Origin of the sequence: Enterococcus sp. B2E4, assembly GCF_030499455.1 — a bacterium.
GTDB classification, from domain to species: Bacteria; Bacillota; Bacilli; order Lactobacillales; family Enterococcaceae; genus Enterococcus_D; species Enterococcus_D casseliflavus.
In genome coordinates this window covers 403,700-519,042 of the sequence record NZ_JAUKPK010000001.1, presented here as the reverse complement: position 1 = coordinate 519,042, position 115,343 = coordinate 403,700, and the positions used below count along the sequence as shown (strand labels likewise).

The 115,343-nt window shown below is 44.7% G+C and carries 107 protein-coding genes and 1 pseudogene (2 of these 108 running past the window's edge); 77 read left to right on the top strand and 31 right to left on the bottom strand.

What is annotated here, in order from left to right:
- Positions 1–1,214: the 3' portion of a PTS ascorbate transporter subunit IIC gene (locus Q1X33_RS02505; RefSeq protein ID WP_005225414.1), read on the top strand. It extends 37 nt beyond the left edge of the window; the window shows 1,214 of its 1,251 coding nt (coding positions 38–1,251); its start codon lies off the left edge, out of view; it ends in the stop codon at positions 1,212–1,214.
- Positions 1,215–1,952, top strand: a complete 738-nt coding sequence (locus Q1X33_RS02500; RefSeq protein WP_005225415.1) for an SIS domain-containing protein — start codon at positions 1,215–1,217, stop codon at positions 1,950–1,952.
- A 95-nt stretch (positions 1,953–2,047) separates the two neighbouring features.
- Here the strand turns inward: Q1X33_RS02500 and Q1X33_RS02495 are convergent, their stop codons facing one another.
- Together Q1X33_RS02495 and Q1X33_RS02490 are read right to left on the bottom strand one after the other, a co-directional pair.
- Positions 2,048–2,887, bottom strand: coding sequence for an aldo/keto reductase (locus tag Q1X33_RS02495; protein ID WP_005225416.1), 840 nt, complete (start codon positions 2,885–2,887; stop codon positions 2,048–2,050).
- Positions 2,888–3,021: 134 nt separating this feature from the next.
- Positions 3,022–3,849 carry a manganese catalase family protein gene (locus Q1X33_RS02490; protein ID WP_005225417.1) on the bottom strand — a complete coding sequence of 276 codons (828 nt, stop codon included), beginning with the start codon at positions 3,847–3,849 and terminating at the stop codon, positions 3,022–3,024.
- A 185-nt stretch (positions 3,850–4,034) separates the two neighbouring features.
- On the opposite strand from Q1X33_RS02490, the gene Q1X33_RS02485 reads away from it, so the two are divergent.
- A complete protein-coding gene (locus Q1X33_RS02485; RefSeq protein WP_010747710.1) occupies positions 4,035–4,976 on the top strand; it encodes a magnesium transporter CorA family protein in 942 nt (313 codons plus the stop codon).
- 73 nt (positions 4,977–5,049) lie between these two features.
- Here Q1X33_RS02485 and Q1X33_RS02480 read toward each other — a convergent pair whose 3' ends face one another.
- From Q1X33_RS02480 to Q1X33_RS02470, 3 genes are all read right to left on the bottom strand, one after another.
- Positions 5,050–5,901 (bottom strand): carbohydrate ABC transporter permease, encoded by an 852-nt coding sequence (locus Q1X33_RS02480; protein WP_010747711.1) that lies wholly within the window; start codon positions 5,899–5,901, stop codon positions 5,050–5,052.
- Positions 5,891–6,763: a carbohydrate ABC transporter permease gene (locus tag Q1X33_RS02475; RefSeq protein WP_010747712.1), complete on the bottom strand. Its 873-nt coding sequence runs from the start codon at positions 6,761–6,763 to the stop codon at positions 5,891–5,893. Before Q1X33_RS02475 ends, Q1X33_RS02480 begins: the two co-directional genes overlap by 11 nt.
- Before the next feature lie 92 nt (positions 6,764–6,855).
- On the bottom strand, positions 6,856–8,115 hold the full coding sequence (locus Q1X33_RS02470) for a sugar ABC transporter substrate-binding protein (protein ID WP_010747713.1): 1,260 nt from the start codon (positions 8,113–8,115) through the stop codon (positions 6,856–6,858).
- A gap of 406 nt (positions 8,116–8,521) precedes the next feature.
- Between Q1X33_RS02470 and Q1X33_RS02465 the strand changes: the two genes are divergently transcribed.
- From Q1X33_RS02465 to Q1X33_RS02455, 3 genes are all read left to right on the top strand, one after another.
- Entirely contained in the window at positions 8,522–8,770 is a 249-nt protein-coding gene (locus Q1X33_RS02465) for a GlsB/YeaQ/YmgE family stress response membrane protein (protein WP_005225422.1), read from the top strand.
- 184 nt (positions 8,771–8,954) lie between these two features.
- On the top strand, positions 8,955–9,356 hold the full coding sequence (locus Q1X33_RS02460) for an Ohr family peroxiredoxin (RefSeq protein WP_005225423.1): 402 nt from the start codon (positions 8,955–8,957) through the stop codon (positions 9,354–9,356).
- A gap of 77 nt (positions 9,357–9,433) precedes the next feature.
- A complete protein-coding gene (locus Q1X33_RS02455) occupies positions 9,434–10,468 on the top strand; it encodes a hypothetical protein (RefSeq protein ID WP_301969521.1) in 1,035 nt (344 codons plus the stop codon).
- Between the two features lie 60 nt (positions 10,469–10,528).
- On the opposite strand, the gene Q1X33_RS02450 is transcribed toward Q1X33_RS02455, so the two are convergent.
- Positions 10,529–10,873, bottom strand: coding sequence for a peptidase (locus tag Q1X33_RS02450; protein ID WP_005225425.1), 345 nt, complete (start codon positions 10,871–10,873; stop codon positions 10,529–10,531).
- A 292-nt stretch (positions 10,874–11,165) separates the two neighbouring features.
- Here Q1X33_RS02450 and pepA point away from each other — a divergent pair, with 292 nt between their 5' ends.
- The 4 genes from pepA (at position 11,166) to ytpR (ending at position 14,358) form a co-directional block, all read left to right on the top strand.
- Positions 11,166–12,242, top strand: a complete 1,077-nt coding sequence (pepA, locus tag Q1X33_RS02445; protein WP_005225427.1) for a glutamyl aminopeptidase — start codon at positions 11,166–11,168, stop codon at positions 12,240–12,242.
- 133 nt (positions 12,243–12,375) lie between these two features.
- Entirely contained in the window at positions 12,376–12,696 is a 321-nt protein-coding gene (locus Q1X33_RS02440) for a thioredoxin family protein (protein WP_301969554.1), read from the top strand.
- Between the two features lie 12 nt (positions 12,697–12,708).
- Positions 12,709–13,170, top strand: a complete 462-nt coding sequence (locus Q1X33_RS02435) for a universal stress protein (RefSeq protein ID WP_005225429.1) — start codon at positions 12,709–12,711, stop codon at positions 13,168–13,170.
- Between the two features lie 573 nt (positions 13,171–13,743).
- Positions 13,744–14,358, top strand: coding sequence for a YtpR family tRNA-binding protein (gene ytpR / locus Q1X33_RS02430; RefSeq protein WP_301969520.1), 615 nt, complete (start codon positions 13,744–13,746; stop codon positions 14,356–14,358).
- A gap of 68 nt (positions 14,359–14,426) precedes the next feature.
- Here the strand turns inward: ytpR and Q1X33_RS02425 are convergent, their stop codons facing one another.
- Positions 14,427–15,731, bottom strand: coding sequence for a S1C family serine protease (locus Q1X33_RS02425; RefSeq protein WP_010747716.1), 1,305 nt, complete (start codon positions 15,729–15,731; stop codon positions 14,427–14,429).
- 374 nt (positions 15,732–16,105) lie between these two features.
- Here Q1X33_RS02425 and rlmH point away from each other — a divergent pair, with 374 nt between their 5' ends.
- From rlmH to Q1X33_RS02405, 4 genes are all read left to right on the top strand, one after another.
- Complete coding sequence (rlmH, locus tag Q1X33_RS02420) at positions 16,106–16,585, top strand: 23S rRNA (pseudouridine(1915)-N(3))-methyltransferase RlmH (protein ID WP_010747717.1); 480 nt, start codon at positions 16,106–16,108, stop codon at positions 16,583–16,585.
- A 65-nt stretch (positions 16,586–16,650) separates the two neighbouring features.
- The gene (gene truA, locus Q1X33_RS02415; protein WP_005225435.1) at positions 16,651–17,388 is read left to right on the top strand and encodes a tRNA pseudouridine(38-40) synthase TruA; all 738 of its coding nucleotides are present in this window, start codon (positions 16,651–16,653) and stop codon (positions 17,386–17,388) included.
- A 42-nt stretch (positions 17,389–17,430) separates the two neighbouring features.
- On the top strand, positions 17,431–18,189 hold the full coding sequence (gene map, locus Q1X33_RS02410) for a type I methionyl aminopeptidase (RefSeq protein ID WP_005225436.1): 759 nt from the start codon (positions 17,431–17,433) through the stop codon (positions 18,187–18,189).
- Between the two features lie 569 nt (positions 18,190–18,758).
- The gene (locus Q1X33_RS02405) at positions 18,759–20,132 is read left to right on the top strand and encodes a C40 family peptidase (protein ID WP_301969519.1); all 1,374 of its coding nucleotides are present in this window, start codon (positions 18,759–18,761) and stop codon (positions 20,130–20,132) included.
- 224 nt (positions 20,133–20,356) lie between these two features.
- On the opposite strand, the gene Q1X33_RS02400 is transcribed toward Q1X33_RS02405, so the two are convergent.
- Complete coding sequence (locus tag Q1X33_RS02400; RefSeq protein ID WP_005225438.1) at positions 20,357–20,782, bottom strand: Lrp/AsnC family transcriptional regulator; 426 nt, start codon at positions 20,780–20,782, stop codon at positions 20,357–20,359.
- A 102-nt stretch (positions 20,783–20,884) separates the two neighbouring features.
- Here Q1X33_RS02400 and Q1X33_RS02395 point away from each other — a divergent pair, with 102 nt between their 5' ends.
- The 19 genes from Q1X33_RS02395 to Q1X33_RS02305 all read left to right on the top strand — a co-directional run bounded on the left by Q1X33_RS02395 (position 20,885) and on the right by Q1X33_RS02305 (position 39,486).
- The gene (locus Q1X33_RS02395; protein WP_005225439.1) at positions 20,885–21,430 is read left to right on the top strand and encodes a cysteine hydrolase family protein; all 546 of its coding nucleotides are present in this window, start codon (positions 20,885–20,887) and stop codon (positions 21,428–21,430) included.
- Positions 21,431–21,754: 324 nt separating this feature from the next.
- Entirely contained in the window at positions 21,755–22,678 is a 924-nt protein-coding gene (gene msrA, locus Q1X33_RS02390) for a peptide-methionine (S)-S-oxide reductase MsrA (protein ID WP_010747721.1), read from the top strand.
- A 349-nt stretch (positions 22,679–23,027) separates the two neighbouring features.
- Positions 23,028–24,389 carry a hypothetical protein gene (locus Q1X33_RS02385; RefSeq protein ID WP_005225442.1) on the top strand — a complete coding sequence of 454 codons (1,362 nt, stop codon included), beginning with the start codon at positions 23,028–23,030 and terminating at the stop codon, positions 24,387–24,389.
- Positions 24,390–24,405: 16 nt separating this feature from the next.
- Entirely contained in the window at positions 24,406–25,629 is a 1,224-nt protein-coding gene (locus tag Q1X33_RS02380) for an amidohydrolase family protein (RefSeq protein ID WP_301969518.1), read from the top strand.
- Positions 25,630–25,874: 245 nt separating this feature from the next.
- A complete protein-coding gene (locus tag Q1X33_RS02375) occupies positions 25,875–26,282 on the top strand; it encodes a helix-turn-helix domain-containing protein (protein WP_005225444.1) in 408 nt (135 codons plus the stop codon).
- Positions 26,283–26,605: 323 nt separating this feature from the next.
- Positions 26,606–27,184, top strand: coding sequence for an LOG family protein (locus Q1X33_RS02370; protein ID WP_010747723.1), 579 nt, complete (start codon positions 26,606–26,608; stop codon positions 27,182–27,184).
- Positions 27,181–27,621 carry a nucleoside 2-deoxyribosyltransferase gene (locus Q1X33_RS02365; protein WP_005225446.1) on the top strand — a complete coding sequence of 147 codons (441 nt, stop codon included), beginning with the start codon at positions 27,181–27,183 and terminating at the stop codon, positions 27,619–27,621. The genes Q1X33_RS02370 and Q1X33_RS02365 overlap by 4 nt, the downstream gene beginning before the upstream one ends.
- Positions 27,622–27,636: 15 nt before the next feature.
- A complete protein-coding gene (locus Q1X33_RS02360; protein ID WP_005225447.1) occupies positions 27,637–28,359 on the top strand; it encodes a deoxynucleoside kinase in 723 nt (240 codons plus the stop codon).
- A gap of 66 nt (positions 28,360–28,425) precedes the next feature.
- Positions 28,426–29,277, top strand: a complete 852-nt coding sequence (locus Q1X33_RS02355; RefSeq protein WP_301969517.1) for a helix-turn-helix domain-containing protein — start codon at positions 28,426–28,428, stop codon at positions 29,275–29,277.
- A 201-nt stretch (positions 29,278–29,478) separates the two neighbouring features.
- Positions 29,479–30,417, top strand: coding sequence for an FAD:protein FMN transferase (locus tag Q1X33_RS02350; protein WP_301969516.1), 939 nt, complete (start codon positions 29,479–29,481; stop codon positions 30,415–30,417).
- Positions 30,418–30,441: 24 nt separating this feature from the next.
- Positions 30,442–31,047, top strand: a complete 606-nt coding sequence (locus Q1X33_RS02345; RefSeq protein ID WP_301969515.1) for an NADPH-dependent FMN reductase — start codon at positions 30,442–30,444, stop codon at positions 31,045–31,047.
- 26 nt (positions 31,048–31,073) lie between these two features.
- Positions 31,074–32,294, top strand: coding sequence for an NAD(P)H-dependent oxidoreductase (locus Q1X33_RS02340; RefSeq protein ID WP_010747727.1), 1,221 nt, complete (start codon positions 31,074–31,076; stop codon positions 32,292–32,294).
- 261 nt (positions 32,295–32,555) lie between these two features.
- Positions 32,556–33,605, top strand: a complete 1,050-nt coding sequence (locus tag Q1X33_RS02335) for an FUSC family protein (protein ID WP_005225453.1) — start codon at positions 32,556–32,558, stop codon at positions 33,603–33,605.
- A 236-nt stretch (positions 33,606–33,841) separates the two neighbouring features.
- On the top strand, positions 33,842–35,911 hold the full coding sequence (locus tag Q1X33_RS02330; RefSeq protein ID WP_005225454.1) for a BglG family transcription antiterminator: 2,070 nt from the start codon (positions 33,842–33,844) through the stop codon (positions 35,909–35,911).
- 24 nt (positions 35,912–35,935) lie between these two features.
- Positions 35,936–36,238 carry a PTS sugar transporter subunit IIB gene (locus tag Q1X33_RS02325; RefSeq protein ID WP_005225455.1) on the top strand — a complete coding sequence of 101 codons (303 nt, stop codon included), beginning with the start codon at positions 35,936–35,938 and terminating at the stop codon, positions 36,236–36,238.
- Between the two features lie 31 nt (positions 36,239–36,269).
- Complete coding sequence (locus Q1X33_RS02320; RefSeq protein ID WP_005225456.1) at positions 36,270–37,559, top strand: PTS sugar transporter subunit IIC; 1,290 nt, start codon at positions 36,270–36,272, stop codon at positions 37,557–37,559.
- An 18-nt stretch (positions 37,560–37,577) separates the two neighbouring features.
- Positions 37,578–37,970 (top strand): hypothetical protein, encoded by a 393-nt coding sequence (locus Q1X33_RS02315; protein WP_005225457.1) that lies wholly within the window; start codon positions 37,578–37,580, stop codon positions 37,968–37,970.
- Positions 37,971–37,992: 22 nt separating this feature from the next.
- The gene (locus Q1X33_RS02310; RefSeq protein ID WP_005225458.1) at positions 37,993–38,859 is read left to right on the top strand and encodes a class II fructose-bisphosphate aldolase; all 867 of its coding nucleotides are present in this window, start codon (positions 37,993–37,995) and stop codon (positions 38,857–38,859) included.
- Positions 38,860–39,486 carry a zeta toxin family protein gene (locus Q1X33_RS02305; protein WP_081116570.1) on the top strand — a complete coding sequence of 209 codons (627 nt, stop codon included), beginning with the start codon at positions 38,860–38,862 and terminating at the stop codon, positions 39,484–39,486. It abuts the gene before it with no gap.
- A gap of 43 nt (positions 39,487–39,529) precedes the next feature.
- Here Q1X33_RS02305 and Q1X33_RS02300 read toward each other — a convergent pair whose 3' ends face one another.
- A complete protein-coding gene (locus tag Q1X33_RS02300; protein ID WP_266166481.1) occupies positions 39,530–40,534 on the bottom strand; it encodes a DUF389 domain-containing protein in 1,005 nt (334 codons plus the stop codon).
- A gap of 189 nt (positions 40,535–40,723) precedes the next feature.
- Here Q1X33_RS02300 and Q1X33_RS02295 point away from each other — a divergent pair, with 189 nt between their 5' ends.
- Positions 40,724–41,323, top strand: a complete 600-nt coding sequence (locus tag Q1X33_RS02295; RefSeq protein ID WP_005225461.1) for an NUDIX hydrolase — start codon at positions 40,724–40,726, stop codon at positions 41,321–41,323.
- Between the two features lie 160 nt (positions 41,324–41,483).
- Positions 41,484–42,794: an NCS2 family permease gene (locus Q1X33_RS02290; protein WP_081116571.1), complete on the top strand. Its 1,311-nt coding sequence runs from the start codon at positions 41,484–41,486 to the stop codon at positions 42,792–42,794.
- Between the two features lie 231 nt (positions 42,795–43,025).
- On the opposite strand, the gene Q1X33_RS02285 is transcribed toward Q1X33_RS02290, so the two are convergent.
- Positions 43,026–43,256 (bottom strand): AbrB family transcriptional regulator, encoded by a 231-nt coding sequence (locus Q1X33_RS02285; RefSeq protein ID WP_301969514.1) that lies wholly within the window; start codon positions 43,254–43,256, stop codon positions 43,026–43,028.
- A 363-nt stretch (positions 43,257–43,619) separates the two neighbouring features.
- Between Q1X33_RS02285 and Q1X33_RS02280 the strand changes: the two genes are divergently transcribed.
- The 3 genes from Q1X33_RS02280 to Q1X33_RS02270 all read left to right on the top strand — a co-directional run bounded on the left by Q1X33_RS02280 (position 43,620) and on the right by Q1X33_RS02270 (position 47,624).
- Positions 43,620–44,615 carry a LacI family DNA-binding transcriptional regulator gene (locus tag Q1X33_RS02280; protein WP_005225464.1) on the top strand — a complete coding sequence of 332 codons (996 nt, stop codon included), beginning with the start codon at positions 43,620–43,622 and terminating at the stop codon, positions 44,613–44,615.
- 146 nt (positions 44,616–44,761) lie between these two features.
- The gene (locus tag Q1X33_RS02275) at positions 44,762–46,138 is read left to right on the top strand and encodes a PTS transporter subunit EIIC (protein WP_081116572.1); all 1,377 of its coding nucleotides are present in this window, start codon (positions 44,762–44,764) and stop codon (positions 46,136–46,138) included.
- Between the two features lie 43 nt (positions 46,139–46,181).
- Positions 46,182–47,624: a glycoside hydrolase family 32 protein gene (locus Q1X33_RS02270; protein ID WP_142437543.1), complete on the top strand. Its 1,443-nt coding sequence runs from the start codon at positions 46,182–46,184 to the stop codon at positions 47,622–47,624.
- A 121-nt stretch (positions 47,625–47,745) separates the two neighbouring features.
- Here Q1X33_RS02270 and Q1X33_RS02265 read toward each other — a convergent pair whose 3' ends face one another.
- The gene (locus Q1X33_RS02265) at positions 47,746–48,417 is read right to left on the bottom strand and encodes a cyclic nucleotide-binding domain-containing protein (RefSeq protein WP_005225467.1); all 672 of its coding nucleotides are present in this window, start codon (positions 48,415–48,417) and stop codon (positions 47,746–47,748) included.
- Positions 48,418–48,509: 92 nt separating this feature from the next.
- Here Q1X33_RS02265 and Q1X33_RS02260 point away from each other — a divergent pair, with 92 nt between their 5' ends.
- Both Q1X33_RS02260 and Q1X33_RS02255 read left to right on the top strand, forming a co-directional pair.
- Entirely contained in the window at positions 48,510–49,166 is a 657-nt protein-coding gene (locus Q1X33_RS02260) for a YitT family protein (protein ID WP_034868378.1), read from the top strand.
- Positions 49,167–49,275: 109 nt separating this feature from the next.
- Positions 49,276–50,538, top strand: coding sequence for a PTS sugar transporter subunit IIC (locus Q1X33_RS02255; protein WP_010747740.1), 1,263 nt, complete (start codon positions 49,276–49,278; stop codon positions 50,536–50,538).
- 56 nt (positions 50,539–50,594) lie between these two features.
- Here the strand turns inward: Q1X33_RS02255 and Q1X33_RS02250 are convergent, their stop codons facing one another.
- Genes Q1X33_RS02250 through Q1X33_RS02240 form a run of 3 tightly spaced genes read right to left on the bottom strand, consistent with a single transcriptional unit; the run spans position 50,595 to position 52,777 of the window.
- A complete protein-coding gene (locus tag Q1X33_RS02250; protein ID WP_034695728.1) occupies positions 50,595–50,999 on the bottom strand; it encodes an arsenic metallochaperone ArsD family protein in 405 nt (134 codons plus the stop codon).
- A 51-nt stretch (positions 51,000–51,050) separates the two neighbouring features.
- A complete protein-coding gene (locus tag Q1X33_RS02245) occupies positions 51,051–52,028 on the bottom strand; it encodes an ABC transporter substrate-binding protein (RefSeq protein WP_010747742.1) in 978 nt (325 codons plus the stop codon).
- The gene (locus Q1X33_RS02240) at positions 52,025–52,777 is read right to left on the bottom strand and encodes a polysaccharide deacetylase family protein (RefSeq protein ID WP_010747743.1); all 753 of its coding nucleotides are present in this window, start codon (positions 52,775–52,777) and stop codon (positions 52,025–52,027) included. The genes Q1X33_RS02245 and Q1X33_RS02240 overlap by 4 nt, the downstream gene beginning before the upstream one ends.
- Before the next feature lie 96 nt (positions 52,778–52,873).
- Here Q1X33_RS02240 and Q1X33_RS02235 point away from each other — a divergent pair, with 96 nt between their 5' ends.
- The 10 genes from Q1X33_RS02235 to Q1X33_RS02190 all read left to right on the top strand — a co-directional run bounded on the left by Q1X33_RS02235 (position 52,874) and on the right by Q1X33_RS02190 (position 63,360).
- Positions 52,874–53,593, top strand: coding sequence for an ABC transporter ATP-binding protein (locus Q1X33_RS02235; RefSeq protein WP_010747744.1), 720 nt, complete (start codon positions 52,874–52,876; stop codon positions 53,591–53,593).
- Positions 53,590–54,324, top strand: a complete 735-nt coding sequence (locus Q1X33_RS02230; protein ID WP_010747745.1) for an ABC transporter permease — start codon at positions 53,590–53,592, stop codon at positions 54,322–54,324. Before Q1X33_RS02235 ends, Q1X33_RS02230 begins: the two co-directional genes overlap by 4 nt.
- A gap of 113 nt (positions 54,325–54,437) precedes the next feature.
- The gene (locus Q1X33_RS02225) at positions 54,438–54,671 is read left to right on the top strand and encodes a DUF1858 domain-containing protein (protein ID WP_010747746.1); all 234 of its coding nucleotides are present in this window, start codon (positions 54,438–54,440) and stop codon (positions 54,669–54,671) included.
- Complete coding sequence (locus Q1X33_RS02220) at positions 54,668–55,981, top strand: DUF438 domain-containing protein (RefSeq protein WP_266166478.1); 1,314 nt, start codon at positions 54,668–54,670, stop codon at positions 55,979–55,981. The genes Q1X33_RS02225 and Q1X33_RS02220 overlap by 4 nt, the downstream gene beginning before the upstream one ends.
- A 216-nt stretch (positions 55,982–56,197) precedes the next feature.
- Positions 56,198–57,019: a PRD domain-containing protein gene (locus Q1X33_RS02215; protein WP_010747748.1), complete on the top strand. Its 822-nt coding sequence runs from the start codon at positions 56,198–56,200 to the stop codon at positions 57,017–57,019.
- Between the two features lie 111 nt (positions 57,020–57,130).
- Complete coding sequence (locus Q1X33_RS02210) at positions 57,131–59,065, top strand: beta-glucoside-specific PTS transporter subunit IIABC (RefSeq protein WP_301969553.1); 1,935 nt, start codon at positions 57,131–57,133, stop codon at positions 59,063–59,065.
- 13 nt (positions 59,066–59,078) lie between these two features.
- Entirely contained in the window at positions 59,079–60,566 is a 1,488-nt protein-coding gene (locus tag Q1X33_RS02205) for a sulfatase-like hydrolase/transferase (protein WP_301969513.1), read from the top strand.
- A gap of 29 nt (positions 60,567–60,595) precedes the next feature.
- Positions 60,596–61,708, top strand: coding sequence for an SPASM domain-containing protein (locus Q1X33_RS02200; protein ID WP_010747751.1), 1,113 nt, complete (start codon positions 60,596–60,598; stop codon positions 61,706–61,708).
- Positions 61,705–62,481, top strand: a complete 777-nt coding sequence (locus Q1X33_RS02195; RefSeq protein WP_010747752.1) for a sulfite exporter TauE/SafE family protein — start codon at positions 61,705–61,707, stop codon at positions 62,479–62,481. Before Q1X33_RS02200 ends, Q1X33_RS02195 begins: the two co-directional genes overlap by 4 nt.
- Before the next feature lie 15 nt (positions 62,482–62,496).
- Positions 62,497–63,360, top strand: a complete 864-nt coding sequence (locus Q1X33_RS02190) for a formylglycine-generating enzyme family protein (protein WP_010747753.1) — start codon at positions 62,497–62,499, stop codon at positions 63,358–63,360.
- Between the two features lie 51 nt (positions 63,361–63,411).
- On the opposite strand, the gene Q1X33_RS02185 is transcribed toward Q1X33_RS02190, so the two are convergent.
- The 4 genes from Q1X33_RS02185 to Q1X33_RS02170 form a co-directional block, all read right to left on the bottom strand.
- Positions 63,412–64,254, bottom strand: coding sequence for a hypothetical protein (locus tag Q1X33_RS02185; RefSeq protein ID WP_010747754.1), 843 nt, complete (start codon positions 64,252–64,254; stop codon positions 63,412–63,414).
- Between the two features lie 180 nt (positions 64,255–64,434).
- On the bottom strand, positions 64,435–64,650 hold the full coding sequence (locus tag Q1X33_RS02180) for a DUF378 domain-containing protein (protein WP_008379021.1): 216 nt from the start codon (positions 64,648–64,650) through the stop codon (positions 64,435–64,437).
- Positions 64,651–64,678: 28 nt separating this feature from the next.
- Positions 64,679–65,023 (bottom strand): YrhK family protein, encoded by a 345-nt coding sequence (locus Q1X33_RS02175; RefSeq protein ID WP_010747755.1) that lies wholly within the window; start codon positions 65,021–65,023, stop codon positions 64,679–64,681.
- 19 nt (positions 65,024–65,042) lie between these two features.
- Positions 65,043–66,176, bottom strand: coding sequence for an alcohol dehydrogenase catalytic domain-containing protein (locus Q1X33_RS02170; RefSeq protein ID WP_060791802.1), 1,134 nt, complete (start codon positions 66,174–66,176; stop codon positions 65,043–65,045).
- A gap of 287 nt (positions 66,177–66,463) precedes the next feature.
- Here Q1X33_RS02170 and Q1X33_RS02165 point away from each other — a divergent pair, with 287 nt between their 5' ends.
- Positions 66,464–66,748, top strand: coding sequence for a hypothetical protein (locus Q1X33_RS02165; RefSeq protein ID WP_026008050.1), 285 nt, complete (start codon positions 66,464–66,466; stop codon positions 66,746–66,748).
- 55 nt (positions 66,749–66,803) lie between these two features.
- Here Q1X33_RS02165 and Q1X33_RS02160 read toward each other — a convergent pair whose 3' ends face one another.
- A complete protein-coding gene (locus Q1X33_RS02160; protein WP_010747758.1) occupies positions 66,804–67,322 on the bottom strand; it encodes an isochorismatase family protein in 519 nt (172 codons plus the stop codon).
- Positions 67,323–67,564: 242 nt separating this feature from the next.
- Between Q1X33_RS02160 and Q1X33_RS02155 the strand changes: the two genes are divergently transcribed.
- From Q1X33_RS02155 to Q1X33_RS02115, 9 genes are all read left to right on the top strand, one after another.
- Complete coding sequence (locus Q1X33_RS02155) at positions 67,565–68,881, top strand: ABC transporter substrate-binding protein (RefSeq protein ID WP_008379010.1); 1,317 nt, start codon at positions 67,565–67,567, stop codon at positions 68,879–68,881.
- 132 nt (positions 68,882–69,013) lie between these two features.
- Positions 69,014–69,925 (top strand): carbohydrate ABC transporter permease, encoded by a 912-nt coding sequence (locus Q1X33_RS02150; RefSeq protein WP_005234717.1) that lies wholly within the window; start codon positions 69,014–69,016, stop codon positions 69,923–69,925.
- Positions 69,925–70,785, top strand: coding sequence for a carbohydrate ABC transporter permease (locus Q1X33_RS02145; protein ID WP_005225484.1), 861 nt, complete (start codon positions 69,925–69,927; stop codon positions 70,783–70,785). Before Q1X33_RS02150 ends, Q1X33_RS02145 begins: the two co-directional genes overlap by 1 nt.
- Positions 70,782–71,384, top strand: a complete 603-nt coding sequence (locus tag Q1X33_RS02140; RefSeq protein ID WP_010747759.1) for a hypothetical protein — start codon at positions 70,782–70,784, stop codon at positions 71,382–71,384. Before Q1X33_RS02145 ends, Q1X33_RS02140 begins: the two co-directional genes overlap by 4 nt.
- Before the next feature lie 141 nt (positions 71,385–71,525).
- On the top strand, positions 71,526–72,560 hold the full coding sequence (locus Q1X33_RS02135; RefSeq protein WP_010747760.1) for a LacI family DNA-binding transcriptional regulator: 1,035 nt from the start codon (positions 71,526–71,528) through the stop codon (positions 72,558–72,560).
- 100 nt (positions 72,561–72,660) lie between these two features.
- Positions 72,661–73,995, top strand: a complete 1,335-nt coding sequence (locus Q1X33_RS02130) for a PTS sugar transporter subunit IIC (protein WP_008379001.1) — start codon at positions 72,661–72,663, stop codon at positions 73,993–73,995.
- A gap of 52 nt (positions 73,996–74,047) precedes the next feature.
- Entirely contained in the window at positions 74,048–74,515 is a 468-nt protein-coding gene (locus tag Q1X33_RS02125) for a hypothetical protein (protein WP_010747761.1), read from the top strand.
- Between the two features lie 8 nt (positions 74,516–74,523).
- Positions 74,524–76,761, top strand: a complete 2,238-nt coding sequence (locus Q1X33_RS02120; RefSeq protein WP_010747762.1) for an alpha-galactosidase — start codon at positions 74,524–74,526, stop codon at positions 76,759–76,761.
- The gene (locus Q1X33_RS02115) at positions 76,758–78,812 is read left to right on the top strand and encodes a beta-galactosidase (RefSeq protein WP_080646954.1); all 2,055 of its coding nucleotides are present in this window, start codon (positions 76,758–76,760) and stop codon (positions 78,810–78,812) included. Before Q1X33_RS02120 ends, Q1X33_RS02115 begins: the two co-directional genes overlap by 4 nt.
- A gap of 74 nt (positions 78,813–78,886) precedes the next feature.
- Here Q1X33_RS02115 and Q1X33_RS02110 read toward each other — a convergent pair whose 3' ends face one another.
- Positions 78,887–79,723 (bottom strand): NAD(P)H-hydrate dehydratase, encoded by an 837-nt coding sequence (locus tag Q1X33_RS02110; RefSeq protein WP_010747764.1) that lies wholly within the window; start codon positions 79,721–79,723, stop codon positions 78,887–78,889.
- Positions 79,724–79,883: 160 nt separating this feature from the next.
- Between Q1X33_RS02110 and pepV the strand changes: the two genes are divergently transcribed.
- Entirely contained in the window at positions 79,884–81,308 is a 1,425-nt protein-coding gene (gene pepV, locus Q1X33_RS02105) for a dipeptidase PepV (protein ID WP_005225493.1), read from the top strand.
- A gap of 161 nt (positions 81,309–81,469) precedes the next feature.
- On the opposite strand, the pseudogene Q1X33_RS02100 reads toward pepV, so the two are convergent.
- A pseudogene (locus Q1X33_RS02100) lies at positions 81,470–81,924 on the bottom strand (type II toxin-antitoxin system HicB family antitoxin).
- Positions 81,925–82,234: 310 nt separating this feature from the next.
- Here Q1X33_RS02100 and Q1X33_RS02095 point away from each other — a divergent pair.
- Positions 82,235–82,528, top strand: a complete 294-nt coding sequence (locus Q1X33_RS02095; RefSeq protein ID WP_005234725.1) for a hypothetical protein — start codon at positions 82,235–82,237, stop codon at positions 82,526–82,528.
- A gap of 140 nt (positions 82,529–82,668) precedes the next feature.
- Here Q1X33_RS02095 and Q1X33_RS02090 read toward each other — a convergent pair whose 3' ends face one another.
- Together Q1X33_RS02090 and Q1X33_RS02085 are read right to left on the bottom strand one after the other, a co-directional pair.
- The gene (locus Q1X33_RS02090) at positions 82,669–82,875 is read right to left on the bottom strand and encodes a hypothetical protein (protein WP_010747766.1); all 207 of its coding nucleotides are present in this window, start codon (positions 82,873–82,875) and stop codon (positions 82,669–82,671) included.
- 128 nt (positions 82,876–83,003) lie between these two features.
- A complete protein-coding gene (locus Q1X33_RS02085; protein ID WP_008378984.1) occupies positions 83,004–83,312 on the bottom strand; it encodes a DUF5960 family protein in 309 nt (102 codons plus the stop codon).
- 160 nt (positions 83,313–83,472) lie between these two features.
- Here Q1X33_RS02085 and Q1X33_RS02080 point away from each other — a divergent pair, with 160 nt between their 5' ends.
- Positions 83,473–83,823: a hypothetical protein gene (locus tag Q1X33_RS02080; RefSeq protein ID WP_010747767.1), complete on the top strand. Its 351-nt coding sequence runs from the start codon at positions 83,473–83,475 to the stop codon at positions 83,821–83,823.
- A 120-nt stretch (positions 83,824–83,943) separates the two neighbouring features.
- Here Q1X33_RS02080 and Q1X33_RS02075 read toward each other — a convergent pair whose 3' ends face one another.
- Entirely contained in the window at positions 83,944–84,687 is a 744-nt protein-coding gene (locus Q1X33_RS02075) for an NADPH-dependent oxidoreductase (RefSeq protein WP_154694288.1), read from the bottom strand.
- A 349-nt stretch (positions 84,688–85,036) separates the two neighbouring features.
- Here Q1X33_RS02075 and Q1X33_RS02070 point away from each other — a divergent pair, with 349 nt between their 5' ends.
- Positions 85,037–87,688, top strand: coding sequence for a cation-translocating P-type ATPase (locus tag Q1X33_RS02070; protein WP_016608271.1), 2,652 nt, complete (start codon positions 85,037–85,039; stop codon positions 87,686–87,688).
- A gap of 58 nt (positions 87,689–87,746) precedes the next feature.
- Here Q1X33_RS02070 and Q1X33_RS02065 read toward each other — a convergent pair whose 3' ends face one another.
- The 5 genes from Q1X33_RS02065 to Q1X33_RS02045 form a co-directional block, all read right to left on the bottom strand.
- The gene (locus Q1X33_RS02065; protein WP_194185453.1) at positions 87,747–89,885 is read right to left on the bottom strand and encodes a transglutaminase family protein; all 2,139 of its coding nucleotides are present in this window, start codon (positions 89,883–89,885) and stop codon (positions 87,747–87,749) included.
- A complete protein-coding gene (locus Q1X33_RS02060) occupies positions 89,882–90,925 on the bottom strand; it encodes a DUF58 domain-containing protein (RefSeq protein ID WP_010747771.1) in 1,044 nt (347 codons plus the stop codon). Before Q1X33_RS02060 ends, Q1X33_RS02065 begins: the two co-directional genes overlap by 4 nt.
- A gap of 2 nt (positions 90,926–90,927) precedes the next feature.
- Positions 90,928–91,866, bottom strand: coding sequence for a MoxR family ATPase (locus Q1X33_RS02055; RefSeq protein ID WP_005225502.1), 939 nt, complete (start codon positions 91,864–91,866; stop codon positions 90,928–90,930).
- A 191-nt stretch (positions 91,867–92,057) separates the two neighbouring features.
- The gene (locus tag Q1X33_RS02050) at positions 92,058–93,899 is read right to left on the bottom strand and encodes an FAD/NAD(P)-binding domain-containing protein (RefSeq protein WP_194185454.1); all 1,842 of its coding nucleotides are present in this window, start codon (positions 93,897–93,899) and stop codon (positions 92,058–92,060) included.
- Between the two features lie 37 nt (positions 93,900–93,936).
- Entirely contained in the window at positions 93,937–94,932 is a 996-nt protein-coding gene (locus Q1X33_RS02045; RefSeq protein WP_301969512.1) for an ROK family protein, read from the bottom strand.
- 172 nt (positions 94,933–95,104) lie between these two features.
- Between Q1X33_RS02045 and Q1X33_RS02040 the strand changes: the two genes are divergently transcribed.
- A complete protein-coding gene (locus tag Q1X33_RS02040; protein WP_096741439.1) occupies positions 95,105–95,911 on the top strand; it encodes a Cof-type HAD-IIB family hydrolase in 807 nt (268 codons plus the stop codon).
- A gap of 85 nt (positions 95,912–95,996) precedes the next feature.
- Here Q1X33_RS02040 and Q1X33_RS02035 read toward each other — a convergent pair whose 3' ends face one another.
- Together Q1X33_RS02035 and Q1X33_RS02030 are read right to left on the bottom strand one after the other, a co-directional pair.
- Positions 95,997–98,147, bottom strand: coding sequence for a GH92 family glycosyl hydrolase (locus Q1X33_RS02035; protein WP_096741438.1), 2,151 nt, complete (start codon positions 98,145–98,147; stop codon positions 95,997–95,999).
- 5 nt (positions 98,148–98,152) lie between these two features.
- Positions 98,153–99,205, bottom strand: coding sequence for a substrate-binding domain-containing protein (locus Q1X33_RS02030; protein ID WP_096741437.1), 1,053 nt, complete (start codon positions 99,203–99,205; stop codon positions 98,153–98,155).
- Positions 99,206–99,360: 155 nt separating this feature from the next.
- Here Q1X33_RS02030 and Q1X33_RS02025 point away from each other — a divergent pair, with 155 nt between their 5' ends.
- The 12 genes from Q1X33_RS02025 to Q1X33_RS01970 form a co-directional block, all read left to right on the top strand.
- Positions 99,361–100,650, top strand: coding sequence for a glycoside hydrolase family 125 protein (locus tag Q1X33_RS02025; protein ID WP_015509307.1), 1,290 nt, complete (start codon positions 99,361–99,363; stop codon positions 100,648–100,650).
- Between the two features lie 73 nt (positions 100,651–100,723).
- Positions 100,724–103,402 carry an alpha-mannosidase gene (locus tag Q1X33_RS02020; protein ID WP_194185455.1) on the top strand — a complete coding sequence of 893 codons (2,679 nt, stop codon included), beginning with the start codon at positions 100,724–100,726 and terminating at the stop codon, positions 103,400–103,402.
- A gap of 3 nt (positions 103,403–103,405) precedes the next feature.
- Complete coding sequence (locus tag Q1X33_RS02015; RefSeq protein ID WP_005225513.1) at positions 103,406–104,281, top strand: ROK family protein; 876 nt, start codon at positions 103,406–103,408, stop codon at positions 104,279–104,281.
- Positions 104,274–105,665, top strand: a complete 1,392-nt coding sequence (locus Q1X33_RS02010) for a glycoside hydrolase family 1 protein (protein ID WP_010747779.1) — start codon at positions 104,274–104,276, stop codon at positions 105,663–105,665. The genes Q1X33_RS02015 and Q1X33_RS02010 overlap by 8 nt, the downstream gene beginning before the upstream one ends.
- Positions 105,666–105,905: 240 nt before the next feature.
- Positions 105,906–106,787, top strand: a complete 882-nt coding sequence (locus Q1X33_RS02005; RefSeq protein ID WP_086294872.1) for a sugar ABC transporter permease — start codon at positions 105,906–105,908, stop codon at positions 106,785–106,787.
- A 13-nt stretch (positions 106,788–106,800) separates the two neighbouring features.
- On the top strand, positions 106,801–107,721 hold the full coding sequence (locus tag Q1X33_RS02000) for a carbohydrate ABC transporter permease (protein WP_005225516.1): 921 nt from the start codon (positions 106,801–106,803) through the stop codon (positions 107,719–107,721).
- 27 nt (positions 107,722–107,748) lie between these two features.
- The gene (locus Q1X33_RS01995; protein WP_005225517.1) at positions 107,749–109,218 is read left to right on the top strand and encodes an ABC transporter substrate-binding protein; all 1,470 of its coding nucleotides are present in this window, start codon (positions 107,749–107,751) and stop codon (positions 109,216–109,218) included.
- 278 nt (positions 109,219–109,496) lie between these two features.
- Positions 109,497–110,117 carry a DUF624 domain-containing protein gene (locus Q1X33_RS01990; protein ID WP_010747780.1) on the top strand — a complete coding sequence of 207 codons (621 nt, stop codon included), beginning with the start codon at positions 109,497–109,499 and terminating at the stop codon, positions 110,115–110,117.
- Positions 110,110–111,858, top strand: coding sequence for a sensor histidine kinase (locus tag Q1X33_RS01985; RefSeq protein ID WP_081116591.1), 1,749 nt, complete (start codon positions 110,110–110,112; stop codon positions 111,856–111,858). Before Q1X33_RS01990 ends, Q1X33_RS01985 begins: the two co-directional genes overlap by 8 nt.
- The gene (locus Q1X33_RS01980; RefSeq protein WP_301969511.1) at positions 111,851–113,335 is read left to right on the top strand and encodes a response regulator transcription factor; all 1,485 of its coding nucleotides are present in this window, start codon (positions 111,851–111,853) and stop codon (positions 113,333–113,335) included. Before Q1X33_RS01985 ends, Q1X33_RS01980 begins: the two co-directional genes overlap by 8 nt.
- Positions 113,336–113,442: 107 nt before the next feature.
- Positions 113,443–114,042 carry a YitT family protein gene (locus tag Q1X33_RS01975; RefSeq protein WP_194185456.1) on the top strand — a complete coding sequence of 200 codons (600 nt, stop codon included), beginning with the start codon at positions 113,443–113,445 and terminating at the stop codon, positions 114,040–114,042.
- A 188-nt stretch (positions 114,043–114,230) separates the two neighbouring features.
- Positions 114,231–115,343 carry the 5' portion of a sugar MFS transporter gene (locus Q1X33_RS01970; RefSeq protein WP_301969510.1) on the top strand. 108 nt of this gene lie beyond the right edge of the window, so the window shows 1,113 of its 1,221 coding nt (coding positions 1–1,113); its start codon is at positions 114,231–114,233; its stop codon lies beyond the right edge, outside the window.

The following is a 115,343-nucleotide window of genomic DNA, read 5'->3' as shown; positions in this document are numbered from 1 at the left end:
CAGTCCTACTGGGGATCATTGCCATGATTGGGTTATTGGTACAAAGAAAACCTTTTGCAGAAGTCGTTAAAGGAACCTTAACAGCTTCCTTCGGGATGGTGGCATTGACGGCTGGGGTAAATATGTTGGTGGGAACGATCGCACCGATCAATGCAGCGGTTCAAACCCAATTAGGCGTTGCTGTGTCAGATGGGCTCTCTGACATCACCTTTACGGCAGAATACGGCGGAACAGTAGGTTTAGCGATGTTTTTCGGACTTGTCATTCATTTATTGATTGCTCGCTTTACACCTGTGAAGACGATTTTCCTCACCGGTCACATGTTGTGGTGGTTCCCGTTCGTCATCGTCGCTGGGGGCGTTGAAGGCGGACTTACCGGAATCCCATTGTTGATTTTAGGGGCGGTTCTATCTGCTTGTTACTGGTCCTTCATGCCATGGATCATGCGTAAATATGTGTGGGATGCCACAGGCGATGATTCATTCTTGATCGGTCATCCAACGGGGATCTTGTCATTGGTTTCAGGCTTTGTTGCAAAACGGGTCGGAAACAAAGAAAAATCGACGGAAGATTTGAAAGTGCCAGAAAATCTCTCGTTTTTCCGTGAAATATCGATTACTGGCGCGTTAGTGATGTTTTTGATGAATATCGTTATCGGTTTGATTGCGCCCGTATTAGTTCCTGAAGGGGGCAACTTGGTGATGTTTGCGGTTGATGCTGGCTTGAACTTCGGTGCAGGATTATTGATCATGTTGTATGGGGTACGTCTATTGATCAACCAAATCATTCCCGCCTTTCAAGGGATCGCAGAAAAAGTCGTTCCTGGAGCGAAACCAGCTTTTGATGTACCAATCTTGTTCAACTATCGTCCAAATGCTGTAATCATCGGCTTTATCGTGGCGATGATCACCTCAACGATTTTAGTGGTCATTGCCAATACGACCAACGTCTTTGGCATTTTGATCGTTCCTTTAGTTATCACCAGCTTCTTTGAATGTGGCGGTGCTGCGGTGATCGGCGAAGGACAAGGGGGCTTGCGAGGTGCCATTATTGGTACGATCACAGCTTCTGTCGTTATGGTAGCACTCGTTGGGATCTCTGCAGCGATGTTCTCAACGACGATTCAAAACTGGATCTTGATTTTCGGTGGGAACGATTTATCTCTATGGGGCATCCTTGGTGAATTGATCGGCAAGCTGTTTGGAGGGGTTTAAATGTTTCAATACTTTGAAAAAGCAAAAGAACTATTGTCTATTGTAGAAGAAAAAGAAGCACCAGCGATTGAGCAAGCCATTGAATTGCTGACGCAAGCCAACTTGACCAAAAAAGCCATCTACATTTTTGGCGCAAGTCACGCTGGGATCTTAGCCGAAGAGATGTATTATCGAGCAGGCGGCATGATGACCATCAACGCGATCTTTGGAAGAGAACTGATGCTTGATCGCAGCCCAATCACCTTCACTAGTAAAATGGAGCGCTTAGAAGGCTACGGTAGTGCCTTGGCGGCGACCCAACCCTTTACAGCAGGTGATGTGCTGATCTTGCATTCGGTGTCTGGGCGAAACCCAGTTATCATCGATATGGCGCTTCATGCCAAAGAAAAGGGGGTCAAGATCATCGCATTAACGAATCTTACCTATTCAAAAACAGTCACCAGCCGCCATACTTCAGGCTTGCGTTTGTTTGAAACGGCGGATATCGTCATCGACAATCATGGGGAGATTGGCGATGCAGCGTGTACGATTCCTGACGTCGAACAAAAAGTCGGCCCCACATCCACCGTAGTCGGTGCAACGATCTTAAATGCGATCATCGTTGAAGTTTGCCAAAAACTAAAAGAAGCCGGTGTCGACTATCCGCCGATTTTTTACTCAGCGAACCTAGACGGCGGGGATGAATTGAACCAGTCCCTGTTTGAAAAGTACCAAGAAGCGATCCATTATCAGCTGTAAGTAGGGAAGCAAATTCGTTTATTATTGATATTAAAACATCATCTGTTGCTCCGTCGATCAAGGAGTAGCAGATGATGTTTTTTAGGTATCATTGTTTATTCAAATTCTTCATACTCATTTGGGTCTTGACCATCGATGCGGCCGTCTGCTTTGTTTAACTGATTGATTTGATTGATTTCATCTTCAGTCAGTTCAAAGTCGAAGATTGCAAGATTTTCTCGTTGATGGGCGAGGTTTCTTGATTTTGGAAGGGGCAAAATGCCACGATCCACATGCCAGCGCAAGATGATTTGACCAGCTGATTTTTGGTATTTCTCAGCTAATTCAGTGATCAGTGGTTCTTTCAGGGCATCGCTGCCACGACCTAATGGGCTCCAAGCTTCCGTTACGATGCCGCGCTTTTTGTTTTCTGCGACCATCCGTTCTTGGACCCAGTAAGGATGGATCTCAATTTGATTTAATGCAGGAGTCACACCTGTTGCTTCAATGATGGCATCCAAATGTTCTGGTTCAAAATTGGAAACGCCGATGGAACGGATCAAGCCTAATTTTTGGGCGGTCACTAAGGCTTGCCAAGCTTCGACATATTTGCCGCGTTTTGGTAATGGCCAGTGGATCAAAAAGGCATCGAAGTAGTCGAGCCCCATGCGAGCAAGGGATTCTTGAATGCTGGTTAAGGCATCATCATAGCCATGGTATTTTCCTGGTAATTTTGAGGTGATATAAAATTCTGAACGTGGGATACCCGAGCGACGGATCGCTTTGCCGACAATGCCTTCATTGTCATAATTGGTTGAAGAATCGATCAAGCGATACCCGTCGGCGATCGCTGCTTGCAGCTGGCTCAATCCTTCGCCACCACGGATCTGATAGGTACCGATGCCCAATGCGGGGCGTAAATTGCCGTCGTTTAATGTCAGTAAAGGTGCTTTCATAAAATGATTCCTCCTTTTCTTTTCTACATTCTACTCTAACGCTTTTTTGACAGGAACGTAACCAACTTGCTCAAACAGACAAAAAAAAAGAGCAACGGTTTCTGTTTCAGAAACAATTGCTCTTTTTGATCAAATTATTTTTCAGGCGGTGTGCCATACATTTTTGGTGTGACTTGATCGAGTTTTGGCGCTTTTCCTTCGACTTTTGGTTCGTCTAGCCATTGGTATTCGCCTTCACCATCAAGGGCTTTGCCTTTCGCCCAAGAGCCTTCTTTACTTTGGTCGCCTTCTGAGAAGTTATAGAAATCATAAGCGATATCTAAGCGTTCGTTTTTGCGGTCAAAGGTAGTCGGCACTAAAATTGAGCCTTCGTTTTCTTCCAATTCTTTCACGGCAGCTGCCCAGAGATTTTGGTGGTAGCTATCACGTGCTAATAAAACTGAAAGTAAGTCTTTGACCCCACGGTCATCGATCATTTCATAGATGCGTGCTACTTGCAGACGACCTTGTGATTCCGCATTTAAGTTGGCACGGAAATCAGCAAGTAAGTTGCCACTAGCAATGATATACGCACCTGACCATGGATTGCCGACGCTATCAGCAGGACGTGGTCCTAAGCCTGCAACGATGGCATGTTGCGGATTCATTCCAGAAATGATCGCACCGATCGTTGGGTCTTTTTTCATAGCCGCTTCTTGATCTTCCACAGGTGCACCTTCCAGTAGACGTGCAACCATCGTTGCTAACATTTCAACGTGTCCAAGCTCTTCAGTAGCGATATCCATTAACATGTCTTTGTATTTTTCTTCCCCACGGCAGCTCCATCCTTGGAATAAGTATTGCATGGCAACACTCATCTCTCCATATTGTCCACCGATTAATTCTTGAAGGTATTTCGCAACTAACGGATTTGGTTTTTCTGGTTTAGCTTCAAACTGTAATTCTTTCTGATGACGAAACATACTATTCCTCCTAAAATTTTTTATTGGACCCATAAAAAGTTTCTCATGAATCGAAACGTTCGTCTAATAAAACGCACTTTGACAAAATGAAAAAAGCATCGAAAAGAAAAGCCATTTATTTTGACAAAAAGCCTGAAGCGTTAGATAGTTAAATTAAGAGAGAATTAGAAAAGGAGCGAGTCACCATGTTTCAGTATTACAAAATGGAAGACCGAAAAATAAGCAAATCTTCGGAGGAGGATTACAATTGGCTAGTGGTTTCTGGCACAGATCCAGAGGAACAACGACACTTGTTAGATAAGTATCAACTGCCTGAAGATATTTTTATTGGCGCCAATGAACCGGAAGAAGTGTCACGGTTGGAATACTTGCGCAACACCAAGTTAAATCATCCGATTCTCTATACCTTGATCGATTTGTCGGAAGTGACTGAGGATCGAATCGAAGACCGTCTTGAGCCTGTGACTTTTATCTACACCAAAGATCTATTGATCACGTATGTCTCTCATCAATCCAATCTGATCAAACGATTGATCGAAAAGCATGAGCAAGATATCCAGCGGTATGAAGATATCGTTGCCTATTCGACGTTGATGATCTACACCCATTACATCAAAGGTCTGCAGGAGATGAAGAAGCAAATCGATGATTTGGATCAAGCAGCCCGTAAAACGACAGAAAACAAGGAATTGTTTAACTTAGCCGATACCGAGCGAGACATGGTCTATCTTGATCACACCTTGCGGGACCAAAACCATACCGTCGATCGTTTGATGGATCGCAAAGAATTTTTGGATCGTTTGGATAATGAAGCACTCGTTTATGACATCAAGCTGCGGCAAAAATTTGCCATGAAAATGGTCACTATCTATCGCGACTTGTTAGAAACCATCGGTGGCTTGTTCTCCGATATGATGGACAACAATCTAAACCATCTGATGAAATACTTAGACTCTGCAGCATTAGTGGTGGCAGTGCCGTCCTTGATCGCGGGGCTATGGGGGATCAACACCGGAGGACTGCCAGGAAAAGACAATGCGATCGGTACGATCGTCGTCTTTGGCTTGGCTATTTTAGTCGGCATTTTAACTGCCGTCTACTTGTCACGAAAAGACTTTTCAAAATAAAAAGCGCCGCTGCTCTGTGGCACCGTTCATCCATAAAAGGAGAAAGGTGCGACGAAGCAGTCGGCACTTTTTTTTATTTTAGCCCGCTGTCTAAATTGCTGTCGAGAATCCAGCGCTGAAAGGCGAGGAAGACCAGCAGCAAAGGCAAAATGGAAATTACCGAGGCAGCGATCAAAATCGTCCAATTGATATTTTCCGCGCCCACCAAGCTGCGGATCGCCACTTGCAAGGTGTATTTTTTCGGATCATTCAAGACGATCAAGGGCCAGATATAATCATTCCACCGCCACTGGAAGGAAAAGATCCCCAGTGTCATAATGATTGGTCGGGCAATCGGCAGCATGATTTTCAAAAAGATCATCCCATCCGAAGCGCCATCGATGCGGGCTGATTCAATCAGATCGTCAGGAACGGAGACGAAAAAGGTTCGGAACATAAAGATACCTGTTGCTGTATTGATGGAAGGGATGATGATCCCCAATAAGTTATCATATAAGCCTAGTGAACGAATGACAGAAAACGTTGGGTTCATGATAACTTCCGTCGGCAGCATGGTGGTGGCGATGATACAGATGAAGAAAAAACGCAGCCATTTCGCATCATATTTTGCAAAGGCATAGCCACAGGCGGCGCTGACTAGGATCGTCAATAAAGTGGTGACCACCGCTGAAATCAACGTATTATTGAAGTAACGAAAGAAATCCAATGTTGTCCAAGCATCAATAAAGTTTTGAATGGTTGGATTTTCAGGAATGATTTTCAAGGGATAAGCAAATAATTCAGTCCCTGGTTTAAAGGCACTCAATAAGAACCAAAGTAGTGGAAAAAGGTACAGCAGGGAAGTGATGATCAGTGCCAGCGTTAAAAAAAACATCGCTGACTTTCTTGTGACAGGTCGTTTGGTTTTGATGGTCTTAGATGTCATTCTTGCCGCCTCCAATCTTCATTTGTGCTAAGCCTAACAGTAAAAGAATCACGAAAAGTACCATGGAGGCAGCACTGGCATAGCCGACCCGCATTTTGTCAAACCCAGTCGTATAGATATATTGCACGATCAACATGTTGTCGGTTCCTGGACCACCATTGGTCAGCGATTGCACGAGGGCGAACTCTTTCATGGCGCCGATCGAAGCCAATAAGATGACCATAAAGGAAGTCGGCCGCAGCATAGGCAAGGTGATGTAGCGTAATTTATGCCCAAAGCTGGCGCCGTCGATCTCGGCAGCTTCATACAACGAGCGGGGGATATTTTTCAAAGCTGCAGTAAATTGCAGCATGTTAAAGGCAGTCCCGCCCCAGATGGCAGCCAAAATAATAACAGAAAAGGCAGCATTCGAGTCGGTAAACCACGGGACAGTTTGTTGTCCCGCTTGCTCTAGAATAAAGTTGATAAAGCCAAAGTTTTCACCAAACAGCCATTTCCAGATAACCCCAGCGATGATCCCAGAGATGGTCCATGGTAAGAAAAAAATGATCTTTGCGAAAAATTTGCCTTTCGCCAGCTGACTGTTCAACATCAAAGCGACGGCGAGAGAAACGACATAGATACTTGGGACCAGAATGATCACATAACGAAATGTACGAAATAGTGCTTTATAGAAGCTGGCGTCTTGAAACAATTCTTGATAGTTCGCCAAGCCGATAAAATTGGCTGTCGCAAAGCCTTTATAGTCGGTTAACGAGTAATAAAGTCCTAAGAGTGCTGGAATCAAAAAGAAGATAATGAACAAAATGATGCTTGCGCCAGTGAATAGCAACGGCCATTTGTTTTTTTGTAAAGTACTCACAGAAAATTCCTCCTCCGACGATCGTATCAGCAACAAAGAACCCGCAGTCTGCAAAAAGCCAGACTATGGGTTCTTTGTGGTTGAACGTCTGTTTATTTCTTCAAAAACCCATCATTGTAATCCTTGATCGTCTTGTCGATTGCCTCATCTAATGTAATTTCATCATTTAACACTTGCACGATGGCATCACGGTAAGCCCCTGTCAATCCAGTGTAGCCTTTCATACTCATCGTCACTTGATCGGTAGTTTGCTTGCTGCTGATTGGTTGAGCAGCGGCTGCGATCTCTTGGTTGTAGATTTCATAAGCATCCTGGCCTTGTTCATAGTCGACCGTCAAATCTTCCACCGCAGGTAAGTAACCAGCATAGGTACAAAGCTGTTTGTAATTTTCTTCTTCGTACAACCATTTGATGAATTTTTCGCCTTCTTCACTGTTTTTACTGTTGTTGAAGCCAGTGATGAAGTTGCCGCCCATATTGACCGCGCGGGTCTCTTCATAAGGAGAATAGGTCGATTGCCAGTTAAAGTTGCTGATGTTGGTAGAAAAATCAACGATCTGCCAGCTGCCAGAAAAGTAAGCTGGAACACGGCCGCTCTTGAACATAGCAGAAGCATCTTCTCCAGAGGTCCAAACCGATTTTGGCATCACTTCGTCATTGTTCAAATCAACAAATTTTTGCAAAGCCGCTTTCGTAGCATCATCGGTCGTGTAAGAATCACCGCTGTCATCTAAAAAGAAATCTTGTCCCCCGTATTGATAAGTGAAAGCCCGTAAACGGTGATCCGACGCGTCCATGACCATGCCGTATTTGGCATCGGTTTTTTCAACGACTTCATTGATCGCAGTTAAAAATTCATCCCAAGTCCAAATATCCTCTTCCGAAGTGGGGTAGGTCACACCAGCTTCGTCAAACAAATCCGTATTGATAAACAACCCAGTGGCAGTGACATCAGAAGGGAGTGCTTTGACGACATCTGCTTCATCTTTGATCGTCATCGATTCCAATGTGTTTGCCTCACTGGCAATGTCTGATAGATCCATCAGATAGTCATTCCAGTCAGGTTGAACGGTAGAAACCCGCACGACTTCTGGCGCATCATCCGCTTGAACAGCTTTGGTGATCTTTGTCAGCAAGTCCGCATAAGGCACATCGGTGACTTCGACAGTCACACCAGTTTCTTCCTTGTATTTTTCCGCCATTTTCGAATAAGCGCCGCCTTCACTGGTATCTCCAGAAACGAACATACGGATCTGCTTGTTCTCGCTGGCACTGTCACCACTGCCGCAGCCAGCGACCCCTAACATCACTGCCGCCAAAGACAAAATTGAATAACCTATTTTTTTGTTCATTTTGTTCCTCTCCTTTATTGAATGATTTTTGTTCAAAAAAACGTTTCCAATCGAAAACGATCGAAACGTCCCCCAATGAAAAATAGCTGATGTACTGAAAAGATAGCAGTCCTACGACTGATTGAGGAGTGAAAAGTGCCAATTATCTGACAAAATAAGAGTGGTTCTCCCTCAGTTTAGCGGATAAGATGCAAAATACAAAATAAAACGATTTCAAAAAATGCACCAATACTAAAAAAAACGAATTAAAGCTCTTACAACGATAATTAGGAAGTGCTGATAAACGTTAATATAACAAGGTTTGAAAATTTTTTTTGCAAATTGAGTGCAAATCTTTTGTCTAAAACGGGGATTAAGCGTAACATAATATGTGTAATAACTACTTAAAAGAAAGAAGGAGAAAAATATGCATTGGTTATGGGTATTAATCGTAGGAGCTATTATCGGTTTGATCGCCGGAGCTATCACAAATAAAGGTGGATCAATGGGTTGGATCGCCAACATCGTTGCAGGTTTAGTAGGTTCAGCTATTGGACAAGCGATCTTAGGTTCTTGGGGTCCATCACTTGCTGGAATGGCAATCGTCCCATCAATTATTGGTGCGGTTATTGTAGTTGCTGTTGTTTCATTCTTCTTAGGACGTTCAAACGGCTAGTCCATTCAGCAATTGTTTTCATTCATTTATTTCGGGTAGGAACTACCTTGAATAGACAGGCAAATCCAGAGTTTCTGGGTTTGCCTTTTTTGTTTTTTAAAAGGATGCATAAGCAATCCCTTTGTCAGATTAGAAAATTGTCGTTACACTTGAAGTAGGTCAAAAAAAGAAAGGAAGAGGTTCAATGAAAAAGCAATATGAAACAGCGATGATCAATCGAGGCGGACGTGTCGGAGAGGTCGAAGCACCAAACGGTAGTTTTCACCTGAAAATCGACAAGCCAGGTCTTCATAGTGAAGGGACCAATCCAGAGCAATTATTTGCCGCAGGCTATGCTTCATGCTTCAACGGTGCCGTACAGCATATGCTGAAAGAGCATAACATCGAATCCGAATCCGAAGTTAAAGCAAGAGTGTCTTTGTATCAGCATGAGGACGGCAGTTACCAAATCGGCGTGATTTTAGAGGTATCGTTACCAGGCGTTGAAAAAGCCGAGGCAGAGAAAATCGCAGAAGAAGCCCACGATTTTTGTCCGTATTCTCGTGCCACTCGCGGCAACATTGATGTCGAAGTTCAAGTAGTCTAAGCAGTATTACGAATAGACAAACAATAAGCGGTTGGTAAATCAGCCGACAAGAGGGAATTCATCAAGGAGGCCAATCAATGAGACAAACAGAGAGCTTGCTGCTTTTGGGCGTGTTTGTGGTTGGCCTTTTTGTGGTGTACTGGCTAAAAAAGCACCGACAGGCGCGCCACAACCAAGCACTGGCAGCTCAACTGAAGCGTTATCCCAGCGTGCGGCAAGCGTGGCTGGCAGCCGGGGCAAACAGGGAAGCAGTCCTTTTGGTTCCAGGTTTAAAAGAAGCCACTGCCGCAGTGGCAACGACGGCAACGGCGAAAGCAGAAACGAGGCTGCACAAGCATGCGGATCAGTGTGAAGCAATGACCCCGCAAGGGTTGGCCGTTTCAGAGGACTATTTGTTCATCTCAGCGTATTGTTCGCAGCAGGAACATCACTCACAGCTTTATATAATAGAAAGAACGAGCGGGCGGCATCTGAAAACGGTGGTTCTGCCAAAACGCCCCCATGTCGGTGGGCTAGTCTTTGATCGAGCAACGCAAATGCTGTGGCTAACCATTACAGGGAAAGGAATGGGGCGCGTGGCGTGTGTTTCTCTACAAGCACTGCTGGAAGATGATTCCTTGGCAACCAATCAGTCTATCGCTTATCAGCAAGTCATCGAATTGGCAGGCATCACTCACAGCTCCTATTTGGCAGCCGATGGCGAGGAACTTGTCTCGGGGACTTTTGCCTTGAAACAAGGAGGCGTGGTGGCGAATTATCCGCTGCCTGTTCTTTCAGCCAGCGGTCGCAAAGCGCCTCATCGCATCAAGCCTAGTAAGAGAAGGGTCACCACCACGAAAGTCCAAAGTATCGCCTTTACCACTGAATACATGTTGCTGACACGTTCCTTTGGACCAGGGTCGGCGGAGTTATGGGTCTTTTCAAAGGATGCAACGGTGCTGACCCGCAAACATGCGTTGCGGCGCATCAAGTTTCCCCATTACCTTGAACAGATCGTGGTAGAAAAAGGACAGCTGTACTGCTTGTTTGAAAGTGGGGCATGGGCGTATCGGCAAAAAGGCGGCAGCATCGATGAAGTCGTGGTATTGGACCTTGCGACCTTGCTCCAGTAAAAGCACTACTTAAAAAGAAAAAAGACCAGCCTCTTAAGAAGCTGGTCGTAAGTGCAGTGATTAGTCCACGATTGCTCGTTGGATATCTAAGACGGTGCCTGTATGAGCATCTGCCAAAAATTCATAGGTGACAAGCTGCCCGTCTTCGGTGCGGGTGATGCCGCCAGTATATCCTTGGGAAGTGATCGCAAATTTGCGCAAAGGTTGTTTTTCGAAATTGATCCAAGAACCTTCGATCGGTCCTTCTTTGATAAACGCCGCTTTTATATTGTCTAAGACATCATCGGCGTTCATGGCTTGCCTTTTCTTCAACCAGATCGTTGAAAAAATCCCTCCTGCAAAGCCAAGACCTAAACCGATGGTCAGTCCATTTTTAAAATAATGCAATGGATGCTCATTCTCCATCTAATGTCCCTCCTAAAGTAAGTTTTCCCGAATGTTTTGATCTCGGTGAAAGCACAGGTTCTCTTAACAATAGTTTACCATAGTTTAGAAATATTCTATAAGAAAAATAACCAACAATAGAAATTTGCGCTATAATAAAGAATATCAGTAGGAATAAGGAGGAAGAGAGCACATCCGTTGTTTCGCCCAAAAATTGCTGGAAAACACAGCAACAGCAAGCGTTGCTTTTTCAAAAAAAGCAGCTTTGTTTCTTTAGGGCAGCAAACAACCGATACGTGTTTCTCGAATGATCATGGAAGAAAAAACATTTCAACGCATCAAAGAACTAACGGAGTTACAAGGAACCAGTGGGTTTGAACACGACGTGCGGGCGTATATGCGTGAAGCGATGACCCCCTTGGTGGACGAGATCCAACAAGACGGCTTAGGCGGCATCTTCGGTTTGCGTCACCACCAAGAAGCAGATGCACCACGAGTGATGGTAGCTGCTCACATGGATGAAGTTGGTTTCTTATTGACGACGATCACCGATCGCGGCTTATTCAAAGTCACTCCTTTGGGCGGATGGAACCCTTATGTGGTTTCTGCTCAACGCTTTACATTGAAAACAGCAAAAGGCGATTATCCATGTGTTTCTTCTTCAGTACCGCCACATTTGTTGCGAGGAAGCAGCGGTCAAAAAAATGTCGAAGTCACAGATATTTTGTTTGATGCTGGGTTTGAATCAAAAGAAGAAGCAGAAAGCTTTGGGGTACGTCCTGGCGATACGATCGTCCCACAAGTGGAAACCATCAAAACAGCCAATGGGAAAAACATCATCTCGAAGGCTTGGGACAACCGTTACGGCTGTGCAGTCGTCTTAGAAGCACTTGAAGCCTTGAAAGAGGAAACGTTAGGCCATACGCTGATTGCTGGTGCCAACGTTCAAGAAGAAGTCGGCTTACGAGGTTCTCGTCCGTCTGTGACGAAATTCAAACCCGACTTGTTCTTTGCGGTCGATTGCTCGCCAGCAGATGACACAGTCACCAAAAATGGTACCTTTGGTCATCTAGGGGCAGGGACTTTGATGCGAATCTATGATCCGGGCATGATCATGTTGCCACGGATGAAAGAATTCTTGTTGGATACAGCAGAAAGCAACAACATTCCTTACCAATACTTTGTTTCAAAAGGTGGTACCGACGCTGGTGCGGCACACATGGCAAATGAAGGAATCCCAAGTTCAGTTATCGGTGTTCCTGGACGTTACATCCATACTCACCAAACATTATTCAGTATCGCTGATTATGAAGCGGCACGGGAAATGGTGATTCAAGTCTTGAAAGGTTTGGATCGTTCAACCGTTGATACGATTTTGGCAGGACAATAAGCGAGAACGAACGAAAGCAAAGAGACAGCAACCCGTTGTCTCTTTTTTTCTGCAGGGGTTTGCAAGATCAGCATGTCAGTTGGTAGTCCCTGAAAGAAAGGTGTATACTGAAAGAAAAGAAAGTGGTGAGCATTTGATTATTCCAAAAGATTTAGCAGAGTTAGCAACATATGTGGAGAAAGGCAAAAATGTCTTCTTTTTCACCGCCGATTGGTGTGGCGATTGCCGCTACATCAAACCGCAATTGCCTGAGATCGAAGCGGACTTTCCAGATTTTCAATTTATCGAAGTCTACCGTGATGAATACATGGATGTAGCGGTTGAATGGAACATTTTTGGTATTCCTAGCCTCGTCGTTATCGAAGACGGCAAGGAGCTGGGACGGTTAGTCAACAAGGATCGCAAAACCAAAGAAGAGATCGAAGCCTTTTTAACCAGCGTACAATCAGCATAGGAGGGGAAAAAGATGGAAGCACAAAGATATCAAAACATTTTAGTAGGGATCGACGGTTCAGATCAAGCGATGTCTGCCTTCAAAAAAGCAGTGGAAGTCGCTCGTCGAAATCAAGGGAAGGTCTATGCCGCAACGATCATCGACCAGCAAGTGCCGACCATGATGGGCTATGCACCTTTGGATAGTTCGATCTTGGAACAAGAAAAAGATACGGCGAAAAATCTGATCGACGACTGCAAAGCTTATGCAAAATCAGTGGATTTTGATCTAGTTGAAGGCATCGTCGCTTACGGCTCCATCAAAGACGCCCTTGCCACTCAATTACCAGATCAATACGACATCGATTTGATCATGGTGGGGCAATCTGGGCTGAATGCCGTGGAACGCTTCATGATGGGGAGTGTCGCCAGCTTCGTTATCCGTGAAGCCCGGTGCGACGTGCTGATCGTATCGCCTGAAGAAACAAAAGCCTAAGGTCATTTTTTGAAAAAATAAGCTTGTCGTTGCCGAGTTCTTTTCCTTAAAGAAGATGGCAGCAAAAGCAGACAAGGGTTAAAAGAAAGTTCCTGAGAACCAGCGATGTTTCACTTGTTAGCAAAGCACCGTCTTTCGCTGATGAACTGCAGCTGGTTCTCAGGCTTTTTTGCTCGTTTTGAGGGAAGACATCTGTCGCTGTTGTCTTGTTACATAGGTAGTAGTGCCAAACAGAAGTTTTTAGAACCAGCGTTTATCGGCTCGATAGTAAAGCAGCGTCTTAGCTAATAAGCCGCAGCTGGTTCTTAGTTTTTTTCTGTATACAGTTTTTGGATAACTTATTGTTGCCTTCTTTCGTAGAAAGTAGTTCTACTAGCAAGTTCTTGAGAAGCCGCGGGTTCTGCTCCTTCGCCAATTTTCAACCTAAGTCAGCCAGCAGAAGTTGGTTCTCAGGCGTTTTTTGTCTTTGAAAATAACTAGAATTTCAAGGAAAACAAAGAAATTCCATGACGGATGCCGAAAAATTTGTTAAGATTATGGGCGGAATGTGTAAGTACCTAAGGAGGAAAAAACGTGATTTTTGCTTATAACAAAGAATATGTCAGTGATACACTGCTTGCCATCACAGCAGATGATAAAGGATTAGAACAAACCGTCGAACGCAAAGGCAATGTTGCCCAAATCAAAAATGAAGAAGGCACGATCGTCGGCTGGAACTTTTTTGCGATCTCAGAAGTGATGACGATCGAAGGCCGTGGCCAAGTGACGTTGACGAAAGAACAAATCCAACAATTGAACACCATGATCAAAGAAGCAGGATTCAGCGAAGAACTGCCAGCAGATACAGAACCAAAAATCGTCGTTGGCTATGTGAAATCATGTGTGGAACATCCAGACAGCGACCATCTGTCTATCACGGAAACAGAAGTCGGGGATGGGGAAGTTTTGCAAATCGTCTGTGGTGCTGCCAATATCCGTAAAGGCTTGAAAGTCGTTGTCGCAAAACCTGGGGCAATGATGCCAGATGGCTTGATGATTTGGCCGGGTACGCTTCGTGGCGTAGAAAGCTTCGGAATGATCTGCTCTGCTAAAGAACTGCATTTAGAAGGTGCACCAATGAAAAAATGCATCCTTGAGCTGCCTCAAGATGCCGTTGTAGGTGAAGCTTTTCCAGTCGGTAAAGCCTAAAAAAATGAACTGCCGCTTCCTGTTTTTGCGGCAGTTCATTTTTTGATTGTTTCGATTGGTTTTGGTGATTAGTTGCTGCTGTCTGTTGATTGTTCGTTGATCGATGTATCAACGGAAAGTTTTACTTCTGCCGTTTTTTCTTCATCGCCACGATAGAAGGTTACAGTGATCGTGTCACCGACTTTGTGTTTGTACAACGCAGATTGTAGATCCGTTGTTGTGCTGACTTCTGTATCATCGATCTTCGTGATAACATCATATTGTTGCAATCCTGCTTGTTCTGCTGGTGTTGCATTGTTGACTGAATAGATCACAACGCCTGAAGTTACGGATGAAGGAACTTTCAAGATTTGTTCTTGTTGTTGTGATGTGATGGAACCTAAATCGATCGTTTGGATACCTAGTGCAGGGCGGACCACTTTGCCGTCTGCTTCTAGTTGATTGATGATTTCAACGACATCGTTACTTGGGATCGCAAAGCCCATCCCTTCGACACTAACACCTGAAGCAGAGCCAGAGGTGCTGGCGATTTTACTTGAGTTGATCCCAATCACTTGACCATCAACGTTGATCAGTGGACCACCAGAGTTCCCTGGGTTGATCGCAGCATCCGTTTGGATCGCATTGATGCTGATCGTACCACCAGATTCGTTTTGGCTTGTTACTTGACGATTCAAGGAAGAAACGATCCCTTGTGTCACAGAGTTTGCGTAGTCAGAGCCGAGAGGTGAACCGATCGCGATGGCTGGTTCGCCGACTTTCAAGGCACTTGAATCACCAAATGTTGCGGCAGTCGTCACATGCTCTGAAGAGATTTTCAATACAGCTAAGTCTGTGTAAGCGTCAGTACCGACCAATTCAGCTTTAACTTTCGTACCGTCTGCTAAAACAACTTCCAAACCGTCTTGACCTTCTACGACGTGGTTGTTGGTTACAACATAGGCATCGTCGCCATCGATTTTGTAGATGACTCCACTCCCTTCAGAAGAAGCTTCTAAAGCACTGTCGTCGTCGCTTTGGCTATCGCCTTCACTTTGTCCGCCTTGCTGACCAAAGAGGCTGTTCCAGTCGTTGCTTTGACTTTGTTGTAGATTAATGATGGAAACGACAGAATCTTGTACTTTTTCAACTGCCTCAGTGACATCGCTAGTCACATCAAGTTTTACATTGGATACTTGGGTTTGTCCGTTAGAATCTTGGACCCCGCTGTTGGTCGTGGTTTCTGGTGTTGAAGTCAAAGAGGAACCCATTGCCAGATACAGACCGCCGAAGGTCAATAAACCGCCGACCATACCGCCTAAAATCCCAATACCTAATCGTTTTAATAAACCAGGAGAAGTTTTCTTGCCTGGTGTGACATATTTTCTTGCCATTACTATTTCCCCCTTAATGAATAATTCGTTATAATCAGTATATTCCTTCTATCTGAGATTAGTCTACTAAGAGATTTTGAAAAAAATATGAAGAAGTTGCGTAAGAATCTGTTTCAAACGATGAAATTTTCTTCGCAAAACCCGTTCATTTTTGAATAAAAATAGCAGGGGAATCTGGGGAGAAGCAAAGGTCTGTTTATCCACAGTGTGTGGACAAACTTGAAAGCTTTGGTTGGGTGGATGAAGAAACCCTTGAAGTGTCGCGGTTTTATAGATAGGAATAGAAGAATTACAAAGAAAGTCAAAGTGTGTAAAAGGTTGTGGATAGCATTGTCCACATTTTCATAAAATAAGGGGATAACGAGGAGGAACCTATGAAAATCAAAGTCGTCACGGTAGGAAAATTAAAAGAAAAGTACCTCGTTCAAGGAATCAACGAGTACGCCAAGCGATTGGGGGCATACGCAAAGCTTGAGTTTGTCGAAGTATCGGATGAAAAAGCACCAGAAACCTTGAGTGAAGCCCAAATGCTGCAAATCAAAGAAAAAGAAGGGCAGCGCATTTTAGCCAAAATCAAAGACACCGAATATGTCTTTGCCTTAGCGATCGAAGGCACTAACCCCACCAGCGAAGCCTTCGCCAAACAAATCGATCAGCTCGGCATCCAAGGAAAAAGCCAACTGACCTTCGTCATCGGCGGCTCCCTAGGCTTAAGCCAAGAAGTCATGACCCGCAGTGATGCCAAGATCTCTTTTGGCAAAATGACCTACCCCCACCAACTCATGAAACTGATCTTATTGGAGCAAATCTATCGCGCGTATCGAATCAATACGGGGGCGCCGTATCATAAGTAAATATCTCAAGCAATATAATAGAAAAAATTATCCACCGGTACTACCGGTAAAAAGGAGCAACAACCATGCGAAATATCAAATTAACGATTGAATATGACGGCAAGCGCTACTTAGGGTGGCAACGACTAGGAGATTCTGAAAAAACAATCCAAGAAAAAGTTGAAGGGGTCATCAAATTATTGACGGGAGAAGAAATTGAGATCGTCGGTTCTGGCAGAACCGATGCGGGCACGCATGCTCGAGGACAAGTGGCGAATTTCAAGACGACCCATCAAATGAGTTTGCCAGAGATGCAGCAGTTCTTTAACCGCTATTTGCCGCAAGACATCGTCGTCAACAAGATTGAAGAGGTGCCTGAGCGCTTCCATGCACGCTATCACGCCAAAGGCAAGCAATATAGCTATTATGTTTGGAACAACGCGATCCCATCGGTCTTTGCTCGCAATACTAGTTTTCATTGCCCGCAGCCCCTTGATTTGGAAAAAATGCAGCAAGCGGCTGAGAAGTTGATCGGCACCCATGATTTTATCGGCTTTTCTGCATTGAAAAAATCAAAAAAATCAACGGTGCGCACGATCGATGAAATCACCATCACACCAGAAGGCGACCTATTGCGGTTTACCTTCAAAGGCAACGGCTTTTTGCATAAAATGGTCCGAATCTTGACAGGCACACTGATTGCCATTGGCGATGGCACACTGCCACCAGAAGTGATCGATCAAGTGTTAGCCGATAAAGTACGACAAGCAGCTGGTGAAACAGTGCCTTCTCATGGCTTATTTCTAGATGAGGTGTATTATTAAAAGAAACATGGTAATGGCTATTTAAGGAAAGGAGATCATCTATTGATCACATTAAAATCCCCACGAGAGATCGAACAAATGAAAACTTCTGGTCGTATCTTGGCAAGTATTCACGAACAGCTACGAGAGAAAATCGTTCCCGGTATCACCACGAACCAAATCAACGCCTTTGTCCATCAACAGATAGAAGCTGCAGGGGCAACAGCCGCGCAAATCGGGTTTGAAGGCTATGAATTTGCGACGTGTATCAGTGTCAATGAAGAGATTTGTCATGGTTTCCCTTCAGAATATGTTTTAAAATCAGGCGATGTCATTAAAGTCGATTTTTGTGTCGATTACAAAGGGGCAATCTCTGACAGCTGTTGGACGTATGCGGTAGGAGAGATTTCACCAGAACATCAAGCACTGATGGAAGTCACGAAAGAAGCCTTGATGAGAGGAATCGAGCAAGCACAGGTCGGCAACCGAGTTGGCGATATTGGTTATGCGATCCAAAGCTTCGCTGAAGAAAAAGGGTATGGTGTCGTGCGGGACTTTATTGCTCACGGCATTGGCCCAACCATTCATGAAGAACCATTCTTTCCTCATTTCGGGTTACCTGGCAAAGGAATTCGGTTGAAAGAAGGTATGACGATCACCATCGAACCGATGATCACGACAGGCACTTGGCGCATGAAGATGGACCCGAACGGCTGGACAGCACGCACCATTGACGGCAGTTATTGTGCCCAATATGAACATTCGATCGCCATCACCAAAGAAGGTCCTATTATCATGACGTTGCAAAAGGAAGAAACGTGAACACAAGGCCGATAGAATAGAAGAAAATACGAAAATCGTTCGAGTGTTTCTACACGAACGATTTTTTGCATTTACTTGTCGAAGTTGCGAAGCTAGGGTATAGCACATTCAAATAGGAAGAAAAGTAGGTCTTTTTAGGAAATGATTATGAAACAATCAAACTACTTCCAGTAGAAGCTTTTTGGAGTAAACATTAAAAGATATAAAAGCTGGATATAAGAAGAGTCAGTATCGAAGTATTTTTTTGTTATTTCCTTTTTAAAATATCGTTATAGTTTTGAGAGAACGAAAAAAATTCTCGGAAAAATCAGAATCGTTAAATTTAGAAGTTTTTATTCATCTATATTTATCTCTTTATAGCCTTTATTTACTGAAAAAACCGTGATATACTTTTAAGATAAAAATATAAAGGAGAGATAAAGTGAAAAAACGTGTATGGGGTATTTTATTATTAGGAATTGGTTGTTTTTTTTGTTCATAATTTCACATTCCAATCTGTACAAGCAGATGAGTTTGACGATGGGCAGGTGACTTTTGAAGACTATTCAAAGGATAATCGTAGTTCAGTTATGACATATGAAGAATATGTAGAATTCATCAATGAAATTAATTCTCAAAATAATCAACTAACAAGAGAGGTCGTATCTCGTTCATTATCAGGCGGTAATTTGAGTCAAAGAGAGCAAATTGTAGCAGAAGCAAAAAAACATATAGGTAAACCATATACTCAAACAAATCCTGATAGATTGGGACCTGACAAATTTGATTGTTCTGGCTTAGTTTATTATGTTTTTAATCAAGTTACAGGAAAAGATGTCGGAAAATTGACGTGGGAGCAAGAGTATGCTGGAAAGCAAATTTCTATCTCTGAGGCTAAACCAGGTGACTTACTTTTTTGGGGAAGTAGAGGGAAAACGAGTCATACTGCCATTTATATTGGAAATAATCAGTATATTCATGCTCCAACTTTTGGAAGAACGGTTGAATTATCTCCAATCTGGGACAGTTTCTATCCATCATTTGCCATCCGGATGGATCTATCAGAATACCAAACAGTGCCTTATGGAAAAACGGTTATGGCGGTCAGTAATTATCCAATATGGAACAACTTAGAATTTACTTCTCAAAATGGAAATACTTCTAATTTTCAAGATGGTTTAGTTTATTATGCGAAAAATCAAATCTCTTTTAGTGATGGTAGAACGTTTTATGAACTATATCGTGGAGATTCCTTTGTAGGATTTATTAATACTGTAGCAGTTGAAGAATTAACCGCTACAAGCGAGAATAAAAATATTATGGCAACTAAAAATTATCCAAGATGGGGAAATCTCTATTGGACTAGTAAACTAGGCGATACTTCTGATTTCGCCGATAATCCAGTGTACTATACATCTGTTAGTTATACTTTAACAAATGGTAAAAAGTTTTATTCTCTCTATCGTGGTGATCAATGGTTTGGTTATATCAATGCTGAAGCGGTTATTGATTTGAAGGCTGAAAATATTGATAAATTTGTCAGTGCGACGAAGAATTATCCGATTTGGGGAAACCTATATTGGACGAGTAAATTAGGAAGTACAGAAAATTATTCGAGTGGTCTGGTCTATAAAGCAAAATATAAATATACTCTGTCAAATGGAAAGATATTTTATTCTATATATCAAGGCGACACATGGATAGGTTATATTAATTCTGATGCTACTGAAGATTTAAGAACTGAAAATATTAACATAGGAGTACAGATTACTAGCAAAAACTATCCTATGTGGAACAATTTTTATTGGACTAGTAAAAAATTCGAAGCAGGTCAGTTGTATGGTAATAGTTACACTGCTAAAGTAAAATATACATTAGGAAATGGAAAGACCTTCTATTCCTTATATGATAATACAAATACATGGATTGGATATGTTAACACTCAAGGTACAAGTGTTAAATAAGTTCTCGCAAAAATTATCAATATTTTTTATTATCCTAGATGAAAGCAAAAAGCGAATCCACACTTGATTCGCTTTTTGCTTTCTCAAGTTTAATTAATATAATTAGGACAATGAATTTCGAACAATTCATTTAAAAGCAAAAAACTCAAATCGTTTTGCCCCTTTTTCTTATCCCTCTCACCGCTCCAGTGAAAGCTTTATTCAACAACCCTTTAGCAAGCACATCAATCATCCCCATGATTGAGTTTATCAGCAACAAAGGTTTCTACACTATACCTGCCCCATTTTGAGAGACTCTCTATAAACAAAGGGAAGGTTACATCTGTAAAATGACTGACCAAGAGATAACAAGCTTGACCTGAAACTTTATGAAAGACTTCAATTTCTTTGTATTGATTCACGAAGGCTTCAAAATCTGTATAGCGATTTGAATCCATAAAAAACCGGATGTATTGCGTACTTGGATAGTTTACTACAATACTAAATCGCTGAATGATTCCTTCATCTTGCAATTTCAGGATCCGATTGCCTACAGCTTGTCCCGTCAGGTGGACCATTTCGCCGATTTCTTTATTCGATAATTTGCTGTTGTGTTTCAGGATAGCTAGGATTTGTTCATCGATGATGTCCATAAGGGTTCCTCCTTTCATAATGAAAGTAAATTGACTTTATCTTTTTCAAGAGACGCTTTGTTGTAGGGTCATATGTATTTATACTGGATTATAACAAATAAGAAAAGAAATGGTGATTCTATGAAAAAAGCTTTAGTAATTATTGATGTCCAAAATGACTATTTTAAAGAAGGAAGAATGGCCCTTCATTCCCCTGAACAGGCGCTTGCAAACATAAATAAACTAGAAGCGTCTTTTATCGAAAAGCAACTCCCGATCATCTATATCCAACACATCAACGATCAAGAAGCGGCTGATTTTTTTGAACGAGGGACCAAAGGCGTACGGCTGCATGAACAGTTAAAAACAACGCATTCTTCTATTATTATCGAAAAGCACTTTCCTAACTCGTTCATTGAAACAAATTTAAAAGAAACGTTAGACTCTTTAGGTGTCCAACAAGTTATCATCACTGGGATGATGACGCATATGTGCATCGATTCAACCACAAGAGCTAGTAAAGAACTCGGTTATCAGCCCATACTGATTTCTGATGCCACGGCAACGAAAGCATTAACATTTGAAGCACACGAAATTCCTGCGGAAGCTGTTCAACGAGCGTTTTTATCGGCCTTGGAAACCTTCTCTACGGTGATGAAAACCGATGACTATTTAAACGGATTGTAGAAAAATTGCGTATTTACCAACAAAGGCAACGTTCATTTGCATTGAGTGGTTCTTGATCACTCTTTGAAATTGGTGATCCTAACTCATTCCGCTTCAATGTTTCTAAAAAAATGAATGCCCAGTTGCGTACCCACCAATTCTACTGAGCTGATTCTTCAGAGGATGCATGCGAACCAATTACGCACCAACCCATACAAAAGCCAAAAACGTTCGAGGATTTTTCTCGAACGTTTTTTGGGCATCAAATTGGGCGAATCGGCGAAACTATGGTACAGTGCAACCAAACAAGGAGCGAAAGTCGCTCCTTCATGAGGCAAAGGGGCAATGGTGATGAAGCAAAAAACGATGGCGTGGCTGTCAGAAATCTATAATTTGATCTTGCATCCTGGCACAAGACAGTGGGAACGAGAACAACTGGTGCAAGCAAAAAATACACTGGAAACTCAGCTGGCGACCAAACAAAAAGCAGGCAAACACGAAAAAGAATCGTCAAATAGCCTTGAAGACCAACAGACCAAGCGGGTTTTGGAAAAACTAGAAGCGTCGTTGCGTCCTTTGGCACTGAGAAACAATCTGACCCCGAATGTCGCAGAGTTTTATCAAACAATCAGCCAGTCAGCACCGAAAAAGGCAAGGAATGAAGAAACAAGCAAAGTCCAACCAGTAGAAGTTTCCGTGGAGCCGAACGAAACAGGTGAAAAAGCACAAGAAGTGGCTATTTTTGCTGGCGGCTGCTTTTGGTGTATGGTAGAGCCTTTTGAAGACCAGCCGGGCATTCTTTCCGTCTTGTCGGGGTATACTGGGGGAACAGTCCCGAATCCGACGTATGATCAAGTACTAAGCGGAACAACAGGGCATGTCGAAGCGGTAGAGATCGTTTTTGATCCCAAAATCATCACCTATCAGGACTTGTTGCAGTTGTACTGGCAAGTGACAGACCCGACAGATGCTTTCGGACAATTTCAAGATCGCGGCAATTTTTATCGCCCAATCATTTTCTATACGACTGCTGAACAGGAAGTGCTTGCGCAAGAAGCCAAAAAGGAACTAGCCCAATCTGGTTATTATCAGCAACCCATCGTGACCGAGATCCGCAAGGCCACGCAGTTTTGGCCAGCGGAAAACTACCATCAAGCATTTTACAAGAAACAGCCAAAGCGCTACCAGCGGATCAAGCGAGCGCGCAAACAACTGATGCTTTTTTATCGGCTGAAACGCTGGACAAACCGAGGAAAAAAACGATCATAAACAGAGGATCACTAAAAAAAGCGGGGCTCCGAGAAAAGGGGAAAAGAATCAAATGAAGGCTCTTTTCTCCACAAGCCGCGCTTTTTTCTGCGCTTTTAGCCAATTGGATAAAAAACGTAGATTTATTTTAGAATAATGTCCAAAGAAAGCGTTAACAACAAGAATTATAATAGAGAAAGAAAAAGTGGCGAAAAAGGTCGAAAAAGCAGGTGTCTTTTGCTTGATTCCTTTCTTCGAGGAAAGAAGGTGGGAAACACCAGAGAAAAATCAGCGGAAAAATCAATCGGCAACACCCCATAGCAACACAACATTTATTATATGAAGGTTCATATAAGTTAGGAGAAATGTGATGAAAAAAAAGGGAACGTTCGTCTCACTGTTTATGGCTCTCATTCTTTTTATCTTTTCAGAAAGAACAGTGTTTGCGGCAGAAGCGATCAATGAGATCGTCGCACCAACAGGAGTTAAAGCATTTCTAGTACTGATTCCATTAGTGTTAGTGCTGGTTTTGCTCTTTAAAAAAGTAGATATGATCATTGCTGGCTTGATTGCTGGGATCTTGGCGATGATTATTGGCGGGATCAGTTTAGCTGAAGCCAATTCGCAACTGTTGGAAGCTATTCCGACGATGTTGAGTATTACGGTGCCAATCATCAATTCCGCTGTAGCGATGGCGGTCTTCAAAGCGGGCAGTTATACGGCGGCCTTAACCTTAGCCAAAAGAGGAACCAAAGGAAAAGTGGAATATGTGGCTGGTTTTATTGTCATCTTATTGGCAGCAGCGACTTATATGTCTGGAATCGGCGGCGGGAGTGCGATGGTGATCGCACCGTTAGCATTTGCGGCAGTTGGGGTGGTACCCGAATTGATCGCAGCGATGTCGTTAGCGGCAGCGGTCTCCTTTACGACTTCTCCTGCCTCTTTGGAATCTAGTATCGTGTCTGAACTAGGCGGTTTTAGTGTCGCTTCTTATGTCGATCAAATGCGCCCATTTTGGTTGTTATTCGTTGGTTTGGCGATTTTATTGGCATTCTTCGGGACCAAGCGTCGTCATCTGGGCTTCAAAGAATCAGCCAACCAAGAGTACGAAAACAAAAGCAATGGCGAGTTATTCAAAACGACACTGCCTGCGATCTTCTTGCTTTTTGCGGTCATCTTTGGACCGTTGATCAATGACCTGATCGGCTTTGTCCTCTTTACACCGCTAGTTTATATGGTGGTCACGTTAGCGTTGATTTTTGTTTGTACCGACTTTTCCATGAATCAATCGGTGGAAGCGATGGTGGACGGATCCACGTATATTTTGACCCGCTTGTTCCAAGTGGGGATCTTTTTAGCCTTCATCAACGTGATCGCTGAAACTGGGACGTTTGCTGTAATTGCAGGTGCGGCACAAAATGCCCCCGCAGCGATCGTCGTTCCCGTGGCGATCTTGACGGGTGTCTTGATTGGGATTCCCGCAGGTGCCTATGTCGGCTCCGTTTTAACACTCGTGCTACCAGTTGCCGTTTCATTAGGCTTCCCAGTCTTAGCTCTTGGCTTTGTAACGATGGGGGTTGGCCTCGGCAGTCAAATGAGTTTTGTCAACATTACGATGCAAGCTTTATCTTCTGGTTTCCAAATTCCGATTCTGGATGTAGTCAAAGGAAACGTGAAGTGGTTGAGTTTAGCAGCCGTATTATTATTAGTCATCGGCTTAGTGTTTGGCTGATGGATAGGAGGAAAACATGGATTTATTGATCAAGCAAGCACGTCTTGAAGACGATGCAGAATTAGTAGACATTGCAATTTCAGAAGGAAAAATCACCGCAGTTGCACCCAACATTGAAGAATCAGCAGCAACAACGATTGAGGCGAAAGGCAAAGTGGTGATCCCTGGATTGATCGAAAGCCATATCCACTTAGACAAAGCCTTGATCGCCGATCGTGAGCCCAATAATTCAGGAACATTGCAAGAAGCGATCCAAGTTACGGCAAAGCTCAAACCGACCTTTACCGAAGAAGACATTTATGATCGGGCGAAACGCGCATTAGAAATGCTGATCCTGCACGGCACGACTGCTGTTCGCACCCATGCCGAATTTGATCCGGCGCAAGGCTTCACTGGTTTTGATACCATTATGCGCTTAAAAGAAGAATACCGCGACTTGATCGATATTCAGGTCGTTGCCTTTCCGCAAGAAGGGATTTTTAAGGCCCCAAGGACGGATAAGATGATGATCGAAGCGATGGAGAAAGGCGCCGATGTCGTTGGCGGGATTCCTTACAATGATGCGCCAGCCAATGAGCACATCGACTTGATCTTTGAGATCGCCAAACGATTTGATAAAGACATTGACTTGCATCAAGATTTTGCTGACGAAGCAGACGATACATCGATCGTCTATCTGTGTGAAAAAACCATCGCAGAAGGCTACCAAGGTCGGGTATCAGTAGGACATTTGACTGCGCTGCACGCCATGGAACCGGATCAGCTGGCAGAAGTCATCGATTTGATGGTCAAAGCCCAAATCAATGTGATGCCGTTGCCTGCGACCGACTTGCATTTAGGTGCCAGAAACGATGCTTACAATGTTCGTCGTGCCGTGACACCGATTCGCAAGTTACGTGATGCTGGTGTAAATATTTGCTTAGGCAGCAACAATATCCGAAACGCCTTTACGCCCTATGGCAATGGGGATTTGATCCAAATCGCTATGCTGGCTGTGCCAGTGGCACACTTAGGGGGCACCGATGACTTGCCGACAGTCTTGCCAATGATTACGACCAATACCGCAAAAGCGTTAAATATCAAAGACTATGGAATCGCTGTTGGCAACCGCGCAGATTTGATTCTTTTAGATACCCAGAAAAAAGCCGATGTGCTGATCGATATTCCTGAACGTTTGATGGTCATCAAAAATGGCCGCATCACCGTGGAAGTCAAAAAAGAAGTGACGATCCACCGTTAACAACAGATCATGTTTTCTCAAGTAGTACGATTTATTCGTGCTACTTTTTTGTCGTAATATAGTCGAAATAAAAAAATCATTTTCTAGTCATTTGTTCTTTTTTTATCTATGATAGAAAGAAAACCGCTATCACGGAGAGTTCGTTTAAGAAAATCCTGTCAAAACTGTTTGACAACGCCATGATATCAATGGATTTGAGCAGAAACCACAGCAGGTCTGCGTTAAGGTAGGAGAAGGAGGCCAAGATGACGATTGGGGAAGCACTAAAGAACCATCGAGTCACACAGCAAATGAGCCAAGAAGAAGTAGCAACAAAAATTTTAGTGACCCGCACATCGATCTCAAATTGGGAAACCGGCAAGACGGTACCAGACAGTTTGAATTTATTGAAACTGAGTACCCTTTATGGGTGCAGTGTCGATGAGCTATTAAAAAAGGAGCGAGCAGGAATGAAAAAGAATTTTCGTACGATGACCTATGGTGCTGGATTGAAAGACGGAACGATGCGTTTGAAAATTGAGACTGATGCCAGCAAGTTTTTCCCACGAGGGGTTGAAGTCAAAGCATCCGTCGATTTAGAAACAGGAGAAGTGACCTTTTTTGTCGAGCAAGAGGATTTGAAAAAGCTGAAAGCAGCCACCGACGACAAATAATTTTTTTATACAGTTTTTTGCTAAATTTTGCTTGGACAAGAGAAAAAAAAGCGATGGATAAAAAAACACGATCCTAGCTGCGTCGTGTTTTTTTTTGTGGGATGAAAGAGGGATGAGGCAATCGATGGAAGCTGATTCTACTTTTTCTTTTCTGCTATTTTCAAGATTTGTAACGATTAAGGGTAAGCGAAAAGATGCAGAAGGCTATATACAATATATAGTGAATAGATCGATTTTTATCTAAATGAAGCACAATATGTAGTATTTACTTTTTTAAGAGATTGTGTAAAATAGCAGGTGTAGTGAAAAAGGAGCTGTTGTTTTTGAGAGTAACTGTATATTGCGGCACCCGTTTAGAAAATGCGGAAAAGTTGGCAAAGACCGCTCGTGCCATCGGTAATGCCTTAGCAAAAAATCACATCGAGTTGGTTTATTGCGGCCCTTTGGCTGGCTTGATGAGGGAGATCGTGAAAGGGGTCTTTGAAAAAGAAGGCGCAGTGACGGGGATCTATCCATCAGGTTCCTTTGCAGAAGATTTGCCGCCAATCATCACTGGATCAAGCACATACACCGAGTTCTATACGGATACGAGGGAGGAACAAACGCAACAATTGCTGGAAATGAGCGATGCCTACCTTGTATTACCTGGTGGATTTGGTACACTAGAGGAGTTGTCATCAGTATGCTCTTTTATGACTCTTGGGAAATTGCCAGTCAAGCCCATAGGTGTGTTAATGAACGAAGGCTTGAAGGATGGACTGAAGCCGCTGCTAACTATGTTTGAAGCTTCCAGCTTTGCTTGGGCTGAACTGTCGGAAACGCTCTTTGTCCTATCTGACGTTGAGACGTTGATCCAGCGATTGGCGGCGAAGGGTTCAAAAAAGGAGTGCTTGGCAGGATGAAGCATGTCTATTTAGCGGGACCGTTTTTTTCAAACGAACCAATCGCACGACTCAAGCAAGTAGAAAGCTGTTTAGCTGAAGACCCGCAGCCCTTGGCGGTCTATGCGCCGCGCTTGTATCAAGAAAGTTCATCTGAACCCTATACACCGGAATGGGCGAGAGAAGTTTTTGAAAAAGACATGCTGGAATTGACACGAGCCGACGTCGTCGTTGCCGTTTTGGATGACCATGAAGGGATCGCCGATCCGGGAACAGCCTTTGAAATCGGCGCAGCACACGTACGAAATAAACCAGTAATCGCTTTTCAGGAAAAAGCCGCGGCGGTCAATCTGATGTTGACGGAGTCGGTGCAAGCGTATTTGACTGATCTGGCGGCACGAACAGCGTATGATTTTGAAGCGATGGCGCACCGAGCCTTTGTCGGTGACTATATTTAATAAAGGATGATGAATGTGTTACTAATCGCAGGAACGATCGGGGCAGGAAAAAGCAGTTTGACTGATTTTTTATCGAAGGAAATGGCGTCGAAGCCTTTCTATGAAAACGTGGAGGACAACGATGTTCTGCCATTGTTTTATTCCAATCCAGAACGATACGCCTTTTTATTGCAGATTTTTTTCTTAAACAAAAGCTTTTTAGGGATGCGGGAAGCTTTGTCCAATGATGACAATGTCATTGACCGCTCCATCTATGAGGATAGCTTGATGTTTCATCTAAATGCGGATCTAGGTCGCATCGCACCGATGGAAGTCGAACAATACGATAACCTGTTGAACACGATGCTGCGGGAATTGGAAGAATCAGCGCCGTTGAAGCATCCAGATCTAATGGTTCATATCAAGGTTTCATTGGATACAATGATTGAACGGATCAACAAACGTGGTCGTTCCTATGAACAAATTGCCAACGATCCGACATTGTACGACTATTACAAAGAATTAAATCAGCGGTACGATGAATGGTATGAAAACTTTGACGTTTGTCCGAAAATGCAAATTGATGGGGATCAATTGGACTTTGTTGCCAATGAAGACAACCTCATGGTGATCCTCGAGATGATCCAAGAAAAACTGGCGGAAGTCCGTCAGACCCATGGCAAAGGCCACTATTGTACGGACAAAGCCATCGCAAAAGGTGATTTTTCTAAGAAAAACGCAGCATCTGTGACAAGCTGACCCAGCAGTTGAGGACAGCTTAGGGAAAAAACAAGTGTCTTATCGACAATGGGAGGGAGCAAGGCGATGAATGTTGAACGATTTATTGAAGCGAGGAAACAGGCGGGCTTCTCGCAGCAAGAACTTTCGGAAGGAATCTGTACGCAAGCCACTTTGAGTAAATTTGAAAACAACGGTCAGGTACCGTCCCTCAAAATTTTGATCAAATTGTGTAATCGGATCGGCTTGCCATTGGTCGACTTGTTTTCTTCCATGAATGTCGCAACGACCAAAATCAAAGAAGAATTGGCAAAAGCCGAATTCTACTTGATCACGAGCGAGTATGAACAGTTGGCTGCATTGCTAAGTCAAATCGAAGTGAAGCTGATCGATGAACCAGCATTAAAAGCGCAATATGATTATTTAAAAGGCTTTGAAATGATTTTTAATGAAGCTGCGATTACCGATGTCTTGTTTCAATTCGATCAGTTATTGATGAATGAAACGGCGGAGGAATTGTTTGATCTCTTAGCGTATACTGGGATCGGTTTGGTGTATGCCAGAGAAGAAGAATGGGCAAAGGCTGAGTTTTATGTGACGAAGGTCTTTGAGAAAATTTATACCTATCCGATCAAAACGATCGAAGACACGTGGCGGGTGTTGAACATCGTCTTTCATTGCGGCGTCTTTTATGCGAAAGTCGATGATTTGGAAACTAGTGATACCTTGTTGAATTATGTGTTGGCGATTTGTTCCGACAATCATTTGACCTACTACTTGGCTCGCTCGGCAGCCCAACTGACCGAAAATGCCATTCGTGAACAACAGCCGAAAGAAACAATTTTGGAAATGTTACACGATGCACGAGCGTATGCCAAAATCAATAAAAATGTAAAATTATTGGCGCATTTAAAAGCGGTCGAAGAAACGATTGATTAAAAATATATTTTCGACAAAAAAGTTTTGTTGCGCAAATGCTTGATAACTAGCAGTCCTTTCGACGAAGGGACTGCTTTTTTGAATTTTTTTTATATAAAAAAATATATAATCGTGTTGACAAAAAAATATATCGGGAGTATTCTTTAATTGTGAAAAAACTAACATAATTTGAGGTATATCGTTTTTAGGAGAAGGGATTTTATGAAGACAGAAGTGAGAGAAGCCGCTCGCGCGATTCAGCGGATGGGCACGTCCATTGAGTTAAAAGTTGCTCATACAAAACCAGAAAGTGTACTGGACGAGCTGGAGACCCAACTGAAAGTATACGACCATCGCTTTAGTGCCAATGATCCGCGATCGGAATTGAATCAGCTGAATCAGTTAGCAGGACAAAAGGGGCTTGTGCTTGATCCAGAATTGTACCAGCTGATCGAAATCGGCAAACATCATAGCTGTGCTCCCCACAGTCAGCTGAATATTGCCATCGGTCCACTGGTCCAAGCATGGCGCATCGGGTTTGAAGATGCCCGCATCGTATCAAAGACGCAGGTCAAAGAATTGCTTGCGCTAACAGACCCGCAACAGATCCAATTGGCAGCAGGCAAGGTTTTTTTGAAAAAAGCTGGAATGAGGATCGACCTCGGAGCATTAGCAAAAGGCTACATCGCTGATAAGTTACGCACCCATTGCCAAGCCCGTGGAGCAGCGTATGGATTGATCAACTTAGGCGGAAATATTGTCTGTTTCGGCGCTGCACCAAATCATTCGGACGGGCATTGGCGGATCGGGATCCGAGATCCCAAAGGCGGTCGGGCAGACACCTTGGGCATTCTGCCAATCAAGGACCAAACCGTCGTCACTTCGGGGATCTATGAGCGGGTCTTGACCACCGCTGAAGGAACGTATCATCATTTGATTGATCCTCAGAGTGGCTTTCCCATCGAATGTGGGTATTTGAGCATCACGATCGTTGCAGCGACATCGTTACTGGGGGAAATCTGGACTTCGCGCTTGTTTGGCAAGCCCATTCCAGTTGTTTTGCAAGAGATTCAGCAGCAGCCAGAAATCGAAGGAATCATCGTAACCAAAGAAAATGAAGTCATTGCCTCTAAAGGCATTCAGGCAAGACTTTTAAGATAGCCCAACCAGAAAGGAAGAGACAGGATGAAATTTATCGGATTCGTAGGAACCAATGCCACTCGTTCCACCAATCGCACGTTGTTGCAATTTATGAAAAAAATGTTTGCCAATGAGGCAGAGATCGAACTAGTCGAGATCAAAGATCTTCCAATGTTCAACAAACCAGAATCAAAGGAGTTGCCCGTACAAGTAACCCAGCTTGCCGAAAAAATCGCGGCAGCAGACGGTGTGATCATCAGTACACCAGAATACGATCATGCCGTACCCGCAGCGTTGATCAATGCCCTGAACTGGTTGTCCTATGGAATTTTCCCTTTTGTTGACAAGCCAGTGATGATCACTGGTGCTTCTTATGGGACGTTAGGTTCTTCTCGTGCCCAAGCCCATCTAAGACAGATTCTGGATTCTCCAGAGTTAAAAGCACGGATCATGCCTAGCTCTGAATTTCTCTTAGGTCATTCGCTGCAAGCGTTTGACGAGCAAGGCAACTTGATCGATGAAGAGCAGACCCAAAAACTGCAAGGACTGTTCAACGATTTTCTTTTATTTGTAAAAATTATCAGCCAGTTGCAGCACGCCCATGCCGCCAATCAAAAAGAAGCTGCTGAATTTTCATGGGAAACCATCTAACCGCAAAAGATAGGAGCGTAAAGACAATGAAATTGATCGGAATCGTCGGATCAGCCGCTGAAGTCTCCACCAATCGTCAGCTGCTGAACTTTATCAAAAAGCAATACAAAAAGGAATTCACGTTAGAACTTGTAGAGATCAAAGACTTTCCTCTCTTTAATCAAGAGGAAGATCAAACCCAAAGCCCAGCCATCCAGCGTTTGAATCGGCAATTATTGATGGCAGACGGTGTGATCATTGCTACACCAGAGCACAACCATACCGTGACGGCAGGACTGAAAAGCTTGCTAGAATGGCTTTCATTCAAGATCCATTCTCTGGAAAACAAACCAGTAATGATCGTGGGTGCCTCTTACTATGATCAAGGAACTTCAAGGGCCCAGCTACATCTGCGCCAAATTTTGGACGCACCGGGAGTCAATGCTTTAGTGATGCCAGGGAATGAGTTTTTGTTGGGCAAAGCCAAAGAAGCTTTCGATGAAGCGGGTGATTTGATCGATGCCCGAACGGTTGCTTTTTTAGATGCGACGATCAACAGCTTCTTGCAATTTATCAAAGTCGTTTCTGCCTTAGCGGGTCCCAAACAATTGCCGCCCGAAGACCTCTACGCCACAGGGAAAATCGCAACCACCGTGGAAGGAGTGGATATGTATGATGATCAATGGCTGGAAAAAGCCGCTGAAGCAGTCGGTGCCGTTTCTGGCAATACCTACGTCAAACTAAATCGCGGCTTGCTGACAGTCGATCAGATTAATTACTTCTTAGATTCGATGCCGATGGAATTGACATTTGCCGATAGCAACAACCAATTCTTGTATTACAATCTGCGGGAAGAAGCCCAAAATATGCTGGCAGCACGTGTGCCAGGACAAGTCGGCAATCCATTAGCAAAATGCCATCCTGAAAAATCCTTCAAAAATGTTGAGTGGGTGATCCAACAGCTGCGCAGTGGGGCAACCGACGCGGTTCGGGTCCATGTGCCGAAACAGGTGCCAGAAAAATACATCGTCCACAATTATCAAGCGATGCACGATGAAAACGGCGAATATGCGGGGATCAACGAATACATCCTTGATTTCAAGCCAATCATCGAATGGTATTTGCAACAAACCGGTCAAAAACTTGTCGGCAATGAAGACGCCATTTCCAGTGCTTCTGTGCGCCAAGAACCGACCGATGCGGTCACTAGTGCCAGCACTCATGACGCACCTGCAGCAGATGCGGTCACCAGTGCTTCAGTGAAATAAGGGTTGTCTAAAGGGAGAAAAGGAATCGCTAGAAGCATTCGCTTGCAATCAGTTGCCAAGCGAATGCTTCTCTTTTTGCTGCTTTTTCATGAATGAACGGTTTTCTATGAGCGATTGAATTGATCAAGGACATCGTTGCGAGGATTTCACAAAGTTTCTGAAAAAAATTTGCATATTCATCTTTTGCTTCGTATACTAGTTTAGGACGTTGCTTATAAAACGGATGTATCATCGTACATATTTTTTGATAGGAGGAATTGCATGAAAGACAAACGAAAAGTCTTGCGTCCGTTAGGATCAGGGTTTGCGATGGCGGTTCCTTTGTTTATAGGGATCCTCGTTCAGGACCCTTTGATAAGTTCTGTGGGGGCGATGGGGGCTTTTTCCTACTTGGCTTTTCAACATCGGACCCTTTTTTATAATCTGCGCGCCATTTTGACCCACGGCGCTGCGCTGCTGCTGGCATTTATTTTAGGCGCTGGGACAGCACTGATTCCTTGGAGCGCACCTTTTATCATCGGTGCGTTATCGTTTTCTGCGTTTTTGTTGTCAAAAGTGATGCGGATCCCCAAGCCCGATTATTTCTTCGTGTTGATGCTTTATGCCACCGGCTTTAATTTTCACGCAGCGCACCTTGGAGAGATCTTGCACCACAGTTCCTATTTGCTTTATGGCATCGCAGGCTCGCTGCTTGCTGGACTGGTGATTTCTTTGGCTGAACAGCTGCCGTTGAAAGAAGAAAAAACGGCCTTTCAACAACTGAGCTTGCACGAGAAATATTCGCTAGCATTATCTCAGCAACCAGAAATGGTCATCAAGGCGCTGCACTTTTCTTTGATATTGTTCATTGCGACCTACATTGCCTATCTGTTGCGGGACAGCAACGGCTATTGGATCTTGATTTCTGCTGCTGCCGTCTTGGCAGGAGAACATATGGAAAAAATCAAAAATCGCACGATTGGTAGGGTACTGGGAGGAATCGTGGGGCTGCTGCTGGGTTTCTTATTGATGTCCTTGCATATGCCCCTTGAAGCGATCGCAGTGGTATTGATCATTCTAAACATATTGACGGAGTTTTTTATGCCAGTCAATTATACCGTTGCTAATTTTTTTACCAATCCGCAAGTCCTGCTGTTAATGACCATCGGTACTAGTTTTACGCCGCTGAAATTGATCCCATTGCGTTTTTCAGGGGCATTGATCGGCAGTGTGCTGGCAATGCTGTTGATCTTTCTAATGGATTGGGCAGTAAAGCAAATGGAGCAAGCGCTGGGAAGTAAGCCAGAAGACACGACGGATCAAACACAATAGAATGCACCATCATCGATAAGCAAGAGCTGTAGCTCTTGCATTTTTTTGCCTTTGATCCTCTATCTAAACGTTATCTCCATCGGATAGGAAAAATAAGGGAAATATGAAATAATCGAGCAAAGGTTCCTATTTTGAAATAGAAGCGTTTACATTTTTGCAAACTAAAGTGGCAGAAACATCTACTTTTTTTGTTGTAAGCGAAATCATATACTCAAATCAGAGAAGGAGAGAAAGTTGTGAAAAAACGAATCGTAGATGTTTTGCATCGCCTGTTGGTGACTGATTATCCACTATCCATTGAGCAACTGGCAGAAGAGACCGCAGCCAGTGGGCGGACGATCCGCAATGATTTGAATGAGATCAACACGTTTCTTGCTGACTTACACATCGGACCGATCCAAACCCTTCGAGGAAAGGGCATCCTTTTGAAACTGACCTCGAAACAGCAAGCCATCGTTTGGCAGGCATTACACGCACAACAGTCGGAATATATGACCCGTGAAGAGCGTCGTTTTGATCTGCTGCTGCATCTGACCTTTTCAAAAGAGATCCTGGTGTTGAATAAAAAAGAAGAAGCGTACCAGATATCAAAAAGCAGCATGGATGAAGACATGCGCCGTTTGCGGGCGGACATCAATAAATATGGCATTGAGATCATCAGCCTAGGAAAAAAAGGACTGCGGTTGAATGGATCGGAACGAGCGATTCGGACGATGATTTTTGACATCATCAATCAGCGGATCGGTAGGTTGCCACTTGATAAACAGACCCCAGATTTAGTCTTTACGAAATTGCTTTATCGCTATTTGCCGCAAAAAGAAATCAAACAGATCCAACTAGTGATGCAAGCAGTGTTGCCGCCAAATCAAAATGAGTTGTATAGCAGCCAAATTTTATTGTTTACCGCCATTTGGCTGATGCGTATCAGAATGAAGGAATTTATCACTCGCATGAACTGGTCTACTTCCAGCAATCAGCTCCAAGGGTCAGCCTATATCCAGGCGATCGCTGAAACCTTTTCGATTGAGCCACCAGAAATCGAAGTCAACTATCTTTCTTTCATCATCGAATCACTGAATTTTAAAGATTTGTCCAATTCCATCGAATGGGCGCATGCGCAACTCTTGTCGCTGCAGCTGATCCAATTTGTGGAATGCCAAACCAAGATCCCTTTTAGTAAAAAGGAAGAAGAGTTGTTAGAGGGATTGTATAAACATATGGCAGCGCTGATCGTTCGAGCCAAGAGCGGTATTCAAGTACCCAATCCGATCAAAGAGACCGTTCGCAAAAATTATGGACAAATCTACCAAGCCGTCAAGGGGTTCGCTCCTACGATCGAAGAGATCGTCGGTCAACCACTATCGGAAGATGAACTGACATTTCTCGTGATCCATTTTTCTACAGCCCTAAGTTCATTGAACCACGAGATTATTACGATCTATAAGGCGGTCGTCGTCTGTAACCATGGAATGGCAACCGGCAATCTGCTGGCAGCCAGCCTCAAGGAGAAGTTTCCAGAAGTAGAAGTTGCGGCAGTCTTGAATTCACAAGAAGTCAATTTGATCACGAAATTCGATGTGGATCTGGTTTTTTCAACCTATGAGATCGATTATCGAGAAAAGCCGGTATTACTGATCCCACCGATCATCAATGAAGAAAATCACCAAGTGATCCGCCGTTTCTTAAAAAACAATGAACAATTCAAGCGGATCGCCTTTGACCAAAAAAATGCCACGCTGTTCTTCAATCAATTGCTTACAGTCATTGAAGAAAGCGGTGGGACGGTCGATGCTGCCGCCTATCGCAAATTGACACACTTGTTTGAACAAAATCAATTAGCCATTAATGCAAGGGAGATTCAGCCAATGTTAAAAGATGTTTTATCCGCTAGTCATATTCAATTAAATGTTCCTGTTCAAAATTGGGAAGAAGCCATTGAACGCTCGGCGCAGCCACTATTAAAAGAACAGATCATCGAAAAACACTATATCGAGGCAATGGTTGCTGCGGTGAAGGAATACGGTCCTTATATCGTCATTGGTAAACATTTGGCGCTGGCGCATGCCCGACCAGAAGATGGCGCCCAGCAGTTGGGTGTGAGTGTCCTCACCTTGGCGCCGCCAGTCGCATTTGGGAACCCAGAAATGGACCCTGTCAAAATCATTTTTTGCTTGGCTGCGGTGGACTCTTACTCTCATCTTGCCATCATGAAGGAATTGATCGAATTGATCAATGATGAAAAAAAAGTCACGCAGTTGCTGGCTTGTTCCACGATTGAAGCTTTTCAATCATTGCTATTTTCATAAAAAACAAGAAAAGGGGAAAAAATCATGAACAAATTATCGATCTTATTCGTATGCGGTGCAGGTCTTGGCAGCAGCTTTGCGGCTCAGATGTCAACAGAAGATGTCTTAACGAAATTAGGAGTGGAGGCGAAATTGGATCATGTCGATATCTCATCAGCGGTATCAATGAAACCAGACATCATCATTACGGCAGAGAATTTCCGAACGCAATTTGAAAAGTTTGCCTTGGACCCGACAACCGCAATCATTTATTTACGCAACATCGTTTCAAAACCAGAAATCGAAGAAAAAATCACCCCGGTATTAACGGAAAAAGGCGCACTGTAAGGAAGAGGCATGACGAAGGGAGTTTGAAAAAATGGGCATCATCAATTTTATCATTGATAATATTTTAACGCAGGCATCGATCACGATCGCTTTGATCGCGATGTTAGGGCTGCTGCTTCAGAAAAAGTCAGCAGGTCAAGTCATTTCAGGAAGTTTGAAGACGCTATTGGGCTTCCAGGTTTTAAGCGCTGGTTCTAGCATCATCGTCGGTAGTTTGACCTATTTCGGCGAGATTTTCACAGAAGGATTCGACATGCAAGGCATAATTCCTTCCATCGAAGCCATCAACGGGCAAGCGATGAATGAGTTGGGCTTGGGTCGGGACATAGCGCTGACATTTTTAGCTATCTTTGTTTTTAATATTTTATTGGCACGCTTTACAAAATGGAAATATATTTTCTTAACGGGTCAAGCCATTTTATGGATGGCGACCATGACGACGGTCTTTGGCTATTTCGCTGGTTTACGCGGCGTTGTCTTGATTCTTGTCGGTGGGGTGATTGGGGCGATCTTTGCCGTAGCGATGCCAGCGATGGCTCAGCCCATCATCCGCAAAGTCACTGGGTCAGACGACATTGCTCTCGGACATTTCTGTACGATCGGCTACCTCTTTGAAGCAGGCGTTGCCTATCTGTTTGGAGAAAGAGGCGAGAAGAAAAAATCGATCGAAGACATCAAACTGCCACGTTCTTTTGAATTTTTACAAGATACCTATCTTTCTGTCATGGTCGTGATGGTTCCACTGTATATCGTGACGGTCTTGTTTGCTGGAGAAACCTTTGCTTCTACGCTCTCTGGTGATCAAAATTACATCATGCATGCCTTCTTACAAGCCATTCAATTCGTGGTTGGGGTCTATGTTTTGTTAGCAGGCGTTCGGTTGCTCTTAGGCGAGATCGTCCCTGCGTTTCGTGGGATCGCCATGAAATTGGTGCCTGATGCAAAACCAGCACTCGATTGCCCAGTGTTCTTCCCATATAGCCCCAATGCAGTTATTTTAGGCTTCATTACTACAACGATTGGGACAGTCATCGCCATGTTCGTTTTACCAGTCTTTGGCTTGGCGATGATCTTGCCGGGGATGCTGACGAACTTCTTTGCAGGCGGTACCGCTGGGATCTTCGGCAATGCGGTCGGTGGACGTCGAGGGGCGATCATCGGAGGGATCTTTCACGGCTTCTTCATTACGTTACTGCCAGCCCTACTTGTAACGATCTTCAATCAAATGGGCTTTGTTAACGCTACGGCAACTGATGTGGATACCGTCACGGCAGCCTTGCTATATGCTTGGATCATCAGTCCCTTATTGAAAAACTTTTAATCGCTAGGAGGAAGACGCATGTTCTCTTTTTTCAAAAAAGAAAAAAAGCCCACAGAAACACCAGCGGTTCCTTTGACCGCTGAAGAAAGCCAAGAGGCAGAAGCGCTTATTGCAAATCTAGAAAGTCAGTTGCAAGCAGAAACCGACATCGACGAACAAGCAAAATTGTATGAAGCGTTAGGCTTAGCGCAGGCAAAACTTTCCCGCACAGAAGAAGCGATCGACGCATTGGAAAAAAGCTTGCAGGCGAAAAAATCGATCGGGGACGGCTACAAAAAACTGATGTCCCTTTACAATGCTCAGCGTGCCGCCGCCGCACGAAACGGCGACGATGCAAAGATCGACTATTACATGGACAAAATGGAAGAAATGCGGCAAATCGCCAAACAACTTACGATCAGCGGCAATTAAACTAGACGAGGTGGAATCAAGGATGTATACAACATTAAAAGAAGTAACGAAAACAGCAGAAGCATTGAATTTTACAGTGGGGGCTTTTAATACCCATAATTTAGAAATGCTGCCAAGTATGCTGCGGGCAGCCAAAGAGATGGGGGCACCCATCATCATTCAAACAAGTATCGATACAGCGAAATACATTGGCTATGATGTCTTGGTCAATGTCGTCAAAACGATTGCCGATCACGAGCTAGTGGACGCTGTCTTGCATTTGGACCATGCCAGAGATTTCGATGAGATCAAAGCAGCGATTGATAGCGGCTATAGCTCGGTGATGTATGATGGCTCGCATTTGCCCTTCAAAGAAAACATTTTGAAAACGCGCGCAGTCGTAGAATACGCCCATGCCCATGGGGTGTCCGTCGAAGGAGAACTAGGAACGATCGGCGGCACAGAAGAAGGCATTCATGTGGAAGAAGACGATAAAGTCTTCACACGCCCAGAAAATGCGGTAGAATTTGTCGCTGCTACTGGCGTCGATGCGCTAGCCATCGCTATCGGAACCAATCACGGCCAATTCCGTTCCAAAACCGAAGTGAATGTTGAGTTATTGAAGGAGATCCATGCAGTCGTCGACGTGCCGCTAGTCATTCATGGAGGAACTGGCGTCAAAGAAGAAGATTATCCCGAATTGATCAATAACGGCATTCGTAAGTTTAATGTAGGTACTGAATTGTTGGTGAACTGGACGAAGATTGCGAAAGAAAATTTTGGGGCAACGGAAGTCAACAAATCTTTGCGCCACAACGTGATCCCATCCAATGAAGCCATCAAAGAAATCGTCAAGCATAAGATCGGCCTTTTCATGAATACGAAAGCGCCGACTGCGATCGGCAAATAGATGGTACGCAAAAAGATGCTTGTTTTATTGGCAGGCAGCCCTGGAACTGGAAAAAGTTATTTACTGGATCTGTTGAAGACACGTTTTCCTGATCTTTTCGCTCTTACGCCAGATGAAATCAAAGAGTGCTATGCCGAATCCCTCGGCTTTGATTCATTGGCAGAAAAAGCCCAGATCGAAAAGCAGTATGTTTGGCCTTTTTACTATCAGGCATTGGGCTTGTACATGTCTTTAGGAAAACGCTTGGTGGTCTCGGAATACCCTTTTAGTGAAAAACAGAAGCCATTGCTAACTTTTCTCGCCCAAAGCTATGGTTATGAGTGCTTGACCATTCGCTTGACTGCTTCTTTTGAAACCTTATGGGAAAGACGCTTCTTACGTGATCGAGCGGATGACCGTCATTTAAGTTTCATCATGGAACGGTACCATTACGGGGATGTACTGGAAGATAGACAAGCTGCAACCAACCATATAACCAAAGAAGCGTTTCGGCAAATCATCACTGATCGCCGTTACGATGACTTTCAGTTAGGAGCGCTTATCGAAGTCAATGTGGAAGATTACGAGCAAGTGGATTATCGCCCGTTGATCGAGAGAATCGCTGAACAACTCAATGACTTAAATTGAAGAAAAACAGGCGCTACACCTGAAAAGGGCAGCGCCTGTTTTTTTAGTCTAAGCCCAAAAATTTCGAAGTTCCTTGGTTTTGGACTTGGAGGATTTCGGCTAATACTTTGGCATCAAATTGCCCCTCTTTATTGGCAGAATAGACATTGACCTTGAGCTGGTAGTCGGGCAAAGCATAGTTTTCAAGACTTGCTTCAAGCTGCGCGACCGCTTGTTTCGAGAGTGGTTCACCGACGAGTTTTAATTCAAGGGATTGTTTCTGCTCATTAAGTGTTTGCTCCAGCAAATAATGTTCCCCCAGTTTGGCTTCTACAAAACGCTTGGCATGGTATTCCACGATGGTCGTTTGGATCGTCGTATAAACGAAGAAACTCCCAATGACCGTGATCGGTAAGGCAACCACGGAAAACTTCCACCATTTTTGGTGACGGAAATCCCCATACTGCAACAGCCAGATGGTAATGAACAAGGAAAAACAAATCAAAAAGGAATTGGTGAAAAAGAGTTGAGCAGATTCCCATGAAATCGAATAGTCTTTGATCGACAGCCCATAACCCGTTACACAAAGCGGCAAAATCAGGGACGTCCCGATGGAGACGCCGATAATAACATCGTTGTCGCGGCCCCTGACTTTGGCAAAAGCCAGTGCGGAACCACCGATCAATGCGACGCAAATATCCCAAATCGTCGCAGACGTTTGGGTGATGATCTCAGGTGTTGTGTCTTTGACAGGCGTGAGTAAGAAAAAGGCGAATGAGATGATAAGTACGATGATGACTTGGATGCTAAAGACCAGCAGCCCTTTTTTGACTAAGCGCAAGTGGGAAAGACCTAAACCAAAGCCGATCCCGTTGATCCCATTTAAAAGTGGCGAAATCAACATCGCCCCGATAATCGTTGTCGTAGAGTTGTAGTTCAAACCAATCGAAGCAATCAGCGTTGCACAAACTAAAAGTGCATAGACGAGCATCGTTTGGTCCATATCTTTTTGAATTTTTCCAATCAATTGTTCTTTGGAAACTAAATCAGGCGTTAAGTTCACATTCATCATCCTTTCTGAGAAAAATCGTTCGGCTCTTTTCATTGTCCCTTAAATCGGCTGATTTTACAAAAATCTGCGTTTATCAGGCGATGGCAGCAACGAGAATTCAATGATTGGGTTGCCAATCTTTTGCAAAACCGCCGATTTCCTCTAGAATAAGAAGCATATCAGATAAATGGAAAAGGTGGGGAATGGATGAAAGATTATTTTGCGCAATACAAACGCCTGTTATCGATCGCTGAAGCAGGTTTGTACTATGGCAAAGATGTCTACGATAAGGAACGTTACCAAGAGATCAAAGAGTTGGCATTGCATTTGATGAGTACCGTCGTGGATCAAGACGCAGCTGCGTTGACTCTTTTAACAGAAAAAAATGAGGGCTATCCTACGCCCAAAGTCGATGTACGAGCATTGATCCAAAAAGACGAAAAAATCTTGCTGGTGGAAGACAGCCTGACGAAAGAATGGTCACTGCCAGGAGGCTATGCAGAAATTGGCTTGACGCCACGGGAAAACATCAAAAAAGAAGTGCTGGAAGAAACTGGCTTACTCGTTGAGGTCAAGGAGCTGCGAGCAATTTTTGATACGAATCTAAGACCAGACATTCCGCAAGTGTTTCAATACTATAAGCTGGTCTTTGTCTGTGATGTTTTGGCAGGGGACTTCATCAAAAACAGTGAAACCTCCAACAGCGATTACTTTTCGTTGAAGGAGCTGCCGAAGCTTTCCATCAAGCGCACCACCAAGGAACAACTGGAGCAATTGGTGAATGAGAAGTCGTTACACGTTGATTAAAAACAGCTAAGGGTAAGATGTTGGAAAAAGCGTTTTATTGGTTTTTTTAACTGGATAATATTTACTTGCAGATAAAGTTGGTTTATGATTGATTTCGTCGTTTTCATTATAAAAAATCAAGCAATGGCGATACCTTTGCTTGATTGCTGGAGGAGTAAAAATGAAGAATCAAATCAATTCCTTTTTTGGGCTGGATGCCTTACAAACAACGGTTAAACGAGAAATCTTAGCTGGTTTTACCACCTTTATCTCGATGGCCTATATTTTATTCGTCAATCCAACGGTCCTTGGGGCATCTGGGATGGACGAAGGTGCCGTCTTTACGGCAACGGCGTTAGCCAGCGCATTGGGCTGTATCTTGATGGGAGTTTTAGCAAAATACCCGATCGCTACGGCACCCGCATTAGGGATCAACGCCTTCTTTTCTTATTCAGTCTGTATTGGAATGGGGGTTCCATGGCAAACAGCATTAGCGGGTGTGTTTGTGGCATCACTGATTTTCATCGTGATCACGATCTTCAAATTACGGGAGCTGATCATTGATGCGATTCCTGCTGATTTAAAATATGCCATCTCTGGTGGGATCGGTCTGTTCATCGCCTTTTTGGGATTGAGCGAAGGTGGGATCATCGTTTCCGATGATTCGACCCTTGTGGCACTAGGGTCATTGAGTGTCGGTACGACGTGGCTGACGATTTTTGGTTTAGTGATCACTGCCGTCTTGATGGTTCGCAGAGTTCCTGGTGGAATTTTTATCGGGATGGCCGCAACAACTGTTTTAGGTCTTTTGACTGGCTTGATCCAAGCACCATCCAGTATCGTTTCTGCTGCACCGAGTATTTCTTCCACATTCTTAGTGGCGCTAAACCATGTAGGAGACATCAACTCCCTGCAAATGTGGGTCGTAGTACTGACTTTCTTACTCGTCACTTTCTTTGATACGGCAGGCACCTTGGTGGGACTTGCCAATCAAGCGGGCTTTATGAAAGACAACAAAATGCCGCGGGTCGGCAAAGCACTTGCTTCTGACTCCACCGCCATGCTCGCTGGTTCTTTATTAGGGACCTCACCAGTAGGCGCCTATGTCGAATCCTCCGCTGGGATCGCCGTGGGCGGTCGCTCTGGCTTGACTGCCGTGACGACTGGAATTTTCTTCTTGTTCGGCTTGTTCTTTTCACCATTGCTATCCGTTGTTACTTCCCAAGTGACGGCACCAGCACTGATCGTCGTAGGCGTGCTGATGGCACAATCGCTACGAGAAATCAAATGGCACGAAATGGAAATCGCAATCCCAGCCTTCTTGATTCTACTAGGCATGCCGTTGACCTATAGCATCTCCGATGGGATCGCCTTGGGTTTCATCTTTTACCCAATCACCATGTTAGCAGCCAAACGCGGCAAAGAAGTCTCACCAATCATGTACGGCTTGTTCTTTGTCTTTCTTGGGTTTATGTGGATTTTGAATGTGTGAGAGAGACGTTTTAATGTAAACTTAGGATAGGATTTCAACTAATAAAAAACCAGTTAAGCGTGGCTTAGCTGGTTTTTATTATATGTCGCTTGCTATAAAAATGTTCAGAATTGAATAACGGTTAAATATCTAAGCCAGGACGTCTTTTTTTGAATTTCCTTTCCAGCCGAAGGGGCAAAGTCGATCCAAACGATAGTCGCTTTTTGGAAATGTATGTTTGAACATTAGTTACTAAAAAATCATTCTCCCTTCAGATGAAAGGTCTTCCCACGCATCTTTTTCATAAAACTCTGATTCCACTCCACCATTAAAAGGATCTTCAATTTTAGGAACAAGAATGATCGTCCCATCCTCTGGGTAGACAACAATATATTCTTGGTTTTCAGGCGGATTTTTTCCGTTATAAGAAGGAAGCGTAACGACGATGGAATTGCCTTGTAGGCTTGATTTAGTAATAAGCATAGTATCACCTCTTAGAGATAGTAACCCTTGCAATACTATGGAAGGAGAAGACAACAGTGAGATTTAATGTATTTTGAACACATCAAAAGTTCAAAACGCACTTTACATAAGATAGATAAGAAACCGCAATGAAATATTGTTTAAAAAGATGGATGAACATCTCAGAAAAATAGATGTTAGATTTTAGCAGAATTACGAAGTTTTTTAGATGGATCATTTATGGCATACCAAGGACCAGGGGATTAAAGCAACGAAAAAGTGAAGCTTCATTCCAAAACCGCCCAACCCAACAATTTTCACGCAAAACCTGCGCTTTTCTTTCAGTTATTGTTATAATAAAAGAAAACGCAAAGGTGGGAAATCATGACAACGATCAAGGACATTGCTGAAAAGGCGGGAGTAGCGAAAAGTACGGTTTCCCGCTATCTGAACAATGGTTATATCAGTGAAGAAAAGCGCAAAAAAATTGATCAGATCATTGCTGAAACTGGCTATCGCCCCAATACATTTGCTCGTTCGCTGAAAGCCCAAGACACGAAATTGCTGGGCGTGATCATTCCTCGACTGAATTCACCATCGACAAATGATGTGTTGAAAGGGATCGATACGACGGCACGGGAAAACGGCTATCAAATGCTGATCACCAACTCTGATCAAAGCGATGAACGGGAATTAGAAAATATCGAAATGCTAGTCAAACAAAAAGTAGCAGGGATGATCCTGTTTGCGCGCAAAATCACGCCGCAGCTACAAGCGGTGCTGGCAGAGGTTCCTATGCCTGTTTTATTGTTAGGCCAACAGTTAGCTGGCATTCATTCCATCGTCCATGAAGATTATCAAGCTGGCAAAACCATGGCAGAATATGCAGTCAGCGCTGGCCACCGACGTTATTTATTTGTTGGTGTCAGCGAAAATGATTATGCGGTAGGTGTCTTGCGGAAAAAAGGATTTCTTGATGTCTTGGCACAAACGCCCAACGTCAAAGTCGACTTTATCGAAACGTCCTTTTCAAGAAGAGAAACGTACCAAAAAGCCCTTATGTTCTTGAAAGATCAATCGGCAACGTACATCGCCTGTGCTACCGACAATATTGCTGTTGCTGTATTGAAAGCCGCCCATGAACTAGGGTATCAAGTGCCGCAAGACTTTTCCTTGAACGGATTTGGCGGCTATGATTCGACGGATTATGTCTATCCGACCATCACAACGACCCAATATCCCTATGTCCAATTAGGCATCGATGCCGTCTTAACGATCCAAAAACTGACACAAGGGGAAGAGGTTCCTGAGGTGATCGAATTACCGAATCAATTAGTGGTCAAACAGTCGACTACCAAGCGTGACAAGCAGGAGCAATAAAGCAAACATTTTTAGAGAAAACAGGACGTCCAGTTGCGGCGTTCTGTTTTTTTATTTTCTTTGCTTGCAATTGCAAACGGTTTCTGTTAATCTACAAATGTAGAACCGGTTCCACAAATGGACCGACGATCAAAGGAGTGGGAAAAATGAAGGAACAAAAAACGATCGACCAAGTGTTAGAAGCTGTTGGCGGCAAAGAAAATGTCAAAAACTTTGAACACTGTGCCACACGTTTGCGCTTGATTTTGAAAGACGATCAGTTAGTAGATAAAGACAAAGCGGAAGCAGTTGAGGGCAGCAAGGGCTATTTTTTCAACACGGGACAGCATCAGTTCATTTTTGGAACAGGAAAAGTCAATGAAGTTTATCAAGCCTTCGCAGCAGAAATGGGCAATGACGCCTCCGGTGATAAAGCTGGCTTCAAAGATGATGTCTATTCGAATCTGTCACCCGTCCAAAAAGTTGTCCGCACGTTGTCAGATGTCTTGGTGCCATTGATTCCAGCTTTGGTAACTACGGGGCTTTTGATGGGGATTCGGGGATTATTGACCGAGTTGGGGGTCACTTATAGTGCTGACTGGTTAGCTATGTTTGAAATGTTAACGGATACAGCGTTTGCCTTTTTACCTGTTTTGATCGCCTATAGTGCGACGAAAAAATTCGGCGGTAATCCGATCATCGGGATCGTGGTAGGATTGATGATGGTGGCACCGCAATTGCCGAACGCTTGGGCAGTTGCCAGCGGGGATGCAGAGCCATTGCACTTATTCGGTTTATCGATCTCTGGGTATCAAGGGTCGATTTTTCCAGCAATTATTGTCGGGATCTTAGTTTCTAAGCTAGAAAAATGGTTCCGTAAATTTGTTCCGCAAATGATGGACTTGATCGTGACACCATTCTTAACGATTGTCATTACTTTAGGTTTGATTTTGTTTGCGTTAGGACCAATCTTGCAAGTAGCTGAAAGAGCAGTCATCAACAGTATCGTTTACTTGGTGCAAGCACCATTGGGCATCGGTTATATCATTTACGGAGGGGTTCAGCAAGTGATCGTAATCACTGGATTGCACCATTCGTTAAGTATTATTGAGTTAGGGTTATTGAATACGACAGGCGAAAACGTCCTACAAGTCTTAGGTACAGCAAGTATGGCGGGACAATTTGGGGCTGCGATTGCTGCGGCATTTATTTATAAAAACAAAGTCAAACGCTCAAATGCCATCAGTGCGGCGGTTCCAACCTTATTTGGGATCACTGAACCTTTACTATTTGGGGTCAACTTACGCTCGATGCGGATTTTTGGCGCAGGCATGCTGGGGGGCGCAGTCGGCGGGTTTGCGACGTATGTCTTCCAATTAGCTGCTACTGGGATGGGCATCACTTTTATTCCAGGTCTATTGTTGTATACTGGAGATTTCGATGCCATGCTGAAATACGTTGTCGTGATTTTGATTGCCTTTGGTGTCGGTTTTGCTGGTGTCCAATTGCAGCGCAAACCGCTAGTCAAAGAGTTGAACCAATAAATAATCCCTTGCTGCTCATCGGCAAGAGAAAAGAGGTACCACATTGTTAACGAAGGAATACTGGGCACAGCTTGCCCAAACCCAAAGCGAATTAGCAGAAAAAATCAGTGCTGATGCGTGGCGCTTGAACTATCATTTGATGCCAGAAACAGGATGGATGAACGACCCGAACGGTCTTTGCCAATTCAAAGGCGTGGTTCATTTTTACCATCAATATGTACCGCAAACGCCCCATGGCGGGGAACCACCCCACTGGGGACACAAAACGTCGACGGATTATGTCACGTTTCAAGAAGAAGCGCTGTTTCTTTCTCCCGAACACGACTATGACAAAGACGGGGTCTACTCGGGCTCTGCCTTTATCGAGAATGACGCGATCCATTTCTTCTATACTGGGAATGTCAAACATCCTGGTGATCATGACTATACCTTTAGTGGACGAGAACAAAACACGGTCCATGTAATCAGCAAAGACGGCTATACCGTCGAAAAGCAAGAAGTCGTGATTCCTCATGAGGACTACCCTGAGGGATTTACCGATCATATTCGTGACCCAAAGGTTTTTGCCCACGAAGATAACTACTATATGCTGCTAGGCGCGCGTACGTTGGAAAACGAAGGCAAAATTTTGATTTATGAATCGACGGATTTAAATGAATGGACCTATCGAGGAATCTTTTTCGGTGAGGACTATGCTCTAGGCTACATGTGGGAATGCCCAGACTACTTCCATTTAGATGGCAAAGATGTGTTGGTCTTCTCACCGCAAGGCTTGGCAGCCAAAGAACATGCCTACCAAAATATTCATCAATCAGGGTATCTGATTGGTGAGGTGGATTGGGAAACCCTGACGTTCAAAGAAACTTCTGCGTTTCGTGAACTTGATTATGGGTTTGACTTCTATGCCCCGCAAACCTTTAAAGATGAGCAGAAACGTCGGATCTTGTGGGGCTGGATGGGGCTAGGGGATACCAGTCCTGAATACAGCAATCCTACGATCCCTCGCGGCTGGCAGCATGCCGCAACGCTGCCAAGACAGCTTTCGGTCAAAAATGACCAGTTGTATCAAGAACCTTTGCCAGAATTCCAAAAATTGCGAGACAAGCAAGTCAGCCAAAAAATTGTGCTTTCAGAGAAACCGCAGCACTTGTCTTTCGATGAATTGGCATATGAGTTGCAAGTTACGGCGGAAGTCCCATTGCAGCAGTTCCAGCTTGGACTTTTGCAAGATACGACTTTGGCTTATGAAGCTGGTGTCTTCACGATCCATCATGGCGTTTCTGGCTACGGTCGTAAACAGCGCAGTGTCAAGGTCGATGAACTGACGCAGCTGCAGATTTTTGTCGATACGTCTTCGATTGAGATCTTCCTAAATGGCGGGCAATATTGTTTGACCTCTCGCGTGTATCCCAAACGGACCGAGGCGATCGCTCTCAGCGGAACCGGCACGGTTTGTGTCAATACTTGGGCATTGGCGAAAAAATAAAGCAACGATCCGAAAACGACAGCAAACAGTTGGTTTTTCTTGTTGCACCCCCAAGAGTCAGCTTTTTCTCTGGCTTTTAGGGGGGCATCATACCAACTATTTTGCTGTCGTTATTCGCTTGTTACTGCTTTTGTTGGTTTTGGATAAAGGTCTGCAGCGCAGGTGCATCGATCCGATAGCCGTCTGCAGTTTTTGTGACTAGTTTTTGCGTTTTGAAATCTTTTAAGGTATACGTCAAATGGCGATAGCTCACGCCTAAGTATTCTGCGGTCTCCGTTAATTTTTCTTGAAAAAGATCATCGATCGAAGCTTCCAACAGTAGATGGGCAAGGCGCCAAGCTAAGGGATAGGTTTGATTGACGGAAAAATGATCCATACGCAGCAGCAATTTTTCACCGATAGTTTTGCCTAGTGTTTGTACGAAAGCCAGGTCTTGCATGAGCCCGTGAGCTGCTGCTTGCATCGGAATGCCCAGACATGTTGTTTCACCGATCGCAACCACGGTTTTCGGTACTGTTTCGGCGCCAATCAACGTGAGATCGCCAATGCAATCACCAGGATGGAGAAACTGCAGCAAGGCACGTTTGCCGTTTTCTTGCGTTTGAATGATCTTGGCTTTGCCAGTCAATAGGACGAAAAAGACCGACATCGGCACCGTTTCTTTTTGGATCGCTTCTCGATGATCAAAGGTCCAGAGGGCACTTTGTTGTAAAATCTCCTCAGGAATCGGCAAGGGGCAGCTTTCTTTGATTGGTACCTGCTTTATTGCCAAGGCATAAGCGGTTTTTTTCACTTTTTTCCTCCAAACTAGGAGAAATCTCCTATTTGTTTTTAGTCAGTATAGCACATACTTAGAAAAGCAAAAAAGAAAGTGTGGGAGAAAAAATGAATAAAAAGCAATGGATAGGATCAGGAATTTTTTATGGGCTGAGTGCATTCGGGATCAGCTTGACCATTAAAGCAAGCGTTGGGGTCAGTAGTTTTAATGCCTTGAATGTTACGCTGGCAACGATGTCAGGAATCAAAGTCGGCACCATCACAACAGCCATCAATTTGAGCTTTTTAGCTGCCTGTTGGCTATTGGATCGGCGGCAGACGTCCCTCAAACAAAAAGGCAGTGAGTACTTGATTATGTTTTTTGCTTTGCTGGCATTCGGCTATTTGATCAATGGCTTTGTTTACTACTTCTTGGCATCGCTGCACTTGACGAATTATTGGAGCCAACTAGCTGCTTTGATCGGTGGGATCTTGATTTCTGGAACGGCGACGGGACAAGTCCTACGGTTGCAGGTCTTGAAATTTCCAATCGAGTACTGGTGTCATTTGCTGGCGCAACGCAGTCGTTGGACATTTAAGCAGTACCGTTATGGCGTTGATGCAGTCTGTATTTCGGGGGCACTCTTGCTAGCGATCAGTTTGGGCTTGCCGCTAGCGGTGAGGGAAGGGACCGTCATTAGTTTCTTTTTGCTCTCAGGTGCCATTGCTTGGTCGAAGGAACGTGATTTGGCAGGGGCTTTACCCATTTGGCAAAGAAACAGTTAGCCAGCAGTATTCTTGGAATCGGGAAGGCGTCGAGTGTTCTAAAAATGCAGAAAGCTTTTTTTATGCTACTCTTATTAAAAAAGCGAGATATTTAGTAGGAGGAGACAGGATGAATCGGTTGATTGAAGGGTTTCAGGAAAATTTTGCACCAAAATTGGTTAGGATCAGTGAAAATCGGTTTTTAGTTGCCGTGCGCAACGGAGTCGCCGTCACGATGCCGCTGACGATAATCGGCAGTCTCTTTTTGATTTTAGCCAATCTGCCTTTTCCTGGCTGGACCGAGTTTGTCGGGGAATTTGGCGTCAAACTAGGCGCCGCCAGCAATTTTACATTTGGAATTTTGGGACTGGCCGCTTGTATCGGGATCGCCTACTATTTGGCGGCTTCGTATGAGATCGATCGGATCGGTTCAGTCGTGTTGGCAGTCTGCGCGTTTTTGCTGCTGCAGGCGGGGGAAGAATGGACGATCGATCCAGCTTCTTTGGGGGCGTCTGGTCTGTTTACAGGAATCGTCACGGCGATTGCGACAGTAGTGATCCATCGCTTTTTTCTCAAGCACCGCTTAGTGATTCGGATGCCAGCAGAAGTGCCGCCCGCAGTTGCCAAGAGTTTTTCGGTCTTGCTTCCTGGAGCTGCCATCATCACTGGTGCCTGGGTGATTCGGGTCTTGTTGGAATTTAATGTCAATCAATTCGTGCAAGCCATCTTTTCACCGCTGGCAGTTGGTCTAAACACATTGCCTGGGATGCTGTTGTATACCTTTTTGATTTTGTTGCTTTGGTGTTTAGGGATTCATGGCAGCAATGTGATGGGGAGTATCGGCGATCCGATTTTTCTAGCTTTATTAGCAGCCAATACCGAAGCCTACACTGCAGGCGAACCGTTACCGAACATTTTTGCAGGCGGGTTTTATATCATGTTTTTGTGCTATGGAGGCACTGGTTCAACACTGGGGCTGATCATCAACATGTTAGTTTCAAAGAAAAAAGCCTATCGTTCCCTAGGGAAGATGGCTTTGCCCTCTGCTATTTTTTGTATCAATGAGCCAATCATTTTTGGGTTTCCGATCGTGATGAACCCTATTATGATGATTCCTTTCATCCTGACCCCCCTTGTATTATGTGTCGGAACGTATTTCTTGTCGGTCACCAATGTCATTGGGCGAATCATGTTCAATCCACCGTGGACCACACCGCCCTTTATCAATACTTACCTTGCAACCGGCGGCAATATCCCTGCTGTTCTTTGGAGTATCGCTTCCTTACTGATTAGTGTGGCGATCTACTATCCATTCTTTAAAATCAGCGAACGAAGTTTAACGGAAGAAGAAAAAGGCGTTACCGACGCAGTTGCCGCGAAGGGGGAGAACTAAACGCTTATGATTGGCTCGTGGTGCGTTGTTTTGTCTGGCGAAGAAAACAGTGGCTGCTACTCATCAAATTGCACAGTGATCCCAGATTTCGTCAATTGTTCCCATTCACGGATCGTTGGCAAGCGACCGTGGCAAAATAGCTGATCGTCGACATAAACGAGTGGCAGACAGCTGCGGCCATTGCTTGCTAATTGCTGCCTGACGGCTTGATTCGTATGAAAAGGGGCAGAATCTTCTGTAAAGAAGTATTCGTCGATCGTTAAAGGTTCGTTATGGAATGTTTGATGAGCCTGGGTTCTTTCTTCATTTATTTTTAACTGGTGAGTCAAGTGTGCTTCCCAAGTATCTTCTTTCTGGTCGGCATAAACCGCAATCATTGGCATTGCATCAAATCCTTTCCTGGCAGCTGATTTGTCAAAAGTATACCTGAATTTCTTGCCACGAGCAAAAAAGAGTATCAAAAAGAAGTGAAACAACAAAAAAAGACGCAAATGCGTCTTTTTTGTTGTTTCTTATTCGTCAGCGGGTAAAAAATCGAAATTGGTCAACTCGTTGTAAGAATACGCTTGGTCGATTTGACCCTTGTCTTTCGTCCAAGCAATGATTGCGTCGAATTGCTCTTGCGGCACTGCCTGGGCATACGGATAGTCTTCCTGGCTGTCTAAGTAAGTACTCATAGCATCGGGAAATTGATAGTCTGCCAAGATGTCGGCATAGTCTTTTGCTGAATGAGCATTCATGTAATCGATGGCTTCGTTGTAAGCAGTGTAGAATGCTTTTAGGTCTTGCGGGCGATTTTGGATAACTTCGTCCATAAATTGCAGTGTGCCGCCTTTGATGCCAGCATCTTTAGAGCTGCCTAAAACAATCGCCCCTTGGGCAGCCAACATGCTGGCTTGCGGTTCCGTATAAACAGCGCCATCGACTTGGTCATTGAGCAATGCTTCGGAACGGGCAGAAAAAGAAGCGATATCCACGATGTCATAGGTAAAATCATTTTCCTGTGCAAATTGGTCCATGATGTATTCTAAAATGAAATTCGGTACAAGGGTGATTTTTTTATCCGCTAACCCTTTCATCTCAGTGATCCCTGAATTCGGTGAAGCGAGAATCTTGAAGTTTTCCAAAATATCAGAAGTGATCGTCATATCGATGCCGTTTTGCTTAAAGGTCGCTTCTGTCATGACATCGCTGATGGTACCATCCAGCTCGCCTGCCTGCACCGCCACATTGCGGTCATTCGGGGAAGTGAAGGATTTGAGTTCCACAGTCAATCCTTGCTTTTCGAAAAAGCCTTCTTCTTTTGCTAGAATGATCGGAATCGCTGATTCAGCTGGTAACACCCCGATCGTCAATGGTTGATCTGTGACCGCAGCTTCTGTACTGCTAGTGCTGGAATTGCTGGTACTTGCTGTTTCGCCAGTGTTACCGCATGCGGCAGCGCCAACAGCGAATAGTGCTAGGATACTTGCTAAAATCGTTTTTTTCATTGGTTCATTTCCTCGTTTCTAAATCGTTGTTCAAAAGCAGCCATTGGTAGTGAGAACGGGATGACTGCCCGATGGAGTTCCATTGGCTTGGTTTGTGCCGTGTTGATACCTGGTTTGGTGGTAAATGCTAGAACAAAGCCTTCCTTTTCCAAGGTAGCGATCGTCTGCGGATCATAAAAACCAAAGGGATAGGCAAAAACATCCTTGATGGCCACGTGCTGATTGCAGCTTCGTAAGTCTTGCGCAAAGGCTGCTGGTGTTTCCCACATTGAACGCCCTTGCTGGTCCTTGCGTTCGTGAAAATGATCGGTATGGTTGGCATACTCGAAGACATCGCTCATTTCGGCTAATTCGGAGCCGCTCAATGTCCGCGAAACTTCTGGCTCGTAAGGCTGAGGGGCATCAAAAAGCCAGCCAGTCACGACAAAGGCTGTTGCCTTGAAACCAGCTTCTTTCAACAGTGGGTAGGCATATTCTTTCATCGATTGATAGCAGTCGTCAAAGGTCAGCAACACGGATTTTTCTGGTAGCGGCTGCTGCTGGAAATAAAAATCTTTGACTTCTGCAAGGGTCAACGTATGGTAATTTTCTGCTTTCAAAAAGTCGATTTGTTGTTTAAAATGAGAAGTGCTATTGAATAAGGGCAGAGGCAAGGCATCTTGATACCCGTCTGCGACTTTGATCGGGCGGACCTGATCATAAAGTTCTGCTTCGGGACGTATTTCATGAAATACGAGGGTCTGAAACATCATAAACCATCCTTTCTTGTCAATCACGCAAAAAATAGTATAGCATAAAATGTGAAAACCAACACAAATAATTTGAAGAAAGAAGTTTATTCTCTGATGAGTATTCTATTCGATTCCGTTTCCTTTACCTATGGAGACACCGCCATTTTTAAAAACCTTTCGTTTTGTTTTGAACAAGGCGCGACTTATGTGCTGCTGGGAGAATCGGGGATTGGCAAAAGCACGCTTTTATCCTTGATCAAAGGGTTGCAGCGACCGCAATCGGGCACGATCACTTACCAAGGCTGTTCCCCTGACAACATCGAGGTCGTTTTCCAAGAACTGCATTTGTTTCCTTGGCAAACAGTCTACCAAGCACTGGAAATGCCGCTGATTATCAATCAAACCCCTAGTGAGCGCCGTAAAAAACGGGTCGCCAGCTGTTTGGCTGAGTTGGGATTGACGCAGGTGCAGGACCGCTATCCGCATCAGCTTAGCGGCGGTCAAAAACAGCGGGCCGCCATGGGGCGGGGGCTGATCACACAGCCCGATGTTTTATTATTGGATGAGCCGACTGCTTCGCTGGACCAAGAAACCAAAGCAAACGCCCAAGCCATGATCGCTGCCCAACAGCAGCGCAGACAAAACAGCTTGATCGTGGTGACCCACGATCCAGAAGAGGCAGTGTTTTTGGGGCAGACGATTTTGCTGCTAAAAGATCAGGGCGTTACGCCGATCAGTAATCCATTTTACGGCAGCCAGCAGGAACGAGATTCGTTGGCTTTTTATGAAGTCGTCTTGCAGTTGAAAGAACAAATGAGGGAGGCGAGGCAATGAAACCCATCAAATCTTTTGCTTGGGGCTTCTGTTCGTTTGTCGTGGTTTGGTGGGGCGTAAGCTGGGTGACCAACAATCGCTCACTGCCTAATCCTTTAGAAACGGCCGAACGTTTTTGGGCACTGCGAGAAGTCTTACTGATCCACGCAGGTGCCAGTTTGCTGCGGGTATTTGCGGCGTTGAGTGGGGCGTTGCTAGTCGGGGTGCCGTTAGGAATCTTGATTGGGCGATCCCAAAGAGTGGATCGGCTGCTTGGTCCACTGCTTTACTTTTTATATCCGATTCCTAAAGTTGCGTTTTTACCCGTCTTTATGATTTTCTTTGGCTTAGGCAATCTCTCAAAAATTCTCTTGATTTTTGCGGTGATCGTCATTCAAGTGATCGTCTCGATTCGTGATGCAGTCACGAAGATCCCACCAGCCTATTTTCAGGTCATGAAAAATTATACCAACCAATGGCGCCATGTCTTGCGCTTCGTTATTTTGCCCGCGCTCATGCCCGCGCTTTTTGCCAGTGTGCGGGTCAGTATCGGGATCGCGTTGGCTTCCCTCTTTTTTGCCGAAAATTATAACACGACGTATGGTGTCGGCTATCTGATCTTAAGTGCGTGGTCAAAAATGGACTACCCACAAATGCTTTCGGGTATCCTCCTGATTGCTTTGATGGGCTATCTGCTTTTTGCCAGTATCGATTTGTTGGAAAAAGTGGTGTGCCGTTACCGACAATCTTAGAAAAAAATGATCGATTGATGAATGTTTGCGGCAGTTCGTGTATTTTTGAACAAAATGATTTATACTAAGGATATCTTATTGAGAATCATTCTCACTGAAAGGAAGACCTTACTATGAAAGAAATCGATCTGTCAAAAACGCTCTATGAACTTGTGGCACAATACCCTGAAATACAAGAAATCATGAGTCAACTAGGGTTTACGGCGATCAATCAACCAGGGATGCTGCAAACTGCTGGACGTTATATGACGATACCCAAAGGTGCTCAGATGAAGAAGATCCCCTTGGAAATGGTTTGTCTCGCTTTCGAAAAACAAGGGTTTCTTGTGAAAGGAGCGACGAAATGAAAACTAACAGTCAAAGACAAGAACGGATCGTCGAAATACTGAGTTTGCTTCACCAAGGCGGTTCCTTTGAAGAGGCTAAACGCTTGTTTAACGAAGAATTTGATGGTGTGGATGTGACGGAGATCACTGCTGCTGAAAAAGCTTTGATCCAAACGGGGTTGGACCCTTCTGAGATTCAGCGTTTGTGCAATATTCATGCTGCTGTTTTCAAAGGATCGATCAATGAGATCCATCACTCCAATGAAGAATATGGGCAACCAGGCCATCCTGTTCATACCCTTAAATTGGAGAACCAAGTCCTGCAATCCTTGTTGACCGATGAGATCGACAGCCTCTTAGCCAAAATCAAAACCGGTGATTGGACGCCTAAAAAGCGTCTACAAGCTGCCTGCAATGATTTAATGCAGATTGACAAACACTATGCGCGAAAAGAAACGTTGATTTTTTCTTACATGGAGAAGTACGGCATCACTGCGCCGCCAAAAGTGATGTGGGGTGTTGATGATGATATTCGGGTTATGATCAAAGCGCTCAATGAGCTTTTGGCATCCGAAAAAGCTGCCTATAATCCAATTGCTGTCCAATGGGAAGCAGTCAAAAACGAGATCGAAGAGATGATTTTCAAAGAAGAAGAAATCATGGTGCCCATGACGCTGGATGTCTTCAGTCTTAAAGATTGGGAACAAATTGCGGCTGACAGTTTTGACATCGGCTTTGCCTTTATCCCAGAACCGCTTCCTTGGAAACCGAGCCAAGAATCCCTTGAAAAGGAACTGGCGGCAGAACCCGCACGGCAAGCGGCGATCAAACAAGCCCAAGAAACAACCGCTGGCATCGCAGCCGGTTTAGGATTCAATGACTTTCAAGTCACAGAACCGGAAGATTCGCCGCAAATTGCTGAACAGCCGACCGTTTCATTGCCTACTGGTAATCTGCAATTTGAGCAATTGGTGGCCATTTTTCAAACGTTGCCAGTGGACTTGACCTTTGTAGATAGTGAAGAGCGGGTGCGCTTTTATTCAGAAGGCAAGAGTCGCGTCTTTCCACGAACGAATTCGGTTTTAGGTCGTGAAGTCGTCAACTGCCATCCACCGAAAAGCATGCATCTCGTGCAACAGATTTTGGATGATTTTCGAGCGGGTACCAGGGAGACAGCAGAATTTTGGATCGATATGCGGGGCCGTAAAATCTATATTCGCTACTTTGCATTAAAAAATGAAGCAGGCATCTATTTAGGTTGTCTAGAAGTCACGCAAGACATTACAAAGATCCAAAAAATCGAAGGGCAAAGCCGGTTGTTGGATCAGTGAGCAGTTTGGAGAAAGGCTGATCCGTGTCTATTTGAAACGAAGCAAAAAAAAAGAAAAATCAATAAAACGCTTGCAACGTTTCTAGAAAAATAGTATAGTAAAGGCAATCAAATGGGTAGTTACTGATAATGCAGGCTATACCTTTTTACGTGTGTATGGATCCTACACATGTATTAAGGTATCGCCTTTTTTCATTTTAAGGAGGTGAGAAGCGTCTTGAAGATCAAAAAAATCTTAAACAACAATGCAGTTTTGGTCGGACAAGATGGCAAAGATTTTATCTGGATCGGTACCGGCCTTGGCTTCAAAATGAAACCAGGACAAACCGCCGATGAATCAAAAATTGAAAAAGTGTTTGTGCTTCATAAGAAATCCTCTGATCGTTTGATGGAATTGCTAGAGAATATTCCAATCCAATATGCGTCTCTTGCGGATGATATTATCCGTTATGGAAAGCAAGTCATTTCCTACCAATTAAGTGATTCCATTTACATCTCTTTGACGGATCACATCTATAATTTGATTCGCTTGAAAGAAGAAGGGATCAGCATCAACAATCGCTTGACTTGGGAAATCAAGCGTTTCTATCCCAACGAGTATGCAGTAGGAGAGCATGCGGTTCGATTGATTGAAAGCAAAACGCAATTCTCCCTAAATGAGGCAGAGATCAGTAATATCGCCATGCATTTTATTAATGCGCAAATCAATGACGATTCAGAGAAGATGGAAGATATCGAATTGCTGACACAAAAAATCAAAGACATTATTTCACTTATTCGTATTCACAATCGTGTGCACATTGATGAGAATAGTTTAGCTTTCGATCGCTTCGTCACCCATTTGAGATTCTTTTTTAAACGGATTGAAAACAAGGAAATCGTTGAAGGCGTCGGGAATCCTCTGTTAGTCCACGTGATTGATAAATATCCTAAAGCCTATGAAACCACCCGTTTGATTGGCGAATATTTAAATAAAACATTATATGACGATGAACAATTGTATTTAACGCTTCATGTACAAAAATTGATCGATCAATAATTCAAGGTGTTACTGGTAAAGCAGGCAAGACTTGACAAGGCTACAAGAAATGTAGTGTTGTTTGGTCTTGCCTTTTTTATTGGTTGTATAGTAGAGAAAGGAATGAATGAGATGCAATACCAAGAATTGAATGAACAAATTTTAAAGAATATCGGCGGAAAAGAAAACATTGCTGGATTGACGCATTGTATTACCCGTCTTCGGTTTAAACTTAAAGATGAATCAAAAGCCCAGACCCAAACGATCAAAAATTTGCCGGGGGTTGTCACCGTCGTCCAAAGTGGGGGACAATATCAAGTAGTTATCGGAAATCACGTAGGAGAAGTTTACAAAGAATTTACGGACATGATCGATATGAATACGGAAGAAACTTCTGGGCAAGAGGAAGAACCAAAAGGTATTTTAAACCGATTTATCGATATTGTCGCTGGTATTTTTACACCGATCATCAATGTCTTGATGGCAGCAGGGATGATCAAAGGGTTACTTGCTTTATTGACAACATTTGAAGTGCTGGATAAAGCATCAGGGACGTATTTGATTTTAAATGCGACAGGGGATGGATTGTTTTATTTCTTCCCACTCTTTCTAGGGTACACTGCTTCGAAAAAATTTGGGGGTAAACCCTTTATCGGAATGGCGATCGGGGCAGCATTAGTTTATCCGACGATCGTAGCAGCAAATGGCGGAAGCGAAGCGATGTATACCTTATTTGCAGGTTCTGTCTTAGAATCTCCAATCTATATTACTTTTCTTGGAATCCCTGTTATATTGATGAGCTATACTTCAAGCGTGATCCCGATTATTGCAGCTACTTATTTGGCATCAAAACTAGAAGCTTTCTTTTCTTTATTGATTCCACGAGCAGTGCGGAGTTTCTTTGTTTCTTTTCTGACCTTGATCATCACAGTGCCATTAGTCTTTCTAATCGTTGGACCGATTACTACTTGGGCAGGATTATTATTAGGGCAAGCATTGTCAGCTGCTTACGAGTTTAGTCCGATTATCGCGGGTATTGTTATCGGTGGATTTTGGCAAGTCTTCATTATGTTTGGCCTGCATTGGGGCTTTGTGCCGATCGCTTTGAACAACTATGCCACACTAGGGTACGATGTCGTGATGATGGCTGGTCTGGCAACACCTGTGGCGATGGCGGGAGTCACCCTCGCAATCTTTTTGAAAACTAGAAACAAAAAATTAAAAGAAATTGCCTTCCCTGCTTTTCTTTCGGCAATCTTTGGTATCACGGAGCCGGCACTGTATGGGGTAACCTTACCAAGGAAAAAAGCATTTTATACTACCTCCATCGCAGTCGCTGTTGCAGGAGGAATCATGGGATTGTTCAAAACGAGAGTCTATATCAATGGTGGGACAGGTATTTTCGCTTTACCACGATTTATTCACCCAGAAAATGGCATTGATAACAGCTTTATCGGGTTTGCCTTAGCTAGTGCCGTTGCCTTTGCATTAGGATTTTTGATCACGTTCTTTTATGCCTATAATCCTAAAAGTGATGACGAACCAACTAGTGAAGGAACTCAGGAAAAAAACGTGGAGCCATCGACACTGAATCATGAACTTGGACAAACTGTTCTCTATGATTTAGCAACACCAGTTAGAGGAACGATCATCCCACTAAAAGAAGTAAAAGACGAAGCGTTTTCCAGTGGATTGTTAGGGAAGGGATTAGCTGTCATTCCGTCAGAAGGAATGGTCTATGCACCAGCAGATGGAATCGTTTCAACACTTTTTCCGACAAATCATGCTGTGGGAATCACGACCGCAGATGGTGTTGAAGTTCTGATTCATGTAGGGATGGATACAGTGAATTTGAAAGGACAGTATTTCCAACCAGCCGTTGCTCAAGGAGACTCAGTAACGAAGGGACAATTACTTTTGAGTTTTGATAAAGACGCATTGGAAAAAGAAGGCTATTACATCGTGACACCGATTATTATTTCAAACACGGCGGATTACCTAGATATTGTTGAAACAGACAAACAAGATGTTGAAAAACAAGATACCTTATTAACGGTCATTGGTTAGGAGGAAAGACAAGTTGAAAAAAAATATCTTTTTATTCGTAGCAGATCAGATGAGAAATGACGCACTCGCACATATGGGGAATCCCGTATCAATCACCCCTAACTTTGATGAACTGGCAGAAGAAGGGGTTTCATTTGAAAATGCCTACTGCCAAAACCCTGTCTGTGTGCCTTCTAGAAATAGTTTTCTGACAGGTTTTTATCCACATGTCAATGGGCATCGAACGATGCACTATTTGCAAAGAGAAGATGAACCCAATATTTTGAAAGAAATGAAGAATCAAGGCTATGAAGTCATCTGGATCGGCAGAAATGATGTGGTTCCAGGTGATAAACCAAAAACAGACTATTGTGATGAATATTATGACGGTGTGGTAGACGAAAACACTCGGGATGCTCAAAATAGTGAAGTCAATCATTCTGCTGATATGAACGAAGCCAGTAAACAGCTGTACGACCAGATGCTTTCAGGAGATACGTATTATTCATTTTATATGGGAAAATTACCAGACAGTGAGGGCTATGGCAAAACGGACTGGAATTGTGTGAAAAAGGCGTTGGACTATCTTGAACGCCGCAGTCAGGAAAAGACAGACAAACCATTTTTCGTTTATTGTACGATCTCATTCCCGCATCCACCCTATGCTTGCGAAGATCCATGGTATTCGAGTATTGATCGTCAGAAACTGCCGAAACGCCGGCCGAATATCAAAGATATTCCTAACAAAGCCTCAATGCTGTATGGCATCAATGAGAAACAGAATTTGAACGGTTGGACAGAAGAGCGTTTTGATGAATTACGAGCTACCTATTTAGCAATGGTTTCGCGTTTTGATCATCAACTGGGCATGATCAAAGAGAAGCTGCGTGAAACAGGCTTTTATGATGAAACAAACCTCATTGTTTTCAGTGACCATGGAGACTATACTGGTGACTACACGATCACTGAAAAAGTCCAAAACTGTTTTGAAGAGCCGATCACGAATGTCCCATTGGTCATCAAACCTGCTAAAACGATTGAAAGTGTGCCGCGAATCACCAAAGCACAAGCGGAACTGCTAGATTTACCAGCAACGATCGCCGAACTGGCTGAGTTCGATCTTTCCTATACACAATTTGGAAAATCATTGGTTCCTGTGATCGAAGGAGCCGAAGAGCACAAAGATGCTGTTTTTTGCGAAGGCGGACGCATTCATGGCGAGACACAAGCGATGGAGCTGGGGCATGGACCGAAATCTCCGTATTGGCCGCGGCTTGCGACACAGTATAGCGAAGGTCCGGAACATACAAAAGCAGTTATGTGCAAGATGGGAAACTATAAATATGTGATGCGTCTTTATGAGCATGACGAATTATATGATTTGGAAAAAGACCCAATGGAAATCAAAAACTTGGCGCTAGAAAAAGAATACGCCGAAATTGTCGAGAAAATGAAACAACGCGTTACTCGTTTTTATATGGAAACGACTGATTTTGTTCCGATGAAACGGGACAAACGCTAAATAAGTAAAAAAAGAATCGAGGCCTCCACATGAAACACATCTCCGTATTGATCAAGCCAGCATCCTCTCTTTGCAATCTGCGCTGCACCTATTGCTTTTATGCTAACGTCAGTTCCTTGCGCGAAGTGCGTTCCTTTGGCAAAATGAAAGAGGATGTAATGGAAAAGATGATTGCAAACATTTATGTAGACTTAGAAGCTGGCGATCATTTGACGTTGGCATTTCAAGGCGGAGAGCCGACGATGGCGGGGCTGAGTTATTTTAGAAAACTAACGGCTTATGTTGCGGCGCAAAAAAAGCAAGTGACAGTACACTATGCGATCCAGACCAACGGCATGGTGATCAATGACAAGTGGTGTCGTTTTTTGAAAGAGCATCGCTTTTTAGTCGGGCTGTCGATCGATGGGCATCCGCTTGCGCACGATCGGCATCGATTAGACGCCAAAGGGCGGGGGACCTTTGCTAGGGTTTTACAGACCAAGCGGTTATTGGATGCCTATCAGATCGAGTACAATGTCTTGTGCGTGTTGACAAATCCGTTAGCAAAGGAAGCCCAGCGTGTGTTTGACTTTCTCAAGGAAGAGCAGATTGCCTTTGTGCAATTCATTCCTTGTTTGGCTGATTTGGATGCCACATCAACCAACGACTATGCCTTGACACCAAGAAGCTTTGCTGGCTTTTATCAGCAGCTGTTGGCGTTTTGGCTGCAGGAATTGAAGCAAGGGCGCTACCTAAGTATCAAGCTGTTCGATGATTTACTGAATCTATTGGTGCGGCAGCAAGTAACTGCCTGCGGGATTCTAGGCAATTGCCAAGTGCAGTATGTGATCGAAGCCGACGGCAGTGTCTATCCTTGTGACTTTTATGTATTAGATGAGTTTCGCATGGGCTATATCCAAGAGCAAACGTTACGGGAATTGTTTTCTCAAGACTGTTCGCAGCAGTTTTTGTGCCAGAAAAAAGACATGCCTTCGAAGTGTACGCAATGTCCTTTCCAAAAAATGTGCCGAGGAGGCTGTAAACGAATGAAAGATGCAATGTACGTGGATAGTGAGGGTTTTTGCGGTTATCAGGAGCTGTTAAAAGACTTCACACCTAGAATCAATGAGATACTGGGGCTTTTGCAAGGGGTGAGACAATGATCGGACTGATTTATTTTCTCGTGATCGTCTTAGCAAATGCCGTAGGGGCAGTTTCGGGCATGGGGGGCGGCGTGCTGATCAAACCGATTTTCGATTTTATCGGCGCCCATTCTGTTGCTGCGATCTCTTTTTACTCGGCGACAGCGGTCTTCACGATGTCCATCGTTTCGACAGCTAGACAATTAGCCAGTGGACGGAAAATCAATTGGTCGATTGCCTTGTGGGTTTCTGGCGGCGCTGTGTTAGGCGGTGTTTTAGGCAATGTTGCCTTTGAACGGTTATTGCTGGTCTTTCGAGATGACAAGATGGTTCAGCTGATCCAAATCCTTGTGACCGTGCTAACACTATTGTTTGCTTTTTTGTATACAAAATATAACTGGCGTGGGTTTGCGCTGGAAAAAGTCGGCTGGTATGCAGCTTGTGGCTTGATTCTCGGCTTTCTAGCCAGTTTGCTGGGGATCGGCGGCGGACCCATCAATGTTTCTTTATTGATGCTGCTGTTTGCCATGCCGATCAAAGAGGCGACGATTTATTCAATTTGTACGATTTTTTTCTCACAGCTGGCAAAAATTTTGACGATCGCTTTTTCGACAGGTTTTGGTGCGTATGATCTGCAAATTTTGTGGTTTGTTATTCCAGCCGCGATCGTGGGAGGACTATTAGGCGCCAAGGCCAGCAACGTCCTGTCACCGCAGCGAGTGACACTGGTATTTCAAACTGTGATCGTGCTGGTGTTATTGATCAATCTGTACAATGGCTATCAATTATTGTAAAAAGGAGGCAAACAGATGCCCACGATTCCAGCAGGAACTTATCGAATCGGCACGAATACGATGGACGGCTTTGCCGAGGATCTTGAGGGACCGCAAATCAGCCTCGACAGCCCAGCATTTGCCATTGATGCCACGACGGTGACGAACCAAGCTTTCCAAGTTTTTGTGGAAGCAACAGGATATGTCACAGAAGCCGAGCGCTTTGGCTGGTCGTTCGTTTTTCACTATTTTTTAAGTGAGCAAACGAAACACCGCAGTCAAAAGGTACCAAATATGGCTTGGTGGTACGCGGTTAGCGGCGCAGATTGGCGTCATCCTGAAGGACCTGATTCAACGATTGCCCAGCGGATGGATCACCCAGTGGTTCAGGTGTCTCGCAACGATGCGATCGCCTATTGCCAATGGGCAAAAAAACGCCTCCCGACAGAAGCAGAGTGGGAGATCGCTGCAAAAGGCGGGACAAGTTTTGAAAAATATCCTTGGGGAAGGGAATTTTTGGCAGAAAATACCTATCATTGCAATATTTGGCAAGGAGAGTTTCCAAAAAGCAACACGCGAGCAGATGGCTTTGCCAATACAGCGCCAGCGAAATGGTATGAGCCCAACGGTTTTGGTCTGTATCAAATGATCGGCAACGTCTGGGAATGGTGCGTCAATCCTGCCCGCATCCCGCTGACACAGTTTCAACAACAGACGGGACAAACCTTTTGGGCAAGGAATCAAACACAAGATGATCAACTGTATGCGACTCGCGGTGGTTCGTTTTTGTGCCACGAATCCTATTGCAAACGATACCGAATTGCCGCTAGAAATGGTAATTCTGGGATGTCGGCAGCCAATAATTTAGGGTTTCGGTGTGTCAAAGACTTGGATCAGTAAACCGATAAAAGCAAAAGCGGCACCTATTCACGTGGATAGGTGCCGCTTGTTTTATTGCCATTCGGATTGATAATTTCCTTTGAGATCATAAACATAATTGATCTCGGTGCGATTACGAATCCCATTTAAACCAACGGTCCAAGTCCATTCGCCTTGGAAGCCGTTTAAAATGACGATGCTGACGCCAGGAACATAGTGATCCAGCTGAGCTGCTCGTGCCTCAGAATCCTTGATGATCTTGGGAATGACGCCCCAATCGATGGCATCAAAGGCAATGGTATCTTCCATCGAAAGCTCGATCGTATCGTCGTCTTTTTTCCATTTGGTCAACAGATTTTCTGGGTAATACCAATACTCGTCTTGCAGGCCTGTGTTTGGATTGATCACTCGCGCAACTGCATAAATGCCGCTTTTTAGCGGGACATTGCGGATGTGAAAACTATAGCTGACCAGTTGCAGCTCTTTGTCCTTGAATGAGGATTGATTCGGCAGCACCGCCATAATTTCTTTGGCACTGGCTTCTTCTCGAAAGAGTTGGCGGTCTACAGGTAAAAAGGTGGAAACTACGCCAATACAAAAGAGAATCACTGGCAGCAAGAGCAATGAGAATAACCAATAGAATGGCGATTTTTTGCGTTTCTTGATGCCGATGATCAGACCGATCAAAAAGACCAGCAGGATCCCTGCTACCCAAAAGTAGGGGAACAAACGAATGATCTGATGTCTGGTTTCAACGACTTGGTATTCATTCAGACCAAACCAATTTTCTGCGATGGTGAGGTTATTTAAAACAATGATTCCGCCAATAATACTTAAAATAAATAAGAAAATCAATAGCAAAAGCATCCGACCGAGTATCCGACGTATCAGCGAGGGTCTAGTAGGTGGGGTCATGAGTCACGTCCTTTTTATTTTTTCGAAAATAGTAGGTTAAATACAAGAGTAGTACAACTGGTGTTTTTTTTCAATGATTGTAGACAAAAAAACTGCATCCACAGATGCGACCTCAAAACGTTAGACCAAAAATCTAACTTTTTGGGGTCAGGACATCGCAGATGCAGGTTTTATTTTCATTTAGTCGAGGGTTTGTTGGCGGGCGATAGCTGGAAAGAATTTCAGGCTATACAAGGCGCTGATCCCAACTAGAATATAAATGACGCGGGCAATGATCGACGTGCTGCCGCCGGTGATCGCTGCGACAAGGTCAAACTCGAAGGCGCCGACCAGCAGCCAATTGATACCGCCGATGATCAATAAGGTCAGTGCGATCCCATCAAATGTTTTTAACATAGGAAACTCCTCTCTAGTTGTCGTCCCATCAACGTTCATCGTCGGTGATGGTGACATCTTTTTCTTTCTCGCCTTCTTGATTGCGCTCATTATAGATATAGACATGGCGAACGATTTTAATCAGTGGGCGAATGGTCAAAAAGACTCCGCCGATCAAATAGGCGATCGTTCCGTATAGCGCAGGCAAACTAGTTAATGAAACGATACTTCCGAAAATATAAAACAAGCCCGTCAAAATATCATTCGTAAGTGAGATCAACATGTAGCGATTTTGAAAGTAGATGCGAAAGCGGCTTGCCTTGATGATCACATCTTCTTCTTTTCCCGGATCGACTTGATGTTCACTCCGTTTGATTTTTGGCATAGGTGCCATCACTGCTCCTTTATTTTTGCTAAGGTTTCAAGACAACTTTGATGTTCTTGTCTTCTTTTTTGTCAAAAATGTCATACGCTTTGGCAGCATCTGCTAAAGGCATCGTGTGGGTGATGATCTGTGACGGGTCAAACAAACCGTCTGCAATCATGTCATAAATTTTTGGCATCAAATGGATCACAGGTGCTTGCCCGTGTTTGACATCGATGTTACGCATAAAGAATTCTTGCAATGGATAAGAAGAAGCTGGTGTCATGTAAACGCCAGTGATTTGGACGGTACCAAATTTTTTGACTGCTTTGGCGGCCATCTGGATCGGTGAGATCGTTCCACTTTGCAAGCTGACTAGGTTTTTGGCTTTTTCTTTGACGGGTTCTAAACCATCCATCCCAACGCAGTCGATGATCACATCAGCGCCACCTTTGGTCAGCTCATACAGTTCATCAGCACTAGTAGCCAAATCATCCAATTGGAATGTTTCGACTTGATTGTAGCTGCTGGCTTTTTCTAAGCGATGAGCAACAGGGTCCACGGCAATCACCCGCTTAGCGCCTGCCATCACGGCAAATTTTTGGGCAAACAACCCAACTGGGCCTGAGCCTAAGACGATCACGGTATCATCCTTTTTGACGCCAGCGTTTTGGACACTCCAATACGCTGTAGGTAAGATGTCAGATAAAAACAATACTTTTTCATCAGGGATCGTTGATTCAGGTACGATAAACGAAGTGAAATCTGCGAAAGGAACCCGCAAGAATTCGGCTTGACCGCCCCAGTGGTTGCCGTTCATTTTTCCGAAACCGAATAAGCCGCCATACAATGTATCTTCTGAAGAATTGTCGCATTGACTTTCCATTTCATTTTGACAAAAGTGGCAATGGCCGCAACCGATATTGAAAGGGATGACGACGCGGTCGCCTTTTTTTAGTTTCTGTACTTGACTGCCAACTTCTTCGACAATACCCATTGGTTCGTGACCAACGACATAGCCTTCTTCCAAAACCGAGCCGCCATGGTGGTAAAGGTGGAGATCAGAGCCGCAGATCGCAGTTGCGGTGATTCGGATGATCGCATCCGTCGGTTCTAAAATCGTTGGATCTTCTACACGACGAACGTCCATTTTTTGATTTCCTTGCCAGGTTACTGCTTGCATCATTTTTCCTCCTTGTTTGTTCAGATAAGTTCGGACAATCACTAATTTTTTCAACAACACGTTTTTACTTTTTAGTAACAGATAATTTAATTCTGCAAGGATTTTAACGATTTGACAACGAAAACGCTCAAAACGGTTGATTTGTTTTTTCTTCATCAATGGTTTAAAAAAAGAAAAACAGATGATTTGCTAAAAAAGTGAAAGCGTGACACTATTAAAGTGAAGCATGCATGCGTTACGAGTATCTAACGGAATCTGCATCAACCAGTGACAAGAAATGAGGAGGGATGATCATGGATCTAACGATTCGAGGAAAAGCTTCCTGCACGAATTGCAATGAAAACTTTGATGGGAAGCTGGTCGTTCATTTACAAGAAGACAGCGAGGGGCAATTAACCATGGTACCACCGTTGGAAACGAATGAATTGGCAGAAGATGAAATCGCTATTCATTATGCTTACGGGGAAGTGAAGGAAGCCATCGAAGGAACCTTCGTATGTCCAAACTGTCAGACTGAAAATGAGGTTCGGATTGAAATTCCGACCGAGCTATTAGATGGCTCAATGAATTAAATGAATAATCAAATTGAAAAAGCTCTCTGTTCCTTGAACAGGGAGCTTTCGTTACCTATTGGTCATTGGTTTGTTTTGTGCCATCAATGATTTGGACATTGAAGTCTCGTAAGATGTCGAGTCCTTGTGACTCGTGGTTTTTACCAGCGACTAATGTTTTATTGATAGTAAAATCAGCGTCAGGAAAGGCGCTTTGGATCTCGATGGTATTGGAAAGGACACAGATGTTGGTTTCAACACCGGTGATTTCGATTTTCTTTTCTTCTTCAGGTTCAAATAGATTTTTCTTAATGTCGATCAAGACTTCAGGTGGAATACTGTAATAGTATTTCTTGACGACTTTTTCATTTTCGAGAGGCTTAAGTTCTGGGATCAGCTGCAGGGCATCGGCTTCTTCATCAGGTGTTCCTTTGACTTCGATTGGAATGTCGCGGGTGTGTAAGATGTACTCCCCATCCGCCCGTGCTTGTTCTAGGCGCTTGGCGATTCGTTTGACGAGAGCGGCGCCATCTGGCACATACGCTTCGTTCTCTTCATCGAGAATTTGGTTTTGCATATCGACAATGACTAGCATGTGGTTACTCCCTTTCTATAAACATCATTTGTCAAATGGTCTGACGTGAGGTTGAAAAATAGGTGCTATTTCTATGATGCCCCACTTTTTTTATATTTTCAAAGAAAACGCTCTTCTTGTCGAGAAACGGTAAAAACGTTATTTTTTTATTCGAATCACGATGCTTTTTGTTTGCTGAAAAGAAGAAGTAGTGATTGCTTTTAAATAGTACATTAAAAATAAATGAAAGTAGGTTAGGTTAAATGAGAAAGTTATTTTATATGGGGACTTTGCTTTTTTCAGTTGGTGTACTGGCGGCAGGATGCGGCAACAGTGAAACCGCTGATTCCTCGGGGAATGAGTCAGCAGATGGCAAAACGACGTTGGACTTTTGGTCCTTCTGGGGGTCTGGTGCAAGACAAGAAGTAATTGAAGAAATTATTGATGATTTTAATGCGTCACAAGATAAAATCGAGGTCAAATACAGCTACCAGCCTTGGGGCGATATTTGGACAAAATCACTGTCGTCGATCACTGCTGGCAATCCGCCTGATGTTATTGTACAAGATATCAATTCTGTTGCTCAGCGGGCAGAAGCGCAGCAAGCAACGAATTTAAGTGAGTATATCGAAGAGGGCTTTTCTGATGAATTTTATCCGCAATTATGGGATACAGTGGAATACGAAGGGGATGCCTATGCCGTTCCTTTCAATACAGATACGCAAGTGATTTTCTACAATAAGACACTCTTTAAAGAGGCTGGTATCAGTGAAGAGCAACTGCCACAAACGTGGGAGGAGTTAGAAACAGTTGCTCGGAAATTAGATGTCAAAAACGGTGATGACTTTGAGCGGATCGGCTTTTACCCATTGTGGAATTTAGGCGCTGACGTGTGGGCGTTGAATGCCGACGATGGCGTCAGCTGGTTTGACAAGGATGAGAACGTCAAAATCGATACAGACAACAAAGTGGAAGCGTTGGAATGGATCTTAGACTGGCAAGAGTATTATGGTCAAGATACCATCAATCGCTTAGAAGCTGAATTTGGTTCAGGGGTTGCCGATCCATTCATTTCCGGATTAGTGGCGATGCGTGCGCAAAACATCAACTACTACTCAAGTTTAGCAGAAAATGCACCAGATGACTTTGAATTTGGGGTCATTCAAATTCCTGAAAAAGAAAGTGGCTCTGGTCACTGGTCATGGGGCGGCGGGTTCGTCCTAGAAGTGCCATACGGTGCCAAAGATCCTGAAGCGTCCTATGAGTTTATCAAATACTTGTCGACACCAGAAGTTCAAGAGAAATTTGGTGAGAAGAGCTTTGATATCATGGCGAATCGGACAGCCAACGAAAACTTGGTCAACAACGACAATCTAGATGAAAACGGCCAAATGATCTACCAAATGGCGGATGAAAACTTTGCCAATACGGTGATCACGCCTGTGCCATTGACAGCGCCTGACTTCAGCAGTCTTGTCAATGAACAGATCGACCAAATCATGCTAGGCAGCAAAACACCGGCTGAAGGGTTGGCAGATGCGCAAAAAGCGGTGGAAGATCTTGTTGAGCAAAACAAATAAACCTCAAAACGAGCGTTTTTAAAAAAGAAGGAAAGTCCAGTCGGTTAGCGGACTGGGCTTTGCTTTCTGCTTTGCGAAGCGGACATGTTTTCTTGAACAAACAATGAGTAAAAATAGAATGGAGTGGAAGGAATGCCAAAGAAGCGTTCAAAAAGTAAACGGCAAGAAGCTCTTTGGGGCTACTTCTTCGTAGCACCATTTTTGCTTGGGTTCGTGGTGTTTATGTTAGGGCCCATGCTGTTTTCCTTCGTAGGAAGCTTTACCGATTACAATCTGACTTCGAAAATGAATTTTATCGGCTTTAAGAACTTTACCCGCATGTTCACGCAAGATACCCTGTTTTGGAAATCTCTCTATAACACGGCGTATTTTGTACTCTTCAATGTTCCCTTAACCACGTTGTTCAGTGTCTTTCTAGCCACGTTATTGAATCAAAAAATCCGCGGAATCAGTTTTTTCCGAACCACCTTTTACTTGCCAGCGATCCTTTCAGGGGTTGCCGTCTACGTCTTATGGATGCAATTATTATCTCCTTCCGCAGGATTGATCAATACCTTCTTGAGCTGGTTCAATATCAAAGGTCCAGCATGGCTGTTTGATCCCGAATGGACGAAACCAGCGTTGATTTTGATGAAGATTTGGAGTTCGGGGGGCGCGATGCTTTTGTATCTAGCTACCTTGCAAAATATTTCACCGACGCTGTACGAATCGGCTGAGATCGATGGGGCGGGAGTCTGGGCGAAATTCAAAAATATTACGATCCCTTTGATCACGCCAATCATCTTCTATGATGTGATTACTTCAACGATCGGTTCTTTTCAAATTTTCCAAGAAGCATACGTGATGACCAAAAATGGTACCGGCGGTCCTGCAAATTCACTGCTTTTCTATAATTTGCATATGTGGAACAAAGCCTTCGTCGCCTTTGATATGGGCTATGCGATGGCCATGTCGATGATCTTGTTCTTGATCGTCTTAGTCTTGACCTTTATCAATCTCAAGCTGGCACCACGCTGGGTTCACTATACCGGAGGTGGCAGCTAATGGAAATGACGACAAAAACACGAAGCAAATCAAGCCAACAGCGAGTCAAAAAAATCATCAGCTATGTGGTGATGTCGATCATCGGGATCGTGCTGCTGATTCCGTTGCTGTGGATGGTCTTTACGTCATTGAAACCGATGGAGGAGATCGTGCGCTACCCGCCGACCTTTTTCCCAGAAGAAATCAATCTTGGCAATTATTTGGAGACTATCAACGCCTTTCCATTTTGGCAGTATGCAAAAAATACGTTATTCATTACCGTCTTAGTGGTCTTCGGGAATGTCTTATCAAATTCCTTCATTGCTTATGGGTTTGCAAAATTGGCCTTTCCAGGAAAAAATCTGATCTTTGCCCTCGTCTTGTCTACCATGATGATTCCTGGCTTTGTGACGATGATCCCGCAATATGTCTTGTTTTCCAAAATCGGCTGGGTCGGCACCTATCTGCCGCTGATCGTTCCAGCGTTTTTCGGCAACGCCTTTAACATTTTCTTGATGCGGCAGTTTTACTTGTCTGTCAACAATGAATTGATCGAAGCCGCTAAGATCGATGGCGCCAATCATCTTTATATTTGGAGCCATCTAATGATCCCATTGACGAAACCCGCGCTGATCACGATTGCCATCAACTCCTTCAATGGGGCGTGGAATGATTTCTTAGGACCATTACTGTATATTCAAAACCAAGAAAAGTACACGCTGCAGATTGGCCTGCAAGTTTTCCAAAACCAATCAACGACCCAGTGGAACTACTTGATGGCAGGAGCAACGCTTGTGCTATTGCCGACGATCTTGCTGTTCTTCCTCGCTCAACGCTACTTTATTGAGGGAATGGATCTGACGGGAGGTTCCAAAGGATGAGAACAAAAGTTACCCCGCAACGCTTAAACCAAGCGCTGTTGACTGGCATCAACTGGCTTCCGCATTTACTGGTTTTACAAGGCATGTGGCTGTTGTATTCCTTGCCTTTGATCACGAGTACCACCGCTAGTCGAGCATTGATCGAGACGTTGACGGAACTGCGTAACGATGGCTTGGAGGCAAGCAGCAAAGCTCATTTTCAGCAAGCATTTCATCAGCAGTGGGCAACAAGAAAAGGGCAAGACCGTTTGCTCAGTCTATTCTTCTTGCTGCTTTTAGCGGACAGCTTTGTCTTTAGCCGTCTGCAGCACCCGCTGTTTCAAATCGCTAGTTACGCGTTAGCGTTCACCTTTGGCTTGTTTTGCTTGGTCTTACTTTATCAAACGAGGCTGCTTCACACCTATCCGCAGCAGCCCAGCTCATTGTTTTATAGTTTTTACCAGTTTGCTCGTTCACCCAAACGAGTACTGGCGCATCTTTTAGCAACAGTGACGCTTGTCTTGACCTTTTTGCTGTTTGGTCCAGTCTACTTATTGGTCTTAGGAATCAGCACCTTGTATTTAGTCAATGTCTTGCTCTGTGACCAAGCGCTCAAATAGAAAACAAACGGGTATCCCGAAACTTCCTTAGTGAAAAGCTAAGGAGTTTCGGTTTTTTTGTGAAAAGAAGGTTGACAGGGTCAAAAATTATGCCTATGCTGAATATAAATTTAGTAAACAGTAAACAGATGAGGTGCAGCTATGGCAAGTATGAGAGATATCGCGAAATTAGCCGGGGTGTCGGTAGCAAGTGTTTCTAGAATCCTTAACAATGATGAAACCTTCAGTATCAATGAACACACGCGTCAGCGAGTCATTGAGATCGCCAATCAAATGAATTATTCAAAAGAAAAAAATCAACCCCATTCCCGTGAAGTCGGCGACCAAAACACGATTGCCATCATTACCCGCCACGATCGAGAGTCGGAAAGAAACGATCCGTATTTTATGATGATCCGCAATGGGATCGAAAAGGAAGCGGCGAAGTGGCGCTTAAAAACGATTCGGGCCTTTTCCATGCGGGAGCCTCAAAAAGATTTGGCACAATTGGCGAAGTATGGCGCAGTCATTATTATTGGAGAGATGACCAGCGATGCTTTGGCAGAGATCAGTCAGCAAAATACCAATATTATCCTGGTGGATAATTATAGTGAAGCACCCAGCTACGATTGCATCCAAACCGATTTTGCCCAAAAGACTCACCAGATCCTCACGTTGTTAAAAGAGAAGGGCCATGAGAATATCGCCTTTGTGGGTGGTGTTGCCAGCCGAGTGACGATTTCTGGCGAAGTCGTTTACGATGAACAAGAGATTCGAGCAGAAAACTACCGCCAATGGATGCTGCTCAATAAATTGGAAAAGTTCACAACCGTGCTGCAGGGGAAATGGTCACCAGAGACTGGGTTGCATTTTGGTCAGCAGATCGCGCAAATGAATCCTCGCCCCACAGCGATCGTCGTTGCCAGCGATCCTATGGCTGTCGGGGTTTACAAGGCACTCGCTGAAGCGGGGCTATCGATTCCTAAAGATGTGTCGGTCGTTAGTTTTGATGATATCGAAATGGCGCAATTTATGACGCCCGCATTGTCCTCTGTTAAGATGAAAGCCGAAGAGATGGGGCAGATGAGTGTCGAATTGGCGAAAAATAAAATCCTTGGGGTGCGGACGATGCCTGTTCGCGTCGTTTGTGGCAGTGAATTGATCATTAGAGAATCGATTGCCGAAAAAGATCAGTGACGTCTGATCTTTTTTTATTTTAGGGGTTGTGTAAACATTAACTAAACAACTATACTGATTGTAGTAAACGTTTACAGTTAAAAATAAAGGAGAAAACGAAATGAAGTTTATTGATAAATTAGCCGAAAAGATGGTGCCTTTTGCTCAGATCATTGCCAACAACAAATACTTGTTAAGTCTGCGTGATGGGTTTATGGTCGCTTTTCCTGCAACAATGTTTGCGTCAATTATGATTATTATTCAGAATCTGCCTGCTACTTTCGGACTCTCGGAAAAACTTCCAGAGGGATTCATCACGTTTCTAAACGACTTTTTTGGTCCTATCGGAAATGCGACCATGAGTATCACCGCTATTTTCGTTGTTTTTGGGATCGGCTATCAGTTGGCTGGCAAGTATGGACAAGCCAAATTATTTGCGGGTGCCATCTCACTGTCTTCGTTTTTGATGCTGCTGCCTTTTGGCTCATCCGAAGAGTTAGGTACAGTGATCCCCTTGTCGAAATTAGGGGCTGAGGGAATGTTTGTCGGAATCATCACGGCCATTATCGCTACGCAGATCTATTGCAAAATCAGTGCGGCTGGGCTGACGATCAAAATGCCAGATTCGGTTCCGCCAATGATCGCAGAATCCTTTGTCGCCATCATTCCTGGTGCGGCACCGTTGTTCCTTTTCAATTTGATTCGCTACTTGTTCACCTTTACTTCATGGGGCAATGCCGTTGATTTCGTTTATGAGATTTTGCAAAAACCATTAATGGGCTTAGGCGGTACGTTGCCAGCAGTACTGATCGCCGTCTTGTTCACCCAATTCTTCTGGTGGTTTGGGATTCACGGAACACTAGTGGTCAATGCGGTGATCGATCCAATCATGAATGCGTTAGCGATCGAAAACTATGAAGCCTACAAAGCAGGGGCGGAACAACTGCCCCATATCATTAACACTACGTTTATGGGCGTGTTCGTCAATCAAGGAATGCAGCTGGGGATCTCGATTACGATGGCCTTCTTTATCGCTCGTTCGATTCGGATGAAAAAATTAATGAAGACGGTGATCGCTCCATCTGTTTTCAACGTATCTGAACCGATGACCTTTGGTTTGCCGATCGTCTTGAACCCGATCGCTTTTGTCCCATGGATCTTAGCCCCATTAGCCAGTACAACGATCTCTTACTTTGCGATTGCCGCAGGCTTGGTGCCGCGGCCAATCGGAGCAACGGTTGTTTGGACGACCCCGGTCTTCTTATCTGGTTGGTTAGGCACGGGTTCTGTTGCCGGCGCAATCTTACAGTTAGTGACGGTTGCCGTAATGACCTTGATCTGGGTGCCATTCTTGATCGTAATGGATCGCGGGTACTTGAAAGAAGAAAAAGCGGAAGCGGCATTAAATGAACAAGCGGCATCTGAAACGATCAATCAAAGGGTAGAAGAAAGATAAGCCCAGAAACGGAAAGGAATGCAATAGCGCACCCTTTAGAAAGGAATTTGTGATGAGAACCGATACATTGTCTTGCAGTTATCAAATGAATACCACACCTACGGACTTTTCCCGTGTGTTATTGGCGGAACAAGAGAAATTCTTTCTAGCCAAACAAGCCCAAGAACCGTTCGGGGAAGGCTGCCGTATTGAAACGATGATCCAAACCAAAACCGCCCCGCGGTTGGTACCTGCCGTCATGACGGTCAAAAAAATTGCCGCGGATGAGCTGTGGCTTCGTACGACCCATGAAGAAGGAGTGATCGATCAACGGTACAGTTTTGCTCCAGGACGAAAAGGGAAGTTGCAAGTCACGTATTCGGAACAAAGCCGTTTTGAGCAGCAGAAAACAACCTACAGTTTTATGCTGGCGGCGCTGTTTTACAAATTCTTTTTCAATCGCGGTGTCAAAAAACGCTTGCGTTATCTTGAAGCAGCTTGTCAACGAGCAGGGACAAATGAAAAAAATGGGGAAAATTGAGGATAGCAATGATAGAAATTAGGAATGAACAACTCTTTCACTTATACAATGAAAAAATCAGTTATATCATAAATGTGTTACCAAATCAGCAACTGGGTCATGTCTATTTTGGGCCATCTCTAGGCACACTGGCGCCGTTTGATCAAGCGTACCTTGAGAAAAAAGAGAATAAATCGGCAGGAACCGTCAAATTTTTTGAAGCAGACAATCTTTTTACTTTGGCGGACCGTTTTCAAGAATTGCCAACGTATGGGACTTCTGATTTTCGAGAAGGGGCAGTGTCGGTCTTTGAGGAAGAAACCCCACTTTATGTTGATTTTAAACTTGTGGCTTTTCACTGTTTTGAGGGCAAAGAACGAAAGCTGGCGCAACCAGCCAGCTTTGCTTCTGCTGATGAAAGCCAAAGCATCGTCTTTGAATTAGTAGATCAAGAGCGGCAGCTGGAACTGGCGATCACCTATACGATCTTCAAAGGATCAGGAACGATCACGCGGCAGCAAACACTGACCAATACGGGGAGCAAGCCGAGAACCATCCAGCGCTTTTTGAGTGGTGTCTTGGAACTGAAAAATCGCGATTTTGAACTGCTGCATCTTTCAGGCGCATGGCTGAAAGAACGGCACATCAAGACGGTCCCTTTGACCCAAGGGACGATCAGTGTCGGCTCGTTAAAAGGAGCGTCTGGTCATCAGCACAATCCTTTTGTCGCCTTAAAAGAACAGCAAGCCACCAATGACACTGGTCACGTCTATGGTGCCAACCTGATTTATTCCGGCAACTTTTTGGCGCAAGCGGAAATGGATGAGTGGGACAACGTTCGATTGATGTTGGGGATACATCCTGAGCATTTCAGCTGGCAGCTTTCACAAGGAGAAACTTTTGAAGCCCCAGAATGTCTCTTCACCTTCACCGCTGCTGGTCTGAATGGCTTGAGTCAAGAATCCGCCCAATTTATCGAAAAGCATGTGATTGCCCCTTATTGGCAAAAGCGGCAGCGACCGATCGTCTTTAATAATTGGGAAGCGACTTATTTTGATTTTAATGAAGAAAAGCTGTTGACCTTAGCCCAAGAAAGCAAGGCATTAGGGATGGAGTGCTTTGTGCTGGACGATGGTTGGTTTGGAAAACGCAACGACGACCGCAGTTCATTAGGCGATTGGGTGGCGGACCCTGCCAAATTTCCAAAAGGAATCGGGTCTTTTGCTGAGAAAATTCATGCCATGCAGCTGCAACTGGGGATTTGGTTTGAACCAGAAATGGTTTCGCCAGATAGTCAGTTGTACCAAGAGCATCCTGAGTGGGTAGTCAAGCATCCTTATGAGCGGATCTCTGTGGGGCGCGGGCAATACGTGTTGGATTTTGCCAATCCAGCAGTGGTCGAGGCGATTTTCGAAGCGATGCAAAAAGTGATCCTTGAAACCAAGCTAGATTACATCAAATGGGATATGAACCGCAATATCACTGAAGCTTACTCTCCCTATTTAGCGGAACAGGGAATTTCTCAGACGGAGTTTTATCATCGCTACATTTTAGGTCTTTATCGCTTATATGAAAAAATCTTAGCGGCGTTTCCGACCCTTTTGATCGAAGGCTGTGCTGGCGGCGGGGGCAGATACGATTTAGGGATCTTATTTTACAGTCCGCAGATTTGGCCTAGTGATGATAGTGATGCAGTGGAACGTTTAGCCATCCAAAGCGGAACGTTGTTAGGGTATCCTTTGTCCTCCTTCAGCAATCACGTGTCGGCGGCACCAAACCACCAAGTCGGCCGGGCAACGTCTTTAGCCTTTCGGCAAACCGTCGCAATGTTTGGGCCTTTGGGGTATGAACTCGATCTCTTTCACTTGTCTGAAGCTGAAAAGCAGGCAATCAAATCCCAAATCGTCTTTTATAAAAAACAGCGGCAATTGCTGACCTTTGGCACTTTTTACCAGCTGCAACAGTTGGACCATGCCAATGAAACGACTTGGGCAGTGTATGATCCGCAAAACGAAGAAGCATTGATTGCTTTCTTTCGTGTGTTGGCACAAGCCAATCCGACGGCGGAAGACTTTTTGCCCGCAGCCTTTCTTAATACCCAACAGGTGTACCAGGTCAATGGCGAAACTGTCTCTGGTCAGCTGTTAAAGCAATTAGGGTTGCGTAAACCCTATCAGTTTAATGCCGTCAACCATGGAACAGCGCAAGTCACTGGCGATTTTCAATCATTTGTTTACCAGTTACAAGCCAAAAAAGGAGTAGAATGATGAGCAATCAATTGTTTGATCAGCAGTTTATGCATGGCGGGGATTACAACCCCGATCAATGGCTGGCTTATCCAGAAATCTTGCAAAAGGATCTTGCCTACATGCAGCAAGCCCATGTCAACACCGTCACATTAGGGGTGTTTGCTTGGAGTGCCTTAGAGCCGCAAGAAGGCGTTTATCAGTTTGACTGGTTGGATCGTGTGTTTGATCAGATCCATGGCATCGGCGGCAAAGTCATTTTGGCCACTCCTAGCGGTGGGCGTCCTCAATGGTTGAGCCAAAAGTATCCCGAAGTCAATCGGACCAACGCCCAAGGACAAAAACATACCCATGGGTTTCGCCACAATCACTGTTACTCTTCACCGATCTATCGGGAAAAGGTGACGCAAATCAATCAACAGTTGGCAAAACGTTACGGCAAGCATCCGGCATTAGCCATGTGGCATATCTCCAATGAGTACTCTGGGGAATGCTTTTGCTCCTATTGTCAGGAAAACTGGCGCAGCTGGCTGCAAAAAAAATATGGTGATTTAGCCACGTTGAATCATGCCTGGTGGACTTCTTTTTGGGGCGGTACGTACTCTGATTGGTCGCAGGTTTTACCGCCTTCACCTTTAGGGGAACACAAAGTGCATGGCATGGATCTTGATTGGAAACGATTTGTCACAGATAGGACGATCGATTTTTATTTGCATGAATGTGCGCCGATCCGTCAACTGACACCGGACATTCCTGTGACGACGAATTTTATGGCGGAAGGACATGCTACCCAAGATTTTATTCCTTTAGAAGGCATTGATTACAGCAAGTTCGCTCGCCATGTGGACATCGTTAGCTGGGATAGTTACCCTGATTGGAACAACAACTTTGAATCCTTGGCAGCGACAGCGATGAAATCCGCCTATGTGCATGACCAGTACTGGTCATTGAAGAAACAGCCCTTTTTAGTGATGGAATGCACGCCGAGTTTTGTTAACTGGCATTCCTTCAATAAAGCGAAAAAGCCTGGTGTCCATCAGTTGAGTGCCATGCAGCAGATCGCCCATGGCTCAGATAGTACCTTGTATTTTCAATGGCGCCAATCCCGCGGCAATTCAGAAAAATTCCATGGGGCAGTCGTGGGACATGATGATTCCACAGAGAATCGGGTCTTCAAAGAAGTTGCGGCTTACGGCAAGCGCTTGGAAAAAATCAAAGAGATTCAAGGAACCACAAGAAAAAAAGCAGTGGCGATCCTATTTGACTGGGAAAGCAACTGGGCATTGAAGCGAGGCGGCGGGTTTGGTCGACCAACCAGACGGTATCCGCAAACGTTGCAGGAGCATTATCGTTATTTCTGGGAACAAGACATCGCTGTCGATATTTTGACCCCAGAGCAAGATTTTTCTGACTATCAGTTGGTGATCGCTCCGATGCTTTACTTGATGTCATCGGAGACGATGGCAAAACTTTGCCAGTACACGGAAGCTGGTGGTACCTTGATTTCCAGTTACTTTAGCGGCATGGTCAATGAAACCGACTTGTTGTATCTGGGGGGCTTGCCACAGCCGTTGCGAGGGTTATTAGGCATCAACGTGCTGGAGCTGGAAACTCTTTTTGACACTGAACACAATCAGTTGGTTTTTCAAGGACAGCCCTTTGAAACACGGGACTATTCTGCAATCATTGAAGCCGAAACAGCGGAGGTACTAGGGGAGTATCAAGCGGATTTTTACCAAGGAACACCTGCGATCACCAAAAATGCCTTTGGTGCAGGCACCGCCTACTATCTGGCAGCTCGCACCAACTATGACTTTTTCGAACAGTTTTATGCCTCTTTGGTCCGTGAGCTGTCCTTGGCAGAGGAAAGGATCGCGCATGCCAATCCTGCAGTCTCGATCCAAGGCAGGATCAGTCCAGAACGAACATACTTTTTCATCATGAATTTTTCTGAGAAAGAGCAGACACTACACTTGATCAAAGAAGTCGTTGATTTAGAGACCAATCAAGCAGTCCCTCAAACAGCAACCTTGGCGCCGTATGAAGTGCGAGTGGTTTATTTTAACAATTAGCTGACCATTGGAAAAAACGTCCCTTTCGACAAATGCAGAAAGGGACGTTTTTTTGATGAATGGTTTATCAGAAATCATTCTGGATCGGATGCTTGGTACTTTTTCATCCATTGAGGCAATGCGGCACTGATTTGTGTCGGCAAAACGACATAGTGCTCTTTTGCCAATGCTTCGCCAATCAGGCTATGGAGATAGACAGCCGCTTGGATCGTTTCCTCTGTTTTTTCAAACTGTGCCAAAAAGCTGGTGATCATGCCTGCCAGCGTATCACCCATCCCACCAGTCGCCATAGCGGGTGTTCCGAGGGGATTTTGGGCGATACTGCTGCCGTAAATTTGTGTGCGATGGCTTTTTAAGACTACCAGACTTCCGAGTTTTTGTTGGGCTTGCTGATTGTTTTCCTCTGTCTGGTCGTCAATTGCCAGTCCGCTGAGCCGTTGCCATTCCATCTGATGCGGCGTGAAGACGACTTGTTCAGGAAAGGGAATGATCAGCGGATATTTGGCAGCCAAATTGATCGCCGAACCATCGATCACCAACCATTGGTGTTCTTTTTGGGCAGAAACGATCCGCTGCAGCAGATCAAAATTGCTTTTTCCTTCGCCTAATCCAGGACCAATCAGTAGGACGTCTGCCGATTCGGTGACCGTATCGATCAGTTCTGTTTGCTGCCAATCGACAAACATCGCTTCAGGCAAGCGGGCGTGCAGGGCGGTTCGGTTGACGCCATCGGAGATCACGGTGGTCAAACCAGTTCCCCCATACACACAGGCTTGCGCAGCCATTAAGATCGCCCCACCGAATTGGCGGTTGCCCCCTACTAAAACGGCTCGGCCAAAAGTGCCTTTGTGGCTTTTTGTCGGGCGCTGTTGGATCACTTTGGATAAAATTGCAGAATCAAGTTGCTCCATGCAATGACTCCTTTCGTTAATCAAAAATCGAGTTATATTTATTATACCTGTTTCCTAGAAATTTCATAGAAAAGACCCATGGAAAAAGGCGCAATTTTTTTTCCTTTTTTGGTTTAAGAGTGTTATCATAAATAGCGAGAAAAGAAATGGAGGGAACACTATGACAATCGATTGGAAAAAAGAGGTCGAAGCCCGCAAAGACGATTTGCTGAACGACTTGATTGATCTATTGAAAGTGAAAAGTGAAAGAGAAGATGATAAAGCGACTGCGGATGCGCCATTTGGTCCTGGACCTCGTGATGCGTTGCTACACATGCTAGCTTATGGCGAACGTGATGGCTTCACAGTCAAAAACGTCGATAACTACGCTGGTCACATCGAATTTGGTGAAGGAGACGAAACATTAGGGATCTTCGGCCACATGGATGTTGTTCCTGCAGGTGACGGCTGGTCAACCGATCCTTATGATCCAGTCATCAATGACAACAAAATCTATGCTCGTGGTTCTTCTGATGATAAAGGTCCTTCAATGGCTGCCTATTATGGGATGAAGATCATCAAAGAATTGGGCTTGCCATTATCGAAAAAAATCCGTTTTGTCGTTGGTTCTGATGAAGAAAGCGGCTGGGCAGATATGGATTACTACTTTGAGCATGAAGAAAAGCCTGATTTTGGCTTCTCACCAGATGCCAATTTCCCAATCATTAATGGAGAAAAAGGAAATGTGACATTAGGGATCCATTTCCAAGGCAACAATGAAGGAGACTTCACGCTGCAAAGCTTTACTGCTGGCTTGCGAGAAAATATGGTACCAGGAACGGCAACAGCAAGCTTCATTGCTCCATCAACAGAAGAAGCATTAGCGATCGAAAAAGCCTTTTTCGATTACGTTGAAGCCAATCCAGTGACGGGGACGATTGAAACAGAAAATGAACAAGTGACGATCGAATTAGTCGGTAAAGGTGCTCATGGTGCCAGCCCACAATCAGGAATCAATGCGGGGACTTTCTTAGCAGTCTTCTTAGATAACTATGCCTTTGGCGGCGGCGCAAAACAATTCATCCATGCAGCAGCAGCCTATGTCCATGAAGATTTCTACGGTGAAAAATTAGGTGTGGCGTACGAAGACGAAAAAATGGGTAAATTGACCATGAATGCTGGCTTGTTTGCTTTCAAAGCGAACCAAGCAGGAACGCAAGCAGACAACTTTATCGCATTGAACTTCCGTTATCCTAAAGGCGTAACTGCGGAAGGACTTGAAATCGGTGTGGAACGCACCGTCGGTATGGAAGGGGCAACCGTTACCCGCAATGATCGCAACATGGAACCTCACTACGTACCAGCAGATGATCCATTGGTAGAAACTTTATTGGCGGTTTATGAAGAACACACTGGCGAAAAAGGCTTCGAACAAATCATCGGCGGCGGCACATACGGCCGTCTATTGAAACGCGGCGTTGCCTATGGCGCAATGTTCCCTGGCTATGTCGACACCATGCACCAAGCCAATGAATTCATGAGCTTGGATGACCTATTCAACGCAGCCGTGATCTATGCAGATGCTATCTACCGTTTGGCGAAATAAAGAGACATTGATTGGGTCTGTTCACTTGCTAAATAAATACAATTGAACGTTTCGTGCGGCATTCTCGTATGTTTTTCATGTGAGAGAATGCCGCACTTTTTAGTATGGAACAGGGGGATGAGTAGTAAAAAACACCTCATAGTGATGAGGTGTAGAAGCAATCAGTCTTTACATTTTTTCTTTAGGATTGCGTCAGTGAGGATTTCTGAAAAATCTAAATGCATAGTTCGTCCTAGTTTATCCGCCCATTGAGGAATCGCCAGTTTCTCTCGACGAAGGTTTGATTCTCTAAATATTCTGAAACATCAACAAGGACCATCGATAGAAATGATTTTTCTTTGTCGTAATCGAATTCAAAATCTAAATCGTCTATAAATGGATTGTTCGCTTCCAGTGATAAACAATTAATGGGGGTAGAGAGCGGAATCTCCCGATTATTTTCAATACAATCTGCCAAAACGATTCCGAGCCAATCGGATGCCATGAATAAAGCATCGGCGATGTCTAAGCCTTGAGTGCCGACTTGCTCAGGAAAATCAGGAAAAGAAATAAAATACTTCACTTCGTTTTCGTCTGTATCGGTGTAATAAAACAATGCAGGGTAACTTGCTAACATAGTGTACAACTCCTTTTTCGCGATTCGCTACAGATCTGATTACAATGGTAGCGCTCTTATTTTTTACTAGTACCCAGTAGTCTTAAGCAAGAGTTGTTGCTTTTTCAATTGTACCAGTGTCATAAATACTGAACAATAGGCAATTTTTTTTAAGAGGAGAGTATCAATTCAGAAATTCTGATGATTGAAAGAACATCATCTTTTGTGGTAATTTAAAAATCTTTGTGTCTATTATCAATGAAAATGTTCTATTTTATTATTGACATCAAATCATCTGAATGATTTACTTTTTGTAAGGAGTTGAAAAGTGATGCCTGATTTGGTGAAATTTATTTTGGTTATTCTGGCGATTTGGGTGGTTTATCAAGTATTTACAACGATTTTATTTACCCTTTCCCAAAAAGCAGTTGCCAAACGAATCAAAAGCGGGAAGATGTCTGATCAGCAGTTGGCGAATTTGTACCACGCTGTAGCACGAGCAAATCAAGGAAGCAATTTCCAAGCGATTTTCTCTTATGGGCTCTTTTACCGCAGCCATGCAAAGCAAAGTGATGCGGTCTATGAACTGTATCGCGCAGAAATGGCGAAAAGAAATCTGCTGTAACCAACTGTGAAGCAGCTGCTTTCGAGAATATTGCTCGAAGTAAAAAAGCCTAGGTCCTGCACAACAAGTGCAGAACCTAGGCTTTTTTGGTATTTACTGGGCAGCAAGCTGTGACAGATAAACACAGCTCCTTGCTGCAGCTATTTCTTGTCTTTGCTGCTTTTTTGATCCATGCCCGCACCGATCGCTACCCCTAGTGCGATGCCTAAACCCATGCCTAATGCTAGATTGTCAAAAAACAGCAGCCCAAATGCAGCACCTAATGCCATTCCGACACCGATCCCCAGTCCCATATTGTTAGAAGCGGCTTCCTTTTCTTTAGACGTTTGCGGCGGTTTTTTCGTCATTGTGAAAAACCCCTTTCTTTTTAGTATAGAGGGGTTTCGTTTGGATGACAAATATTCGAACTGCTGCTCAGTGATATACATCAGGAGAGTGCAACCGCTAAGTATGGCAAACGGGTTGATCCATTGGTCTATCTTCCGCCGGGCAAATAGTTACGCTCGGGGTTGTAGCGGCGAATGATCTTATTTTCAGCGAGTACGTGCTCATAATAATAAACAGGCGCATCCTTAGTCTCTAGTCGAAAAACAAAGACGAGCGGAACCTTTAAGACGGAATAGCGCGCGGGGATCGCAATATACGATTTTTGATTGCGCTCCATCGTCAGTGCGAATTCATCAAACAAAAGCGCCACTGGTGTGGGAAAGTTTACCAATTCATAATAGTGTTTTTCAAATGCATAGGTTTCTTGTTTTGCATAAGCGATTTTTGCAGCTGGCATACACATTCACCTCACTTGAATTATACGAACGTTTGTTCTGTTTGTAAAGTGAAAAATCACCGAGCGAGGAAAAAGGAGGCGTTCTCTATGAAAAAGATGTTATGCTAACAAGAAATTTGCTACACTAGAGAAAAGAAGGAATCAAAAAGGAGCAGATACTATGGATTACGAACGTTTCGCACGATTACAGGCACGCTTTGCCGATGAAAAACTGCTGACCAAAGAAGGGGTCTATCGGTTGCGTTTGTCAGGGAAGGCGCAGTTCGAACTAGCCTTTATCAAAACCGGACCCTGTGGCGAGTCTGTCTACCAGCCGCTGATCAAGGGCACTTTTGCTGAAAAAGAAGCAATCCCTACCTATTTGCTGGATCTTGCGGCGCAGCCTATGACGCAAATCAGTCAGCGAACCTCCGAAAATGAAGCAGTGTTAGATAAAGCGTTAGTAGCATTAATGGAAAAATGTGAGCAGGCAGTTGCCGTCAACGAAGCCGCACAAGAAGCCACACGTTAATTAGCATGACAAAGATACAAGAGCCGCCTGAACCTGATTTTTTACACCAAGCAAAAAACGATCCTGACAAGATTCCTTGCCAAAGATCGTTTTTTTATTTTCCCGTGGAAATTAGTGTCCTCATTCGCCGAAGTGGTCTGAGAAGCCTTGTTGTTTCATAAAGGCCGCGACATCTGGACGTCGCGGTTCACGGAAAAATTCCGTCATTTTCGTTTGCCAATTGGTTTGCTGTTGATTGCTGCTGCGCTGTGCATAATAGGCTTCTGTCGTTTGATTGTACTGGGCTGTTTGCTCCTGCGTCAGCGGTTGATACTGATCGACACTTACGATCGCTTCTTGGGGCAAGCGGACTTTCGGCTCATTTCTGTGTTGCGGATAGCCGATCGTTAAACCGAATAACGGAAACGTCAATTTTGGTAAGCCGACAAGTTCTGCGATACGAGGCAAATCATTGCGGATGCCGCCGATGTAACAAATTCCTAAGTCTTGCGCTTCAGCGGAAGCTACCATGTTTTGGGCAGCGATGGTCGTATCAACGACAGACACAATAAATGGTTCCATCGTGGTTAAGTGGGTATCAGGCACCCCTGCTTGGGTCAGCAGCTGCTGGTGTTTATGTAAGTCGGCGACAAAAAGATAGAAGACGCCCGTTCGAGTGATGTAATTTGGGGCACCGGCAATTTCTTCGATGGCAGCCAGTTTTTCAGGATCACTGACCTCAATGATCGAATAGGCTTGAACAAAGTTCGAACTGGAACCGCTCTGGGCAACCGTTACTAATTTTTGCTTGAGTTCCTTTGATAGTGGGCGGGGTTGAAAATCTCGGACAGAGCTGTGGCGGGTAAAAGTATCAAAAAGATCCATCGTTTTTCCTCCTGTAACGTACAAATTTCTTTCTTCCTTAGTGTAACAGAAAAAAAGGAATGGGAACAAAAAGAATGTTTTCAAAAAATTTTCAAATTGATGTTTTATAGTTGCCAAGCACAAAATTTTCCGTTATGATAATGATACATTCTTATTATTATTCCTTAGGGGAGTAACCGGTGGCGCAAGCTGCGATAATATCAACAGTAAGTAAGCTGGCGACAGCTTTCTGGTATTATTTGAAATGGTGAGACCTAAGACAAGCGTATACTTGTCTTAGGTCTCTTTTTTTCTAGCAGAGTGCCTAAGGAAAATAAAATTAAAAGGGGCAAAAAAATTGGCGAAAGAAATGTATCAAAAAGAAATCTCGGAAATTATGGCAGAGGTCCAGAGCAGTCCAGAGGGGTTGACGCAGCAAGAGGCAGCCAAGCGGTTAGAAAATGGCTTGAACCAGCTGAAGGAAGCACCTAAGAAATCTAGCTTTGCCTTATTCTTAGATACCTTCAAAGATGCGATGGTGATCGTCTTGCTGATCGTGGCAATCATCCAAATGGTTATGGGTGCCCACGTTGAGTCGATCGTTATCTTCGCAGTACTCTTGTTGAATTCCGTCGTCAGTGTGATTCAAACGAAAAAAGCCGAAGGGTCGTTAGACGCTTTGAAAAGCCTGTCGGCACCAGATGCTAACGTCATTCGGGATGGCAAAGAACAAAGTGTGCTGGCGAAAGAATTGGTTGTCGGCGATATCGTTATTTTAGAAGCTGGGGACTATGTACCAGCAGATGGTCGATTGATCGAAGAGGGTTCTTTGAAGGTCGATGAAGGAATGCTGACTGGGGAATCAACGCCAGCGGAAAAAGAATTAGGGGTGATCGATCGTACCGCACCGATCGGCGACCGTGACAACATGGTCTTCAGTGGAACGATCGTCACTTATGGACGTGGTCGGTTTATCGTAACTGCGACTGGTAATGTGACGGAAATCGGTCAAGTGGCTGGCTTATTGGAAAGTACAGTTGAACACAAAACACCATTGCAAAGAGGATTAGACAGCTTCAGTAAAAAACTGAGCTTGGCGATCTTAGTCCTTTCATTGATTATTTTAGGGGTTCAAGTCGCACGGTTGTTCTTAGGTGACGGAACAGGTGATATGACACAAGACTTAGTCAACGCCTTTATGTTTGCGGTAGCCGTAGCCGTTGCAGCGATTCCAGAAGCCTTGCAATCGATCGTGACGATCGTTCTTTCGATCGGAACAAAACAAATGGCGAAGCGTCATGCCATCATTCGAAAACTACCAGCGGTTGAAACATTGGGTTCAACGAGTATCGTTTGTACCGATAAGACCGGGACTTTGACCCAAAACAAAATGACCGTTGTTGACTACTATTTACCAAATGGGCAAACGGGCACGTTCTCCGATGAGCCAACCACCTGGACATTGCCTGAAAAACGCTTAGTAGAGATCAGTGTCTTGGCCAATGATGCTGCCATCAGTGAAGATGGGGCGAAGCTAGGAGACCCTACTGAAATTGCTTTTCTGGATTACAGTGAGAAACTAAATCAGCCTTATCGGGCAATTCGTCAACAGTTTCCTCGTTTGCAAGAATTGCCTTTCGATTCTGATCGTAAATTGATGTCTACCTTACATGAGATCGATGGCGAACATTTATTGTTGACCAAAGGTGGGCCAGACATCGTCTTTGGGCGCAGTACCAAAGTCTTGATCGATGATCAAGTCGTGCCTTTAACAGATGAAATCAAGCAGAAATTACAACATCAAAACGAAGAATTCTCAAAACGGGCATTACGGGTCTTGGCGTTTGCTTACCGTCCATTGACCGATGCCCAATCACGAGAATTGACACTTGAAGATGAAAACGAGCTGATTTTGGTTGGTTTGATGGCGATGATCGATCCTCCTCGTAAAGAAGTCAAACAAGCCGTAGCGGATGCTAAATCTGCTGGTATCAAAACAGTAATGATCACAGGGGACCACAAAACGACAGCCGTGGCGATTGCACAAGAGATCGGTATTTCAGCCGAGGGCGACTTAGCCTTGACCGGTACGGAATTGGATGCTCTTTCTGAAACCGAACTAGCGGATCAATTAGACAAAATCACAGTCTATGCTCGTGTTTCGCCAGAAAACAAAATCCGTATCGTGCGGGCTTGGCAAGACAAAGGCAAGATCTCTGCCATGACCGGGGATGGGGTCAATGATGCACCCGCCTTGAAACAAGCGGATATCGGGATCGCAATGGGAACCGGAACGGACGTTGCCAAAGACGCAGCGGCGATGGTCTTGACGGATGACAACTTTGCCTCGATCATTCGTGCCGTAGAAGTTGGCCGAAACGTCTTTGACAACATCAAAAAAGCTATTTCGTATTTGTTTGCTGGAAACTTAGGTGCGATCATTGCGATCGTCTTTGCCTTAGTGATGGGTTGGGACAATCCATTTACTGCCTTGCAGCTGCTCTTTATCAACCTAGTCAACGACTCATTACCAGCGATTGCTCTAGGAATGGAAAAAGCCGAACCAACGATCATGCAGCGCCAGCCAAGAGATCCAAATGCTGGTATCTTCACTGGAAAAACATTGATCTCAGTAACGTATCGTGGTATTTTGATTGCCGCTGTCGTGATTTTGGCACAATGGTTAGGAATGAACCAATCACCTGAATTAGGTGTAGCGATGGCCTTCTCAACACTTATCTGGAGCCGAACATTGCAAACATTACCAGCACGCTCAAACACTGAGACTGCTTGGCAAGCTGGCCTTTTTGCCAATAAAATGGTGTGGTTGGCGATCGTCGTTTGTGGTGGACTATACAGCATTACCTTGATTCCTGGCATCCGTGAAGTCTTTGCGATTCCAGCAACCTTCACTTTAGGACATGTCGGTCTATGTATCGCAATGGCTGCTGTGGCAGTTGTTTTGATGGAAATCACGAAACTGATTATTATTGCCGTTCAAAAACGTCAAGGAAACGCCTAAAGCAAAAAACGTATCGATCGTTTGATCGATACGTTTTTTTGTCGTTTATCCTCACTGCTTAGTTGATTTTTTTCAGCTGACTGATTTGGGCAGCGACTTGCTTCAAGAAGGCTTCTTGACCAGCCGGCTGTTCTTGGCTGTAAAGGTAGGCTTCGTATTGCTGCGTCAAGCGGATAAAATCACCATGGAACAGTGGATAGAATGCTTCGAGTCGTTGGGCATAATCGATCAACGGCTCCGCCTCGTTACGGTACAGAACTTTCGTCGTTTGCCGTAAAAACAAAGGATAGGCAGCAACTAGCGGCTGTTTGGTAAAGCGGCAGATCAACCATAAATGAATACGGAAAAACGAATGGCGGAAATAGAAAAGTAGGCCAAGTCCTAGGATAGCTAAGCCTCCAAAGAAGCCATTGCGCAGCGTTTGTTTCAACTCCTCAGTCAACCAAACGTCATCGGAAACCGCGGCTGTTGCAGAACTGCTGGTCGTGGTTTCGCTGCTTTCTGTTTCCCTGCTGCTCGATGGTGTTGTTTCGCTGCTAGCGGTCGGTGTTTCTTCGGATTTAGTAGATTCTTGAGTCAACACGGGACGATCTGGATTTTGGAAACTAGGGGTCGGTTCAAAAGGTACCCAACCGTAGCCGTCAAAGTAGACTTCCACCCATGAGTGGGCATTCAAGTTGCGAATGGTATAGGTAGTAATGCCGTTTTCTGTTGCAGGAGATCCAGGAGAAAAGCCTTTTGCCCAGCGAGCAGGGATCTCTAAACTCCGTAGTAGCACGACCATTGCCGTGGAAAAATTGTCGCAGTAGCCGACTTGTGATTCAAATAAAAATTGATCAACATAATCTTGCTCTTCTGCAGGCACGACGGCATCGGTTTTGGAATAGCGGAATACGAGCGGATCTTTCAAATAGCTTTCAACCGCCGTGACTTGATCAAACAGACTGTTGCTTTCAGTGGTGATCTCAGCTGCGAGATCTCGTACCCGCTGCGGCAAAGAATCGGGTAACTGGATATAATCGATCAGAGAATCCGGATAGATCAAAGGCAGATTTTGGAGATTTTCTGCGGCAAAGTCTGGATGGTCCCAATCGAGGGTCAAGGTGGTGTCTGGGAGTGGATCAATGAGATCGACCCGCTGGATGGCGTCGCTGATCTGAAATCCGCGAGCACCGTTTTCAAGGGACAACGTGCTGCGTCCATAGGGCAATGGGACATAGTCTCCATGGTTTTGAAATTGGACCCGAACGGATTCGTTCTCAAGATAGGCTTGCTGATAGCTTTGATCCGCGATCGTGACGCCCTCTGCTTCTAAGCGAGCCTCTTCGCGGCTCGTACTGATCCAGCCCTTACCAGAATAAAAATCTTTGCTTTCCACCCGCCAGTAATGCGGGGTTTCTTGTTGCGCTTCAAATAAAATCGTCGCATCATCCAGTAGTGGTCCGCCTAATTGACGGTCGTTTTCACTGAATCCAGTGCGAGAGCCGCTGGGCGTGCCATGTTCTTCAATAAATTGATAAAAACCCAGCTGATTCAGATTTGTCCGTATAGGCGTGGAACGGGCTGCCAACTGTTCCCGCAGGCTCGTTTGCGGCAAGTAGACAGCAGTGACGGCTAGTCCACCAATCAATAGCATCACAGCGAACCAGGGAGCGATCGTTTGACTGGATTGAAAGACGCTGCGCTGGATCAGTGAAGAAGCCAAGGCACAAAGAAAAATACCCATCAAATGCCACGTCAGATCAAATTGATTAAAAATCACGACTGTTAGCAAGTAGCCGATCATGGTAGCGTAAATCAAGAAAAAGCGTTGATAAGCGATCGGTAAGATCGCTAAAAACAAAACCCAACTAACAATCAATGTCACCGCCGCCAGTTCGGTGATATAGCCGACTTCACCGCTGAGGATCTCTTGAAAGGCACGGTGCAGGTCTAGCCAAAAACGCAGCAGCCAATCAAAAGAAAAGGCAGTCCCATAAGGAAAGATCCGATACAAGACGATCAGCCAAGCGGCTGCCAGCAAAGGCAAACTGTAACGGACTTTCGGCACCACGGTCAAAATCAAACAGACACTAAAGGCATAAGTTAAAAGGGTGAACTGATTGCCAAGGTCATAAACTGCGATAAACGGCAAGATCACCAGTGATAGACTGAGAAAGGTCAGAAGACCAATCAGCGCTTTCTTAATAAATCTCATCCTACCGCCTCCTCAAGTTTATTCAACTGCCTCATTAAATCAGCGTAGGTAAACACTTGGCAGCTGTTTTTTGCTTCCAACTGACTGAGGTAGTCTTCCAGTTGTGGGGTAAAAACCGGGGTAATGAAGACAAGATGGCTGCCAGTCAAAAGCGGTACCCCTTCAGGAACTTTCTCGAAGGGAAGGATCTGGGCATAGGCAGCGGCATCCGTTTGGTAAGGAGAAGTCAATCCGTCACCAATCAAGAGCGGCTGAAAAAGTCGTTGATTTTGCGAGAAATGGTGGATCGAATAAAACAGTGATAAAGTCTCTTCAAAAGCAGGATGATCTTCTCCCCAAAAGAGCAGAACGATGTCTTGTTCTTCTTCATGTTCTCGTTCGCGATAGATCAATTCCTGTTGTTTGCTGGATAATTTCCAATCGATATTTTTTAAGGAATCCCCTAACTGGTATTGACGGAACTGTCGAATAGAAAAATTGGGTTCCCCGTGGGTTTGGCTGCGGACTTGCTGTTTAAAAAATGGCAGCAGGGTAACGGCTTCTGGCGCCAATTTAGGCAGGATCAAAATCGATTGTTTCGCAACTGCAGCGTAGCTTTTTTCAAAAAAGCCAAAGAGATCATGGCTGTACAATTGAACGGGCAATTCTTCATAGATGCCTCGCTCCTTTGGGGTCCAAGGCAGCTGCAGCCGAATCAGATTGCCTCGATAAAAGGCGCTGTGATGACTTTCCTTGAAACGATCGTCAAATTTTAAGGTGAAATCGACCAGCGGCAGCAGCGTCGGGCGATACTTGAAGACTTGCAGCGGTAAGGTGATCGCTGTGTGTGTTTCAGCTTGGATCGATTCTTCTAAAATGATTTGGACCTTCTTGAGGGAGGGGAGCAAGAATACTGCATCAAGCAACAATAACAAAGTCAGTAAAAACCAAAGGCTCCAGCCAGCATTATTATTGAAGATCACACAATAAGCCAGCAGCAGAAAATAGGCAGCGCTAAACAACAGGAGGCGCAGCAGGCGTTCAAGCTTCTTTTTCTTCATCGCTATCTCCTCGTTGGGACAGGCACTCGTTGGATCATCTGTTTCATCAAGTCTGAAAGGGTCTCCGTGCTGGCATGAACGCCACCTTTCAGTAATAAACGATGACCGAAGACTGCTGGTAAAATTCGCTGCAAGTCTTGCGGCGTGACAAAGGTCCGACCTTCCGTCAACGCTAACGCTTTTGCCCCTTTTAAGAAGGCGATCCCACCACGAGGGCTGATACCAAGGTCAATGGCATTATGCTGACGGCTCGCTTGAACCAGCTGCAATGCGTAACGGGCGACCCGCTCATCGACATACACGTCATCGACCATCGCTTTTAAAGCAGTCACTTCATCAGCATGTAAAATGGTTTGGATCTGATCCAAGCTTTGCTGTCGTTTTCCAGTCAAGAGGGCGAGCTCATCTTGAAAATCTGGGTAACCGATATGCAGGCGGAACAAAAAACGATCCAATTGGGCTTCAGGCAAAGGATACGTTCCTTCATACTCGATTGGATTTTGCGTGGCTAAAACAAAAAAGTGGGGACTCAATGGGTACGTTTGATTGTCGATGGTGACATGATTTTCTGACATGGCTTCTAAGAGTGAGGCTTGCGTCCTTGGTGTGGTTCGGTTGATCTCATCTGCCAAGAGGACGGAGGTGAAGATCGGGCCAGGACGAAACTCGAACTGGTGGCTTTGGGAATTAAAAATCGACACACCTAACACATCGTTAGGTAAAAGGTCTGGGGTAAACTGTACCCGTTTGTAGTCACTTTGAATGGCTTTGGCTAACGATTTGACCAACATCGTTTTCCCAACACCAGGGATATCTTCGAATAAAACGTGTCCGCCAGCAAGCAGCGCAGCCACGGTAAATTGGATCACATCTCGTTTGCCTAAAATCACTTTTTCCACTTCTGCGATCAAGGCATCTATTTTTTGTAATTCAGCGGTCATCTGATAACCTCCCTACGTTCGTTTCTTCCATTGTAACGGTTTTCTAGGACTGTCGCAATTTTCGTGTAACAATTAAAGAAAATTTCAAGAATATTCAAAAAAGAGAAATCCTTTCTGCGGATTTGCGAAAGAAAAACAAAAAACTTCCGAAGCGTTTCCTCGGAAGTTTGCGTTTGATAGAACAGAAGCGACTAGAAGGTGTGGTGCAAGAGGTCAGCGGCGATCTGGTCCGCCTGCCGTAAATTCCAAGCATCGGTTCCTGGCTGAGCAGTGGCAGCCGTCAGCCAGTGGATGCCTTCTGTGGGAATCCCAAAACAATAGAGGGTAGGGTAAGGGCGGTCATCTGGTCCGAGGATCTGATTGGTCTCAGGATCGATGGCGATCGCACCCGTCTCAAAAGGCACCTCATTGGGGATCGCCAACTGGTGCGGGTGAATAATCCGATCGTTTAGCAGTTGCCGCAACAAGGAATTGTTGGTTCGACGAATCGCTGTCGATGGAATGCGAGCCTCAATTAGTTGCGTCGCGTGATAGCGTGTGTCGTCAAATCGCTTTGAATACGTACAGTAAGCCTCCTCGATCTCAACAGTCATGTCAGGACCTAGTAAGGTCACCACTCCCGCTTCCATCAATGCCACCAGTTCCTGCAGTCGCTGAACTGGCGGTCCGATCGATAAAAAGCTGTTCAAGGGAACGAAAGACTGCCAAAAGAGTGTTTTCAAGTCTTGTACTGGCATTAGCTGATGATCGAGAACAAACCGAATCGGGTCCCGCAGATCTTTAAAGACTTCCAAGGCACTGCTGATAGGTCCTGTTAGATTGCCTTTTTCGGCATCTTGGATTTGGGTACGTAATAGTGCAATGAAAAAGTCTTGCAACGACTGTTGCTTTTTCTGAGCAAAGGGGTCGGCTAGTTGTTGCCATGACCACCACTCCGTCGTAGGAAGCTGCCATTTTTTCAGCAAGTCTTCAGCTCCTTCAGAGGCAACAAAGGCGGCGGTAAAAGCGGCAAGCTGATCTTTGTCCAGCAGCTGTTTTTCTAAAAGCAGCGTCTGATAATAGACGAGTTCTGCCTCTTTTTTTAAATAGAAGAGTAGGGTCTTGCCAGCAACCGTTTTGGCTGCTTGCCAAGCAGCGAGGCGTTCAGGGGTCAAAAAAACGGGCTTTCGCTGCTGCGTCGGTGTTTTTTGATTGCGGCCACGAGGATGATATGGGACACCCCGACGAGAACCTGCGATGATTTGTGGTTCTTCACCAGAAGGTTGATAGACGAGGGATCCATTGACTTTGACGAAGGTGCCGCCCCGACCGCTGGTCAAGCGGGTGACGTAATCGTAAAAGGCAAGTCCTAGTCCCCGTAAAATCACAGGTTCGCCAGCTTTCACCGCCGTTAGATCCGTATCTGCCGCATTGGCTGGCGGTGCATAAAACCAGCCATTATTTTCTGCGGCCGCCGCCAATCGTTGTTCTGCTGCTGACAGTTGGGCTTGTGAATGGCCTGTAGCTAAGACGACGGCATCAACAAGAAATGTTTGGTGAGCCGTCGTCAACTGGTAGCGATTTTTGGAAAGAGGGGTCAAGGAGCTGACACTGTCTGACAGATGGTTGACGGTAATGGATTCAGGCAGCTCTTTTAATAGCTGCTGATAAAACCACTGCTGATAGAGGCCATATAACGCCCGCGAGCAATGCCCGTTAGGATCAAGTGAATCAAGTGCTGTGCATTCCGTAACGAGCTCAGGAGCATGCGTGGCTGCGAAATGTTTCCCTTCTGTCACTGCCCATTCGTATAAGGTAGGTCCTTTGACCACGGGACCGCCGGTGCTTAATGTGTCATCCGTGAAAAGGGTGACTTGACTGGTTACAGAATTCAATAGCAGATCCGCCGATTGGTCCGTGCGCCAAACTGCCCCAGGAAGAAAGGGATCAAACAGCAGCAAGTCGATGGCTTGTTTGTTTTGTTTGCTATGAGCGATCAGTCGTTCTGAAAGTGAAAGTCCACGAGGACCAGCACCAATGATAGCTATTTTCATATCACACCGCCTCAATTATTCTATGGTCTTTGTGTCATCAACGGGCTAAGTCAAAAGGTGTCTTGCGGAAAATCAGCCAGTGCATGCCTAGCACCATGGCTTCCTCGATGGCATCGATATAATGGAAAGCAGGCTGATTGGGTTGTTGCTGCAGCAATGGATTTTTTTGGATCGCGTCTAAGAGATCGGTTTTTACTGCATCACTGCTGGCTAAAATAATACAGTGGGGGGCAAAAGCTGCATTGTAAAATGGCAGTAAGCTTGTCAGGCGCTGAACCAAAGCCGTGCGGTCTTGCGGTGCCCCTTGATCCAAGTAGCCGGGCAAAAACTTTGCCTCTCCCGCTAGGGCGTCTTTTCCTTCTAAAAGTGCACCATTGACCAGGAGCGTGATACCAGGCATGCTTTTTTCGGGATTGTACATGCCGACGATGGTTTGCTGCAAAGAGATCTGTTGGGTGATGCAATAGCCGATCGTTAAAATATGGGCATCGTTTTGACAGTAGAAGGGCAGTGCAGTGACCTCTGCCACGAGGGCTGCCAGGTGCCAGCCATTGAATTTTTCATACCAGCTGGAAGTCACGGTTCCTCCACTGATTTTTCCTGGTAAAAAGAGGGCGATCTGTTCCACAGAGGGAAATAATGCTAGCTCGTTCGTTACACATTCTTGAAAGCGATGAGGGGCAACATCAGGAAACGGCTGGTCGTGTTTTGCCAAAACCTTCCCCTTGCGGTCGATCAGCATGGACCAAAGAGCCAAGGAACCATCGTGATCAATAAAGCTAAGCAAAAGAGAATGACCTCGGTCTTGGTTGAGCTGATAGGTCACAGCAGGGCGCCCTAGCTCTTTTTGCTCCAGCGGACCTTTAGTGATTTCCCCCTCTGCCAACAATTCTTTTAATAATGAGTTAGTGGTGACCATGCTGATGCCGGTTTTCTTTACTAAATCGGAGGCGAATAATGCCCCGTTTTGAAATAAGGTTTTTAAAACCAGCTGTTTGTTTTGCTGGCGAATGGAATGGGTGGTAGAAGCCATAGGTGTTCTCCTTAATGAAGTGATTTAATTAAGTATACCGACGGGATGGAACGATGTAAAGTTTTTAAAAGACTGACTTGACGGAAAACTTGAAAATAAGTATACTTAATTAACAATGTTAATTAAGTGGTTCGCCATAAAGAGGACACGAGGTAGAGGGGAAGAGAAACGTATGATCAAATTAGTCATCACAGATTTAGACGGTACATTTTTGAACAGCCAAGGCAGTTTTGATCGGCCTTATTATGAACAAGTCAGCCAACAAATGAAAGAAGCGGGTGTTGCTTTTGCTGCGTGTACCGGCAAACAGTGTGAACGAGTGGAAGAACTGTTTGGTGAAGCAGCAGCGGATGTTTGGATTCTTGGGGATAGCGCGACCCGCATCAAACATCAAGGCGAATACATCTTTGAATCACTGCTGCCAAACGAATTAGGGCGGCGGATCATTGCGAAGCTCGCTGCGATTGCGCAAGATCATGTGATCATCGCCTGTACACCGACTGCGGCATACATTGCGGAAACGACCAATGAAGCAGATGCCCAGAAAGTTCGCGGCTCTTATCGGGTGGTCAAAACGGTGACGGATTATCAAACCATCACCGAAGATTTTGTGAAGCTCACTATTTTTGATCCCAAACTACGTTGCTTTAAGCATGTCCAACAGTTAGGTGAGTTTACAAACGACGCCTACATCGTGGCTTCGGAAGCCGCTTGGATCGATATCACCAATCAAGGCGTCCACAAAGGAACGACTGTGGCACACTTGCAAGAATTGCTGCACGTCACACCAGAAGAGACTATGGTCTTCGGCGATGGCTTGAACGATTTGGAGTTGATGGCAGCTGGCACGTTTAGTTTCGCCATGAGCAATGCCTTTGAGGAAGTCAAGGCAGCGGCAGCGTTTGTGACCAAGTCAAACGATGAAAATGGCGTGCTGAAAACCATCGAACGTCTGTTACCGCTACAAATGAACCAATAAAAAAACCGCTCCCTAGCAGGGATAGCACGTACTTTCATTTGACTGAAAGTAGAGTGCTGCCTGTTGCTAAGGCGCGGTTTTTTCGTTATGCATGTGGTTGACTGACGCTATAAGGATAGGCATCGGCTGACCACTCTTTGCTGCGAGGGACGATACCTAGCTGGAAGTTCAATGTACCACCGGCAGTCAATTCTTGGTGGGTGAAAAACAATCGCTCGAAGGGTTCTTCGTTCAATGTGATTTTATCCACGAAGAGCTGTTGCGGCGCATTGGGCGTGCTCTTGATCACTAAGTCTTTGCCTGAAGCAAGATGTAGTGTTGCTTGATCAAATAATGGCATGCCGATGACATATTCCCCCGTCCCTGGTGTGACTGGATAAAAGCCCAAGGAGTTGAAAATGTACCAACCAGCCATGCTACCGTTGTCTTCATCGCCAGGAAAGCCTTTGGGCGAGTAATTGAAGCATTGTGTCAATAGCTGCTTGATCAAGGGCTGTGCCATTTCTGGTTTGCCCAAATAGCTGAATAGATACGGATAGTGGAAGCTTGGTTGATTGGAGATCGCCAGCTGACCAAAATCGAGTGCAGCCATCTCGCTCATTTCATGGATCTCAAAGCCGTAGCCTTCTGTCGTATAGCGAGGTTCTTGATTGCACAAGTCGATCAGTTTTGCTTCAAAGGCCGCTTTGCCGCCGTGTTCGGCGATCAAGCCAGCGAAATCATGGTAAACAGCAAAACTGCTTTGCCACGCACTGCCTTCTGCATAGTCTAAGCCCCAGCGTATGTCACTGAATTCTGGACGAAAGGCACCATCGGGATCTTTTGCCCGCATAAAGCCAGTTTCCTGATCGAAAATGTTGCGGTAGTTTTGCGATTGCTGCTGATAATAGTCTGCTTGCTCGTCACCCAGCTGTTGCGCGACTTGTGAAATACAAAAATCACTGTAACAATAATCAAGGGTGTGATTGACCGATTCATGATGCGTCAATGGCACATACCCATAAGTCAAATAGTCCGTCGTGCCGCGCCGACCATAATTGGGATTTTCACTTTGGACGGTGGCGCCTTTTTTCATCGCTGCTAAAAATTCGGGCATCAAATCAGGACGAATGCCTTTTACTGCGGCATCAGCGATCACGGCATCGATCAGCGTCCCTGGCATCAATCCACGCTCATCTGGCGATAGCCATTTTGGTAAAAAGCCGCTTTCGCGATAACTGTTCAAAAAGCCTTCCAGCATGTCTTCCAATTGTTCGACAGCCAAGAGTGAAAAGAGCGGGTAGACAGTTTTATACGTATCCCAAAAGCCGTTGTTTGTATACAGTGGTCCTGGTTTGATTGCTTTTGCCAAGGTATCCCAATGCATTTTGCAGCCCTCTTGGTCGATTTCGAAGAAGGTTTGAGGAAACAAGAATAAGCGATAAAAATTATGATAAAAAGTAGAAACTTGTGTTTGATCGTGATGCTCAATCTCGATTTTTTGCAAAAAATGATTCCATTGCTGTTGGACAGAAGCCAGATAATCGTCAGGAGCCCATTGCTGTTCCCGTTGCAAGTTCAAACAAGCTTGTTCGCGACTGAGAAACGAGGTCGCAAAACGGATCGTCTGTGTTTGGCAATCATCAAAGCGGAGAACGACGAAGGCTTCTTTGCCTGTCAAGGCACCTTCGATCGCCGTGGTGGGTGTTTCAAAACGATAGACGAAATGGAAGGTGAAGCGTTCATCTTCGCACCCTGAAAATACGATCAGTTGACCAGCCACTGTTTGTTCATCCACCTGTTCTAAGACATAGTCACCCGGCAGTGACAAGCCAAGACCTGGCTGATCCCCGCAGTTTTCAATAGTCAGCACACCGCCATACATACTGGGGATCAAAGTCGTTGTTGTTAAATACCGCTGCGTCTTGATTTTAAGAAAGGCTGGATTAAAGGTGCTTTCTTCGGGACGATACGAGCTTTGCGCATGGAAAAGGGTATTTTCAGAAAGCGTGCCGTTTATCGGCAGCATCGTCAGATGGCTGAAATCCCCCATCCATGGGCTAGGCTGATGGGTGAGGCGAAAGCCCTGAAAGGTTCGATCTTCTGGATGAAACCACCAACTGCCGCGTTGATCGCTGGTTTGCGGGGCAAAGTAGTTCATGCCAAAAGGAACCCCTGTATAAGGCAGGCAGTTGCCGTGGGAAAAACTATATTGGTTGTCTGTTCCGTGTCGTGTGTCGATCATTGATACGTTCACTTGGTTCACTCCTTTAATTGGGTTGATTCTCTTTTGATCAAAGAAACCGCCACTAGATGGGTGGTCGTCTCCGTTGGTACTGGGGTTGCTGCCTTCGCAGCGTTGATTTTCTCAATCACTTGGTTTCCTGCCAAGCGCCCCATCTCGGCAAAATTCTGCCCGATAGTCGTTAGTGCTGGATCAACGAGGGCTGCGGCTTGGATATTATCGAAACCAACTAGGGAAATGTTGGCAGGGACGTGCAAATCTGCTTGGCGCAAAGCACGCATCAATTCAATGGCGATCAAGTCATTTTCACAGACGGCTGCCGTGACCTGATGTTCTTCCAAGTAGGCAAGCGCATTCGCGATGCTGGCAGCCGTGTCGTCGAGCTTGGTGCGAAAGGTTCTTTGGGCTTTTTTCAGCGCATCGATGTAACCTAGATAACGCTGACGGACGGATTGCGGATGATGGGTATCACCAAAAATATAAGCGATCCGTTGATGCCCCAACGCAAGTAAATGCTCCGTGGCTAGCTGTCCGCCTTGAAAGTTATCTGGCATCACCGCTGGAAAATCAAACTCATGCAGCTTTTTATCTAAGGTCACGATAGGAAAGTGCTTTTCAGCACATTCGAACAGCAAGTCATAGTAAGAAAACGTATTGCTGGCGTAATAGATCAGGCCGTCGAATTCTTGCATCAGCTCAGCTGCCGTCGTTTTTTCCAAATAATCCACTGGTGTCATCAAAAGTTCAAAGCCGTGTTCTTGCATCACGGGGTAAATGCCTTCGGTAAAGTTTCCTAAAGAGAGATCATTGGCAAAGGGCAAGACAAACAAAATTCGTCCAGTCGCTTTTTTTTCCTTCAATTCTCGGACAAAGCTGCCGCTGCCTTGCACGCGATAGATCAGCTGATTTTGTTCCAGTTCCGTCAAGGCTCTTTTAGAGGTGATCCGACTGACTTGGTATTGTTCAGATAGTTCTTTTTCAGTAGGGACACGACTGCCAGGCGCTAATCGCCCTTCAACGATGGCTTCGTGAAGCTCCGCGTAAATTTTTTTATATAATGGTTGTTTCATAAGAAAACCCCTTTTGATATATCATATTTGTTAGCATACCATAAACCAATAAAAATGAAAACCCTTTAATTATTTTGAAAAAGCGCTAGACATTCAATTAATTCATGATATACTAGGTTCGTAAATTGATATATCAAATCAGGGAAGGTGATGGAATGGTTTATAAAGAAATACCAACTTCAGTAGCAACATTTATGGAAACGATTACGGATCTATGCGGAGAAACGCATGCCGATTGGGCGAAAAATTTTAACGCAGCCTTTGCCAATACACTATTAACGACGGTCAAGCGTCATGAGGATGGCACGACCTTTTTACTGACGGGGGACATTCCAGCCATGTGGCTGCGAGATTCCACTGCACAAGTTCGTCCGTATTTGGTGATCGCCAAAGAAGATGAAGACTTAGCAAGCATGATCAGCGGGTTAGTTAAAAAGCAATTCTACTATATTACGATCGATCCTTACGCAAATGCCTTTAACGAATCAGCCAATGGCGCTGGCCACCAAACAGACGATACAGAAATGAACGATTGGATCTGGGAACGCAAATATGAGATCGACTCTTTGTGTTATCCGATCCAACTGGCCTATCTGCTATATAAAAACACAGGCAGAACCGATCAGTTCAATGATGATTTTGTAACAGGCATCAAAAAAGCCTTGGAGGTGTTTGTGACAGAACAAAACCATGAGGAGTCTCCATATCGCTTTGAACGGGATACCTGGCGAAAAGAAGATACCTTGACTCATGACGGCAAAGGCGCACCAGTGAAACCCGTCGGCTTGACTTGGTCAGGCTTTCGACCAAGTGATGATGCCTGCAAATACGGCTATTTGATTCCCTCCAATATGTTTGCGGTGGTGGTCTTAGGCTATATCCAAGAAATCTTTACGACGGTTTTAGAAGATGCAGCGATCGTGGCACAAGCGAAAAAATTGCAAGCAGATATCGAAGCAGGGATTAAAGCATATGGGTTGACCACGAACCAAGCTGGCGAAGAAGTCTACGCCTATGAAGTGGATGGATTCGGCAATGGCACCCTGATGGATGACAGCAATGTGCCGAATTTGATCGCCGCCCCTTACTTGGGGTATGGCAGCATGGAAGATCCCCTTTATCTTCAAACCCGTAAAACGTTGTTGAGCAGTGAAAATCCGTATTTCTATGAAGGGAAATACGCCAAAGGCATTGGTAGCTCTCATACGCCAGAAAATTATGTGTGGCCGATCGCCATGGCAATGGAAGGGATGACCACCACTGACAAAGAAGAAAAGAAACGAATTTTGGATCAGTTAGTGGCGACAGATGCGGGTACAAATTTGATGCATGAAGGGTTCGATGTCGATGATCCTTCGCAATACACGAGAGAATGGTTCTCGTGGGCGAACATGATGTTTTGTGAATTGGTTATGGATTATTTCGATATCCGAGTGGAAAAATAAGCAGCACGACCCATCACCATTCGAGTGACACAAAAAGCAGTCCAACGACGCAAACAGCGAGGAGTAAAAATCAATGAAGAAACAAGTTTATATCATCTCACACAGCCACTGGGATCGGGAATGGTACATGCCTTACGAACAGCATCACATGCGGCTAGTGGAATTGATGGATGATCTTTTAGAATTAATTGAAAATGACCCTGAGTTCCACAGCTTCCATCTAGATGGACAGACGATCATCTTGGATGACTATTTAGAAGTGCGGCCTGAAAAACGCGAGGCGGTCAAAGCGGCCATCAAACAAGGGAAATTACAGATCGGTCCGTTTTATATTTTGCAAGATGACTTTTTGATCAGTGCCGAATCAAACACCCGTAATATGCTGATTGGAATGGCAGAAAGCAAAAAGTGGGGCACCCCCGTTATGTTGGGGTATTTCCCAGATACTTTCGGCAATATGGGACAAACTCCGCAAATGATGCTGCAAGCCAATCTTGAAAGTGCTGCATTTGGGCGTGGCGTCAAACCGATCGGCTTTGACAACGAAGTTTTACCCGATGATCAATTTACTTCCCAATATTCTGAAATGCATTGGGAAGGTCCAGATGGCAGTCAAATCTTTGGTCTACTTTTTGCCAACTGGTACTCCAATGGCAATGAGATTCCAGTGGATAAAGCAGAAGCCAAAGCTTTTTGGACACAAAAACTGCAAGATGTAGAAAAATTTGGTGCCACCAATCATTACTTAATGATGAATGGGGTCGATCATCAACCCGTCCAAAAAGACATTTCGGCAGCGATTCGTACAGCCAACGAGCTATTCCCAGAGTATGAATTCAAACACGCCAGCTTTACCGAATACCTTGAAGCGGTGCAAGCAGATCTGCCAGATGACCTAGGAACTGTCACAGGTGAATTGACCAGTCAAGAAACCGATGGTTGGTATACTTTAGCCAATACCGCCTCTTCCCGAGTTTATCTAAAACAATGGAATACAAAGGTTTCCCGCCAATTAGAAAATGTTGCGGAGCCATTAGCAACTATGGCTTATGAAGCAAACGGCAGCTATCCTCACGATATGTTGGATCATGCGTGGAAAACCCTGATGCAAAATCATCCTCACGACAGTATCTGCGGCTGTTCAGTGGACGAAGTACACCGAGAAATGATGCCGCGCTTTGAAAAAGCCAATGAAATCGGCAAGTTCGTGGCAGATGAAGCGTTACGCAATTTAGTAGCCGCCATCGACACGAGCCAGTTTCCTGAGGAGAGTCGCCCTTTCGTGGTCTTCAACACCACTGGCAGCACCCGTTCTGGTTTAGTGGAAGTCGTGATCGAACTTGAGCGTAAAACATTCCGTGAAGGATTGCCAAGCAAGCTTTACCACGAATTGTTGGCGAAGCCAAAAGGTTCTTATTCGGTGATCGATGAACAGGGGAACCCTGTTGCTGCGATTATCAGTGAAGAAGAGGTCCTTTTTGACTATGAATTGCCTAAAGATGCTTTTCGGATTCCTTTCATGAAACGCTTTGTCAAGGTCCAAGTTGAAGCAAACCAGTTGCCAGAATTTTCATGGCAGACCTTTGCCCTAGTAGAAAAAGCCGCTACGCCAGTAGAGAGCGCCCCGATCGTTTCAGAAGGAGGGCGCAAACTTGCCAACGCACATTTGGAAGCCGTCATTACTGAAAACGGCAGCTTGACGATTACAGACAAAGCAACCCAAAAAACGTATCGCAATTTACTGGTTTTCGAGGATGTGGGGGATATCGCCAATGAGTACATCTTCAAACAACCAGAAGGGGATCAAGCAATCTTATCGACACAATTTCCGCATCACGTGACGATCGAACAAAACGATCCACTGGTGGGGATCGTGCGACTGACGCAAGAATTGCAGATTCCCGTTTCAGCAGATGACCGTTTGTTAGAAGAACAAAAAGCAGTTGTCGATTTCCGTTTCCGTAAGGCACAGCGGAGTCAAGAATTGGTTGCATTCAAGATCGAGACGGAGATTCGCTTAGAACGAACCAGCAACCGCCTGGCATTTAAAACCACCGTCAACAACCAAAGCAAAGATCACCGACTGCGGGTGTTATTCCCAACAGGGATCATCACGGATTTCCATGAAGCTGACAGCATTTATGAAGTCGTAAAACGGCCGAATCAGGTTTCCAGTCATTGGGAAAACCCAACAAATCCGCAGCATCAGCACGCCTTTGTCAACTTGCATGATGAAACTGGCGGCATGACGGTTTCTAATTTTGGTTTGAACGAATATGAAATCGTGAAGGATCAGATCTGCTTGACCTTGTTGCGCTGTACGGGAGAGCTAGGCGATTGGGGCTACTTCCCAACACCAGAAGCGCAATGCTTAGGCAGCCACACCTTTGAATACGGTGTAGCCTGTCATGGGGCTCCTGAAGAACGTTATGAAACGTATCGCCAAGCACAAGCTGCCCAAGTTCCTTGGACGGCAAGTCAGACCGACAAGCATCAAGGCAAGCTAGCCAGCAGCAACCAATACATGGAAGCTCATGGAACGACGGTAGCTATCACCGCTTTAAAACGCAATCGCCAAGACCAGCAGATCGTTTTGCGGGGCTATAATTTGGCGGATCGAGCCACTGCCTTTCACGTGCAAAAAGAGCAGGCGACGCTCTGTCTGTTGAACCTTTTAGAGGAAGAACAAGCATCGACCGTCAATCAGCAATTACACCCATATGAAATTCGTACCATTGGAGTAAAGGAGTGAGAAATGATGGTTTATGGAGGAATTGAAGCCGGCGGCACAAAAATGATTTGTGCCGTTGCCGATGAACAGTTGACGATCATCGCCCAAGAGTCGATCCCAACGACAACACCGGAGGAAACGTTAGCGGCGATCTTTGCCTTTTTCGATCCCTACGATCTCGTGTCATTAGGGGTCGGTTCCTTTGGTCCGATCGGGATCGATCCAACCCAAGCGACCTATGGCCACATACTAGCGACGCCGAAACAGGGCTGGCAGCAGTTCGATTTTCTCGGTGCATTGAAGAAGCGCTACCCAGAGACAGCATTTGCTTGGACAACAGATGTCAATGCTGCCGCTTATGGGGAATTACGCCAAGGAGCGGCGCAAGGCAAAGACAGCTGTGTCTATTTGACAGTAGGAACCGGCATTGGCGCAGGAGTCGTTCGTGAAGGAAAGATTTTCGAGGGGATCGGTCATCCAGAAATCGGTCATACCTATGTCAAACGTCACAGTGAAGATACGTATGCTGGTACATGCCCGTATCACGGCGACTGTCTGGAAGGATTAGCCGCAGGGCCTTCTTTAGAAGGACGTACGGGGATCAAAGGACAAGACTTGCCGCAAGCGCACGAGATTTGGGGGTTGCAGGCCTTTTATCTAGGGCAAGCGCTGGTCAATATCACGTTGACCTTAGCACCTGAGAAAATCATTTTAGGCGGTGGGGTCATGAATCAGCCGCATCTACTCGCTCAAATCCAACAAGCCTTCCAAAAACAAATGGCAGGCTATATGGAGACACCACCAGTGGAAGACTACATCGTCACTTGGGGCTTGCCGAACAAAAGCGGGATTATCGGCTGTCTCTTGTTAGGCAAAGAGCAGGTGACTGCCCATGACTAACCTGTATTTTCCTAAAGATTTTTGGTGGGGAGCTGCTGCCAGCGGTCCGCAAACTGAAGGACGAACGGCCGATGATGGCAAAGGTGATTCGATTTGGGACTATTGGTACGCAACGGAGCCAGAACGTTTTTATCAAAAACGGGGACCAAAAGATACCGTCCAGCTGCTGCAGCGTTACCCAGAAGATGTGGCGTTGATGAAAGAGATCGGCTTTAATTCTTTTCGAACCTCGATCCAGTGGAGTCGCTTGCTGCCAGAAGGAAGAGGGGCGGTCAATCAACAAGCGGTGGCGTTTTATCGCGAGTACTTCGCCACTTTGATCGAAAATGGCATCGAACCCTTCATCAATTTGTATCATTTTGATATGCCGATGGCACTGCAAAAAGAAGGCGGCTGGCTCAATCGCGAGACTGTCACAGCATTTGCAGATTATGCTGCTTTGTGTTTTGAGTTGTTCGGTGATCAAGTCCGTCATTGGTTCACGCAAAATGAACCGATCGTGCCAGTGGAGATGGGGTATTTGTATCAACAGCATTACCCAGCAGAAATCAACTTGGCACATGCGGTGCAAGTCGGCTACCATGAAGCACTCGCCAGCGCCTTAGCGATCCAACGCTTCCGTCAATCTCAGCAATCAGGCGAAATCGGCATCATCTTGAATTTGACACCGACTTATCCGAAAGATCCGAACGATGAAAAAGATGTCCAAGCGGCGCAACTGGCAGATGCCTTTTTTAACCGATCCTTCTTAGATCCAGCGGTCAAAGGCACCTTTCCTGTAGAATTGATCGCTGTCTTAAACGAGTTGGCGATCATGCCAGAAACCAGAGCAGAAGATTTGCAGATCATTAAAGAAAACACGGTCGATCTCTTGGGGGTCAACTATTATCAGCCACGGCGGGTGCAGCAAAAGCGTTCTGCCAAAACAGCGGACACACCAATGCCAGAAGATTACTTCGATGTGTATGATTGGCCAGAAAAGAAAATCAATCCCCATCGAGGCTGGGAGATCTATGAACGAGGCATCTATGATACCTTGATCAACCTACGAGACAACTACGGCAATATCCCCTGTTATATTTCAGAAAACGGCATGGGGGTCGAAGATGAAACACGCTTTATCGATGCCAGCGGTCAGATCCAAGATGAGTACCGTATCACCTTTATCAAAGATCATTTGCGGTATGTTCACCAAGCGATCCAAGAAGGCAGCCAGTGCCGCGGGTATCACATGTGGACCTGCATGGACAATTGGTCTTGGCTGAATGAATTCAAAAATCGTTACGGGTTTATTGCTGTCGATTTGGCTACCCAAAAACGGACCATCAAAAAGTCTGGTGAGTGGTTCCACGAAGTGATTCTACAAAACGGCTTTGTCGACTGATCATTCATAAAAAACAAATCAATGAAGCGTCCTATCTTGCAAAAGGTAGGACGTTTTTCAGGTTTTTAGAGAATAAAAACAAAATATAAACAAAGACCTTTAATTTGTTTCATTTTATCTTTAGTTTGTTCCTTATTTTTTAGGGATGAAAGCGTTATTCTAGTAGCATGAAGGAGATGATGAGATGTGAAGAAAAAGGGGTTTTGGAGGAATGTCTGGCAATACAAAGCATTGATATTGATGGCTTTGCCAGGTGTTGTCTGGTTTATCTTTTTTTTCTATATACCTGTATTCGCAAATGTGGTGGCGTTCAAAGATTTCCACATTTCACCAGACGGCTTTTTTGCCAGTTTGAAACAAAGCCCATGGGTCGGCTTTGATAACTTTAAATTTTTATTTGCATCCAATGATGCTTGGCTGATCACTAGAAATACCCTACTCTACAATATCGTATTTTTAGCATTCAACCTATTCTTTGCGATTGCCTTTGCCATTATTATGAGTGAGCTGCGCAATAAGCGCTTGGTAAAAGTGTATCACACGATGTCCCTGTTGCCGTACTTCCTTTCTTGGGTGGTTATTTCGTACTTTGTCTATGCCTTTTTGAGTCCAGACAAAGGGATCATTAACCAATGGATCACGGGTATGGGCGGTGAAGGAATCAACTGGTATGCTGATCCGAAATGGTGGCCGTTTATTTTCGTCTTTATGAATGTCTGGAAGAGCTTAGGCTACAACAGCATCATCTATTATGCGTCAGTGGTCGGGATCGATCAGACGTATTACGAAGCCGCGATGGTCGATGGCGCCAGCAAATGGCAGCAGATCAAAAATGTGACGTTGCCACAGCTGATTCCAATGATTTCTGTTTTGTTGATTTTGAACATCGGTGGGATCTTCCGTGCCGACTTCGGACTTTTCTATCAAGTCCCACGAAACTCTGGGGCGTTGTACCAAGTCACCTCCGTTTTAGATACGTACATTTATAATGGACTGACTGCCACAGGCGACTTCGGGATGACCGCAGCTGCCGGCCTTTATCAGTCAGTGGTTGGGGCATTACTATTACTAACAGCGAATTTGGTTGTTCGTAAACTAGAACCAGATTCAGCATTATTCTAAGGAGGATGGATAAATGAAGAAAAAAGTAACGAAAGTCGAGATCCGCTCCTTTAACCCAACGGTCAACCTGATTTTTAATATCGTGATCGGTCTGTTCGCGATTTCCTGTGTCTTGCCGTTTCTCTTTGTGATCGCGATCTCATTGACCAGTGAAACCTCTTTGGCAGAAAACGGCTATCGCTTTTGGCCACAAGAATTTTCGTTCGCAGCGTATACCTACCTGTTTAGCGGACAAATGAGCAGCAAAATTTTCCAAGCATTTGGCGTATCTATTTTTATCACTGTTTTTGGTACCTTCGTCAATGCAACGATGACTTCGCTATATGCCTATGTCATCTCTCGCTCAAATTTTCCATTCCGTCGTTTCTTTACGATCTTCGCTTTGATCACCATGTTGTTTGCGCCAGGGATGGTTGCCAATTACTTAGTGATGGTCAACTTGATCCAATTGAAAGACACGATTTGGGCGTTGATTTTACCCCTTGCCTTAGGGCCTTTTAATATCCTTGTTATGCGGACCTTCTTTAAAAAGACGGTACCAGATAGTATTATAGAATCTGCGCGCATCGACGGTGCCAGCGAAATGAAGATTTTTCTGTCCATCGTGTTGCCGTTAGCCGTTCCAGGGATCGCAACGATCAGTCTATTTGCCGCTCTTGGCTATTGGAATGACTGGTTCAATGCATTGTTGTATATTCAAAAAGACTCTTTAGTGCCGTTACAAGCACTTTTGATGCGGATTCAAAGCAACTTGGACTATCTAGCCAAAAGCTCTGGTATGGCTGCCCAGATCCAAGGTGGTTTGGCCGCTTTGCCAAGCGAAACTGCTCGCATGGCAATCGTTGTTGTTGCAACCTTACCGATTGCGATCACCTATCCATTCTTCCAACGGTATTTTGTCGGTGGTCTGACAATTGGTGGCGTCAAAGAATAATCAAATAAGTATAGGGAGGAAACAAAAATGAATTTGTGGAAAAAAACAGCTTTTGCTGGGATGGCCGCAGCGGCAACTTTGGGAATGGCTGCCTGTGGGTCGAACGGCGCAACATCCGATTCAGAAAACAATGCAGACGGCGTAACGACTTTATTGATGTATCAAGTCGGGGACAAGCCAGAAAACTTTGATCAATTAATGGAGATCGCCAATAAACGCATTGAAGAAAAAACCAACGCTCGCATCGATCTGCAGTATATCGGCTGGGGTGATTGGGATCAAAAAATGAGTACCATCATTTCATCGGGTGAAAACTACGATATTTCCTTTGCCTCAAACTATGTTGCGAATGCGCAAAAAGGCGCGTATGCAGATTTGACGGAGTTAGCACCAAAATATGCCAAAGAAGCGTATGATCAATTAGACGAATCTTATATCAAAGGCAATACGATCGACGGAAAATTATATGCCTTTCCAGTCAACGGCAATATTTATGCCCAACAAGTCTTGACCTTCAATAAAGAGTATTTAGATAAATATGATTTGGATATTAGCGGGATCGAATCTTATGCAGATGCCGAAGACGTGTTGAAGAAGTTTAAAGAAGAAGAACCAAACATCGCACCGTTTGCGATCGGACAAACCTTTAATGTTTCTGGAAACTATGATTATGTAATCGGGAAAGATTACCCATTTGCTGTTAAATTGGACGGCGATACAACGAAGATCATCAATCAATACGAAGATGATGAACAAATGGAAAACTTGAAATTGATGCACAAATGGTATAACGAAGGCTTGATCCCAACTGATGCAGCCACTAATACGACTGGTTACCCATTAGAAGGCAACACATGGTTCATGCGTGAAGAAACCCAAGGACCAATGGATTACGGCGATACGATCTTAAGCAATGCCGCAGGTCATGAATTGGTTTCACGTCCAATCACGAAACAATTAAAATCAACAGGCCAAGCGCAAATGGCAAACTTTGTCGTAGCGAATGTTTCGAAAAACAAAGAAAAAGCAGTGGAAGTGTTGGGCTTGTTGAACAGCGATCCTGAATTGTTGAATGGATTGGTTTGGGGTGTCGAAGGCGAAGCATGGGAAAAAATCGAGGGCGAAGATAACAAAATCCGTCTCCTTGATGGCTACTTGCCAAATACCCGGATGGCTGCTTGGAACACTGGGAACAACATGATCCTTTATACACAAGAATCCATCACAGACGATATGATCAAAGAGCGTGATGAAAATATTGCTAACGCTGAAGCATCACCAATCTTAGGGTTCAACTTCAAGACTGATAATGTGAAAACAGAAATCACGAATATCGCCAATGTCATGAACCGTTACAAAGCAAGTTTAGCAACGGGAACGATCGATCCAGAAGAAAATGTTCCGAAACTAAACGAAGAATTAAAAACCGCTGGCTGGGAGAAGGTCCGCGATGAAATGCAAAAACAATTTGATGAGTATCGTGCAAGCCAAGAATAAGCAACAGGCGCCGCTCACCAATCAATAGATCAAGTAAGCCGGAGGCTAAACGCATCAGGACCAATGGTTCCCACGTCTAGCTTCTGGCTGCTTTTTCTTTAAAGTAAGTAGCGAAATCTTTGATGAAAAAATAACGTTACTTTTGTTTTTTAACCTTCAAGCAGCAAGCATAGTGCCTCTAAAACGTACATAGCATTAAAAGATTCTCAGGTAGCTTGAGTAGGAAGCTAAAATCATGCTACATTTTCGATAGGGAACAAATAAGGGAGGAATTTTAAATGGAAGAAACAGCAAATAGTGGGTTGGTCAAGGGCTTTCGCTTGATTTGGGCGATCGTGAAGTTGAATTTGTTTTTCGTCGTATTGACATTGGCAGGTGGCGGAATCTTAGGGATCGGTCCAGCGTTTCATACCATTAGTACCTTGATCCATGAAGACGGACTAAATTATGAGCATCAAAGCTTTCGCAGCGCATGGCGCATTTGGCGCAGCGTCTTTGTCAAAGCCAATAAACAGTTTTATCTTTTCTTCCTACTGTCAGGTTTCTTAGTGTATAACTTGTATTTAGCTACCCAGATCCAAGGCTTGATTTGGCTGATGATCTCTTTTGTTTTAGTTGTCGTCAGCGGATTGAGTATCTTACTGTACTTACTAAGTGTGGTTTTTGACACATCCTATGAGATTTCCCTGTGGAATAACCTGAAATTGTCCTTCGTGTGTCTGTTTCTTCATATGGCGACCTTTCTAAAATTGTTAGTGGGGATTGCCAGTATTTTCGCTTTTACTTGGATGATGAAAGGGCTCTTGCTCTTTGGAACCTTCAGTCTATTGATTTTGTGGTGCCACGTGGCGATCAGTCAGGAAAAAACCGTCATTGATCGGGACTTGGCACATGACTAAGCAGCGCTTTCGTTTGTTTAAACATGACTTTTTGATCAATCAGTTGATGCAGTTGTATAGCGTCCTTTTGGTGATCATCTCGATTATTATCATGCTGGTTCTGACGGCATATACTGGGGCAGACCGCTTCAATAGCAGCGAACGCCTCGTGGAAGCAACCAGTATGCAGCTGGATGCATACGTGCAGGATCAAAACGCGGTCGTCTCAGCGGTATTAGGCGAATTTACCAGTTCGGATACTGCTTTTGAATCGCTGCGCAATTATTTACAGCTTTCATTGCCAGACTATTTTTCCTATAGTAATGATATTTTTCGCCAGACGGGACAAAGTGTGTATTTGCCAAACATCCTCTATCGCTTGATCCGTAATCATCCTAGTATCGAAGAGATCATTATTCAACTAGATGAAAGCAATGAGACACTAGTGGCAACCCCAGATACCCCTTATGGAGAAAAACGCAGCGGCAAGCAGATCGATTTGAAAAATCGTCTGTTTTTTGTTCGTTCGATCGCCCAACCAAGTAATTATGCGCAACCGTTAGGGCAAGTCTACGTGATTTTTCACTCAGACGATGTCTTAGCCAATCGACAAGAAGACAACCAAGCGCATGGTATCAACAGTTTTTTGTATACCTCCAATGGTCAGCGGCTATACAAGGATGCCGCAAACCTTAGCAAGCAGACCTTAGCGAAAATTGATCAGGCGGTGGCTCATGGAACTATTCACGACACTCTGTCGAAAGACTTTTATATCAAAAAACAAACGACCGTCAGCGGAGAGTTGTCACTGATCTTGTTGTCAAAAGGTGTGATCTGGCGGGATATTTTTTCCAGCGCCATTTGGATTTTTAGCTTTGGGATTGGGATTCTCTTATTGGTTCTATGGGTGCTCCATCGGACCTTCAAGCGCTATACCTCGCAAGTACAGCAGATCGTCTATGCGACGAAAGAAGTCAGTCAAGGAAATTTTGATAAGCGGATCGATACCGCCAATGTCCAACAAGAGCTGAAAGAAATCGCAGAAGCCATCAATCAAATGACTTACAGTATCAACGAGTATATCAAAGACATCTACACGTTAGAGATCAAGCAGCGAGACGCCGATATGCGGGCGCTGCAAGCACAGATCAATCCGCATTTTCTGTATAATACGTTAGAATACATTCGAATGTATGCCTTGAGTCGCAACCAAGAAGAGCTGGCGGATGTCGTCTATGCCTTTTCGGCACTGCTACGGAACAATACGACGCAAGAAAAGACGAAGACCTTAAAAGAAGAAATCGATTTTTGTGAAAAATATGTCTACTTGTTTCAGATGCGCTACCCAGATAAGATCGCCTATCATGTAACCATCGATTCGGCATTAGAACAGTTGGAATTGCCGAAGTTCACGCTGCAGCCGCTTGTCGAAAACTATTTTGTTCACGGCATCGATTATCAGCGCAATGATAATGCCATCAGTATCAAGGCTTATAAAGAAGTCGAACAGATCGTGATTGAGGTCAAAGACAACGGCAAAGGCGCAGATGCACAGCAGTTGGCGATGATCCAAGAAGAACTGCAAAATCAGGAGATCGGAGCCCAAACCTCGATCGGGATCAAAAATGTTCACGAACGGTTGCGGGGCATGTTCAACGGCGCCTATCAAATGGACGTTACGTCTCAGGCAGGTGCTGGGTTTACGGTCAAGATCCGCTTAGATGAGAAACGTTTGCAAAGGGGGCATGAGACAGATGTATAAAGCAATGTTCGTTGATGATGAATACATGATCTTGCAGGGGCTGCAAATGATCTTGCCTTGGCAAGAATTGGGCTTTGAAGTGGTGCATACAGCGAAAAGTGCTAGTGAAGCCCTCGAGTACTTGCAAGAGCATTCCGTTGATTTGCTGATCACGGATATTCGGATGCTAGAAATGAACGGCATCGATATGATCCGTCAAGCACAAGCGTTTGGGAATCGATTTTTCTCGATCATTCTGTCAGGCTATCAGGAGTTTGCCTTTGTCAAACAAGGCATGGCGTTAGGTGTGCGTAATTATCTCGTCAAACCTGTTAACAAAGAAGAACTACGCAGCAGTGTACAAGCGATTGCAGCTGAGTTAGAGGAGCAGCAAAAACTGTTGGCAGAAAAAGAACTGTATCAAGAATCAAGCCTGCTGCTTTGGTTGAATGATGAATTGAACGAAAGCGAGTACCTCCATTTGCTGGCGCAACAGCGGGTGCCACTAGCAGCACCCTTTACCGTTTTGCAGTTCAATGGGACTGCTGAGATCTTACAAAAAATCACGACGTTTTTTCAGCAACACGATCAGCCATTGATCTTACCAGGGCGATTAGATGAAAACCAAGTGATCATTACTGCTGCTGGACCAAGGCAGCAAATCAACGCTGACCTAAAAGCACTGGCACAGCAGCTCAATAGTACAGACTGGCAGTTGATCATGAGCGAGACCATCAACGAGTGGGAGAATTTGTATAAAGCCTATGAAAAAATCAAACAGGTTCAGTCACTGCAAGCCTTCTACCCGGATCTGTTCTTACAAGAACAGACGATCCACGTGGATATTTTAGAGCGAAACGAAGAACTCCCGTTTCTGTCTTTTAACAAAGCATTGACCATTGGGGATGTCAAAACGATCCAACATGAGCTGGATAAAATGTTCGCTATTTTGGAACAAACCCAAGCAGACCCTGAGCATGTTCGCTATGTTTCGTTCTTGTTGTTCAACGATATTTATCGGCAGTTACCAGTACTTTCCCATGAAAACCATGAACAGATTTTGGCACGGATTCGTGAGTCTAATACACTGGCAGATTTGCGGCAGCTCTTTGATGATGTGCTGGAGCTGGCGAAATCGCAGCCACCGCAAAAACGCTATTCGGAGATCGTTCAAAAGACGATCCAACTGATCGAAGAAGGCTATACCCATGATTTGACGGTCAAATCAGCGGCAGAAGAACTGCATGTCAGCGTCGTTTATTTGGGCCAGCTCTTTAAGAAAGAAACGGAAATGAGCTTTAATCAGTACGTCAATCTGGTGCGGATCAAGCAAGCCCAGCAGCTGCTGCTTCATTCGAAAGCTACGATCAGTGAGATCGGCGATCGTATTGGTTACAACAATACCAACTATTTTTCCAAAATGTTTAAGAAATTGAATGGTCTGACCCCCAAAGAGTTTCGCGATACCTATGAACAGCATTATGAATCCCTTGATTGAATTTAGATTTCTTCAAAAAAATTCTGGTTTTTGTGATTAAATGATAGTAATTGTGACGCTTTCACGGTAAACTAAGAGAGGAAAAATAAAGAAGAGAGCGTGATGTTGTGAAAGAAACCAAAAAATTTGCACAAGTTTTGATAGGTACCGGGCTGATTGCGTTGGCCATTTCCTTATTGATCACCGCCCATCAAGGTTATGATACGATCAGTACGTTTTTACTAGGAATTTTGAATTTCGTCGATGTCCCTTTTTGGATTGCCAGTTTGTGTTTTAATATTATTGTTTTGTTGTTCGTTGCAGTCTTTGATCGTGCCGAATTAGGCATTGGCAGTTTTATCAACGGGATTGGCTTAGGCCTGTTGATTGGGATCTTTGAACCAGTGATGGACAAAGTATCGATTCATTTGCCTTTTTATCCTTGGATCGCTATTTTCGCTGCACCGATCTTATTTGGGATCGGCGCTGGTATCTACGTTTCTTCCAACAAAGGATCAGCGGCGTTAGAAGCCTTGACTGCCTTGATCTACAAACGAAGCAAATTGACGCAAAAAACGATCCGTATCGGCTTGGATGCAGCCATGGTCTTGATCGGTTTTGCGCTAGGCGCCAGTGTTGGGTTAGGTACTCTCTTGTGTATCGTCTTTATTGGCCCAATCTTTGAAGCCACCATGAAAACCATCGCTGCTCGGAAGAAAAACGCCTAGCCTTGAGAATAAGTCGGAAAAAGCTGTCTGTAAGGGCAGCTTTTTTGCTGCTTCCATTTAAGGGAATTATCTGAAGGAAGAAAAATCCTGATTTCCTTAAGATTCTCTGGGTAAAAAAAGTGTTTTCTCCATGGTTACTGTCTTATTGGACTTGGTATACTGATAAGACGAGTAAAGGAGAAGTGAAAATGAAAAGTTATCGTTCGACGATTGCGGCTTGCTTTGTAGGGTACATCGTTCAAGCCGTCATCAATAATTTTGCCCCCTTATTATTTTTGACCTTTCAAAGCCAATACCAGCTACCGATCAGCCAGATTACTTTGCTGGTTAGTTTTAACTTTTTGACCCAGTTAGCCGTCGATTTTGCAGCAATCTTTTTTGTAGACCGCATCGGCTATCGAGTGTCGATCGTAGCCGCGCATTTTTTTGCAGCGATCGGCTTGATTGGTCTAGCCGTTTTTCCCTTATGGTTTCCGACCCCGTTTAGCGGATTGTTAGCAGCGGTTTTGTTGTATGCCATTGGCGGTGGCTTGCTGGAAGTCTTAGTCAGTCCCATCGTTGAAGCCTGTCCAACGGAACATAAGGAAAAAACGATGAGCATGCTGCACTCGTTTTATTGCTGGGGGTACGTGGGGGTCGTTATGTTCTCAACTGCGTTCTTCATGGTGTTCGGTATTCAACAGTGGCCGATTTTGGCGATCATCTGGGCGCTGATCCCGTTGGTCAATTTGTTTTTCTTTACCAAAGTCCCGTTGGCGCCAATCGTTGCCGGAGGAGAACGAGGGTTGACCACTCGGCAGCTCTTTTCCTTGAAAAGCTTTTGGCTGTTTCTGGTGATGATGGTCTGTGCTGGAGCCAGCGAACAAGCAGTCAGCCAATGGGCATCGACCTTTGCCGAACAGGGCTTAGGTGTTAGTAAGACGCTAGGCGATTTAGCAGGGCCAATGGTTTTTGCCTTGATGATGGGGATCTCCCGCTTGCTTTACGGCAAGTTCGGGGAACGCATCGATTTGAAACGCTTTATGTTTTTGAGTGTTTTGCTTTGCCTACTGGCGTATATGATGATCGGCTTTGCTTCATTGCCATTGATCGGGTTCCTTGGCTGCGGCTTAAGCGGTTTTGCCGTAGGGATCATGTGGCCAGGGGTCTTTAGTCTTTCTGCGCAATACATTCGCAACGGCGGAACGGCGCTATTTGCTTATTTGGCATTAGCAGGAGATTTAGGGTGTTCAATCGGACCCGCTTTCGTCGGCAGTATCGTCGAATGGACGGGACAACAGCTGCAGGTTGGGATTCTAGGG

Excerpts from the sequence above, each read along its gene's own strand:
- Q1X33_RS02120 (WP_010747762.1), top strand. The coding sequence starts at position 74,524 with ATGATAGAAATTAGGAATGAACAACTCTTTCACTTATACAATGAAAAA.
- rlmH (WP_010747717.1), top strand. The coding sequence starts at position 16,106 with ATGAAAATCAAAGTCGTCACGGTAGGAAAATTAAAAGAAAAGTACCTC.
- Q1X33_RS01985 (WP_081116591.1), top strand. The coding sequence starts at position 110,110 with ATGACTAAGCAGCGCTTTCGTTTGTTTAAACATGACTTTTTGATCAAT.
- Q1X33_RS02015 (WP_005225513.1), top strand. The coding sequence starts at position 103,406 with ATGATGGTTTATGGAGGAATTGAAGCCGGCGGCACAAAAATGATTTGT.
- Q1X33_RS02050 (WP_194185454.1), bottom strand. The coding sequence starts at position 93,899 with ATGAAAATAGCTATCATTGGTGCTGGTCCTCGTGGACTTTCACTTTCA.
- truA (WP_005225435.1), top strand. The coding sequence starts at position 16,651 with ATGCGAAATATCAAATTAACGATTGAATATGACGGCAAGCGCTACTTA.
- Q1X33_RS02140 (WP_010747759.1), top strand. The coding sequence starts at position 70,782 with ATGAGAACAAAAGTTACCCCGCAACGCTTAAACCAAGCGCTGTTGACT.
- Q1X33_RS02085 (WP_008378984.1), bottom strand. The coding sequence starts at position 83,312 with ATGCCAGCTGCAAAAATCGCTTATGCAAAACAAGAAACCTATGCATTT.
- Q1X33_RS02470 (WP_010747713.1), bottom strand. The coding sequence starts at position 8,115 with ATGAACAAAAAAATAGGTTATTCAATTTTGTCTTTGGCGGCAGTGATG.
- Q1X33_RS02435 (WP_005225429.1), top strand. The coding sequence starts at position 12,709 with ATGGAAGCACAAAGATATCAAAACATTTTAGTAGGGATCGACGGTTCA.
- Q1X33_RS02000 (WP_005225516.1), top strand. The coding sequence starts at position 106,801 with ATGAAGAAAAAAGTAACGAAAGTCGAGATCCGCTCCTTTAACCCAACG.
- Q1X33_RS02275 (WP_081116572.1), top strand. The coding sequence starts at position 44,762 with ATGAAGGAACAAAAAACGATCGACCAAGTGTTAGAAGCTGTTGGCGGC.
- Q1X33_RS02130 (WP_008379001.1), top strand. The coding sequence starts at position 72,661 with ATGAAGTTTATTGATAAATTAGCCGAAAAGATGGTGCCTTTTGCTCAG.
- Q1X33_RS02450 (WP_005225425.1), bottom strand. The coding sequence starts at position 10,873 with ATGGAGAATGAGCATCCATTGCATTATTTTAAAAATGGACTGACCATC.
- Q1X33_RS02220 (WP_266166478.1), top strand. The coding sequence starts at position 54,668 with ATGAAAACTAACAGTCAAAGACAAGAACGGATCGTCGAAATACTGAGT.
- Q1X33_RS02495 (WP_005225416.1), bottom strand. The coding sequence starts at position 2,887 with ATGAAAGCACCTTTACTGACATTAAACGACGGCAATTTACGCCCCGCA.
- Q1X33_RS02315 (WP_005225457.1), top strand. The coding sequence starts at position 37,578 with ATGTTCTCTTTTTTCAAAAAAGAAAAAAAGCCCACAGAAACACCAGCG.
- Q1X33_RS02145 (WP_005225484.1), top strand. The coding sequence starts at position 69,925 with ATGGAAATGACGACAAAAACACGAAGCAAATCAAGCCAACAGCGAGTC.
- Q1X33_RS02295 (WP_005225461.1), top strand. The coding sequence starts at position 40,724 with ATGAAAGATTATTTTGCGCAATACAAACGCCTGTTATCGATCGCTGAA.
- Q1X33_RS02095 (WP_005234725.1), top strand. The coding sequence starts at position 82,235 with ATGCCTGATTTGGTGAAATTTATTTTGGTTATTCTGGCGATTTGGGTG.
- Q1X33_RS02150 (WP_005234717.1), top strand. The coding sequence starts at position 69,014 with ATGCCAAAGAAGCGTTCAAAAAGTAAACGGCAAGAAGCTCTTTGGGGC.
- Q1X33_RS02125 (WP_010747761.1), top strand. The coding sequence starts at position 74,048 with ATGAGAACCGATACATTGTCTTGCAGTTATCAAATGAATACCACACCT.
- Q1X33_RS02160 (WP_010747758.1), bottom strand. The coding sequence starts at position 67,322 with ATGCTAGTCATTGTCGATATGCAAAACCAAATTCTCGATGAAGAGAAC.
- Q1X33_RS02325 (WP_005225455.1), top strand. The coding sequence starts at position 35,936 with ATGAACAAATTATCGATCTTATTCGTATGCGGTGCAGGTCTTGGCAGC.
- Q1X33_RS02195 (WP_010747752.1), top strand. The coding sequence starts at position 61,705 with ATGATCGGACTGATTTATTTTCTCGTGATCGTCTTAGCAAATGCCGTA.
- Q1X33_RS02255 (WP_010747740.1), top strand. The coding sequence starts at position 49,276 with ATGAATCGGTTGATTGAAGGGTTTCAGGAAAATTTTGCACCAAAATTG.
- Q1X33_RS02025 (WP_015509307.1), top strand. The coding sequence starts at position 99,361 with ATGGTTTATAAAGAAATACCAACTTCAGTAGCAACATTTATGGAAACG.
- Q1X33_RS02170 (WP_060791802.1), bottom strand. The coding sequence starts at position 66,176 with ATGCAAGCAGTAACCTGGCAAGGAAATCAAAAAATGGACGTTCGTCGT.
- Q1X33_RS01995 (WP_005225517.1), top strand. The coding sequence starts at position 107,749 with ATGAATTTGTGGAAAAAAACAGCTTTTGCTGGGATGGCCGCAGCGGCA.
- Q1X33_RS02175 (WP_010747755.1), bottom strand. The coding sequence starts at position 65,023 with ATGGCACCTATGCCAAAAATCAAACGGAGTGAACATCAAGTCGATCCG.
- Q1X33_RS02310 (WP_005225458.1), top strand. The coding sequence starts at position 37,993 with ATGTATACAACATTAAAAGAAGTAACGAAAACAGCAGAAGCATTGAAT.
- Q1X33_RS02345 (WP_301969515.1), top strand. The coding sequence starts at position 30,442 with ATGAAATTTATCGGATTCGTAGGAACCAATGCCACTCGTTCCACCAAT.
- Q1X33_RS02490 (WP_005225417.1), bottom strand. The coding sequence starts at position 3,849 with ATGTTTCGTCATCAGAAAGAATTACAGTTTGAAGCTAAACCAGAAAAA.
- Q1X33_RS02055 (WP_005225502.1), bottom strand. The coding sequence starts at position 91,866 with ATGACCGCTGAATTACAAAAAATAGATGCCTTGATCGCAGAAGTGGAA.
- Q1X33_RS02355 (WP_301969517.1), top strand. The coding sequence starts at position 28,426 with ATGAATGTTGAACGATTTATTGAAGCGAGGAAACAGGCGGGCTTCTCG.
- Q1X33_RS02280 (WP_005225464.1), top strand. The coding sequence starts at position 43,620 with ATGACAACGATCAAGGACATTGCTGAAAAGGCGGGAGTAGCGAAAAGT.
- Q1X33_RS02005 (WP_086294872.1), top strand. The coding sequence starts at position 105,906 with ATGGCTTTGCCAGGTGTTGTCTGGTTTATCTTTTTTTTCTATATACCT.
- Q1X33_RS02235 (WP_010747744.1), top strand. The coding sequence starts at position 52,874 with ATGAGTATTCTATTCGATTCCGTTTCCTTTACCTATGGAGACACCGCC.
- Q1X33_RS02335 (WP_005225453.1), top strand. The coding sequence starts at position 32,556 with ATGAAAGACAAACGAAAAGTCTTGCGTCCGTTAGGATCAGGGTTTGCG.
- Q1X33_RS02260 (WP_034868378.1), top strand. The coding sequence starts at position 48,510 with ATGAATAAAAAGCAATGGATAGGATCAGGAATTTTTTATGGGCTGAGT.
- Q1X33_RS01980 (WP_301969511.1), top strand. The coding sequence starts at position 111,851 with ATGTATAAAGCAATGTTCGTTGATGATGAATACATGATCTTGCAGGGG.
- Q1X33_RS02320 (WP_005225456.1), top strand. The coding sequence starts at position 36,270 with ATGGGCATCATCAATTTTATCATTGATAATATTTTAACGCAGGCATCG.
- Q1X33_RS02115 (WP_080646954.1), top strand. The coding sequence starts at position 76,758 with ATGATGAGCAATCAATTGTTTGATCAGCAGTTTATGCATGGCGGGGAT.
- Q1X33_RS01990 (WP_010747780.1), top strand. The coding sequence starts at position 109,497 with ATGGAAGAAACAGCAAATAGTGGGTTGGTCAAGGGCTTTCGCTTGATT.
- Q1X33_RS02300 (WP_266166481.1), bottom strand. The coding sequence starts at position 40,534 with ATGAATGTGAACTTAACGCCTGATTTAGTTTCCAAAGAACAATTGATT.
- Q1X33_RS02080 (WP_010747767.1), top strand. The coding sequence starts at position 83,473 with ATGGATTACGAACGTTTCGCACGATTACAGGCACGCTTTGCCGATGAA.
- Q1X33_RS02485 (WP_010747710.1), top strand. The coding sequence starts at position 4,035 with ATGTTTCAGTATTACAAAATGGAAGACCGAAAAATAAGCAAATCTTCG.
- Q1X33_RS02285 (WP_301969514.1), bottom strand. The coding sequence starts at position 43,256 with ATGCTTATTACTAAATCAAGCCTACAAGGCAATTCCATCGTCGTTACG.
- Q1X33_RS02225 (WP_010747746.1), top strand. The coding sequence starts at position 54,438 with ATGAAAGAAATCGATCTGTCAAAAACGCTCTATGAACTTGTGGCACAA.
- Q1X33_RS02200 (WP_010747751.1), top strand. The coding sequence starts at position 60,596 with ATGAAACACATCTCCGTATTGATCAAGCCAGCATCCTCTCTTTGCAAT.
- Q1X33_RS02065 (WP_194185453.1), bottom strand. The coding sequence starts at position 89,885 with ATGAGATTTATTAAGAAAGCGCTGATTGGTCTTCTGACCTTTCTCAGT.
- Q1X33_RS02030 (WP_096741437.1), bottom strand. The coding sequence starts at position 99,205 with ATGAAACAACCATTATATAAAAAAATTTACGCGGAGCTTCACGAAGCC.
- Q1X33_RS02040 (WP_096741439.1), top strand. The coding sequence starts at position 95,105 with ATGATCAAATTAGTCATCACAGATTTAGACGGTACATTTTTGAACAGC.
- Q1X33_RS02305 (WP_081116570.1), top strand. The coding sequence starts at position 38,860 with ATGGTACGCAAAAAGATGCTTGTTTTATTGGCAGGCAGCCCTGGAACT.
- Q1X33_RS02185 (WP_010747754.1), bottom strand. The coding sequence starts at position 64,254 with ATGACCCCACCTACTAGACCCTCGCTGATACGTCGGATACTCGGTCGG.
- pepA (WP_005225427.1), top strand. The coding sequence starts at position 11,166 with ATGGAAGAAAAAACATTTCAACGCATCAAAGAACTAACGGAGTTACAA.
- Q1X33_RS02290 (WP_081116571.1), top strand. The coding sequence starts at position 41,484 with ATGAAGAATCAAATCAATTCCTTTTTTGGGCTGGATGCCTTACAAACA.
- Q1X33_RS02075 (WP_154694288.1), bottom strand. The coding sequence starts at position 84,687 with ATGGATCTTTTTGATACTTTTACCCGCCACAGCTCTGTCCGAGATTTT.
- Q1X33_RS02405 (WP_301969519.1), top strand. The coding sequence starts at position 18,759 with ATGACATATGAAGAATATGTAGAATTCATCAATGAAATTAATTCTCAA.
- Q1X33_RS02350 (WP_301969516.1), top strand. The coding sequence starts at position 29,479 with ATGAAGACAGAAGTGAGAGAAGCCGCTCGCGCGATTCAGCGGATGGGC.
- Q1X33_RS02460 (WP_005225423.1), top strand. The coding sequence starts at position 8,955 with ATGAAAAAGCAATATGAAACAGCGATGATCAATCGAGGCGGACGTGTC.
- pepV (WP_005225493.1), top strand. The coding sequence starts at position 79,884 with ATGACAATCGATTGGAAAAAAGAGGTCGAAGCCCGCAAAGACGATTTG.
- Q1X33_RS02165 (WP_026008050.1), top strand. The coding sequence starts at position 66,464 with ATGATCATGGATCTAACGATTCGAGGAAAAGCTTCCTGCACGAATTGC.
- Q1X33_RS02090 (WP_010747766.1), bottom strand. The coding sequence starts at position 82,875 with ATGACGAAAAAACCGCCGCAAACGTCTAAAGAAAAGGAAGCCGCTTCT.
- Q1X33_RS02455 (WP_301969521.1), top strand. The coding sequence starts at position 9,434 with ATGAGACAAACAGAGAGCTTGCTGCTTTTGGGCGTGTTTGTGGTTGGC.
- Q1X33_RS02180 (WP_008379021.1), bottom strand. The coding sequence starts at position 64,650 with ATGTTAAAAACATTTGATGGGATCGCACTGACCTTATTGATCATCGGC.
- Q1X33_RS02340 (WP_010747727.1), top strand. The coding sequence starts at position 31,074 with ATGAAATTGATCGGAATCGTCGGATCAGCCGCTGAAGTCTCCACCAAT.
- msrA (WP_010747721.1), top strand. The coding sequence starts at position 21,755 with ATGGTGATGAAGCAAAAAACGATGGCGTGGCTGTCAGAAATCTATAAT.
- Q1X33_RS02210 (WP_301969553.1), top strand. The coding sequence starts at position 57,131 with ATGCAATACCAAGAATTGAATGAACAAATTTTAAAGAATATCGGCGGA.
- Q1X33_RS02395 (WP_005225439.1), top strand. The coding sequence starts at position 20,885 with ATGAAAAAAGCTTTAGTAATTATTGATGTCCAAAATGACTATTTTAAA.
- Q1X33_RS02230 (WP_010747745.1), top strand. The coding sequence starts at position 53,590 with ATGAAACCCATCAAATCTTTTGCTTGGGGCTTCTGTTCGTTTGTCGTG.
- Q1X33_RS02110 (WP_010747764.1), bottom strand. The coding sequence starts at position 79,723 with ATGGAGCAACTTGATTCTGCAATTTTATCCAAAGTGATCCAACAGCGC.
- Q1X33_RS02070 (WP_016608271.1), top strand. The coding sequence starts at position 85,037 with ATGTATCAAAAAGAAATCTCGGAAATTATGGCAGAGGTCCAGAGCAGT.
- Q1X33_RS02010 (WP_010747779.1), top strand. The coding sequence starts at position 104,274 with ATGACTAACCTGTATTTTCCTAAAGATTTTTGGTGGGGAGCTGCTGCC.
- Q1X33_RS02480 (WP_010747711.1), bottom strand. The coding sequence starts at position 5,901 with ATGACATCTAAGACCATCAAAACCAAACGACCTGTCACAAGAAAGTCA.
- Q1X33_RS02465 (WP_005225422.1), top strand. The coding sequence starts at position 8,522 with ATGCATTGGTTATGGGTATTAATCGTAGGAGCTATTATCGGTTTGATC.
- Q1X33_RS02380 (WP_301969518.1), top strand. The coding sequence starts at position 24,406 with ATGGATTTATTGATCAAGCAAGCACGTCTTGAAGACGATGCAGAATTA.
- Q1X33_RS02400 (WP_005225438.1), bottom strand. The coding sequence starts at position 20,782 with ATGAAAGGAGGAACCCTTATGGACATCATCGATGAACAAATCCTAGCT.
- Q1X33_RS02045 (WP_301969512.1), bottom strand. The coding sequence starts at position 94,932 with ATGGCTTCTACCACCCATTCCATTCGCCAGCAAAACAAACAGCTGGTT.
- Q1X33_RS02135 (WP_010747760.1), top strand. The coding sequence starts at position 71,526 with ATGGCAAGTATGAGAGATATCGCGAAATTAGCCGGGGTGTCGGTAGCA.
- Q1X33_RS02155 (WP_008379010.1), top strand. The coding sequence starts at position 67,565 with ATGAGAAAGTTATTTTATATGGGGACTTTGCTTTTTTCAGTTGGTGTA.
- Q1X33_RS02385 (WP_005225442.1), top strand. The coding sequence starts at position 23,028 with ATGAAAAAAAAGGGAACGTTCGTCTCACTGTTTATGGCTCTCATTCTT.
- Q1X33_RS02020 (WP_194185455.1), top strand. The coding sequence starts at position 100,724 with ATGAAGAAACAAGTTTATATCATCTCACACAGCCACTGGGATCGGGAA.
- Q1X33_RS02375 (WP_005225444.1), top strand. The coding sequence starts at position 25,875 with ATGACGATTGGGGAAGCACTAAAGAACCATCGAGTCACACAGCAAATG.
- Q1X33_RS02425 (WP_010747716.1), bottom strand. The coding sequence starts at position 15,731 with ATGGCAAGAAAATATGTCACACCAGGCAAGAAAACTTCTCCTGGTTTA.
- Q1X33_RS02060 (WP_010747771.1), bottom strand. The coding sequence starts at position 90,925 with ATGAAGAAAAAGAAGCTTGAACGCCTGCTGCGCCTCCTGTTGTTTAGC.
- Q1X33_RS02365 (WP_005225446.1), top strand. The coding sequence starts at position 27,181 with ATGAAGCATGTCTATTTAGCGGGACCGTTTTTTTCAAACGAACCAATC.
- Q1X33_RS02240 (WP_010747743.1), bottom strand. The coding sequence starts at position 52,777 with ATGTTTCAGACCCTCGTATTTCATGAAATACGTCCCGAAGCAGAACTT.
- Q1X33_RS02500 (WP_005225415.1), top strand. The coding sequence starts at position 1,215 with ATGTTTCAATACTTTGAAAAAGCAAAAGAACTATTGTCTATTGTAGAA.
- Q1X33_RS02190 (WP_010747753.1), top strand. The coding sequence starts at position 62,497 with ATGCCCACGATTCCAGCAGGAACTTATCGAATCGGCACGAATACGATG.
- Q1X33_RS02245 (WP_010747742.1), bottom strand. The coding sequence starts at position 52,028 with ATGAAAAAAACGATTTTAGCAAGTATCCTAGCACTATTCGCTGTTGGC.